Source organism: Caballeronia sp. LZ016, from assembly GCF_031450805.1.
Classification (GTDB): Bacteria; Pseudomonadota; Gammaproteobacteria; order Burkholderiales; family Burkholderiaceae; genus Caballeronia.
Genome location: NZ_JARTVY010000004.1, coordinates 173,015 through 285,514, shown reverse-complemented (window position 1 = coordinate 285,514; position 112,500 = coordinate 173,015). Strand labels below are relative to the sequence as shown.

The 112,500-nt window shown below is 62.4% G+C and carries 115 protein-coding genes and 1 pseudogene (2 of these 116 only partly in view); 65 read left to right on the top strand and 51 right to left on the bottom strand.

The window, feature by feature from the left end; all coding sequences use genetic code 11:
* Positions 1–372, top strand: partial view of a hypothetical protein gene (locus P9220_RS21835; RefSeq protein WP_309767629.1) — the 3' portion only. Its footprint begins 84 nt before the window's first position; the window shows 372 of its 456 coding nt (coding positions 85–456); its start codon lies beyond the left edge, outside the window; the stop codon is at positions 370–372.
* Positions 373–376: 4 nt separating this feature from the next.
* Complete coding sequence (locus tag P9220_RS21830; protein WP_309767628.1) at positions 377–913, top strand: hypothetical protein; 537 nt, start codon at positions 377–379, stop codon at positions 911–913.
* A gap of 132 nt (positions 914–1,045) precedes the next feature.
* Here the strand turns inward: P9220_RS21830 and P9220_RS21825 are convergent, their stop codons facing one another.
* From P9220_RS21825 to P9220_RS21815, 3 genes are read right to left on the bottom strand one after another with little or no spacing between them, the layout of a single operon-like run.
* The gene (locus tag P9220_RS21825) at positions 1,046–1,927 is read right to left on the bottom strand and encodes a tyrosine-protein phosphatase (RefSeq protein WP_309767626.1); all 882 of its coding nucleotides are present in this window, start codon (positions 1,925–1,927) and stop codon (positions 1,046–1,048) included.
* An 18-nt stretch (positions 1,928–1,945) separates the two neighbouring features.
* Complete coding sequence (locus P9220_RS21820; protein WP_309767625.1) at positions 1,946–3,280, bottom strand: ATP-binding protein; 1,335 nt, start codon at positions 3,278–3,280, stop codon at positions 1,946–1,948.
* Entirely contained in the window at positions 3,258–3,992 is a 735-nt protein-coding gene (locus P9220_RS21815; protein ID WP_309767623.1) for a response regulator, read from the bottom strand. The genes P9220_RS21820 and P9220_RS21815 overlap by 23 nt, the downstream gene beginning before the upstream one ends.
* Positions 3,993–4,147: 155 nt before the next feature.
* Between P9220_RS21815 and P9220_RS21810 the strand changes: the two genes are divergently transcribed.
* The gene (locus P9220_RS21810; protein ID WP_309767621.1) at positions 4,148–4,879 is read left to right on the top strand and encodes a response regulator; all 732 of its coding nucleotides are present in this window, start codon (positions 4,148–4,150) and stop codon (positions 4,877–4,879) included.
* Positions 4,880–4,891: 12 nt separating this feature from the next.
* Here P9220_RS21810 and P9220_RS21805 read toward each other — a convergent pair whose 3' ends face one another.
* Genes P9220_RS21805 through P9220_RS21790 form a run of 4 tightly spaced genes read right to left on the bottom strand, consistent with a single transcriptional unit; the run spans position 4,892 to position 6,568 of the window.
* Complete coding sequence (locus P9220_RS21805) at positions 4,892–5,560, bottom strand: flagellar basal body L-ring protein FlgH (protein WP_309767620.1); 669 nt, start codon at positions 5,558–5,560, stop codon at positions 4,892–4,894.
* A gap of 16 nt (positions 5,561–5,576) precedes the next feature.
* Entirely contained in the window at positions 5,577–6,203 is a 627-nt protein-coding gene (locus tag P9220_RS21800) for a hypothetical protein (protein ID WP_309767619.1), read from the bottom strand.
* Between the two features lies 1 nt (position 6,204).
* Positions 6,205–6,387 carry a DUF6726 family protein gene (locus P9220_RS21795; protein ID WP_309767617.1) on the bottom strand — a complete coding sequence of 61 codons (183 nt, stop codon included), beginning with the start codon at positions 6,385–6,387 and terminating at the stop codon, positions 6,205–6,207.
* 7 nt (positions 6,388–6,394) lie between these two features.
* A complete protein-coding gene (locus tag P9220_RS21790) occupies positions 6,395–6,568 on the bottom strand; it encodes a hypothetical protein (RefSeq protein WP_309767616.1) in 174 nt (57 codons plus the stop codon).
* Between the two features lie 261 nt (positions 6,569–6,829).
* On the opposite strand from P9220_RS21790, the gene P9220_RS21785 reads away from it, so the two are divergent.
* A complete protein-coding gene (locus P9220_RS21785; protein ID WP_309767614.1) occupies positions 6,830–7,180 on the top strand; it encodes a DUF6152 family protein in 351 nt (116 codons plus the stop codon).
* Between the two features lie 2 nt (positions 7,181–7,182).
* Complete coding sequence (locus P9220_RS21780) at positions 7,183–7,674, top strand: DUF6644 family protein (RefSeq protein ID WP_309767612.1); 492 nt, start codon at positions 7,183–7,185, stop codon at positions 7,672–7,674.
* Positions 7,675–7,687: 13 nt separating this feature from the next.
* Here the strand turns inward: P9220_RS21780 and argE are convergent, their stop codons facing one another.
* Genes argE through P9220_RS21760 form a run of 4 tightly spaced genes read right to left on the bottom strand, consistent with a single transcriptional unit; the run spans position 7,688 to position 11,296 of the window.
* Positions 7,688–8,845 (bottom strand): acetylornithine deacetylase, encoded by a 1,158-nt coding sequence (gene argE / locus P9220_RS21775; RefSeq protein WP_309767610.1) that lies wholly within the window; start codon positions 8,843–8,845, stop codon positions 7,688–7,690.
* Positions 8,838–9,515: a DUF1028 domain-containing protein gene (locus tag P9220_RS21770; protein ID WP_309767609.1), complete on the bottom strand. Its 678-nt coding sequence runs from the start codon at positions 9,513–9,515 to the stop codon at positions 8,838–8,840. Before P9220_RS21770 ends, argE begins: the two co-directional genes overlap by 8 nt.
* A gap of 10 nt (positions 9,516–9,525) precedes the next feature.
* The gene (locus tag P9220_RS21765) at positions 9,526–9,963 is read right to left on the bottom strand and encodes a RidA family protein (protein ID WP_309767608.1); all 438 of its coding nucleotides are present in this window, start codon (positions 9,961–9,963) and stop codon (positions 9,526–9,528) included.
* A gap of 25 nt (positions 9,964–9,988) precedes the next feature.
* Positions 9,989–11,296, bottom strand: coding sequence for an NAD(P)/FAD-dependent oxidoreductase (locus tag P9220_RS21760; RefSeq protein WP_309767606.1), 1,308 nt, complete (start codon positions 11,294–11,296; stop codon positions 9,989–9,991).
* A 161-nt stretch (positions 11,297–11,457) separates the two neighbouring features.
* On the opposite strand from P9220_RS21760, the gene P9220_RS21755 reads away from it, so the two are divergent.
* The 6 genes from P9220_RS21755 to P9220_RS21730 all read left to right on the top strand — a co-directional run bounded on the left by P9220_RS21755 (position 11,458) and on the right by P9220_RS21730 (position 18,102).
* Positions 11,458–12,384 (top strand): LysR family transcriptional regulator, encoded by a 927-nt coding sequence (locus P9220_RS21755; protein WP_309767604.1) that lies wholly within the window; start codon positions 11,458–11,460, stop codon positions 12,382–12,384.
* Positions 12,385–12,556: 172 nt separating this feature from the next.
* The gene (locus tag P9220_RS21750; RefSeq protein WP_309767603.1) at positions 12,557–13,705 is read left to right on the top strand and encodes an SRPBCC family protein; all 1,149 of its coding nucleotides are present in this window, start codon (positions 12,557–12,559) and stop codon (positions 13,703–13,705) included.
* 30 nt (positions 13,706–13,735) lie between these two features.
* Positions 13,736–14,917, top strand: a complete 1,182-nt coding sequence (locus P9220_RS21745) for an ABC transporter ATP-binding protein (RefSeq protein WP_309767601.1) — start codon at positions 13,736–13,738, stop codon at positions 14,915–14,917.
* A 1-nt stretch (position 14,918) separates the two neighbouring features.
* The gene (locus P9220_RS21740) at positions 14,919–15,965 is read left to right on the top strand and encodes an ABC transporter substrate-binding protein (RefSeq protein WP_309767600.1); all 1,047 of its coding nucleotides are present in this window, start codon (positions 14,919–14,921) and stop codon (positions 15,963–15,965) included.
* A gap of 42 nt (positions 15,966–16,007) precedes the next feature.
* Positions 16,008–17,249 (top strand): ABC transporter permease, encoded by a 1,242-nt coding sequence (locus P9220_RS21735; protein WP_309768231.1) that lies wholly within the window; start codon positions 16,008–16,010, stop codon positions 17,247–17,249.
* A 25-nt stretch (positions 17,250–17,274) separates the two neighbouring features.
* Positions 17,275–18,102, top strand: coding sequence for an ABC transporter permease (locus tag P9220_RS21730; protein ID WP_309767598.1), 828 nt, complete (start codon positions 17,275–17,277; stop codon positions 18,100–18,102).
* Here the strand turns inward: P9220_RS21730 and P9220_RS21725 are convergent.
* From P9220_RS21725 to P9220_RS21710, 4 genes are all read right to left on the bottom strand, one after another.
* Entirely contained in the window at positions 18,053–18,997 is a 945-nt protein-coding gene (locus tag P9220_RS21725; protein WP_309767595.1) for a LysR substrate-binding domain-containing protein, read from the bottom strand. The genes P9220_RS21730 and P9220_RS21725 overlap by 50 nt on opposite strands.
* 60 nt (positions 18,998–19,057) lie before the next feature.
* Positions 19,058–19,849, bottom strand: coding sequence for a phytanoyl-CoA dioxygenase family protein (locus P9220_RS21720; protein WP_309767593.1), 792 nt, complete (start codon positions 19,847–19,849; stop codon positions 19,058–19,060).
* Between the two features lie 156 nt (positions 19,850–20,005).
* Positions 20,006–21,667 (bottom strand): cation acetate symporter, encoded by a 1,662-nt coding sequence (locus P9220_RS21715; RefSeq protein WP_309767591.1) that lies wholly within the window; start codon positions 21,665–21,667, stop codon positions 20,006–20,008.
* Positions 21,664–21,969 (bottom strand): DUF485 domain-containing protein, encoded by a 306-nt coding sequence (locus tag P9220_RS21710; RefSeq protein WP_309767590.1) that lies wholly within the window; start codon positions 21,967–21,969, stop codon positions 21,664–21,666. Before P9220_RS21710 ends, P9220_RS21715 begins: the two co-directional genes overlap by 4 nt.
* A gap of 329 nt (positions 21,970–22,298) precedes the next feature.
* On the opposite strand from P9220_RS21710, the gene P9220_RS21705 reads away from it, so the two are divergent.
* The 14 genes from P9220_RS21705 (at position 22,299) to P9220_RS21640 (ending at position 42,415) form a co-directional block, all read left to right on the top strand.
* On the top strand, positions 22,299–23,375 hold the full coding sequence (locus P9220_RS21705) for a M4 family metallopeptidase (protein ID WP_309767589.1): 1,077 nt from the start codon (positions 22,299–22,301) through the stop codon (positions 23,373–23,375).
* 43 nt (positions 23,376–23,418) lie between these two features.
* A complete protein-coding gene (locus P9220_RS21700) occupies positions 23,419–23,724 on the top strand; it encodes a protealysin inhibitor emfourin (RefSeq protein ID WP_309767588.1) in 306 nt (101 codons plus the stop codon).
* 252 nt (positions 23,725–23,976) lie between these two features.
* Positions 23,977–26,892, top strand: a complete 2,916-nt coding sequence (locus P9220_RS21695) for a bifunctional glycoside hydrolase 114/ polysaccharide deacetylase family protein (protein WP_309767587.1) — start codon at positions 23,977–23,979, stop codon at positions 26,890–26,892.
* Positions 26,867–30,682 (top strand): tetratricopeptide repeat protein, encoded by a 3,816-nt coding sequence (locus P9220_RS21690; RefSeq protein WP_309767586.1) that lies wholly within the window; start codon positions 26,867–26,869, stop codon positions 30,680–30,682. The genes P9220_RS21695 and P9220_RS21690 overlap by 26 nt, the downstream gene beginning before the upstream one ends.
* 50 nt (positions 30,683–30,732) lie before the next feature.
* Positions 30,733–31,269 (top strand): penicillin-binding protein activator LpoB, encoded by a 537-nt coding sequence (locus tag P9220_RS21685; RefSeq protein ID WP_309767584.1) that lies wholly within the window; start codon positions 30,733–30,735, stop codon positions 31,267–31,269.
* 5 nt (positions 31,270–31,274) lie between these two features.
* Positions 31,275–32,681 carry a PelD GGDEF domain-containing protein gene (locus tag P9220_RS21680; RefSeq protein ID WP_309767583.1) on the top strand — a complete coding sequence of 469 codons (1,407 nt, stop codon included), beginning with the start codon at positions 31,275–31,277 and terminating at the stop codon, positions 32,679–32,681.
* Positions 32,668–33,711 carry a sugar ABC transporter permease gene (locus P9220_RS21675; RefSeq protein ID WP_309767581.1) on the top strand — a complete coding sequence of 348 codons (1,044 nt, stop codon included), beginning with the start codon at positions 32,668–32,670 and terminating at the stop codon, positions 33,709–33,711. The genes P9220_RS21680 and P9220_RS21675 overlap by 14 nt, the downstream gene beginning before the upstream one ends.
* Complete coding sequence (gene pelF, locus P9220_RS21670; protein ID WP_309767578.1) at positions 33,708–35,285, top strand: GT4 family glycosyltransferase PelF; 1,578 nt, start codon at positions 33,708–33,710, stop codon at positions 35,283–35,285. Before P9220_RS21675 ends, pelF begins: the two co-directional genes overlap by 4 nt.
* A gap of 13 nt (positions 35,286–35,298) precedes the next feature.
* Entirely contained in the window at positions 35,299–36,669 is a 1,371-nt protein-coding gene (gene pelG, locus P9220_RS21665; protein ID WP_309767577.1) for an exopolysaccharide Pel transporter PelG, read from the top strand.
* Between the two features lie 260 nt (positions 36,670–36,929).
* The gene (locus P9220_RS21660; protein ID WP_309767575.1) at positions 36,930–38,381 is read left to right on the top strand and encodes a tyrosinase family protein; all 1,452 of its coding nucleotides are present in this window, start codon (positions 36,930–36,932) and stop codon (positions 38,379–38,381) included.
* A 204-nt stretch (positions 38,382–38,585) separates the two neighbouring features.
* Positions 38,586–39,599, top strand: coding sequence for an NAD(P)-dependent alcohol dehydrogenase (locus tag P9220_RS21655; RefSeq protein WP_309767573.1), 1,014 nt, complete (start codon positions 38,586–38,588; stop codon positions 39,597–39,599).
* A gap of 69 nt (positions 39,600–39,668) precedes the next feature.
* Positions 39,669–39,956: a hypothetical protein gene (locus P9220_RS21650; protein WP_309767571.1), complete on the top strand. Its 288-nt coding sequence runs from the start codon at positions 39,669–39,671 to the stop codon at positions 39,954–39,956.
* 184 nt (positions 39,957–40,140) lie between these two features.
* Complete coding sequence (locus P9220_RS21645; RefSeq protein ID WP_309767570.1) at positions 40,141–41,823, top strand: FAD-dependent oxidoreductase; 1,683 nt, start codon at positions 40,141–40,143, stop codon at positions 41,821–41,823.
* A 112-nt stretch (positions 41,824–41,935) separates the two neighbouring features.
* Positions 41,936–42,415: a hypothetical protein gene (locus tag P9220_RS21640; RefSeq protein WP_309767569.1), complete on the top strand. Its 480-nt coding sequence runs from the start codon at positions 41,936–41,938 to the stop codon at positions 42,413–42,415.
* Here P9220_RS21640 and P9220_RS21635 read toward each other — a convergent pair.
* The 7 genes from P9220_RS21635 to P9220_RS21605 form a co-directional block, all read right to left on the bottom strand.
* Positions 42,412–42,717, bottom strand: coding sequence for a DUF4148 domain-containing protein (locus P9220_RS21635; RefSeq protein WP_309767568.1), 306 nt, complete (start codon positions 42,715–42,717; stop codon positions 42,412–42,414). The two genes, P9220_RS21640 and P9220_RS21635, sit on opposite strands and share 4 nt — an antisense overlap.
* Positions 42,718–42,794: 77 nt before the next feature.
* The gene (locus P9220_RS21630; protein WP_309767566.1) at positions 42,795–43,013 is read right to left on the bottom strand and encodes a hypothetical protein; all 219 of its coding nucleotides are present in this window, start codon (positions 43,011–43,013) and stop codon (positions 42,795–42,797) included.
* A gap of 129 nt (positions 43,014–43,142) precedes the next feature.
* The gene (locus P9220_RS21625; RefSeq protein ID WP_309768229.1) at positions 43,143–43,283 is read right to left on the bottom strand and encodes a LysR family transcriptional regulator; all 141 of its coding nucleotides are present in this window, start codon (positions 43,281–43,283) and stop codon (positions 43,143–43,145) included.
* 85 nt (positions 43,284–43,368) lie between these two features.
* Entirely contained in the window at positions 43,369–44,205 is an 837-nt protein-coding gene (locus P9220_RS21620; protein ID WP_309767565.1) for an alpha/beta hydrolase, read from the bottom strand.
* Between the two features lie 2 nt (positions 44,206–44,207).
* Positions 44,208–44,384: a hypothetical protein gene (locus P9220_RS21615; protein ID WP_309767563.1), complete on the bottom strand. Its 177-nt coding sequence runs from the start codon at positions 44,382–44,384 to the stop codon at positions 44,208–44,210.
* 267 nt (positions 44,385–44,651) lie between these two features.
* The gene (locus P9220_RS21610; RefSeq protein ID WP_309767561.1) at positions 44,652–45,206 is read right to left on the bottom strand and encodes a hypothetical protein; all 555 of its coding nucleotides are present in this window, start codon (positions 45,204–45,206) and stop codon (positions 44,652–44,654) included.
* Between the two features lie 113 nt (positions 45,207–45,319).
* Entirely contained in the window at positions 45,320–46,075 is a 756-nt protein-coding gene (locus P9220_RS21605; RefSeq protein ID WP_309767559.1) for a FadR/GntR family transcriptional regulator, read from the bottom strand.
* 492 nt (positions 46,076–46,567) lie between these two features.
* On the opposite strand from P9220_RS21605, the gene P9220_RS21600 reads away from it, so the two are divergent.
* Positions 46,568–46,981, top strand: coding sequence for a hypothetical protein (locus P9220_RS21600; protein ID WP_309767558.1), 414 nt, complete (start codon positions 46,568–46,570; stop codon positions 46,979–46,981).
* Positions 46,982–47,009: 28 nt separating this feature from the next.
* On the opposite strand, the gene P9220_RS21595 is transcribed toward P9220_RS21600, so the two are convergent.
* Positions 47,010–47,258: a hypothetical protein gene (locus P9220_RS21595; protein WP_309767556.1), complete on the bottom strand. Its 249-nt coding sequence runs from the start codon at positions 47,256–47,258 to the stop codon at positions 47,010–47,012.
* Positions 47,259–48,142: 884 nt separating this feature from the next.
* On the opposite strand from P9220_RS21595, the gene P9220_RS21590 reads away from it, so the two are divergent.
* From P9220_RS21590 to P9220_RS21570, 5 genes are read left to right on the top strand one after another with little or no spacing between them, the layout of a single operon-like run.
* Entirely contained in the window at positions 48,143–48,394 is a 252-nt protein-coding gene (locus P9220_RS21590) for an acyl carrier protein (protein ID WP_244796055.1), read from the top strand.
* Positions 48,391–49,656 carry an acyl-CoA dehydrogenase family protein gene (locus tag P9220_RS21585; protein WP_309767554.1) on the top strand — a complete coding sequence of 422 codons (1,266 nt, stop codon included), beginning with the start codon at positions 48,391–48,393 and terminating at the stop codon, positions 49,654–49,656. Before P9220_RS21590 ends, P9220_RS21585 begins: the two co-directional genes overlap by 4 nt.
* A gap of 4 nt (positions 49,657–49,660) precedes the next feature.
* Entirely contained in the window at positions 49,661–50,719 is a 1,059-nt protein-coding gene (locus tag P9220_RS21580) for an amino acid--[acyl-carrier-protein] ligase (RefSeq protein WP_309767552.1), read from the top strand.
* Complete coding sequence (locus P9220_RS21575) at positions 50,716–51,708, top strand: DUF1839 family protein (RefSeq protein WP_309767551.1); 993 nt, start codon at positions 50,716–50,718, stop codon at positions 51,706–51,708. Before P9220_RS21580 ends, P9220_RS21575 begins: the two co-directional genes overlap by 4 nt.
* A 60-nt stretch (positions 51,709–51,768) precedes the next feature.
* Positions 51,769–54,255, top strand: a complete 2,487-nt coding sequence (locus tag P9220_RS21570; protein WP_309767550.1) for a glycosyl hydrolase 2 galactose-binding domain-containing protein — start codon at positions 51,769–51,771, stop codon at positions 54,253–54,255.
* 18 nt (positions 54,256–54,273) lie between these two features.
* Here the strand turns inward: P9220_RS21570 and P9220_RS21565 are convergent, their stop codons facing one another.
* The 5 genes from P9220_RS21565 to P9220_RS21545 all read right to left on the bottom strand — a co-directional run bounded on the left by P9220_RS21565 (position 54,274) and on the right by P9220_RS21545 (position 58,959).
* A complete protein-coding gene (locus P9220_RS21565; RefSeq protein ID WP_309767549.1) occupies positions 54,274–54,666 on the bottom strand; it encodes a tautomerase family protein in 393 nt (130 codons plus the stop codon).
* A 107-nt stretch (positions 54,667–54,773) separates the two neighbouring features.
* A complete protein-coding gene (locus P9220_RS21560) occupies positions 54,774–55,940 on the bottom strand; it encodes an ABC transporter permease (RefSeq protein ID WP_309767547.1) in 1,167 nt (388 codons plus the stop codon).
* Positions 55,941–55,952: 12 nt separating this feature from the next.
* A complete protein-coding gene (locus P9220_RS21555; protein ID WP_309767545.1) occupies positions 55,953–57,107 on the bottom strand; it encodes an ABC transporter permease in 1,155 nt (384 codons plus the stop codon).
* 3 nt (positions 57,108–57,110) lie between these two features.
* Positions 57,111–57,803 carry an ABC transporter ATP-binding protein gene (locus P9220_RS21550; protein WP_309767542.1) on the bottom strand — a complete coding sequence of 231 codons (693 nt, stop codon included), beginning with the start codon at positions 57,801–57,803 and terminating at the stop codon, positions 57,111–57,113.
* 1 nt (position 57,804) lies between these two features.
* Positions 57,805–58,959 carry an efflux RND transporter periplasmic adaptor subunit gene (locus P9220_RS21545; protein ID WP_309767540.1) on the bottom strand — a complete coding sequence of 385 codons (1,155 nt, stop codon included), beginning with the start codon at positions 58,957–58,959 and terminating at the stop codon, positions 57,805–57,807.
* Positions 58,960–59,602: 643 nt separating this feature from the next.
* Here P9220_RS21545 and P9220_RS21540 point away from each other — a divergent pair.
* The gene (locus P9220_RS21540) at positions 59,603–60,400 is read left to right on the top strand and encodes a hypothetical protein (protein ID WP_309767538.1); all 798 of its coding nucleotides are present in this window, start codon (positions 59,603–59,605) and stop codon (positions 60,398–60,400) included.
* A gap of 114 nt (positions 60,401–60,514) precedes the next feature.
* Positions 60,515–62,104: a sensor domain-containing diguanylate cyclase gene (locus P9220_RS21535; RefSeq protein WP_309767536.1), complete on the top strand. Its 1,590-nt coding sequence runs from the start codon at positions 60,515–60,517 to the stop codon at positions 62,102–62,104.
* 457 nt (positions 62,105–62,561) lie between these two features.
* Here the strand turns inward: P9220_RS21535 and P9220_RS21530 are convergent, their stop codons facing one another.
* A complete protein-coding gene (locus P9220_RS21530) occupies positions 62,562–62,684 on the bottom strand; it encodes a hypothetical protein (RefSeq protein ID WP_309767534.1) in 123 nt (40 codons plus the stop codon).
* A 124-nt stretch (positions 62,685–62,808) separates the two neighbouring features.
* Here P9220_RS21530 and P9220_RS21525 point away from each other — a divergent pair, with 124 nt between their 5' ends.
* The 7 genes from P9220_RS21525 (at position 62,809) to P9220_RS21495 (ending at position 71,223) form a co-directional block, all read left to right on the top strand.
* On the top strand, positions 62,809–63,732 hold the full coding sequence (locus tag P9220_RS21525; RefSeq protein WP_309767532.1) for an AlkA N-terminal domain-containing protein: 924 nt from the start codon (positions 62,809–62,811) through the stop codon (positions 63,730–63,732).
* Positions 63,733–63,881: 149 nt separating this feature from the next.
* Complete coding sequence (locus tag P9220_RS21520) at positions 63,882–65,891, top strand: MFS transporter (protein ID WP_309767530.1); 2,010 nt, start codon at positions 63,882–63,884, stop codon at positions 65,889–65,891.
* A 120-nt stretch (positions 65,892–66,011) separates the two neighbouring features.
* Positions 66,012–66,458 (top strand): hypothetical protein, encoded by a 447-nt coding sequence (locus P9220_RS21515; RefSeq protein WP_309767528.1) that lies wholly within the window; start codon positions 66,012–66,014, stop codon positions 66,456–66,458.
* 41 nt (positions 66,459–66,499) lie between these two features.
* A complete protein-coding gene (locus P9220_RS21510) occupies positions 66,500–67,108 on the top strand; it encodes a TetR family transcriptional regulator (RefSeq protein ID WP_309767526.1) in 609 nt (202 codons plus the stop codon).
* Positions 67,109–67,352: 244 nt separating this feature from the next.
* Positions 67,353–68,126, top strand: coding sequence for a hypothetical protein (locus tag P9220_RS21505; protein ID WP_309767523.1), 774 nt, complete (start codon positions 67,353–67,355; stop codon positions 68,124–68,126).
* A gap of 154 nt (positions 68,127–68,280) precedes the next feature.
* Entirely contained in the window at positions 68,281–69,636 is a 1,356-nt protein-coding gene (locus P9220_RS21500; protein WP_309767521.1) for a TAXI family TRAP transporter solute-binding subunit, read from the top strand.
* Positions 69,637–69,648: 12 nt separating this feature from the next.
* Positions 69,649–71,223: a phospholipase D family protein gene (locus tag P9220_RS21495; protein ID WP_309767519.1), complete on the top strand. Its 1,575-nt coding sequence runs from the start codon at positions 69,649–69,651 to the stop codon at positions 71,221–71,223.
* A gap of 30 nt (positions 71,224–71,253) precedes the next feature.
* Here the strand turns inward: P9220_RS21495 and P9220_RS21490 are convergent, their stop codons facing one another.
* From P9220_RS21490 to P9220_RS21475, 4 genes are all read right to left on the bottom strand, one after another.
* Positions 71,254–72,231, bottom strand: a complete 978-nt coding sequence (locus P9220_RS21490; RefSeq protein WP_309767517.1) for an aldo/keto reductase — start codon at positions 72,229–72,231, stop codon at positions 71,254–71,256.
* Positions 72,232–72,412: 181 nt separating this feature from the next.
* Positions 72,413–73,756, bottom strand: coding sequence for an MFS transporter (locus P9220_RS21485; RefSeq protein ID WP_309767515.1), 1,344 nt, complete (start codon positions 73,754–73,756; stop codon positions 72,413–72,415).
* Between the two features lie 152 nt (positions 73,757–73,908).
* Positions 73,909–74,817, bottom strand: a complete 909-nt coding sequence (locus tag P9220_RS21480; RefSeq protein ID WP_309767513.1) for an SMP-30/gluconolactonase/LRE family protein — start codon at positions 74,815–74,817, stop codon at positions 73,909–73,911.
* The gene (locus tag P9220_RS21475) at positions 74,814–75,644 is read right to left on the bottom strand and encodes an NAD(P)-dependent oxidoreductase (protein ID WP_309767511.1); all 831 of its coding nucleotides are present in this window, start codon (positions 75,642–75,644) and stop codon (positions 74,814–74,816) included. The genes P9220_RS21480 and P9220_RS21475 overlap by 4 nt, the downstream gene beginning before the upstream one ends.
* A gap of 184 nt (positions 75,645–75,828) precedes the next feature.
* On the opposite strand from P9220_RS21475, the gene P9220_RS21470 reads away from it, so the two are divergent.
* Positions 75,829–76,839 (top strand): LacI family DNA-binding transcriptional regulator, encoded by a 1,011-nt coding sequence (locus P9220_RS21470; RefSeq protein WP_309767510.1) that lies wholly within the window; start codon positions 75,829–75,831, stop codon positions 76,837–76,839.
* A gap of 29 nt (positions 76,840–76,868) precedes the next feature.
* On the opposite strand, the gene P9220_RS21465 is transcribed toward P9220_RS21470, so the two are convergent.
* On the bottom strand, positions 76,869–78,158 hold the full coding sequence (locus tag P9220_RS21465) for an MFS transporter (RefSeq protein ID WP_309767509.1): 1,290 nt from the start codon (positions 78,156–78,158) through the stop codon (positions 76,869–76,871).
* 275 nt (positions 78,159–78,433) lie between these two features.
* On the opposite strand from P9220_RS21465, the pseudogene P9220_RS21460 reads away from it, so the two are divergent.
* From P9220_RS21460 to P9220_RS21450, 3 genes and pseudogenes are all read left to right on the top strand, one after another.
* A pseudogene (locus tag P9220_RS21460) lies at positions 78,434–78,864 on the top strand (methyl-accepting chemotaxis protein); the annotation flags it as partial.
* Positions 78,865–79,362: 498 nt separating this feature from the next.
* On the top strand, positions 79,363–80,433 hold the full coding sequence (locus tag P9220_RS21455; protein WP_309767507.1) for a glycosyltransferase family 2 protein: 1,071 nt from the start codon (positions 79,363–79,365) through the stop codon (positions 80,431–80,433).
* A 49-nt stretch (positions 80,434–80,482) separates the two neighbouring features.
* On the top strand, positions 80,483–80,740 hold the full coding sequence (locus tag P9220_RS21450) for a hypothetical protein (RefSeq protein WP_309767506.1): 258 nt from the start codon (positions 80,483–80,485) through the stop codon (positions 80,738–80,740).
* A 28-nt stretch (positions 80,741–80,768) separates the two neighbouring features.
* Here the strand turns inward: P9220_RS21450 and P9220_RS21445 are convergent, their stop codons facing one another.
* From P9220_RS21445 to P9220_RS21435, 3 genes are all read right to left on the bottom strand, one after another.
* Positions 80,769–81,113 (bottom strand): response regulator, encoded by a 345-nt coding sequence (locus P9220_RS21445; RefSeq protein WP_309767504.1) that lies wholly within the window; start codon positions 81,111–81,113, stop codon positions 80,769–80,771.
* Between the two features lie 84 nt (positions 81,114–81,197).
* Entirely contained in the window at positions 81,198–81,992 is a 795-nt protein-coding gene (locus P9220_RS21440) for an EAL domain-containing protein (protein ID WP_309767502.1), read from the bottom strand.
* An 81-nt stretch (positions 81,993–82,073) separates the two neighbouring features.
* Entirely contained in the window at positions 82,074–82,646 is a 573-nt protein-coding gene (locus P9220_RS21435) for a M48 family metalloprotease (RefSeq protein WP_309767501.1), read from the bottom strand.
* Between the two features lie 461 nt (positions 82,647–83,107).
* Between P9220_RS21435 and P9220_RS21430 the strand changes: the two genes are divergently transcribed.
* Both P9220_RS21430 and P9220_RS21425 read left to right on the top strand, forming a co-directional pair.
* The gene (locus P9220_RS21430) at positions 83,108–83,311 is read left to right on the top strand and encodes a cold-shock protein (RefSeq protein ID WP_008347993.1); all 204 of its coding nucleotides are present in this window, start codon (positions 83,108–83,110) and stop codon (positions 83,309–83,311) included.
* A 216-nt stretch (positions 83,312–83,527) separates the two neighbouring features.
* Entirely contained in the window at positions 83,528–83,962 is a 435-nt protein-coding gene (locus P9220_RS21425) for a hypothetical protein (RefSeq protein WP_309768227.1), read from the top strand.
* Between the two features lie 186 nt (positions 83,963–84,148).
* Here the strand turns inward: P9220_RS21425 and P9220_RS21420 are convergent, their stop codons facing one another.
* Complete coding sequence (locus P9220_RS21420; protein WP_309767500.1) at positions 84,149–84,916, bottom strand: sulfite exporter TauE/SafE family protein; 768 nt, start codon at positions 84,914–84,916, stop codon at positions 84,149–84,151.
* Between the two features lie 81 nt (positions 84,917–84,997).
* Between P9220_RS21420 and P9220_RS21415 the strand changes: the two genes are divergently transcribed.
* The gene (locus tag P9220_RS21415; RefSeq protein WP_309767498.1) at positions 84,998–85,882 is read left to right on the top strand and encodes a LysR substrate-binding domain-containing protein; all 885 of its coding nucleotides are present in this window, start codon (positions 84,998–85,000) and stop codon (positions 85,880–85,882) included.
* A 3-nt stretch (positions 85,883–85,885) separates the two neighbouring features.
* On the opposite strand, the gene ppk2 is transcribed toward P9220_RS21415, so the two are convergent.
* Positions 85,886–87,001 (bottom strand): polyphosphate kinase 2, encoded by a 1,116-nt coding sequence (gene ppk2 / locus P9220_RS21410; RefSeq protein WP_404980296.1) that lies wholly within the window; start codon positions 86,999–87,001, stop codon positions 85,886–85,888.
* Between the two features lie 24 nt (positions 87,002–87,025).
* Positions 87,026–87,247 carry a YdcH family protein gene (locus P9220_RS21405; protein ID WP_309768222.1) on the bottom strand — a complete coding sequence of 74 codons (222 nt, stop codon included), beginning with the start codon at positions 87,245–87,247 and terminating at the stop codon, positions 87,026–87,028.
* 855 nt (positions 87,248–88,102) lie between these two features.
* On the opposite strand from P9220_RS21405, the gene P9220_RS21400 reads away from it, so the two are divergent.
* Together P9220_RS21400 and P9220_RS21395 are read left to right on the top strand one after the other, a co-directional pair.
* Positions 88,103–89,476, top strand: coding sequence for a sigma 54-interacting transcriptional regulator (locus P9220_RS21400; RefSeq protein WP_309767497.1), 1,374 nt, complete (start codon positions 88,103–88,105; stop codon positions 89,474–89,476).
* A gap of 127 nt (positions 89,477–89,603) precedes the next feature.
* Complete coding sequence (locus P9220_RS21395; protein ID WP_309767495.1) at positions 89,604–90,485, top strand: oxaloacetate decarboxylase; 882 nt, start codon at positions 89,604–89,606, stop codon at positions 90,483–90,485.
* Positions 90,486–90,494: 9 nt separating this feature from the next.
* On the opposite strand, the gene P9220_RS21390 is transcribed toward P9220_RS21395, so the two are convergent.
* Positions 90,495–90,794, bottom strand: a complete 300-nt coding sequence (locus P9220_RS21390) for a DUF4148 domain-containing protein (RefSeq protein ID WP_309767493.1) — start codon at positions 90,792–90,794, stop codon at positions 90,495–90,497.
* Between the two features lie 225 nt (positions 90,795–91,019).
* Here P9220_RS21390 and P9220_RS21385 point away from each other — a divergent pair, with 225 nt between their 5' ends.
* Entirely contained in the window at positions 91,020–91,313 is a 294-nt protein-coding gene (locus P9220_RS21385; protein ID WP_309767491.1) for a DUF1330 domain-containing protein, read from the top strand.
* Positions 91,314–91,360: 47 nt separating this feature from the next.
* On the opposite strand, the gene treA is transcribed toward P9220_RS21385, so the two are convergent.
* A complete protein-coding gene (gene treA, locus P9220_RS21380) occupies positions 91,361–92,977 on the bottom strand; it encodes an alpha,alpha-trehalase TreA (protein ID WP_404989566.1) in 1,617 nt (538 codons plus the stop codon).
* Positions 92,978–93,019: 42 nt separating this feature from the next.
* Here treA and P9220_RS21375 point away from each other — a divergent pair, with 42 nt between their 5' ends.
* Entirely contained in the window at positions 93,020–93,247 is a 228-nt protein-coding gene (locus P9220_RS21375; protein ID WP_309767490.1) for a hypothetical protein, read from the top strand.
* A gap of 27 nt (positions 93,248–93,274) precedes the next feature.
* Here P9220_RS21375 and P9220_RS21370 read toward each other — a convergent pair whose 3' ends face one another.
* Positions 93,275–94,435: an aldose epimerase family protein gene (locus P9220_RS21370; protein WP_309768218.1), complete on the bottom strand. Its 1,161-nt coding sequence runs from the start codon at positions 94,433–94,435 to the stop codon at positions 93,275–93,277.
* 143 nt (positions 94,436–94,578) lie between these two features.
* Between P9220_RS21370 and P9220_RS21365 the strand changes: the two genes are divergently transcribed.
* The 5 genes from P9220_RS21365 (at position 94,579) to P9220_RS21345 (ending at position 98,585) form a co-directional block, all read left to right on the top strand.
* Positions 94,579–94,755: a hypothetical protein gene (locus P9220_RS21365; RefSeq protein WP_309767488.1), complete on the top strand. Its 177-nt coding sequence runs from the start codon at positions 94,579–94,581 to the stop codon at positions 94,753–94,755.
* 107 nt (positions 94,756–94,862) lie between these two features.
* Positions 94,863–97,499: a PAS domain-containing protein gene (locus P9220_RS21360; RefSeq protein ID WP_309767486.1), complete on the top strand. Its 2,637-nt coding sequence runs from the start codon at positions 94,863–94,865 to the stop codon at positions 97,497–97,499.
* Positions 97,500–97,540: 41 nt separating this feature from the next.
* Positions 97,541–97,750: a hypothetical protein gene (locus tag P9220_RS21355; protein WP_309767485.1), complete on the top strand. Its 210-nt coding sequence runs from the start codon at positions 97,541–97,543 to the stop codon at positions 97,748–97,750.
* Between the two features lie 52 nt (positions 97,751–97,802).
* On the top strand, positions 97,803–98,060 hold the full coding sequence (locus P9220_RS21350) for a hypothetical protein (RefSeq protein ID WP_309767484.1): 258 nt from the start codon (positions 97,803–97,805) through the stop codon (positions 98,058–98,060).
* A 72-nt stretch (positions 98,061–98,132) separates the two neighbouring features.
* The gene (locus P9220_RS21345; RefSeq protein WP_309767482.1) at positions 98,133–98,585 is read left to right on the top strand and encodes a YaiI/YqxD family protein; all 453 of its coding nucleotides are present in this window, start codon (positions 98,133–98,135) and stop codon (positions 98,583–98,585) included.
* On the opposite strand, the gene P9220_RS21340 is transcribed toward P9220_RS21345, so the two are convergent.
* A complete protein-coding gene (locus P9220_RS21340) occupies positions 98,582–98,893 on the bottom strand; it encodes a hypothetical protein (RefSeq protein ID WP_309767481.1) in 312 nt (103 codons plus the stop codon). The genes P9220_RS21345 and P9220_RS21340 overlap by 4 nt on opposite strands.
* Positions 98,894–98,999: 106 nt before the next feature.
* On the opposite strand from P9220_RS21340, the gene P9220_RS21335 reads away from it, so the two are divergent.
* From P9220_RS21335 to P9220_RS21320, 4 genes are all read left to right on the top strand, one after another.
* Positions 99,000–99,263, top strand: a complete 264-nt coding sequence (locus tag P9220_RS21335; RefSeq protein ID WP_309767479.1) for a DUF6566 family protein — start codon at positions 99,000–99,002, stop codon at positions 99,261–99,263.
* A 67-nt stretch (positions 99,264–99,330) separates the two neighbouring features.
* Entirely contained in the window at positions 99,331–99,474 is a 144-nt protein-coding gene (locus tag P9220_RS21330; RefSeq protein WP_309767478.1) for a hypothetical protein, read from the top strand.
* Between the two features lie 93 nt (positions 99,475–99,567).
* Positions 99,568–99,876 carry a hypothetical protein gene (locus P9220_RS21325; RefSeq protein WP_309767475.1) on the top strand — a complete coding sequence of 103 codons (309 nt, stop codon included), beginning with the start codon at positions 99,568–99,570 and terminating at the stop codon, positions 99,874–99,876.
* Between the two features lie 61 nt (positions 99,877–99,937).
* Entirely contained in the window at positions 99,938–100,522 is a 585-nt protein-coding gene (locus P9220_RS21320) for a peroxidase-related enzyme (RefSeq protein WP_309767474.1), read from the top strand.
* On the opposite strand, the gene P9220_RS21315 is transcribed toward P9220_RS21320, so the two are convergent.
* Entirely contained in the window at positions 100,519–101,334 is an 816-nt protein-coding gene (locus tag P9220_RS21315; RefSeq protein WP_309767472.1) for a DUF2071 domain-containing protein, read from the bottom strand. The genes P9220_RS21320 and P9220_RS21315 overlap by 4 nt on opposite strands.
* 55 nt (positions 101,335–101,389) lie before the next feature.
* A complete protein-coding gene (locus tag P9220_RS21310; protein ID WP_309767470.1) occupies positions 101,390–102,109 on the bottom strand; it encodes a YdcF family protein in 720 nt (239 codons plus the stop codon).
* Positions 102,110–102,224: 115 nt separating this feature from the next.
* On the opposite strand from P9220_RS21310, the gene P9220_RS21305 reads away from it, so the two are divergent.
* From P9220_RS21305 to P9220_RS21285, 5 genes are all read left to right on the top strand, one after another.
* Positions 102,225–103,124: a LysR substrate-binding domain-containing protein gene (locus tag P9220_RS21305; RefSeq protein ID WP_309767468.1), complete on the top strand. Its 900-nt coding sequence runs from the start codon at positions 102,225–102,227 to the stop codon at positions 103,122–103,124.
* A 93-nt stretch (positions 103,125–103,217) separates the two neighbouring features.
* The gene (locus tag P9220_RS21300) at positions 103,218–103,967 is read left to right on the top strand and encodes an SDR family NAD(P)-dependent oxidoreductase (protein WP_309767466.1); all 750 of its coding nucleotides are present in this window, start codon (positions 103,218–103,220) and stop codon (positions 103,965–103,967) included.
* An 85-nt stretch (positions 103,968–104,052) separates the two neighbouring features.
* Positions 104,053–105,381, top strand: coding sequence for an MFS transporter (locus tag P9220_RS21295; protein ID WP_309767465.1), 1,329 nt, complete (start codon positions 104,053–104,055; stop codon positions 105,379–105,381).
* Positions 105,382–105,410: 29 nt separating this feature from the next.
* Positions 105,411–106,247, top strand: a complete 837-nt coding sequence (locus tag P9220_RS21290) for a transketolase (RefSeq protein WP_309767463.1) — start codon at positions 105,411–105,413, stop codon at positions 106,245–106,247.
* A gap of 45 nt (positions 106,248–106,292) precedes the next feature.
* Entirely contained in the window at positions 106,293–107,291 is a 999-nt protein-coding gene (locus P9220_RS21285; protein ID WP_309767462.1) for a transketolase family protein, read from the top strand.
* Positions 107,292–107,303: 12 nt separating this feature from the next.
* On the opposite strand, the gene P9220_RS21280 is transcribed toward P9220_RS21285, so the two are convergent.
* From P9220_RS21280 to P9220_RS21260, 5 genes are all read right to left on the bottom strand, one after another.
* On the bottom strand, positions 107,304–107,864 hold the full coding sequence (locus P9220_RS21280; RefSeq protein WP_309767460.1) for a DUF2894 domain-containing protein: 561 nt from the start codon (positions 107,862–107,864) through the stop codon (positions 107,304–107,306).
* Positions 107,857–108,504, bottom strand: coding sequence for an OmpA family protein (locus P9220_RS21275; RefSeq protein ID WP_309767459.1), 648 nt, complete (start codon positions 108,502–108,504; stop codon positions 107,857–107,859). Before P9220_RS21275 ends, P9220_RS21280 begins: the two co-directional genes overlap by 8 nt.
* Positions 108,501–111,053 (bottom strand): DUF802 domain-containing protein, encoded by a 2,553-nt coding sequence (locus P9220_RS21270; RefSeq protein ID WP_309767458.1) that lies wholly within the window; start codon positions 111,051–111,053, stop codon positions 108,501–108,503. Before P9220_RS21270 ends, P9220_RS21275 begins: the two co-directional genes overlap by 4 nt.
* 5 nt (positions 111,054–111,058) lie before the next feature.
* On the bottom strand, positions 111,059–111,754 hold the full coding sequence (locus P9220_RS21265; protein WP_309767457.1) for a DUF3348 domain-containing protein: 696 nt from the start codon (positions 111,752–111,754) through the stop codon (positions 111,059–111,061).
* 585 nt (positions 111,755–112,339) lie between these two features.
* Positions 112,340–112,500, bottom strand: the 3' portion of a protein-coding gene (locus P9220_RS21260; protein WP_309767455.1) for a Gfo/Idh/MocA family oxidoreductase. 778 nt of this gene lie beyond the right edge of the window; 161 of the gene's 939 nt are visible here — the last part of the coding sequence; the start codon falls outside the window, past its right edge; its stop codon occupies positions 112,340–112,342.

Here is a 112,500-nt window from a genome sequence, read left to right as displayed (position 1 = left end):
CACGCATCGGCTGAAGACCTGCCGGATGTCTGCGCCGCACTCAAGAACATCGTCGCCGCCGAATCCTTCACGACGCTCGGCAAGCACGCCGCGCTGATGCCCGCGGGATCGCCTGAACAGGGAACCTGCCGTGGCAGCCGTCACGTCTACGATTGCCGCTGGAAGGCGCACTGGGCCGCAGACGGCGTGGTCGCGGACCCGCTTCAGGAACTCGGCGCCGATATTGCTGCATGCTTTCCCGACGTGCGCCACGACGTCAACACGGCGACGCGTCAGCACTTCGTCGTGCGCGACGATGCGGCACGGCTTACGGCCAGTCTGACAGCGAGCATCGACGGTCCTTCTTCGCTGCGCCTGCGCGTGGTGCGCTAAGTGCATGCGCGCGCGCCCGCACTTCATGCGATGCCTTGCCATCGCCGCATGCGCGAGCGCGATTCAGGGCTGCACATGGACGCTTCTCACCGCCGCCGATACTGCCGGCTCGCTGGTGCAGGCGGGCATGTCGGTGGCGTCGAAGTACTCGTCCCCCGATTACGTCACGGGTGCGCCGGCCTCGCTGCGATCGGTCTGCATCGAACTGAATCAGACGATGCCCGCTGGCGATATCGTGCCGGTGCTGCAATTAGCCTTGCAGCGTCGCGGCGTGGATTCGATGGTTTATAACCCCGGCACGTCCCCGCCCGGCTGCGAGGCGATGCTCGTCTATGCAACGACGACGAGCTGGGCAAACCCGAGCTTCAGCGACGACCCCAAAGCGTATCTGTCCGCGATCGATCTCACTTTGCTACGTCAGGGACGCGTGCTGGTCACGGCCCGCTATCAGTCGCACGCCTATACGCTCGACCGTTTTTCTGGCGCGCAACAGAAGGTGGATGCGCTCGTCGGCAAGATGGTGGCCGCTCGCGGACCCTAGTTCCTTTCCATGCCTTTCACGAAGCGAGGCTTGTCCGCACGCGATGCTATTCTGCACCGGCCTCAGGATGCGTCCTCGTTTCCGGCTCGTCTTGCGGGCGCAGGCGAGCCGGTCTTTTTCGAGCGGTCGAGCTTAGCGCACGAGCTTTGCGCGCAGCATCGCAATATCGTCGTCGCCGAGCGACAACCCGCGCACGAGGTACTCGTTCAATGTGCCGAACCGCTTCTGAAGTTCATCGAAGGCCGCTTCGATGGTCGTGCTTTGCGCCTGATGCAATGGCGCGACGACCGCCAGCGGAACGCCCAGTCGCGCCGCATGCGCCGACATGCGCACGGCAATCTGCGCCTCCGCCACGACGTTCGTCATCAGATAGTCCTGAATGATGACATCGAGCGGCACGTCGGCGATGGCGAGAATCAGCGCGGCTGCCCAGCCGGTTCTATCTTTGCCCGTCGCGCCATGCACGACTTGCGGCCCCGCCTTGTGTGCGAGCCGCTTTAGCAATGCGCCGAACTGCACGCGAGCGAGCGGATCGGCGATCATCTCGCGCTGACGGTCGATCATCCATGCGCGTGCGGCGGCGGCATCGTCAGGATTTGCAGCGGACACATCGATGGGTGCAATCTCATGCGTCTCGCGCGATGCACCCGCAGGCACGCGATCGGGCGCGAGCGTTGCCTCGCTCAGCGTGCGCAGATCGTGAATCGTGTACAGCGACAGACGCTGCATCGCGAACATGTCCGCATCGTTCGCATTGAGCGCTCCGGAGCGATAGAACACGCCCTGACGAAGACGGCGGCCATCGGCAGTCGGATAACCGTCACCCGTGCCGGCCATATCGCGGAAATTCTCGATGGACGTCATGTGCGGCGCTTCGGGCGCGGCGCCGCTGTCGCTTGCGCCGCCGCACGCGGAAAGAACGCTTGCACCGGCGCCGCCTAAGAGCAGGACGCCCGCACTGCCGCGCAGGAAGCCGCGACGCGCTCGCGATATGGATGATGATGTAATGGACATATCGTTTCGTTATTCTTACTACTTGGTCGATCGTGCAGGCGCGTCCCGATCCGCCACGACGATACGCACCGTCAGCCCGCCACCCGCCGCATTGCCGATCTCGCATCGCCCGTCGAGTTCACGTGCGAGCCGTGCGACGATCGCAAGGCCGAGGCCGCAATGTCCATCGCCGCTGCGCGCCGGATCCAGGCGGACGAACGGCCGCATCGCGTCTTCGATACGCTCGTCAGGAATGCCAGGACCGTGATCGCTTACTTCGATCAGCCACGCATCGTCGAGACGCGCGGTACGAATCTCGACTGGCGGCTCGCCATGTTCGAGCGCATTGTCCACGAGATTCGTCATCAAGCGGTCGATGACCGTGCGCGGCAGCCGGAAGGCATCGCCTGCTTCGAGCGATAGTGCGAAGAGCGCATCGCCGCCGTCATCGGGAGCGGGAAACTGCTCGGCGATGAACGCGTCGACATGGCTCACCGAAGTATCAGCCGGCGCGCGTGCGGCAAATTCGAGGAACTGCTGGACGATGCGCGTCAACGAATCGATATCGCGCAGCGTATCCTTGCGCCCGCCCGAGGCATCGTCCTGTTGCACGCTCGCGCGCAAGCGCAGACGCGTGAGCGGCGCCTTGAGATCGTGCGCGACGCCCGCGAGCATCACCGTCTTGTCGTCCTCGGCATCCGACACGCGACGCATCATCCGGTTGAATGCGCCGATCAGTTCGCGCAACTCGCGCGGGCCTTTCTCGTCGACGGGCGCGGGACGCTCGCCGTCGCCGAAGCGCCGTGCAGCCTGCGCGACGCGCGCGAGTGGCCGCTGCAATTGCCACGTCGCGATCAGCGACAGCAGCACGGCCCCCAGCAGCATGACGACCGACTCCGCAACGAACGGCGCGGGATGCGGCACGTCGATGGGCGTGACGATCCAGAAGCTGCTCGATGGATACCGCACCCACAGGCGAGACATGTCCTTCGCATCCGTGTCGACCGCGATGCGCGTGCCAGTCGGCAGGCCCTCCGCCAGCTGGCGCGCAAGATGCGCGTGACGCGTGCCGACCGGCGCATGCAATACGACGGGCTTCGGCATGTTCCACACCGGCACGGTATGCACATGCATTGCACGCGCGAGGCGGCCATCGAGCGCTGCATCGCTATGTGCCGCTTCGAGCACGAGCAGCAGTCCGCGCGCATAGCCATCGGCTTCGTTGCGCCTTCCCTGATTCATCAGTATGGCGAACCATCCACTCTGGACGATCAACAGCACGACAATCGAAATCAGCGCGGTACGCCCGAAGAGCGTGTTACAGACGCCCGCCGCGCGACGGCGCAGCCATTCAAACACCGCCTGGACGCGCATCGAACGCGGCGCCGTCGATATCGGGCACGAACACATAGCCCTGGCCGCGCACCGTCTGCACGTGACGCGGGTTAGAAGGGTCATCCTCGATGATGCGGCGCAGGCGCCAGATCGGCACATCGAGCCCGCGATCGCGATAGGAGAGATCGTCGCCGCGCAGCAGATCGTGAATGAGCACGCGCGAAAGCACCTTGTACGGATGCTTCATGAATATCTTGAGCAACGCGAATTCGCTGTCGCGCAGCGCGATGCGCTCGTCGCCACCGACCAGCGAACGCGTGACGAAATCCAGTTCGAAGCGGCCGACGCGTTCTCGCGCGCACGGCTCGGGACGGCTCGGCACAATCGCGCGACGGCGCAGCACCGTCTCGATGCGCGCAAGCAGCTCGCGCGGATCGAAGGGCTTGGCGAGGTAATCGTCCGCGCCCGACTGCAGGCCCGCGATCTTGTCGTTCACGCTCGCGCGCCCCGTGAGCAGGATCACCGGGATGTCGTCGCCGCCTGCCCGCAGCATGCGTAATGCACGCAGGCCATCGGTGTCCGGCATCATGATGTCGAGCACGACGATGGACGGCCGCTCCAGTTCGAGTCGATGCGCGAGCCCGCTTCCATCGTGCAGCACGGAGACCTGCACGCCGCGTTCGTGCAGAAAGCGGCGCAACAGATCGCGCACCACGGAATCGTCGTCGACAATGAGAACCGAAATAGCCATCCCGAAATTGTAATGGCGAGCCCATGAAACAGGCGTCTTTCGCAATAAGCGATGCCATTACCGATTCTTACGAACGCTCACGGCACGTCACCGCGAAAGAATCGGAAAGTATTTCGTATCGCGATTTCCGCGACGCCGCGCATAGAATGCGGCGCATGACTCAACATGTATTGATGGTCGATGACGACCCCGTGGTGCGCGACCACGTGCGCGAATATCTGCAAGGCCACGGCTTCGCCGTGTCGGTGCTGCACGACGGCGCAGCCTTGAAACGCAGCATCGAAGCCGAGCGGCCATCGCTCGTCGTGCTCGACGTAATGATGCCCGGCAAGGATGGGATCAATGCACTGCGCGAGCTTCGCAGCGCGGGCGAGGACGTGCCGGTTATCTTGCTGACCGCTCGTTCGGATGTGATCGACCGCGTGATCGGCCTCGAACTCGGCGCCGACGATTACCTATCGAAGCCCTTCGATCCGCGCGAATTGCTTGCACGCATACGCTCGGTGTTGCGACGCCGCCATGTCGATGCACCCGGCGCGCCGGAGATACGGCCCGCGTATCGCTTCGGTCCGTTCGAGATCGACTTCACCGCACGCGAATTGCGCCGTGACGGTGCGCGTCTGCCGCTGCGTTCGGCGGAATTCGCGCTGCTCAAGATTCTCATCCGGCATGAAATGGTCGTGCTCACGCGCGCGCAACTCAACGAACGCATGCGCGGCAACAGCGCGCATCGCGATCGCAGTCTCGATGTCGCCATCTGGCGGCTGCGGCGTCTCATCGAAACGGACCCGTCCGAGCCGCGCTATGTGCAAACGGTGTGGGGACGTGGCTATATTTTCGTGCCGCACGGCGATCCGGGCGCGGCCGAGCACGCCCCGCCACTTTGACGCGCTCGCGGTTCAGAACGTGAGCACGCTCATGAAGAGGCGCTGTAGCCAGCCCATCGTGGTCGAGTCCGCGAGCATGCCGACGCCGGCCTGTTCGATACGGGCGTTCGCCACCTTGTTCGAAGCCACATAGTTACCTGCTTCGACATCCTTAGGATTGACGATCCCCGAGAAGCGCAGACGGTCCTGATTGCCGCCCATCGCAATGATCTTGTCGCCCGCCACGACGAGATTGCCGCCGGGCAATGTGCCGATGACCGACACCGCGAGCGTGCCGTCCATCGCGCTGATGTTCGATGTGCTGCCCGATCCGTTGAAGCTCGTCGATGCGGAGCCGACGTTGAAAAGCCGCGCGAGGCGCGCGGCTGCACCCGTGGTCTTGTCGGCGGCTTCGGCGCTGATCGAGCTTTCGCGGCTGGCTTTTGCATCGGCGGTATTGCTGCCGCGATAGGACTCGGAGAGGCGAATCGCGAGCACGTCCCCCACTTTTTGCGCACGCGGCGTCTCATACAACGAGTAAGCGCTGCCTGACTGAAAGATCGCGCCTTGCGTGTTGACGTTGACGGGCTGCGAGACACTCGGCGCGAACGTCGGCATCTCGACGATCGATCGCGACGAGGACGAAGTGGATGAGCAAGCGCTAAGCGCAAGCGCCGCGGACGCGACAAGCGCAATTCTCATGATGTGATGTTCCTGTTCAGGGCGCATCCGCGGCAGCCGCGCGCCATTGTTCGGTGAGCCGCGCGAGCCACGCTTCGTGATCTTTCAGGCGATAGATGACGCGCGCCGTCGCCGCGCCCGCGTTTGCTTCGAGCGTGATGGTGCTTGCGGCGTTTTCCCAGACGTACCGCGTGTAACCGTGCTCGCGCCTGACGCGGCTCGCGCCGTACTTCAGCGCGAGCGCATCGGCGAAGTCGCTCGCAAGGCGGGCATCGAACACGAAGGACATGCGATAGAGACGCGGTTCGCTTTCGCCCGGCATCGCGGCGAAGCGCATGACGTGATCGAACGAAGGCGCGCAATCGACGACCGCCTGCGATGGCCGCCACCCCTGCTCTGTCCGATGCGCCCACTTGCACGCGATGGAAACGCTATGCGGATCGCTCAGCTCCATCCCTAGAGAGGCGGCTTCGGGGTCGGTCGTGCAGACCGCGAGACTGCCGGCCGGAAGCGCGCGTGCATGTTCGTGACGTCGGAAGTCATCGAGCGATACGCCCAACTGCAGGCCTCGAAATGCGTAAGGTCTCTCCGCGTGCGCGAGCAGCGGCAGCATGATGGCTGCAATGAGGACACGCGCCGCGATACGTCGCAAGTGAATGTGCATGTCAGTCGATCGCAGCGGCACAGGCATCGAAAGGCGTGGCCGCCGCATGACCGACGACGGGCACGATCTTCAGCGTCGCGGATGTCAGGCGGCATGGCAGCGCGGCAACCGCGCAGCCGTCGAACATGAAGGGGCACGCTGCAACGATCGCGCACAGCAGCGCGGATTGGATGCGCATTTGCATGAATCGCTCAGGCCGTGGTGTCGATGGTATTGCCGAGATGCGGTGGATTGGCGGGCGTCGTTGGCGCTGTCGTGGACTTCGCGGTGCCTGCGCTGGTGGCGGCATTCTGGCTGCGCTTGATGGGCAGCGTCGATGCGCTTGCCTGCGTCCTGTGCGTGGCGAGTGGGTTCGTAACGTTCATGCGGTGCGCTCCTTGGCGAGAAAGACCCATCGGAATGGGACCATCGCATTGTCACGGTGCGCACAGTCTTGCGATCGCGCGATGAACTCGCGCTTTTCGCCGCTGCTTACCAGCGGTTACAGGCCCGCTCGTTTCGACTTACCGGAGCATTTACGCACTTACCTTGCAAAACCCTATCGAATGTTCCTATATTGGTCGAGATGCGTCCCGTTTCCGAATCGACGGAAGAACGGCCTCGCAAACACGGACAAAGGTGATGACATGCGCATTCGACACTGCCTGATGGGCGCGGCTGCCGTACTCGCCGTCGCGACCGCATCGGCGCACCACGGCTGGAGTTCCTACGATGTTTCGAAGACACTGAAAATTCAGGCCCCGCTGCTCGATGTTCAGTATCGCAACCCGCATGTGGAAGCCGCTGTCGACTACCAGGGCGCGCGCTGGCATGTCGTACTTGCGCCGGTGAGCCGCATGGAGTCGCGGGGTCTGCCGATGGACGCTCTATCGGCGGGCAAGGTCGTCAGCATCGAAGGCTATCCGCGTTCGGACGGCACGCATGAGTTGCGCGCTGAACGCATTACGGTCGATGACAAGACGGTCGAATTGCGTTAGCGATGGAGTGGGCCACATCTGCGGCCACGCTGGCGGCGTCGATTGAAGGGTCGGCGTTTGCGCTATGGATTCGCAGCTCGCCGTGGGCCTATCCCTCGGTGAATCTGGTTCATTTGCTCGGGCTGACGCTGCTGATCGGCCCGATCGGGCTGCTCGACTTGCGCTTGCTGGGCCTTGGCCGCCGGTTCTCCATAGCCGATGTATCCGACGCACTCACGCCCTATGCGGCTGCCGGGCTAGTCCTTTTGATTGCAAGCGGTGCGATGCTCTTCTGTGCGGATGCCGTGCCGTTGCACCGCAATGCTCTGCTGCAAACGAAGCTGTGCTGCATCCTGCTGGGGCTGATCAATGCGTTGGCGTTTCGTCGCATCTGGTCGCAGCGGCTTCTCGATTGGGACCGGCAACCTCCGTTGGCCGGGCGCGTGCAGGCCGCGCTGTCATTGTTGTTGTGGCCGGCGGCGGGAGTGCTGGGGCGGTTGCTCGCTTATCAATGATCCTTTCGATCACTTATCCGGCGAGGTGATCCGTGAGCCGCTTCAACATTGCATCGCATGCATCGAGCTGTTCGACGGTGATGAACTCATCGGGCTTATGGCCTTGATCCATGCTGCCTGGCCCGCATACGACGGCCGGGATGCCCGCCTGATCGAAAAGCCCTCCTTCCGTGCCGAACGCCACCGTGCCGAACTCACTGGACCCGCAGAGTTGCGTCAGAAGCCGCGCCGCTTCGCTTTCCGGTGATGTCGCCAATGCCGGATACGCAGAAAGCGCCTGCAAGCGAATGCCGGTATCGGGCTTGACAGCGCGCATGCGCGGAACCAGTTCGCTTTCGGCGTAAGTCAGTAGATCATGCGCAACTTCGTTCGCATCGAATCCCGGCAGCGCACGTACTTCGAAATCGAACTCGCATTCTTCCGGCACGATGTTCAGCGCGCGGCCGCCCTTGATGAGACCGGTCTGCACGGTCGAGTATGGCGGATCGAATCGTTCGTCGTGATGCTGCGGATGGGCGAGCTGCTCGCCGATCACCTCCAGACGATGGATGAGCCGCGCGGCATATTGAATTGCGTTGACGCCATACGGCGCATAAGCGGAATGACACGCGGCGCCCTTCACGTGACAGCGCATCGCCAGCTTGCCCTTATGGCCGAGCACCGGCTTGAGTTCGGTCGGCTCGCCGATCAGGCAAAGCACCGGCTTGTGCGGGCGTTGTTCCAGTTCGGCGAGCATCGGGCGCACGCCCAGGCAGCCCACTTCTTCGTCGTAGGAGAACGCGAGATGCACCGGCAAGCGCAACTCACGAGCGACGAAACGCGGCACCGCGGCAAGCACCGACGCGATGAAGCCTTTCATATCGGCGGCGCCGCGTCCATATAAGCGGCCTTCGTGCTCGCTCATGCGAAACGGCTCGACGGTCCATGCCTGTCCATCGACGGGGACGACATCCGTATGCCCCGAGAGCACGATGCCGCCACGGTCACTCGGACCGATGGTCGCAAAGAGATTGGCCTTGGTGCCCGCATCGTTATAGAACAGCTCGCTTTCGACGCCATGCTGCGCCAGATAATCGCGAATAAATTCGATCATCTGCAGGTTGGAATCGCGGCTAACCGTGGCAAAGCCGATCAGCTTTTCGAGCAAGGCCCGGCTCGACATCTCACTCATCGCCCGGCACTCCGTAGCTCGGCGCGGCGGTCGGATTCAACGCGCGCGTGATGTAGTCCTGCATCTGCGGCGAATACGCTTGCCAAAGACTGGCCAGCTTGCCGATGGGATCGTCTTCAGCCCAGTCGATGCGCAAATCGACGATCGGCCACACCTGATCGCCCACGATCTTCAGCGCGGCCGAATGCACCGGTCCTGCTTCTCCGCCCTTCTCCATTGCGGCATGCATGGCGGCAAGGAGACGGTCCGCAAGCGCGCCTGAGGTGCGCTCGAATGCGGGCGTCATCGCTTCGATGACGTCGATGCTAGTCAGCATGTTGCCCGCTGCGACGCATTGATTTCCCGCGACCGCATGATTGATTCCAAGCGCTTCCTTGCCGCTAAAGAATGCCGTGCGGCCTCGGGCATCGATGACGGTGACCTGGCGATAATCGCTGAAGGCATCCGTGGCTAAAGCACGATCGAGCGCGACGGAAGGCTCCATCTCCGAGTCGCTCAGATGATCCAGAATCAAGAGCCCAAGCGCCGGCAGCGTCACGTTCTGCGTCGCCACTGCGCCGACCCTGGCGCGCAACCACGGACAACGCGCGCCGACCGCGATGCTCGATGAACTGATCGCTATGCCGAGCTGCCCCGTTTTATCGCAACGTCCGACGATTGAAAATGTCATCTGTGTTCCTTTAAGCGGCAGACGGCGTCCATCCATCGGGAATGACCGCGATCACATCGATTTCCATGAGCCATTCCGGCTGACCCAATGCGACGACCACGAGTCCGGTAGAAATCGGAAACACACCCTTCAGCCATTTCCCGACTTCACGATACACCGGCTCCCGATAGCGCACATCGGTAAGAAACGTCGTCGTCTTGACGATGTGAGAGAGATCGCTGCCGGCTTCTTCGAGCAATTGCTTCACATTCTTCATTGCCTGTTCGGCTTGCGCACGCGGATCGCCCAGGCCGACGAGATTGCCTTCGAAGTCCGTGCCGATCTGACCGCGAACATACACCGTATTGCCCGCGCGCACCGCCTGGCAAAGATCGTTATCGAGCGTCTGATTGGGATACGTATCCTTTGTATTGAACATGCGGATACGGGTGTGCGTGGGTTGGCTCATGAATGCCTCGTTTCTTGAAGAAAGACTAAATCGCTTCGCTGACTTTTAGCGATCGCGCATCGCCTGGCTCGGTCTTTGGCGCATCGTAATAAGCGAGGTACTTGCGCTGCGTGACGATGTGATCCGCAATGTGCTTTGCGTCGTGCCAGACGCCCCAGATGAACGCGGAGCCCCGGCGTGAAAGCCAGGGCAAGCCCAGGAAATAGACACCGGGCTCCTTCGATACACCGCGCTGATGCTTCGGCTTGCCGTTGTCGTCGAATGCGTCGACCTGGAGCCAGCCGAAATCGACTGCATAGCCCGTTGCCCAGATGATCGACGTGACATTGGCCTTCGCCAGATCCAGTTCGAGAATGGGCTGTGTCAGGCACGGCGGATCGGACGGAATATCGCGCGCTTGCGGCTCTTGCGGGAGATCGAGGCCGTTACGCTGGGCGTAAGCATCGGCCGCATCGAGCAAGGACAGATAGTTATCGTCGCCGCGCCGGATGTTATCCGCGAGGTCGGTCTGAAACGTCGCGATGCCGCCGTCGAATGACTTCGTGAGTCCGACGAGCGTGACACCCTGATGTGCGAGACGCCGGAAGTCCACCGTATGTCCGCCGCGCGCACCGCTTACTGCAATGGTCACGTGCTCCTTGCCCGGCCGCATCACCTCGGCATCCCATTCGCCGAGCACGCCGAGCCACCAGCAGAAATCGCGGCCGCGATACGCGCGGGGCGGACGATCGTGCGGTCCCACGGACAAGTAGACTTGCCTTCCTGCTCGCTGCAATTCATCCGCAATCTGAACGCCCGATGAGCCCGCGCCGACGACAAGCACCGCGCCTTCGGGCAATTGCTGCGGATTGCGATAGTCGGCCGAGTGAATTTGCTCGAGTCCGGCATCCTTCGGCGCGATGGCTGGAATGACGGGGCGCTGAAAGGGACCGGTCGCGACAACGACGCGATTTGCTTCGATCGTGCCGTCGGACGTCTCGACCGTGAAGCCTGGACGGCCCGCATTGCGCACGACGTTCTTCACTTCGACGCCCGTGCGGATCGGCGCATTGAATTTCCTTGCGTACGCAGCGAAGTATTCCGCAACCTGGTCCTTCGACGCAAAGCCGTTCGGGTCGAATTCGGCGAACTCCAGATTAGGGAAACGATCGTGCCACGCCGGCCCATTGGCGACGAGCGAATCCCAGCGTCCCGTGCGCCAGCGTTCGGCAATACGCGCACGTTCGAGCACGAGATGCGGAACACCGGCTTTGCTCAGATGCTCGCTCATCGCGATGCCGGCCTGACCGCCGCCCACCACGAGCGTATCGATCGACGTAGTTTCCACTGTCATGGCTGAGTCCCTTAGGAAAAGCAGATACGTATGCGTGGCAATCTACGCGTCGCGAGAGAATCCGAAAAATATATAAAAAAAATGCCTAGCATCGGATTTGGCTATGCAAGGATTTTTGAGCACCGCAGAATCCGGCTCATCACATATGGAGTCACTTGGCGATGGAAGGCCACCCCTTGCGCTATTCGCTGCGTCAGTTGCGCTATTTCGTCGTCACCGCCGAGACGCTGTCATTCACGGCTGCGGCCAAGCGGCTGCATATCTCTCAACCATCCATTTCCACGGCATTGGCGGATCTCGAAGTGTCCTTTGGCGTGCAGCTCTTCATCCGGCACCACGCAAGCGGCCTGTCGCTTACGCAAGCGGGGCGCGATCTCCTGGGGCAAGCGCGCAATCTTCTGAAAATTGCCGAAGAACTCCAGATGGCGGCTAAAGAAATGGACGGCGGAATGACGGGCGCAATCACGCTCGGCTGTCTGGTTTCGCTTGCGCCGCCGCTCATGCCGGGACTGATCAGCCGCTTCACCGACGAGCACGCGGGCATTTCCTTTCGTACAGTAGAGGCGCATCAGGATGCGCTGCTAAGCGGCCTGCAAGACGGCTCACTCGATATTGCGCTGACATACAGCCTCGACATGACGGAAGACATTGCCTTCACGCCGCTCCTCTCGCTTCCGCCTTACGTCATTCTGCCGAGGACGCATCGCCTCGCCCGCGCGCGCAAGGTGTCGCTTGCGGATCTGCTGCCGGAGCCTTACGTGATGCTCGACCTGCCGCACAGCCGCGAATATTTCGCGGCCCTTTTCGACGCCGTAGGCAGCCGCCCCGTGCCGGCGTTTCGTTCTTCGCAGCCGGAAGTCGTGCGCGGCATGGTGGCCAACGGACTCGGCTATAGCCTGTTGAATTTCCCCCTCAAGTCCAATCGCACGGTCGATGGAGAAGAGTTCGTGATTAAACGTTTCAAGGACACCGTCAACGCGACAACGCTCGGGATTGCGCAGTCGCGCACGATGAAACCGCGTCAGGTAGTGCACCGCTTCGCGTCCTTCTGCGAAAACTATATTCGGCGCTTACGTCTCGATGCCTGAGGCGTCGGAACGCCCAGGCGGCTTCACGCCTGCATAGTCAAAAACTTTGCTTTGTATCCGAAAACAATATTTTGGCTGGCAATTTGGCTTGATAGATTGATGACCATGTTGGAGCGCGATGCAGCAGCCTTGCGTCGGCGCGCTCTCTGGGAAATGGAAGAAGGAGGGCTTCATGGCCGACCCGGCACGCACGACCCCACTGCAAGCGCTCGTCGACGAACTGCGCAGCGGTTGCGAACAATCGTTCAGCGATGCTCATGCCATGCCGCCGGGCGTCTACACATCGCCGGAGTTTCTGGCTCTCGAAGAACGCGATATCTTCGCGCACGAATGGCAATGTCTGGGCCGGGCGAGCACGCTCAAGGCGCCCGGAGACTATCTGACGGCGCGTATCGGCGAGCAACCGGTCGTCGTATTGCGCGACGAGCAGATGCAGCTCAAGGCGATGTCGAACGTATGCCTGCATCGCATGTCGGTGCTGCTGGAAGGACGGGGCAATGTGCGCCGTATCGTCTGCCCGTATCACGCATGGAACTATTCGCTCGACGGCGCGTTGAAGGGCGCGCCGCTGATGGACCGGCAAGCGGGCTTCTGCAAGGAAAGCTACCGGTTGCCGCAGATTCGCTGTGAAGAATGGCAAGGCTGGATGTATGTGACGCTGGACCAAAGCGCCCCGCCTGTTCATACGCAGCTCGCCAAGCTCGATGAACTGATCGACGCCTACGGCATGTCCGATTACATCGAGACGTTTCATGAAGAACACGTGTGGAACACGAACTGGAAGATCCTCGCGGAAAACTTCATGGAGAGCTATCACTTGCCGATGCTTCATCGCGCAACCGTGGGCCCGCATTCGAAGCTCGAGGAAATGGAATGTCCGCCCGGCTATCCGGCATTCAATTATCACTGGATCACCAAAGAGGCCAGCCTGCCCATCGGAAATGCGCATCCGGACAACACGCGCCTGACCGGGCACTGGCGCAAGACAACCGCTTTGCTCGCCATCTATCCGACGCATCTCATTACGCTCACGCCCGGCTATTTCTGGTATCTCGTGTTGCAGCCCCGAGGCGTGGGGCAAGTGCATATTCGTTTTGGCGGCGGGCTCGCCCCTGAATTCATTGCCGATCCCGAAGCCAATGCACACATGGCGACGCTTAAACAATTGCTCGATGAAGTCAATGCCGAAGACAGACGCGGCGTCGAAGCCGTATTTCGCGGCGTCCACGCACCGCTCGCGAGACCGGGGCAACTGAGTCATCTGGAACGGCCCAATTACGACTTCGCGCGCTATCTCGCAAGCAGAATCGGCGCGCATTGAATACTGCATCAAAGACAGGACGCAATCACGATGTCAAATCCTTCCTTCATCTCGTTCACGGGCGTGAGCAAATCGTATGACGGCGCGAACTACGTCGTCGACGATCTGAACCTCGACGTGCGCAAGGGAGAGTTCGTGTCCTTGCTCGGGCCATCGGGATCGGGCAAGACGACCACGCTCATGATGCTGGCAGGATTCGAATCGCCCACGCATGGCGAGATTCGGCTGGATGGCAAGCGCCTCGACGACAAGCCGCCGCATCAGCGCGACATCGGCATGGTGTTTCAGAATTACGCGCTGTTTCCGCATCTGACGATTGCCGAGAACGTCGCGTTTCCGCTTTCCGTGCGACGCGTCAGCCGCGCGGAGCAGAAGACGCGCGTCAAGCGCGCGCTCGACATGATCGAATTGCCGCACCTCGCGAATCGTCGGCCCGCGCAACTGTCGGGCGGACAACAGCAGCGCGTCGCGCTTGCGCGTGCGCTCGTCTTCGAGCCGAGCGTCGTGCTGATGGACGAACCGCTCGGCGCGCTCGACAAGCGCCTGCGTGAAACGATGCAATACGAAATCATGCGGCTGCATCGTGAGCTTTCGCTGACCATCGTCTATGTGACGCACGATCAGGCCGAAGCGCTCACGATGTCCGACCGCGTCGCCGTATTCTCCGATGGCCGCATTCAACAGGCCGCGACGCCCAGCGAGCTGTATGAGAACGCGCAAAACGCATTCGTCGCGAACTTCGTCGGCGAGAACAATGGATTGACCGGACGCGTCGTGAACGTCGATGAACCGTGGGCCACGCTCGCGCTGTCGGATGGCAGCACGATCCGCGGCCGCTGCGAGCACGGCTTGCGCGCCGGCGACGATGCGATGCTCGCGCTGCGCCCCGAACGCGCCCACATTCCGAACGCCGAAGGCACGCATGTCGATGAGCATTGCAATGTCGTGCGCGGACGCGTCGACGAACTCGTGTATTGCGGCGATCATCATCGCGTGCATCTGACGCTGGGCTCGCGCGATTCCATCGTCGTCAAGGTGCCGAACACGCAACGGCATGCGTTGCCCGCTGCAGGCGATTTCACCGAAGTCGCCTGGCGACATGACGACTGCAAGATTCTCGCGGCAGCCGCACCACGCAGCACCCCCGCCATTACCTCTCCCAACGCGCCATCACCTTCCATCATCACGACCGCACCCGCAGGAGCCAACTGACATGCGCACTCATATCAAAGCACAATGCGCCGCACTTGCCGTACTCGCCTTTGCCACCGCCACGACGCAAGCAGCGGAAACGCTCTCGGTCGTGACCTTCGGCGGCGCTTTCGAAGCCGCCGCGAAGAAAGCGTGGTTCGATCCGTTCACGCAATCGACGGGCGTCACGTTCTCGACCGAATCGTATGACGGCGGCCTCGCCAAGCTATCGGCGATGGAGCAGGCGAAGAACACGACATGGGATTTGATGGACCTCGAAAGCAACGATGCCATCACTGCTTGCGATGAAGGTTTGCTTAAGAAAATCGACAAGAATTCCTTAGGCAAGACCAGTGATTTCATTCCCGGCTCGATCACGGATTGCGCGGTTGCGAGCATGGTGTGGTCCACCGTTTATGCCTACGACACGAGCAAGCTGAAGACGGCGCCGACCACCGTCAACGACTTCTTCGACTTGCAGAAATTCCCCGGCAAGCGCGGGCTGCGCAAGTCGCCGAAGGTGTCGATGGAATGGGCCCTCATTGCCGATGGCGTCGATCCCAAAGACGTGTACAAGGTGCTCGGCACGCCCGCCGGAGTCGATCGCGCGTTCAAGAAGCTGGATACGATCAAGAAGAATATCGTGTGGTGGGAGTCGGGCGCGCAAGCGCCGCAGCTTCTCGCGGACGGTGCAGTCGTGATGGTGCAGGCCTATAACGGCCGTATCGACGATGCCGTCAAGCGCGACAAGAAGCCTTTCAAGGCCGTCTGGGACGGGCAACTCTACGACTTCGAATGGTGGGGCATTCCGGCAGGCGCGAAGCACGCGGATACAGCCGCGAAATTCATCGTCGCGCAGGCACAGCCGAAGGCGTCGGCCGATCTCTCGAAGTACATCGCCTATGCGCCGCCGCGCAAGGACGCGATTCCGCTCGTCGACAAGCAGCGTCTGGCCGATCTGCCGACTGCGCCCGATAACTTCAAGCGCGCAGTGCAGGTCAACGCGAGCTTCTGGGCCGACAACGCGGATGCGATCAACAAGCGCTTCCAGGCGTGGCTGACGCAGTAACGCCCCTGTCGAACGAGAACCATCTTGACCGTGACCACCCACCTGCACGCATCGGCCCAAGGCACTCCGACGAGAGCCGAAGGCCGTGCGTCCTATCAGAAGGCGCAACGGCGCGCGTCCATGCAGGCGTTGCTGCTTGCGCTGCCGTTGATCGTGTTTCTGCTTTCGACCTTCATCGCGCCGATCGCGCTGCTGCTCGCACGCAGCGTGCAGAACCACGAAGTGCCCGACAGCATGCCCGCGCTCGCGCGCGCCCTCGATGCGTGGGACGGTCAGGGGATACCCGACGAGCGCACCTTCGCATTGCTCGCCTCGGGCCTCGTGCAGGCACGCGAAAGCGGACAACTGGGCAATGTCGCGCGACGGCTCAACTTCGCGCAGCCGGAGTTTCGCAGCCTCTTGATGCGCACGGCGCGCGGCATTCGCAACGATGCCCCGCCCGCGTGGAAGCCGGCGTTGACCGGCCTCGACGAACGGTGGAACTCGCCCGAGATATGGCGCTTGCTCAAGCGTGCGGCCGCATCGCCGACGCCGGATTATCTGCTCGCTGCCGTCGATGCCGAGGTCACGGCGAAGGGCGCCATTGCATCGGTGCCGTCCAATGCGGCGGTGTATCGCGATGCGTTCGCGCGCACCATCTCCATCAGTGCGACGGTGACGCTGCTATGCCTCGTGCTCGGCTATCCGGTTGCGTGGCTGCTCGCCAATCTTCCCGCGAAGAGCAGCAACCGTCTGATGTTGTTCGTGATCGTGCCGTTCTGGACGTCGCTGCTCGTGCGCACGACCGCATGGTATGTGCTGTTGCAGCCGGGTGGCGTCGTCAACAGTCTGCTGATGGGACTCGGCCTCGCGACGCATCCGGCGCCGCTCATCTTCAATCGCACGGGCGTGCTGATCGGCATGACGCATGTGCTCCTGCCGTACATGATCCTCGCGATCTATTCGGTGATGAAGAGCGTCTCACCCGTCTATGTGCGCGCGGCGAAATCGCTCGGCGCGCATCCGTTCACTGCCTTCATGCGCGTGTACGTGCCGCAGACACTGCCAGGCGTCGGCGCGGGCTGCTTCCTCGTCTTCGTGCTCGCGCTCGGCTACTACATCACGCCCGCGCTGCTCGGCGGCGCAGGCGACGAGATGATCAGCCAGCTCATCGCGATACAAACCAACACGCAACTCAACTGGGGCCTAGCGGGCGCGCTGTCGGCGTATCTCGTGATCTTCACGGCGATCTTCTATTTCCTGTTCAACCGCATCGTCGGCATCGACCGTCTGCGCTTCGGCTGAGCCACTCGCATTCGAAGGAACGTTCATGCAAGACAAACGCAACACGGTGCTGACGGAACGCATCGCCGCGCGCTGGGTGCGCTTGCATACCGCGCTCGTGCTGTTCTTCCTCATCGCGCCGATTCTCGCGATCATCCCGCTCTCGTTCAACTCGGGCTCGTATTTCTCGTACCCGATGCAAGGCTTTTCGCTGCGCTGGTATCAACAGGCGCTGACGAGCGCGGACTGGCAGCGTGCGCTCCTGAACAGCATCGGCATCGGCGCGGCATCGACGCTCATTGCAACGTGTCTCGGCACGCTTGCCGCGCTCGGTCTTTCGCGCGCGCAGTTTCCGCTACGCTCGGTCATCATGCCGATCATCATCTCGCCGATGATCGTGCCGATCGTCGTCGTCGCGGCGGGCTTCTATCTGATCTTCGCGCCGCTCGGTCTCGTCAATTCATATCCGGGCGTGGTGCTCGCTCATGCGGCGCTCGGCACGCCGTTCGTGGTCATCACGGTGACGGCGTCGCTGCTATCGTTCGATCAGAGCCTGTTGCGCGCTGCATCAGGGCTCGGCGCATCGCCGTGGACCGCGTTCAGGCGCGTGACCTTGCCGCTCATCACGCCGGCAGTGGCCACGGGCAGCGTATTCGCGTTCGCGACATCGTTCGATGAAGTCATCGTCATTCTGTTCATCGGCGGACCCGAACAGAAGACCGTGCCCCGGCAAATGTGGAGCGGCATTCGCGATTCCATCGATCCGTCGATTCTCGCCGTCGCGACCATGCTGATCGTATTCGCGGTGCTGCTGTTCGCGAGCATCAACTGGCTGCGGGCGCGCGCGGCGACGGCAAGTCAGGCGCTGGCGTGAGCATCTTCTCCGCATAATCGACGAAGCGGCGCGCAGGCGTGGTCAGCGGATTGCGCTTCAGCCACGCCGCGACGAGCCCGGAGCGCGCTACGTCCTCCACGATTCCCACCGCGATTACTTCGTTGCCGTCATAGGTCAGCGACGAAGGCGGCCGCGTGACGAGCAGCGAATAGCCGAAGCCCTGCCCCACCATGCCGCGCACGAGCTCCAGCGACGGCGAACTGAACGTGACACGCGGCGTGAGCCCGAACGGCTCGAACAGATCGACGAAATAGTCGCGGCTCGGCGCGACGTCGAGCAGAATCAGCGGCTCCTCGTATAGCTCGAAGAGACTGACCTTCGCCTGCCCCGCCAGACGATGCGACGCCGGCAGCAACACGTAAGGGCTTTGCGGACGCGTCAGCAGATGCGTATCGATAGCGGCATCGAGACCGAGGTCATAGACCATCACGAGATCGAAGCGGCCGCTAAAGAGCCCTTGCAACAGCTCGTCCTGATCGCCGTCACGGACGCGAATCTCGATGCCGGGATAAACCGCGTTGAAGCCGCGAATCAGCGATGGAAGATAGAGCGGCGCAAACGTCTCGAAGCAACCGATATCCACGCTTCCCGACGCCACGTCCGCTTCCGCCAGCGCGTTCTGTTCGAATTCCTTCGCGCTGCGCAAGAGTTCCTTCGCATGTTCATAGAACCGCGCGCCCGCTGGCGTCAGCGATACCCCTTGCGCGTGGCTGCGGATAAAGAGCTGCGTGCCGAACCCTTCTTCAAGCCCTTTGATCGCAGCGGATACGGACGGCTGCGCAATATAAAGCTGCCGCGATGCCTCCGCGACGCTGCCATGATCGACCGTTGCAACGAAATACCTGAGCTGACGCAGCGTGAAGGAAGTGGCCATGCGTGCGCGAATCGATAGGACCGGGAGAAGTGATGGTATCAGGCCGCCCCGGTCTTTCCATCACGCAACGAATGGAAACTCTTGCTCCGGCAGCGGATCGCCGTGCGCGAGCTTGCCCGCGAGATGCTTGTAGGGCGGTGAAGTCTCGCCGCCGCGATCGACATAAACGGCTTCGTCGCCGAGCCATCGGAACGACACCACGCGGCGCGAATTACCGGCCTGCCGGTTGCCCGGCGCGCCATGCACCGTCAGGAAGTCGAACGCGATTGCATCGCCGGGCTGCAAATCCCAGCCGAGAATGTCGTATTCCTCGCGGCGCCCTTCGATATCCGGCATGTCTTCGAGGCCATCGGCGCTGCGGTCGTAAGTCACGCCGGTGAACTTGCGCGGCCGAAAGAGCTTGCCCCAGCGATGCGAACCCGCCACGAATTCGACGCACGTATCGCGCGGAACCGTATCGAGCGGCACCCACATGCTCACGCTCTGCCGTGCGCTCACGCAGTAATACGGCTCGTCGTGATGCCACGGCGTCGGCTTGTCGGCACCGGGTTCCTTGACGAGCACATGCTCGTGAAAGATGCGCGCACGGTCGGATTGCATCAGTTCCCGTGCGATGCGCGCGGCCGGACTCTCTTCGACGAAGCGTCGAAACGGCTCGATGCGTTGCCAGTTGCAATAGTCGCCGAAGAAGCGGCCTGTGCTTTTCCCCGCCGTATAGTCGCGAAAATCCGGACCCGGCTGTGCAACGTTCATTGCGACGCCTTCACGCAGCGTCGGAATCCATTCCGCGAACACGCCGCGCAGCACGGCCACGCCATCGCGTGCGAACGCTTCTTTCTCTTCTTCGAACATGTGATTCTCCCTTTGAGGAAATCGCCGATGTTCGACAAGCGTGTCACGACATATTGCCTGGGGAAATAATGAAAAACCTATAACCGCTAAAGGAAAATGCTTAAGCGCGGCCAGCAATCTCTTGCCGGCCGCGCTGCTTGCCAACTAACTCATGCCTTAGTGACTCGCGCCTTCCGCCGCGCCGATGCCCGTTTCCGAACGCACGGTCTGTGCATCGAAGCCGGCCTGATCGATACGAGCGCGCGCGGACCGGTCCGTGACCGAGAAGAGCCAGATGCCCGCAAAGCCGATCGCCATCGAAAACAGCGCGGGCGATGCATACGGGAATGGTGCATCGGCGAAATGGAACACATCCACCCACACGGCTTTCGACAGCACCGTCAGCACCACCGCCGAAAGCAGGCCCAGAAAGCCGCCGAGCGCCGCGCCGCGTGTCGTGCAACCGCGCCACAACACGGACATGAACAGCACCGGGAAGTTTGCCGAGGCTGCGACCGCGAACGCGAGCGACACCATGAACGCAATGTTCTGCTTCTCGAACACGATGCCGAGCACGACCGCCACGAAGCCGAGCACGATGGTCGTCACGCGCGACACATGCAGTTCGCTCTTGCTCGACGCCTTGCCATGCTTGAACACGGTCGCATAGAGATCATGCGATACCGCCGATGCCCCCGCGAGCGTCAGGCCCGCGACCACCGCGAGAATCGTGGCAAACGCCACCGCTGAAATGAAGCCGAGGAACACGTTGCCGCCGACCGCGCTCGCAAGATGCACCGCCGCCATGTTGGTCCTGCCGAGCAGCTTGCCGCCCGCATCCTTGAACGCCGGATTGGTGGACACGAGCACGATCGCGCCGAAGCCGATGATGAAGGTGAGGATGTAGAAGTAACCGATCCATGTCGTCGCCCAGAACACCGACTTGCGCGCTTCCTTCGCATTCGGCACCGTGAAAAAGCGCATCAGGATGTGAGGCAGGCCAGCCGTGCCGAACATCAGCGCAATGCCGAACGAGATGGCCGAAATCGGGTCCTTGATGAAGTTGCCCGGACCCATGATCGACGCCTTCTTTTCGTGAACGTCGACCGCTTTGGCAAACAGCGCCTCCGGGCTGAAGTTGAATTGCCACAGCACCATGAACGCCATGAACGACGCCCCCGCGAGCAGCAGGCACGCCTTGATGATCTGCACCCACGTGGTCGCGGTCATGCCGCCGAAGAGCACGTACACCATCATCAGCGCGCCGACGATCACCACCGCGATCCAGTATTCGAGTCCGAACAGGAGCTTGATGAGCTGTCCCGCGCCGACCATCTGCGCGATCAGGTAGAACGCCACCACGACCAGCGTCCCCGATGCGGCGAACGCGCGAATAGGCGTCTGCCTGAAGCGGTACGCCGCCACATCGGCGAACGTGAAGCGGCCGAGATTGCGCAGCCGCTCGGCCATCAGGAACGTGATGATCGGCCAGCCGACGAGAAAGCCGATCGAATAGATGAGACCGTCGTAGCCGTTCGTGTAGACCGCAGCCGAGATGCCGAGGAACGACGCCGCCGACATGAAATCGCCTGCGATCGCCAGGCCGTTCTGGAATCCGGTGATGCCGCCGCCCGCCGTATAGAAGTCGGAAGCGGAGCGCGTTCTCTTAGCGGCCCATTTGGTGATGAAAAGCGTCGCCACGACGAACGCGATGAACATGCTGATCGCGGTCCAGTTGGTGGCCTGCTTGACTGCCTGGCCGAGATCGCCGCCCGCGGCGAACGAACTGGCGGAGGCGCCGGCGAGCGCGCTTGCGGCAAGGAGCTGTCGAGCTTTCATTGGACCTCCCGCTTGATCTTGTCGGTCAGGTCGTCGTACGTGCTGTTGGCGTGACGCACGTAGAGGCCCGTGATGGCCACGGTGAAGACGATCACGAACAGGCCGATCGGCATGCCCCACGTCATCACGCCCGCGCCGATCCTCGATGCAAGCAGGTCCTTGTCGAACGCGATCAGCAGCACATAGCCGTAATACACGATGAGCACGAGGGCCGTCAGCGTCCAGCCGAGCGTCGAACGTTTGCGGACGAGTTCGCGATAAGTCGCGCTCGCCTTGATGGTCTCGGCGACCTGAACATCCATGATGTGTCTCCTGCCAAGATGATGTTTGCGCGCGCGATGCGTGACCGCTGAATCTTTTCTTTGCGCTGACGCCTAAGGTACGTGCGCCGGCTTACCCGTTTCTTACGCAAAGGGTCCGCGGATGGCGGGGTTTACGCGGGGGGCAGCATCGGTCAACGCTATCCGGCGTGATGACTGCGCGCGAATCACGTATCGTTGCAGGCAGCACTGCAAAGCATCGTCATGAAGACGCGCGGCGTGCGGCGCGCGGGGACCCGATCGACCGTTCGGTCTCGCGTAGCCATCGTGCGCCGAATCCGTCTCGCTCACTCGAAACCAGGGAGAAGACCATGTGCAATCACGCCCGGCATGAACGAGTTCATCCGATCCACTGCATTCTGCCGCCGCATATGCTCAAGGAGATCGCGAAAAAGGGCACGCCGCAGCAGCGCTCGCTCGCCGTCGAAACGCTGAGCGCCGACCACACCTTCCGGCAGATCCGCTCCGTGCAGGCGGCGCTGATCGCGCCGAGGCGCGGCGTGCACGCGGCTCCGGCCGCCGCGGCATCGGCGCAGCGCAGCATCTACACCGCGAACAACACGGAGACCCTGCCGGGCACGCTGGTGCGATCGGAAGGCTCGCCCCCATCCGACGATGTCAGCGTGGACGAAGCCTACGACGGCCTCGGCGCGACCTTCGAGTTCTATCTGAAGGTGTTCGAGCGCAACTCCATCGACGGTGCGGGGATGCCGCTCATCGGCACCGTGCATTACGGCGTCGAGTACGACAACGCGTTCTGGAATTCGCAGCAGATGGTGTTCGGCGACGGCGACGGCACTTTGTTCAATCGCTTCACCATCGCACTCGATGTGATCGGCCATGAACTCACGCATGGCGTCACCGAACACGCAGCCGCGCTCGCGTATTCAGGTCAATCGGGCGCGTTGAACGAATCGGTGTCGGACGTGTTCGGCGCGCTCATCAAGCAATATGCGCTGAAGCAGACGGCGAGCGAAGCCGACTGGCTGATCGGTGCGGGGCTGCTCACGAGCGGCGTGAACGGCGTCGCGTTGCGTTCGATGAAAGAGCCCGGCACCGCGTACGACGATCCCGTTCTCGGCAAGGACCCGCAACCCGCCGACATGGCGCACTATGTTCAGACCGCGCAGGACAACCACGGCGTGCACATCAATTCGGGCATCCCGAACCGCGCGTTCTGCCTGGCCGCGCTCGACATCGGCGGCTATGCGTGGGAGAAAGCCGGCCGCATCTGGTACGAAACGCTCAACGATGAGCATCTCAAGCCGAACGTCAACTTCAAGGCCTTCGCGAAGCTCACGGTATCGAACGCGGGTCGTCTGTACGGCGCGGGCAGCGCCGAGGCGAAGGCCGTCACCAAAGCCTGGGACACGGTCGGTGTATTGTGAGCCGGTGCGCTTTACTTCGGATCGCATGCAGAAGGAGTTTCCTGTGCACGCTGAACTGATCATCGACGGGGGCGTCGGCTTCTTTCCCGGCCTCGCACGGCCCATCGTCATCGACGAAAACGATCTGTCGCCCGCCGAGCGCGAAGAACTTTCGCGTCTCGTCTCCGCCGCGCGGGAGCAGCCGGCTGCCGCGCCGCGGGCCGCAACCCGGCCGGTGCCGGACGGGCGGACGTATCGCATCATCATCGTTTCGGGCGATGGGGACATCGAACTGGGATGCGCCGATCCGTCCGTGCCACCGGCCTTCTCTGCGCTGATGGTGTTCATCAGGCAGCACGGGCGTCGGTGAATACTACCGGTCGCGTTGTAAGAGCGCGATGGTTCGTCCTCACCGGATACCGCACGCCTCGACGCACCGCTTATGACGCGTGCAGGCATCCAATTTGCTCAGACCAATCGCGAGTCGCGAGGACATCGCACGTCCAGTGCACATCACCGAGAGCGCCGCGAAGGCCCACGATATGAGACGACACCGCATTTCATTCGATCAAGCCGCATCTCACGCAGCCGACGCGCGCCGCGCCGGCGATCACGCCGCCTGATGCTCGCGCTGTCACGCGGTATCGGACGCACGCTCGCGACGATGCTCGCGGCCGCGCTCGCGATGACGCTGCTCCCCGCAAGCGCCGACGAAGGCGCGCGCGACCCGTCCATTGCGCTCTTTTACGGCTCGCCCGTGCCGGTCGGGCAGTTGTCGTCGTTCGATGCGGTGGTCGTCGAGCCGGACAGCGGCTTCTCGCCTTCCACGCATGCAGCCTCATCCGCTCAGTCCAGATGGCTCGCTTACGTGAGCGTCGGCGAAGTCACGCCCGCGCGTGCGTACTACAAGGACATGCCGCCCGCGTGGCTGAAGGGCAGCAACGCGGCGTGGGCCTCGCGCATCGTCGATCAGACCGCGCCCGGATGGCCGCAATTCTTCGTCGATCGCGTGATCGCGCCGTTATGGGCGCGCGGTTATCGCGGCTTCTTTCTCGATACGCTCGATTCGTATCAGGCCATTGCCCGCAACGATGAAGAACGCGCGCAACAAGAAGCCGGCGTGGTGGCGGTCATCCGCGCCATCAAGGCGCGCTATCCGGACGCGCGGCTCATCTTCAATCGCGGATTCGAACTGATGCCGCGCGTGCACGACCTGGCGTATGCGGTCGCGTTCGAATCGCTGTATCGCGGATGGGACCAGGCGAACAGGCGCTATGTCGCGGTGCCCGAAGCCGACCGTCAATGGCTGCTCGCTCAGGCGCGCACGCTGCGCGAGCGTTATGCGCTGCCAGTGCTGTCCATCGATTACTGCCCGCCTTCAGATCGCGAGTGCGCGCGTGACGCCATCGACAAGATCAGGCAGCAAGGGCTCATCCCCTACGTAACGGATGGCGCGTTGCAAACCGTTGGCAGCGGAATTCCGAGCCGGCCTGACGCGAGTGCATCGCGCACGATTCTCGTCGTTCAGGACGTGCAGCCCGGCGCGAATCTCAACGTGACGCCGGGCGTGCGTTTCGTGTCCATGCCGCTCAACTGGCTCGGCTACCGCGTCGAATTCGCCGATGTCGCGAAGCCTTTGCCCGAAGGCGACTTGTCGAAGCGATACGCGGGCGTCGTCGTCTGGCTCGATTATCCGGCGCCGGACCCGTCCGCGTTTCGCGACTGGCTGGAAGCGCAAGTCGATCACCGCACGCCTGTCGCGATGCTGACGACCTTCGGCATCGACATGAGCGGCGAGCTTGCGCGCAAGCTCGATCTCGAACCCGTCGCGGGGCGTCCGGGCAAACGATTGCGCGTTGAATCGATGGATGCGTCGATGATGGGCTTCGAAATGCAGCCGCAACCCGATCCGCACGATACGGCGAACGTTCGCGCCGGTGCGCGCAGTCGTTCGCTGTTGCGGCTTGCGTCGGCGGATGCGGGCAACGACTTCGCAATCGATGCCGCCGCGATCACGCCGTGGGGCGGCTATGCGATGCGCCCCTTCGCCGTCTTCGACATGCCGATGGCCAATCAGGCGCGCTGGGTACTGCAGCCGATACGCTTCTTTCGCGCGGCGCTGCGCCTTCCCGACGACATGCCCGCCCCCGACCCGACCACCGAGAACGGGCGGCGCCTGCTGATGACGCATATCGACGGCGACGGTCTCGCCTCGCGCGCGGAGTTCGACGTGAACGGCGGACCGATGAAGGTATCGACCAACGCCCCGCCGCAATACTCCGGCGACGCGCTCTACAACGTCATCCGAAAGTTCGGGCTGCCAACTACCGTTTCCGTCATCGAAGGCGAGATATCGGACGACGGACCCTACAGCAAGGATGCACCGCGCCTGCGCGCGATCGCGCGTGAGCTGTTCGCGCTGCCGAACGTCGAAATGGCGAGCCATACTTATACGCATCCGTTGCAGTGGATGCGCGTGACGGGCCTCGGCAAGTCGAGCGGCGACGACACCGCCGAGGGCGGGGGCCGTGCGAACTACAACGGGCTGTCGATCGACATTCCCGGTTATCGCTATGACACCGACCGTGAAATCGGCGGCTCCATCCGCTATATCGACACGCTCGCGCCCCCGGCCAAGCGCGTGAAAGTGCTGCTATGGAGCGGCGACTGCCAGGTGCCCGCGAGCGTCATCGAGGCTGCGGACAAGGCGGGCGTCTACAACATGAACGGCGGCGACACGCTCATCACGAAGCGTTACCCGAGCTGGACGGCGATTGCGCCGCTCGGTGTGAACAAGGACGGCTATTTTCAGGTGTTCGCGCCGAATCAGAACGAAGAGCCGTACACCGATCTGTGGCATGGACCGTACTACGGCTATCGGCGCGTGCTCGAAACGTTCGACATGACGGAGACGCCGATCCGCTTCAAGCCGGTCGATGTCTATTACCACATGTTCTCGGGCACCAAGTACGCATCGGTGAAGACGTTGTCGGAGGTGTATCGCACGTTGTCGGCGCAGCCGCTCATGCCCGTCTATGCATCCGAGTATGCCCAGAAAGTGCTGGATTTCCAGCGCATGGAAGTCACGCGCGATGGCGACTTCTGGCGCATTCGGGGCAACGGCTCCCTGCGCACCGTGCGGCTGCCCGACGACCGCGTGCCCGATCTCGCGAGCGCAGAAGGCGTGATCGGATTCAAGGCGGGACCGGGCGGCGTCTACGTCAGCCTGAGCGGCGGGGAGGCGCGCTTTCGCATTGTCGACGCGGCGCAAGCGGCGAAGATGCCGTATCTCGCGGAAGCCAATGGCGTCGTCGATCGCTTCACGCGAACTGCGCAAGGCTTCGTTTTCGAACTGACGTCGCATGTCGCGCCGCATTTCGCCATCGGCGGCGAGGCGCGCGCGGGTGCATGCGTCGTCCGGGCGAATGGGCGTGCGCTTCTTCCCGCCATCGCTCAGGGACGGCGCGTGTATTCGCCGCCCGCATCGAAGCGCAACGAATCGGATGCCGTCCATGTCGATGTCGTCTGCGCAAGCTGATCGCCAGCGGCTTTTCTCGCCGTTCGTCGTGGCGGCTTTCGGGCTGCTGGTCACGCTGATGCTCGTGCTCGCGTTCCCGCGCGAGCGCTTGCAGGAGCGTCTGCTGCAGGGCCGCGAGGCGGATACGCTGACCGTCGCCTATCTGGAAGCGTGGCTGCGTATCGAACCGGATAACACCGATGTGCTCAACGAATTGACGCGCGAGTATCTGAAGGCGCAGCGCATCGCGGACGCCCAGCGGATGCTCGCACGGCTCTCCGTCTCGAGCGATCCACATGCGCAGCTGCGGGCGCTGAAGGTGCGGATCGAACTCGCCGAGACAGAGGCGTATGCGCTCGCGCCCGGCGATCCCGCTCGTCGCGCGCGGCTGGCAGAACTGCGTGCATTGCTCGACGAAACGATCGGCAAGCCGTGGGACGCAGCCGAGCTCGAAGCGTTCGCAGCGAAAGCGCGTGCGCTCAACGACGGCGCGCTCGCGGGGCGATACTACGAGCGGCTCGCGCAAATGAAGCCGGACGAGGCATCGCGCTGGCTCACGCAGGGCGCACAACTGAAGCTCGCCGCGGGCGATCACGTGGGCGCGGCGAATGCGTTTTTTGCGGCGCAGACGCATGCCAGGACACGCGACGACGAACGCCGCTTGTTTCTCTCGGGCGTGCAGGCATTGCAAGCGGGCAACCGCCTCGCCGATGCGCTCGTCGCTGCGGATACGCACATCGGATCGCTCGGACGCGATCGGGAAACGCTGCGCTATCTGACGAAGCTCGCGCTCGCGGCGGGGCGGCCCGACATCGCGGATCGATACGCAAAACGCCTGCTGGACATGTCGGCGCGTAAGAACGCCATGCGACTGGCGGCGCTCGAATCGGCCCGCCCCGCGCATGACGCACGGTCGCCACGATTTACGATCTGCGCCCATGCCTGCATGAACGGCGGCGCCGAGCAGACGCGCATCGCCCGTATCGCCGACGAGAAAGCGCCTCCCGATCCCGCCGACTTCGAACTCGGCTTCAGGGTCTTTCTCGCCAACGGCGATCTCGCAGCCGCGCAACGCGTCGCGCAAACGGCGGTCGATCGCGATCCGGCATCCACCCAATGGCGCGAAAGGCTGGCTCAGGTTGCCGAGTGGAATCGCGCGCCGAATGTCGCGCTCGCCAACTATCTCGTGCTTGCCCGCATGCACGGCGACGACAAGTACTGGAAGCAGGTCGAACGCCTCGCCCCCGGCCTCGGCGACAACGACGCGATGCTTGCCGCCGCCATTCACGAGTCCGACCGCGCGCCGGGCGACATGAAGCAGCTCGATCGCGTCGTGAGCGCCTACGAAGCAGAGGCCGACCCGGACGCCGCACTCGACTTTCTGCAAGCGCGTGCAAAGGGTGCGTATCGCCGGCAAGTGCTCGAACGCTACGCGCGTCTCGCCGAACGCAAGGGCGACGACGATCTCGCCATGACCACTTACGGACAGCTAATCAATGAGTTCGGTCCCGATCCGTCGTACGCGCTGAAACTCAGTCTCATGTACTACACGCGCGCTCGTTTCGATCGCTCGCTTGCGGTGCTCGATGCTGCGAAGAACAACGCCAGCCCGCAGAACGGCGACTTCTGGCGCTTCTACGCCATGATGGCCACGCTGCGCCAGCAGGACCGGAAAGCGCGCGAAGGGTACGACAGACTCGTCGAAGGCGGCCAGGCTTCTCCCGACGATCTCACCGCGATGGTTTCGCTGTACGACGACGAGCCGCTCGAAGCGGGACGCATCGCCGAGTTTGCGTATCGCCGCACGGGCCGCGAGCGTTTGCTGGAACTCGCGATCTACGATTATCTGAGAGCCCGCGCGACCGCGCGCATCGGCGCATTGCTGGCATCGCTCGATCCAGCCGCGCGCGAGGAAGCCGAGCGCTCGCCGCGCTTCCTGCTCGCGCGTGCACAGTACCTTCGGCGCGCAGGCGACCCTGACGGCGCACTCGCCGATACCCGCGCGGCGCTGGCTATCGCCCCGGGGGATCAGGAAGCACGCGCCGCGCTGCTCTGGGCATTGAACGAGCGCGGCAGCGATGCCGAACTGCGAGCCGCCCTCGCCCGCTACGCGCGCGCCGCCGAACGCGACAGCGCGCTATGGGCGCCCTACGCGGCCGCCTGTCTGCGCCTCGGCGATGCGCGCGGCGCGCTGCACATGATGCACAAGCAGGCCGCAACGCGCCGCGACGATCCCTTGTGGGCGCTCGGCTACGCGGATGCACTGGAACTGAACGGCCGTATCGACGATGCATGGCGCGTACGCAATGCCGTATGGCGCACGCAGATGGCGTTGCGCGCATCGGGCAAGCAGCCGGCCATGCTCGACGACGAGCAGCGCGAAGACCTGCGCGGTCGCATGGTGGGCCTCACCGACCAGTTCGCAGGCGGCGATGCATCGCGGCGAGTGTTGATCGAATTGCTTCGGGAAGACGACGCATCCATCGGGATAACGAATCAACGCGCCACGGCGGACGATGCCATGCAAATCGCGGCACATCGGGAAGAGAAGAAGCAGCGGCTCTATTCCGCAGTGGCCCGCGAAGCCGCGCTCGGCTGGCTGCAATCGCACGACGCCTATGACGCCGAAAGCCTGTGGCTCTTGCGCCAGTACATCGACAGTGCGACGCGCCCCGTCTATGCGGAAGTGACGATCGCGCTCGCGGAACGCGACCGCACGACATTGAACCGCTTGCTCGATACCGAGGCCGACTGGATACCGCGTCAGAACCGCCTCGATGCGGAAGCCGCGACCGGCCGCTTCGGCGACGTCCAGACCCACGCGTACGAACAGCAGTTCGCGCTGCCCGACGACGAGATCGTCAATCAGATACTGCGCGAGCAACTGCTGCGCAACGCGCAGGCCATCGCGCCGCACTTCAGGGTTGTCGATCAGGGCGGGTTGTCGTACACCGAAACCGGTATCGGCGCGGGCCTTCGACTGTCGCCGACGCAATCGCTTGCGCTCGATTACGCCGAGCGCAATCAGCACGGCGATGACACGCTCGTCAACGTGCCGCGCCACGATCGCCAGTTGTTGCTGACGTGGCGGCATCTCGGCCTCGACGATAGCGAGCGCGTGAGCATGGGCCGCCGCAATGCACTCGATGACTTCACGACGTTTCGCGTCGACGGGACGCTGTTCGAGCAGCAAACGCTTGGCTTCAACTATGCCCTCGGCGTCAATCAGGCGGCGACCGAGACGAGCCAGTTGATCGTCGGCGGGATGAAGGACCTCGTGAGCGTGGGCTTCAACTATCGCCCGGACCCGCATGTTTTCGTGGGCGGCCGCGTGGAATACGACCGCTTTCATGGACAGGACCGGTCGTTTCTCGGCACCGGGACGGTAGTGGACTTCAACGCAGGCTACAAGCTGCGCGCCGATTACCCCGACTACACGATCCGTGCGGTCTTTACGCACGGGCAGTACAGCGCGTCGGGCAATCCCGGCGGACAACTGGCGCGCCTGTTGCCCGCCGGCACGCCGCTGACCGCGAGCCAGTTCATGCCGCAGTCGTTCACGCAGGAAGGCGTGCTGTTCTCTTTCGGCGACGATCTCCCCGAGGGCTACACGCGCGCCTGGCGGCCATTCTTCGCTGCCGGACCGATCCACGATTCCAACCAGGGCTGGACCGCGCAAGTGCGCGTGGGATTCGCGGGCAGCGTGTTCGGCAATGACCAGGCGCTCGTCTACTACGAGCATGCCGGCGCGACGGCCGGACGCACGCAGGCGTTCACCGAGTACGGCGTGCGATATCGCTGGCTCTATTAACGACGCTCGTTTGAACATACATCGGATACCGAATCAATCGGAGAGCACATATGAGAGTGTCACGACGTTTTGAAGCCGCATTGGTGAGCGCATGCGCGTTGCTCGCGCTCAACGCATGCGCGGTGATGGATCACAGCGACACTGCCGCCGCCGCGCTCGACAAGAACGCAAGCTGGACCGTATTGCCGATCGCCAATCGCACGGAAACGCCGCAAGCGGGCTTGCGCGCATCGGCGATTGCGCAGAGCCTGCTGGCATCGCACGGAATGCAGCTCACGCGATACCCCGATACCGGCGACGAAGAAACCCTCTTCGATACCGCGAAGCCCGACGCGAACGCCAGGGCGCTCGCCTGGGCGCGGTCGCAGAACGTGCGCTACGCGTTGACCGGCGCCGTGACGGAGTGGCGCTACAAGGTCGGCGTCGATGGCGAGCCGGCCGTGGGTCTGACCTTCGATGTCGTCGATGTGGCGAGCGGCAAGGTCGTCTGGAGCGCGGCGGGCAGCCGCACCGGATGGAGCCGCGATGCGCTGTCGGGCGTCGCGCAGAAGCTCGAGAAGTCGCTTCTCGGCGCGTTGACGAAGTAGCCGCCATGGGCGTCATGAACGATAGCGGCTCGCGACGCCAGCGCGCCGCGCAAAGCGGACAGTCCGTCGCGGGCGACATGCCGTGGGCGCGTGTCTTCGCGCCATCGGGCATCTCGCGCAGACGGGCCGCGTTCATCGCAATGGAAGTCGTCGTCGCGACCATCGCGCTGCTCGCGCTTTGCTGGTTCGTCGATCCGGCAGACCCGCTCCTCTCCCGCACCGGCTTTGGCTGGGTGTGGCTCGTGCCGGTCGTCTTCGCATTGCGCTACGGCACGCTCGCAGGCACGGCGAGTGCGCTGTTGCTGCTGCTCGCGTGGCATGCGCCTCAGTGGTACACCGGCACGCACGGTCATGCCGCGTTTCCGGGCGGCTTCTTCTTCGGCGGCTTCGTGCTCACGTTGCTGTGCGGACAATTCGGCGATATCTGGATCGGACGTCAGCGGCAAGCGCGCATTGCGAACGACTATCTCGCCGAACGGCTGTCGATTCTCACGAAGAACCAGTTCCTCTTGCGCCTGTCGCATGAACGGCTCGAACAGGACGTGCTCGCGCGGCCCGCGACCTTACGCGACTCTCTTGCGCGCCTTCGTTCGCTCGCGCTCAACGACGAAGACGATGGTCCACTGCAAGGCGCCGCGCGCTTTCTCAGGACCGCGGCACAAGCGTGCCAGTTGGAAGCGGCAAGCCTCTTCGCATGGACTGGAGACACCGTTGCGACGACACCCGTTGCAAGCGTCGGCGAGCCCTTCGAACTCGATGCGAACGATCCGCTCGTCAGCGAGGCGCTCGACAAGCTCGTGCTCACGCATCCCGAATCGAATGCGACCGGCGCCGGCACGCGTTATCGCGCGGTTGCGCCTTTGCTCGATGCAGCCGGGCGGCACGTCGCACTGCTCGTCGTGGAACGCATGCCCTTTCTCGCGATGACCCGCGACAACCTGCAGTTCCTGCTGGTGCTGTGCGGCTATTACGCCGACAGCGTGCGCCATGCCGAGGTGAGCAGGTCCATCCTTCAGGCGTTTCCCCGTTGTCCTTATGATTTCGCGCTTGACTATGCGCGGCTCGTCCATCTGCTGCGTGACACGGGCGTGGAATCATCACTGGTTGCGCTCGTCTTCGATACCACCGAGTTCGGCGCATCGCTGCATGAACATGTGCTGCGCCTGCGACGCTCGCTCGATGCGCAGTGGCCGATCATCACGCCAGCGCGACGCGTCGTCCTCACGCTGATGCCGCTGTCCGGCGAAAGCGCGGTGGCGGGTTATCTTTTGCGAATCGAAGAGAATCTGCGCGCGCAGTTCGGTGCGGACTTCGAATCGGCGCATGTTGCGACGCATGCGATGCGTCTCACCGCCGATTCGCCCGTGGACGCGCTGCATCATTTTCTGAGGCTCTGTCATGTGGAAGACTGAGCGCGTCATCGTTGCACTTGCATGGATGGCGGCGGTGTGTGGCGTCGTCGTTCAGGCATGCGTGTTCGTGCTCGCCGCGCACGGCGGCCCGCCGACGCGCGTGCTGCTCACGTGCCTTTCGATGCAGGCGATCGCGGCCGCACTGATCGCGTTCGCATGCTGGCGTGCGTTGCCGCAGCGGTATCGCTCGAAAGGCGCGTGGTGTTATCTGTGGCTGCTCAACTTCGCGGTGCCGGCGGGCGGCGCGCTGGCCTCCGTCGGCGCAATGGCCGTTGCGCTTGCATTGCCGCGTCGAGCGCAGGCGCGCGACATTGCCTACGTCGAAGAGCCCGAGTTCGCGACGCATCTGATCCCCCACGTGTCTTACGGGCGCGGTGCGCGGCTGAAGGCCGAACTGCAGAACGCCGAAGCGGTCACGTCGCTGCGCATGACCGCCCTGCTCGCAATGCAGTCGATGCCCGCGCATACCATCAGTCCGCTCCTGCGCGGCATGCTGGCCGATCCGCTCGACGATATTCGCCTGCTCGCCTACGGCATGCTCGACAGTCAGGAAAAGCAGCTCACCCAGCGCATCCTCGCGCAACGTCCCAAGCTCGCAATGCAACTTTCGCCCCGGGAGCGTTATGAGGCCAACAAGACACTCGCCGAACTTTATGGCGAACTCATCTACGCGCATCTCGTTCAGGGCGATGTCTATCGCAATGCAGCCGATCAGGCCGACGCCTACGCCGCCGCTGCACTCGATATCGATCCCTCGGACGCCGCGCTGTGGCGCATGCGCGGACGGCTCGCGCTCGACCGCGGCGACCTCGATGCGGCGGACAATCTGCTCGAGCGTGCCATCGAGCAGGGCTTCGCGCGCGATCGCATGTTGCCCTATCTCGCGGAGGCGGCGTATCGGCGCGGCGATTTCGCACGCGTGAAGACGTTGCTTGCGCAGATGAGCCCGTCCGCAATCCTGCCCGTGATGAAGCCCGTGCTCGACTATTGGCGCGGTTCGCTCGCCACGCTCCGCAAAGGCCCGACATGAACACCGTTGCCCCTCCCGATGCAGCATCCATCAAAAGATGGCCTGCGCTCAGTACGGACTTGCCCAAAGCCTCGCGCGCCGATGTGGTGCTGTTGCTCGAAGGAACATTTCCGTACGTGAGCGGCGGCGTATCGAGCTGGGTCAACCAGATGATCCGCGCCTTTCCCGATCTCACGTTCGCGCTGTGCTTCCTCGGCAGCCGCCCGCAGGATTATCCGAAGGCGTCGTATGCGCTGCCGGACAACGTCGTGCACCAGGAGAATCATTTTCTCTACGACTTCGAAGCCGCCCCTGAGGCCGAGAAACGCCGTGGCGATCGCGAAGCCTTCGCGCGATCGGCGGAACTGCACGAAGCGATGCGCAATCCGGCCATGCGCGCCGCCGCCGGCTCGATGCTGCGTGACATGCTCAAGGAGCTCGCGCCCGACGGCCGTCTGTCGGAACGCGAATTCCTCTATTCGCACGAGGCGTGGAAGACGATCACCGAGCAGTATCGCGAGCGATGCACCGACCCTTCCTTCGTCGACTATTTCTGGACCGTACGCGTGATGCACAAGCCCTTGTGGCTGCTCGCACGCATCGCCAATGACCTGCCGGATGCAGGCGTTTATCACACGGTATCGACGGGATATGCGGGCTTTCTCGGCGCACTCGCCCACTTTCGCACCGGACGGCCGCTGCTTGTTTCGGAGCACGGCATCTATACGAAGGAACGCAAGATCGACCTGTTTCAAAGCCAGTGGATACGCGACAACCGCAGCATCTTCGAGCGCGACGTATCGCAGGTCGGCTATTTTCGCGACCTGTGGGTGCGCTTCTTCGAGACGCTCGGACGCGTGTGCTACGACGCGGCGGACGACATCATCGCGCTTTACGAAGGCAACCGTCAGCGGCAGGTCGCCGATGGTGCGCCGGCTCAAAGGACCGCGAGCATACCGAACGGCGTCGACTTGCCGAGGCTCTCCGCGCTGCGCGCGAAGCGTGCACCCGGCGTGCCGAAGACACTGTGCCTGATCGGCCGCGTCGTCCCGATCAAGGACATCAAGACCTTCATTCGCGCGATGCTGACGGTCGTGCGCAAGGAGCCGGACGCCGAGGCATGGATCGCGGGACCCGAAGACGAAGATGCCGAATACGCACGCGAATGCCGCAGCCTTGTCGAAAGTCTCGGACTCGAAGGCAAGGTCAAGTTTCTGGGCTTCCAGAAGATCGACGAGCTGTTGCCGAAATGCGGGGTTCTCGTGCTCAGTTCGATATCCGAAGCATTGCCGCTCGTCGTGCTGGAAGGATTCGCGGCGGGCGTGCCTTCCGTGACGACCGATGTCGGCTCGTGCCGCCAGTTGATCTACGGCTTGCCGGGCGACGATGCCGCGCTCGGAGCGGCAGGCCGCGTCGTGCAGATCGCCGATCCGCGCGCACTCGCCGATGCCGCACTCGATCTGCTCGACGAAGAGAACTGGCGCGCCGCGCAGGCAGCGGGCATCGCGCGCGTCGAACGTTTCTATACGCAGGAGCGAATGGTCGGCGCATATCGCACGCTATACGAGCGGCTGATCGGCCGCGCAAACGACTGACACGGGGATCGTCATGGCGGGAATCGGCTTCGAACTGCGCAAGATGCTCCGGCGCGATACGCTCGTCGGACTCATGCAGGCCTATGCGTATGCGGGCCTCATCAGCGCCGGACCGTGGATACTGTCGATCATCGGCATGCTGCTGATCGGCATTCTGAGCCTGCCGTTCGTGCTGCCTACCGGACTCATCACACAGTTTCAGGTGTCGGTCACGTATTTGATTTCCTTGTCGCTCGTCCTGACGGGGCCGCTGCAACTCGGCTTCACGCGCTTCACGTCCGACCGCCTCTTCGAGAAACGCGGCGACATGGTGCTGCCGAACTACCACGGCGCGGCGCTCGTTGCGACAATCGCCGCGATTCTGTTCGGCGGACTTGCCGTCGTTCTTCTGTTTCCGCAGCAGCCGGCGGCGTACCGAATGCTGATGCTCGCCGGCTTCGTCGTGATGAGCAACATCTGGCTGGCCACGATCTTCCTGTCCGGCATGAAACAGTACACGTCCATCTTGTGGGTATTCTTCATCGGATATTCCTTGACGGCGGGCGCGGCCATCACGCTCAACCTATTCGGATTGACGGGATTGCTCGGCGGATTCGTGTTCGGCCAAACGGTGCTTCTCGCGGGACTGTTGACGCTGATCTATCGCGACTACACGAGCGATCGCTTCATCTCCTTCGAGTTCTTTTCAAAGCGATACCGCTACCCGACGCTGATGGCGACGGGTTTTCTCTACAACCTCGCCATCTGGGCCGACAAGTTCATGTTCTGGTATGCACCGGGCACGGGACAGGATGTGATCGGACCGTTGCGGGCATCGATCATCTACGACATTCCCGTTTTTCTCGCTTATCTCGCGATCATTCCCGGCATGGCGGTGTTCCTGATGCGTATCGAAACCGACTTCGTCGAGTATTACGACGCGTTCTATGGCGCGGTGCGGGAAGGCGCATCGCTGCAGCATATCGAACGCATGCGCAACGCGATGGTCGAGGCATTGCGCAACGGACTCTATGAAATCGTGAAAGTGCAGGCGACCGCCGCGCTTCTCCTCTTCGCGATCAGTACCGCGCTGCTCGGATGGCTGCGCATTTCGGCGCTTTACTCGCCGCTGCTTTATATCGATGTGATCGCCGCCAGCCTGCAGGTGTTGTTCATGGGCGTGATCAACGTGTTCTTCTATCTCGACAAGCGGCGTGTGGTGCTGGCGCTCGTCGGCCTGTTCGTCGTATCGAACGTGGCGCTGACGGGCGTGACGCTCGCGGCCAACCCCGGATGGTATGGCTACGGGTTCGCGGGGTCGCTGCTGCTGGTGCTGCTCGTCAGTCTCGTGTGGCTCGATCGCAAGCTGGACATGCTGGAGTATGAGACGTTCATGATTCAGTAGCCGACGGCGCTGAAGCGCTTCTTCTGAAGATTGCTGCACCGTCTTGCATGACGCGAAAGCCGTAATCACATTGCTCTGTCTGTTCGTTAGCCCACATTCCATTCGTTCGCTATTCTAAAGACCGGATTGCTTGTTCGCGAACGTCGTCCATACTTCTTCTGCCCACTGTGGAGGGCGAGTCCGTTGCGTGGGCCTTGCGGCAGTGCGGCGGAAGCCAGTCGCTAACTCTACCTGGCCTTTCCACGTTCATGAGGTTTCGTATGGACTCCACTTCGATCAAGCGGCGCGCGTTCGTAAAGGGAACGGCGTCGGCGCTCGCGCTCGCATCGCTTCCCAAACTGGCCGGGGCCGTGACGACGCCGGTCGTCAGGCTCGAATGGCAGGCGTTCAAATCGACGACGCACTACGCATCGTTTCTCAACGCCGTTCGAACGATGAAAGGCATGACCGATGCGAGCAAGCCGGCATCGTGGCAATACTGGGTCAACGTCCACCGCAATTATTGCCCGCATAGCGAGCCGTACTTTCTCGCGTGGCATCGCGGCTATATGTATTACATCGAACAGCAGCTCAAGACCACGTCGGGCGATACGGGCCTGACGCTGCCCTACTGGGATTACTACACGTACCCGGTCATTCCATCCGAATTCACCGATACGGCGAGCGGCAATCCGCTGTATGTGTCGCGCGTGAACTCGAACGTTTATCAGGCGCTCGATCTCAGTCCGTTCGCCTCGACCGTGGTCAACATGCAGCGTGGCACCAGGAACGCTTTCGAAACGAAGTTCGAGAATGCACCGCACAATCCGGTGCACGACATCATCGGCGGCTATATGGGGAACATCCTGACCGCGCCGATCGATCCGATCTTCTATCTGCATCATTGCAATATCGACCGCCTGTGGAGCGCGTGGGAACTGCGCTCCACGAGCAAGGTGCCCGCTGCTACGAATAGCTACTGGAGCGGCAGCTTCACGTATGCAAATAGTCTTACCATGGCGAAGTCGAAGACGCGCATGGTGTCGAACCTCGGCTACACGTATGCCAACAACAGCATGCCGGTTGTATTGCCGCCGCAAGCGCAACGTGGAGGGATCGTGCGAGTACAGGCGCAGGTATCGTCGATTCATGGACGGCCGCAAGCCGGCACGTTCACCGCAACGCCGGGCCGCAGCATTTCCGCGACCCGACGCTCCCTGGGCGGCGTCAGGGGCGTGGGGCTCGGCAATGCGTCCTTGAGCGCCGTCATTCCGCTCGCGGCCACGAACGCGACCGCGCTGAAGGACGTGCTCGCATCGTCGCCGGCCACGACGCTCGACGAGTCATCCGAAGCGCCGCAAGCGGCGGGTCCCGGAAAGGCGTCACTGCGCCACGTGAAGCTCGTGCTGGACGGCCTTGCCATAACCGCTGCCGGGCAGAACGGCGGCTTCTTTTACAACGTCTATCTCAACCTTCCCGCAACCGGCGATGTCGATGCCGTGAAAGGCGATCACTTCGTCGGGACGCTGGGCGCATTCGAGATTTCGACGGCCACGCATCACGGCACAAACATGATCGCGTTCGATGTGACCGAGCAACTCGCGCGGCTCGGCGTGGGCAACCCGAACCAGCTCGTGGTGTCGTTCGTGCGCGTGAGCGGTCTCAACGCGCCGAAGGGCAACGTCGTGTCGGTCGATGAATTGCGCGTCGAGCTGAGCGCGGACGGGTCGTGATGACGCGGCGCTCCGAGAGGCCGCGTCGCCGTCAGTGGCGGGCATTCTTCATGCAAACCGACAGCGCGGCTCGCGCGATCGAGCGACCTCCCGCTCAAACATAGTCATCAGGTCCGCCAGTTGCACGAAACGCAGCGTTTGCATCATGCATGCAAAATGCAACTTCATCTATTTTTAGCCAACGTTTCGGCAAAGGAGAACCTGATGAAGGCATTCGCTATCCGCGCGCCCGGCGGGCTGGACAAGCTCGAAATCCGCGACATCCCCGATCCCGGCCAGCCCGGGCCGGGTCAGATCCGCGTCGCTTTGCATGCGACATCGCTCAATTTTCACGATCTGCTCGTCGCGAACGGGACGATTCCGACCGCCGATGGCCGCGTGCCGATGTCCGACGGTGCGGGAGTGGTCGAAGCGGTCGGCGATGGCGTGACCGAGTTCGACGTTGGCGACCGCGTCGTGTCGTGCTTCTTCCCACAATGGACGGACGGCCTGCCGCAAACCGAAGTCGGCAATTTCGCGGGCACGCCAGGCGACGGCATCGACGGCATGGCGGCGATGCACGTCGTTCGCGCAGCCACCGCGTTCACGCACGCGCCACGCGGCTGGACTCACACCGAAGCGGCGACCATCACCACGGCGGGCCTCACCGCGTGGCGCGCGCTCGTGGTCGATGGCGCGCTCAAGGCCGGTGATACGGTGCTCGTGCTCGGCACTGGCGGCGTATCGATAGCGGCGTTGCAGATCGCGAAGACGATGGGCGCGCAAGTCATCGTCACATCATCGTCGGATGAAAAGCTCGCGCGTGCGAAAACGCTCGGGGCCGATCACGCCGTCAACTACCGCACGCATGAGCAATGGGGCGGGCTCGTTCGTGAATTGACCGGCGGACGCGGCGTCGATCATGTGATCGAAGTCGGCGGGCCAGGCACGCTCGCACAGTCGATCGAAGCGGTGCGCGTGGGCGGCCATATCGCCCTGATCGGCGTTCTGACGGGGCGCGAAGGCACCGTGCCGACGTCGTTGTTGATGGCGCGCCAGGCGAAGCTGCAGGGGCTGATCGTCGGAAGCCGGCGCGATCAGCAAAACTACGTGCGCGCGCTCGAATCGAACGACATCCGTCCCGTCATCGATCGAACCTTTTCTTTCGACGCTCTCCCCGACGCGTTCCGGCATCAGGAAAGCGGCGCGCACTTCGGGAAAGTCTGCGTCGAGTGGTAAGGGCTGCCGCTCGGGCCGGGCGGCACGCGCATTGCAGGCATCGTGCATCGACATGAAAAGGAGTCAGGCATGATGAGCAAGCGCACTCGTACCCTGGTAATGATGCTGTCGGTCGCCGGCGCCACGGCCACCATTGCAACGACGTCGTCCTACGCCGCCGAAGCCACCGCACCCGGTCACCAGCAACGCAACGAAGGCGCGGGTGTGCGCGGCGGGCAAAGCGCTCAGAGCGGTCAGGGTGCGAGTCCCCAAGGCGGTCAGGGCGCGGCGACGCAGATGGGCACGCCTCCGGCTCAGTTGAAGCGTGAGGAAGAAGCGCGGCAGCGCGGACATGCCTCGGGCGCAGCGGCGAAATAAAGGAGCATTTGCGTAGAGCCGGCCTTGCGCGAGCTTTCATGAGTCGCAAGGCCGCTTTTCATGCGCATTACATTTCGCTCGCGGCTCTCCTATGATGAGGAAGCGCGCGTCGCAACGGCAATGAACGAACGGCTTCACAGCCGGACCGCGCGCTGTTCAATCCATCGCCGGAGAGCAGCCTTCCATGAGCACGCGTTCGACCGACAGCGACGACGCCAGCGCACGCGATCATCCGCGCTATGCGCAGATGTTTCCGGTGCTATCCGCAGCCGATGTCGAACGCCTGCGCCGCTTCGGCGCCGCCGTGCATTACACGAAAGACTCGTTTCTTTATCGCGCGGGCGGCACTTGCCCCGGCGTGTTCGTGCTGCTGTCGGGCAGGGTCAGAATCGTTGCCCGCGAAGGGTTGCTGCGCGAACGCGTGATTCACACCTACACGATGCCCGGCGAGTTCACCTCCGATGTCGCGCAGCTATCGGGCAAGCCCGCCGTCGTCGACGCTCACGTCCTTGAGGATGTCAAAGCAATTCTTCTGCGTCCGGACGTGCTCAGAGCGGTCATGGTCTCGGAAGCGGATCTCGGCGAGCGCATCATGCGCGCACTGATCCTGCGGCGCGTGCTCGTGTTCGAGCGCGGACACGGCGTCGTGCTCGTCGGCGCATCGGGCAATGCGAGGCTGCGCGCCTTGCAGAACTTCCTGAGCCGCAACGTCTTTCCGAGCGTCACACTGGACGCCGGACACAACGCCGAAGCACTCGCGCTGCTCGAACGTCTGACGCCGCAGCCCGACGACTTCCCGCTCGTCGTGTGCCCGAGCGGCACCGTGCTGCGCAATCCGGATGAAGGACAACTGGCGTCATGTCTCGGCCTCGTGCCCGACTTCGATCCCGCGCACGTCTATGACGCGCTGATCGTCGGCGCGGGACCGGCGGGACTCGCTGCAGCCGTATATGCGGCGTCCGAGGGATTGTCGGTCGCGGGCATCGATTGCCGCGCGCCCGGCGGACAGGCAGGCAGCAGCTCGCGCATCGAAAACTATCTCGGCTTTCCGACCGGCATCACGGGACTCGCACTCGCGGGGCGCGCCTTCGTGCAGGCGCAAAAGTTCGGCGCGCATATCGGCATACCATGCGAAGCCGAAGCGCTGCACTGCGATGCTGGCGCGCTCGCCGTCGAACTCAGCGATGGCCGGCGTATCGCCGCGCGGACCGTGGTGGTCGCGAGCGGTGCGGATTATCGCCGGCCGGAAGTCGATGACCTCGCGCGCTTCGAAGGCAGCGGCGTCTATTACTGGGCGACGCCGATCGAAGCGAGGTTGTGTCGCAAGGAGCCGGTCGCCTTGGTCGGCGGCGGCAATTCGGCAGGACAGGCCGTGGTCTATCTCGCGTCGCATGCCGAGCACGTTCATCTGTTTTTTCGCGGTGCGAGTCTCAAGCACAGCATGTCGCATTATCTGGTCGAGCGGATCGCGGCTTTGCCCAACGTGACGCTGCACGCGCGCACGGCGCTGACTTCGCTGCAAGGCAATGCGCGTCTCGAATGCGTGCGTTATCGCAATCCCGACGGCATCGAATGCGCGCTCGATACGCATCATCTCTTCGTGTTTATCGGCGCTCAGCCGCGAGCGTCCTGGCTCAAGGCATGCGGCGTCGCACTGGACGCCAAGGGCTTCGTGCTGACAGGCGCAGACGTTCCTGGCAACGACGCTCGCGTCATGTCCCTGCAAACGAGCATCCCCGGCGTGTATGCCATCGGCGATGTGCGCGCGGGGTCGATCAAGCGCGTTGCATCGGCGGTCGGCGAAGGCGCGGCGGTCGTCGCGCAAATTCACGCTTATCTCTCGATTCGTTCGGCGGTTAATTCATAGGCATGGCCCGTGCTGTGTCCGGGTCATGAAAATCGTATGCGTTGCCTGGGGTTCCATGCTGTGGAATCTCAAAGGCTTTCCAATTCGTGGCGAATGGCGAGAAGGCGGTCCTTTGATCCCACTGGAATTTGCTCGCCATTCCGACGGCGAAATCGCGAGTCTGGTCGTGCTCCCGTCGGGTCCGGTCTCGCCAACCTACTGGGCGCCGCTCGCTCTCGAATCGCTCGATGCCGCGCGCGAAGCCTTGCGTAAGCGCGAAGACGTGCGCATCAACGAGGCCCAGTGGATCGGCAGCATTCCGCAGCCGGCGGGCATCGACTATCCGCAATCGCACGCGTTTGCTGCATGGCTTGCGCGTAATGGCGCGGATGCCGTGGTCTGGACCGCGCTGCCTCCGAAATCCCACGATTGCAACGGCCGCATGCCAAGCGTCGATGAGGCGATCACGTACTTCAATTCATTGAATGAGGATGACCGCAGCCGCGCGGAAACGTATATTCGTCAGACGCCGCCGGTTGTTCGTACGCCCTTTCGCGAGCGCTTCGAGAGTGTGTTCGGATGGACGCCGAGTAATCCGCGCGATTCGCTTTAGCGTGAATTTCCGCTCGCCTCCGGTGCGGCGCACGTATCGACTCCTTCCAGCCCGCGCGCGCGTTTGACCGCTTCCAGACGCGCCTGCGCCGCCTGCAGGTTGCGCGGATAGTAGAAGTCCTCTTGCCACGGCTGATAACCCACGCTCTCCAGTTCGCGCAGTTCGCATAACTGGTGCGCGCGCGTCGCCGACGCTTGCGACGACGATCCAGCGGTCGACTGGCAAGCGCCTAAATGCAGCGCCACCAAGAGTACGAGCGCGACCTTGCCGCGCGGCATGTTGCGATGAACCCGATCAGGCATTGCGAATGCTCCTTCTTTGTCGGCTTGATGTCCGGCAAACCGTCCTTAACGTACACCGCTTCGGTTAGCAACTCAGGCTATAAATTAAAGTTGTAGGTGAGGTAACGATCATGGTCATTAACTGCGCCCATTGCGGCAAACTTTATTTCGTGGATAGCGAGGACAGGGAGCTTAAGGCGTGCCCGGTATGCGGCGCGGAAGACGCCGAGCAATTGGCGACGACCATCGTCTTTGCGCAGGCAAAGAGCGATACGCCGCCACTTGTCGCTCAAAGACAGGACGTTCATCGAACGCATTCGAGGTCCTAGAGCGCCGCTGTCGCTGAAGCGATGCATCCTACGAAATTCCAGCCCGTTTCGAACATTGAATCTGTCACTACGCATGTTCTGGCGAACAATGCGCGCGCTCGTGCCATGCGACGGTCTTTAGGAAGGAGCCACGCTCTCGTGCTGGCGCGTCGGCTTGTCGCTCACGGCGGGCTGATTGCGAGAAAGACGCTGGGCGGCTGACGTGACATGGCGCTCGTCGAGCAGCGCATCCAGCGTGCGTAAGGAATTGAGGCCGATGTTCTGGCTTTATTTCAGCAATGCGTTGCCGTTGGCAATGCTTTCTCGCGAGAACGTCATGCCGACGTTCCCGCGAGCTAATGCGTCAGGACTGCACGAACGCAAGTAAATCCGCATTAAGGACATCGGCATTAATCGTCAACATGCCGTGCGAGAACCCCGGATAGGTTTTAAGCGTTCCATTCTTAAGCAGCTTGATGGACTTCAGCGCCGCATCGGCGATCGGCACGATCTGATCGTCTTCGCCGTGCAGGACGAGCGTCGGCACGCTTATCGATTGAAGATCTTCGGTCTGGTCCGTTTCCGAGAAGGCCTTGATGCCGTCGTAATGCGCCTTCGCGCTGCCCATCATGCCCTGTCGCCACCAGTTCTGGATAACGCCCTGATGCACGGTTGCGCCGGAACGATTGAAGCCATAGAACGGCCCGGCCGGAACATCGACGAAGAATTGAGCGCGATTGTCGGCAAGCGCCTTGCGGAAACCGTCGAACACTTCGATGGGCAGCCCTTCCGGGTTCGCCTCGGTCTTGAGCATTAGCGGAGGCACGGCGCTGACGAGCACTGCCTTGGCGACGCGGCCGGCCGGCTCGCCGTGTCTTGCCACATAGCGCGCTACCTCGCCGCCGCCCGTCGAATGGCCGATGTGCACCGCGTTGCGCAGATCGAGCGCTTCAGCGACAGCAAAGGCATCGGCTGCGTAGTGATCCATGTCGTGACCGTCGGAGACTTGCGACGAACGTCCGTGGCCGCGCCGGTCATGCGCGATCACGCGATACCCTTTTTGCACGAAGAAGAGCATCTGTGCGTCCCAATCGTCGGCGGATAGCGGCCAGCCATGATGGAACACGATCGGTTGCGCGTCCTTGGGACCCCAGTCCTTATAGAAGATTTCGACGTTGTCTTGCGTTGTAACGTACGGCATGGTCATTTCTCCTTTTTCGACGTTATGAAGCAATAGCGGACATCATCATCCGGCGTGATTGTTACAAACGCCACCGTGGCGGCGAACGACATCAACGGGAAACTGCGGGAAGCGACGAGAAGGATACGGGCGTCATAAATCCGGCGGAAGAGCGCCAGATGGAACGTATTGTTGCGCACGGAATGCTAACTGAGTTTCCGGCTGTTGTGCGAGAGCGTGGCCGCTATTCGTTTGTGATCGCCTGATGCGCCCTCTAAGCCTAAGCGCACGGGTGTGGGTTGGATGCGTGGCTCTAGCCGGGCGCGCTACTCGTTCAATCTTTGGGATTTATTTTCAGGCTTGAGTCGAACGGCGCGAGCCAGTGCGTCCATGCCGTTCGACAAAACTCGCTTATGAGAACGCCGGCTTATCGATTCACGGAGCTTTGCAGATGAAACCTGTCGGGTTTAGTCACCGCTGCCGCTCTCGTCGACGAGATGCGCAATCTCATCGACTTCGATGCTCCGTCCGAACCGACTCTTCATGCCATGTCCCCATGCATGCACGTGCGCGCCTGGCTCGAGATAGTCGGACAATGCATCCGCTGCATGCGGCGGCATCCGCAACGACGTGCCGTCGTCGAGCAAGGCGCCACGCAGTTCACCTTTGGGGCCGTACAACCGAAGCAGCACTTCGCCGGTAGCTTCCATCGGCCGCAATTCGACTGCGGCCTTGCGATGCCTGGCGTCGTGGTCCGGGCCTTCGTCGATGATTGCGCGCCCATCCTTCGTGGTGACCGCGACGGCCGCGATCATATCGACGCCGCGGGGCTTCAACCCGCGCACTCGGACGGTATCGCCCGTCGCGACATACCGCGCAATCTGCTTCGACAGATGAGGGGGAAAGTGGACTTGCCTCGACTGACCAAGGACGAACCCATCGAGTTCGCCATGAGGGTTCAGCAGAAATCGCGTAACCGTTCCACGCGTTTCCGGAAGGCTGTCGGGATCGATCCAGTGCATTCGAGATTTCTCCATCGCTAAAGTAAAAGGCGGGCCGGGCGCACCCGGCGTTTTGAATGCGGCACGCGATCCCGATAGCAAACACCTCGCCTTACGGATGGACAACCGTTGCGCTAACTTCCGTCCGAAACATTCGGCGATGCCTCCTGGGCACGCCGCAGCCGCTCCCGGCTGTTCGACAAATGCATCCGCATTGCCGCGCGCGCCGCTTCGGCGTCCCGGCGTTCGATGGCATCGTAAATGTCCTCGTGCTCGCGATTGACGCGATCGAGGTAACTGCCCGGATCGTGATGCGCGAGCGCGGCCGAATTGACTCGCGTGCGCGGAATGATCGTGTTTCCCAGTTGACTCAGGATGCTATGGAAGTAGCGATTGCCCGTCGCTTTCGCCAGTTCCAGATGGAATGCGACGTCCGCCGCCACCGCGTTGCCCGTGCCTTCCGCGATGTGCCGCTCGAACTCGTCGAGCGCGCGGCGCATATGCACGAGGTTGTCGTCGGTGCGGCGCATCGCGGCCAGACCCGCCGCCTCGGCTTCGAGACTGATGCGCAATTCGAGGATCGCCATGACGTCGCGCACGGTCAGGTCGCCGGCCGCTTCGATCTGGAACCGGTCATGATCCCCCGCTTCGAGCACGAAAGTGCCGATGCCATGACGCGTCTGCACGAGCCGCGCCGCCTGCAACCGCGAGATGGACTCGCGTACCACCGTGCGGCTCACGCCGAGCTGCGCCATGATTTCGGACTCGGTGGGCAGCTTGTCGCCGGGCTGCAGCGCGCCACTACGGATGCGCTCCGACAGTTCGGCGACGACTTCCTCCGTGAGGTTGCGGGAACGGCGCAGCGCGCCGGTTGCGGGTGGCTGTGACATGGAAGAACCGAATTTTGAATGCTGATGGCCCATTATAGGGCGCGAGAGAGCTTGTACGACGACTATCGGCGGTGCGCGCGCCGGAATCGACCTCTCATTTTTTCGGTCGCCTTCGGGTTAGACCGGATAAGTGCATTCAAGGAACAATTCGTTGAAACGCAGCGCGGTGCAGCGTACAGTTCATGTACCGCGTGAAGTGACGGCGTTGCCTGCCTCGGATAGCAGGTCGGCGTTCGCCTGCTCCTGGCGCGCAACCGCACGTACGCATCTGTTCGATCGACAACCATCGCGCACGGGCGAGTTTAGAAAGCTCGGCAGCCAACTCGTCCTGTTCGATGCAATGCCGGCCACGCGCCGCGTCAGACGGAACGAGTCGAAGCACGGCAATACGGAACACAGCAACGATTTGCAAGCAAGCGGCCACTTCGACTCAGTTAGCGCGAACGCGCTGACAGTGCGATCGTTTCAACGCCGGCCGCCAGGAGACGAGCAATGATGCGAGAAGTATCCGGGGCGTTCTGCGGCTCCCGCAAACTGGATGAAGCACTCGAGGATCTGCAGGCAGAAGGCATTGCGAGCGACCGGATCCGCGTGGCGCGCATGAGCGGATTCGCCGACGTCCAGATGTCGATCGCGCTGAGCGCGAGTTCGCCGACGCAGTGGATCATCGCCGAGCACATCGGGCAAGCTGACCCCTACGACGCGCCGTACGACATCGCACCGTCGGACGACGACATTCTTCCCGCCTTCGGACATAACGACACACGCGATCTCGATGCCGAAGGCTTCGGTAGCATCACGCGAGTCGTCGTCACGATCCGCGATGAAGCCGAGATGCGTGCAGTATGCGATATCTTTTCGCGCCTCGGCACCGACGACCTCGACGCGGAAAGCGCGGCGGCCTAGCTCGTCGCATTCGACCGAAGAACGGCACTCACTGCGGACTCGGTTCGACCGGCTTGGCCTTCTTCTTATGCTTGAAGTGAGAGCCGCCTTTGCGGGTGCTTCCGGCCGTGGATGCGTTGTCGCCCCCGACGGTGGGTCCGGCAGTCGCGGCGCCGTGGGCGTTGCCGCCGCCGGAGCCACCGTTTCCGTTGCCACCGCCTTGAGCTAGTGCGACGCCCGACGCGAGCGTTGCGCCCGCCGCCAGAACAGCCATCAACGTCAGTCTGGTTTGTCTCATGTCCTTCCTCGGTGGTGACGATAGTCGGTGCCGCAGAAAAATGGCATTTTGCACGCCACATGCGGCATGCAGCGCGCGATCCGCTCCCTTTCACTCAGCAGATTTCATGCGCGTCGCTTGCGCACGTCGCAGCGCATCGGGTCTACCGCGCGCTTCGCCCGGTCGAAGTAGTTTCGCTTTCTTCGCGCGTCTCATCCAGCGGGCCGCACCGCAACGATGTCGCGCGAATTGCAAACCTTGTCGGCCAGCTTGACGAGCTTTGCCTAGTCGGTGATGTGCGCCGCATCACCCGCTTCGTTCGCGAGCACGTTTATTCGATCGTGCGTTGTACGCCGTACAGAACTCCAGGAGCAGGCGAGGCAACGGTCGATGCGCGGAGCGGCTGGTTTAGCGGAATCCATCAGCGACGTCTGGCCCGCTAGCCAATCGCTCGTCACCGCAGTAAAGAACGGCCAATAACGGCGCCAGCACCAGCCTGTTGTCATTAATTCTTATCGGTTAGATATTTCATTAAGCTTGCAAGCGAGAATAAAACTTACTGCTCTGAATAAATTCACCAGGTAAAACCAACGCCTGAAAATGGAGCTGAACGGCTAACGTAATCTCGCACTCATCGCCGCGACATCCATCAAGCCCGAAGCCGCGCGCATGGAGGCCGACCGTGCGCCATCGCACGGACGCACACCCTCTTGAATTCGTTAAATACGATAAAACTACCTCGACGGTGCGTGCGAGGGCTCTTAGAACCGAACAACGCTTCGAGCAATCACCACCATCTGTACGTCCCGGCCTAAATAACCTTAATGGGCCTTTGAAACGTAGACCCGTTTCAGACCCGATTGGCCAAATGCGCTTTGGCCAAGTACAAGGGAAACCAGACACAAATGAAAACTGAATTGCGCCGCATCCTTTCCGAGTCCGCACGCCTCGACGTGCCCATCGATACGCTTTCCGATAGCGACGATCTCTACGCCGCCGGTCTCTCATCGCTTGCCACGGTCCACGTGATGCTCGCAATCGAAGATGAATTCGGCGTCGAGATTCCCGATCACATGCTGACGCGCAGGCTCTTCTCCAGCGTCGATTCGCTCGCTGCGGCCGTCGAAGAACTGCGTCGTTCACAGGCGGACGCATGAACGCCGCCACGCAGCAACTGGAAGCGTCGCAACTTGCAAGTGTCGATATAAGCGCTGCGCCGCGCAGCGAAGCCGAACTGCTCGAAGCCGGGCATCGCGTCGCGGCCATTGCAGCGAAGCACGCCGATGCGGTCGACAAGGAAGCGCGCTTTCCAGCGGAGGCAATCGCGGCCATGCGCGCCGAGCGGCTCTTCTCCGCGATGGTGCCCGTGGTTTATGGCGGCGATGGTCTTTCGCTTGCAGGCGTCGCCCGCTTATGCGAGACGCTTGCCAAAGGCTGCGCTTCCGCCGCGATGATCTACGCGATGCATCAAAGCCAGGTCGTGTGCATTGTCGATCATGGCGTCGATGTACCGTGGCAACGCGACTTCCTGGCTCGCATGGTCAGCGAGCAGTTGCTGCTCGCATCCGCGACCTCGGAGGAGACTATTGGCGGCAACATGCGGACGAGCGCATGCGCGGTCGATCTCGTCGATGACGCCTTCACCATCGAAAAGCTCGCGACGACCATCTCTTACGGCAACTTCGCGGACGGCATTCTCGTCACCGCGCGCCGTCATCCGGAAGCACCGGCGTCGGACCAAGTGTTGATCGTCGCTCCGCGCGAGACGTTGCTGCTCGAGCAACGCGGCACGTGGGATACGCTCGGCATGCGTGGCACGTGCAGCGAAGGACATCGGCTCGTCGCCAAGGGCGCTGCAGAACAGATCCTGCCGGTGCCGTTCTCGAAGATCGCCGATGAAAGCATGCTGCCCATCTCGCATACGCTGTGGTCATCGGTATGGATCGGCATTGCATCCGATGCGTTGCATCGCGCGCATCAGTTCTTTCGCAATCAGTCACGCGGCAAGCCGGGCGCATTGCCGCCATCCGCATCGCGGCTTTCTCAAGCGGTCACGACTGTGCGCATGATGCAGGCGCGCTTGCGTGAATCGCTTCTCGCGGTCGAAGCGTCGCAAAGCGAACGCGCGACGCGTCACGCCAATCACACGGAGGACTTCGATGCGCCGCTGACGGCATCGATCGGCCTTGCGGCCGATCTGAACATGCTGAAGCTCGCGATCTCGCAATCCGCTGTGAGCGTGGTTCAGGAAGCACTGATGATTTGCGGCATGGCGGGCTATAAAAACGATACGCCGTTTAGCGTGGGACGGCATCTGCGCGACCTGCATTCCGCGCCGCTCATGATCAGCAACGATCGCATCGAATTGAATACGGCGAACCTGCTGCTTGCGCAGCGCGCCGCAACCGGGGACCTATAACGATATGAACATGCCGAACGAACAAGCCGCAATCATGGCTGACGCAGAATCACAAGCGACGCAGGCAACTTACGACCAATCGGATCTTACTTTGCGCGATCGCCTCATCGAAGCGGGCATTCTCATCGATACGGGCGAAGACGGACTCTATGGCCGCAGTGCGATTTTCGAAGACATCGTCGAGCGCCTCAATCAGGCCATTACCCTGCTTGGCGCGGACCAGCACGCCGAAGTGCTGCGCTTTCCGCCGGCCATGCGCCGGCGCGACTTCGAAGACAGTGAGTACCTCAAGAGCTTCCCCAACCTGGCCGGCACGATTCATTCGTTTGCGGGCAATGACCGCGGACATCATCGGCTGCTGGAGGCACTCGACAAGATCGTGCATATCGGCGAGGAAGAAGAACGTTCGGATGAATGGATGGACCAGCAAAAGCCGACGCGCCTCGTACTGACGCCCGCCGCGTGCTATCCGATCTATCCGCTCGTCGCCAAGCGCGGAAATCTGGCTAAGGACGGCGCCACTTTCGACGCGTTCTCTTATTGTTTCCGTCACGAGCCTTCCATCGATCCGGGTCGCATGCAGATGTTCCGCATGCGCGAATATATTCGCGTCGGCAGCCCTGAACAAGTCATGGCATTCAGACAGAAGTGGATCGAGCGCGGATCGCTGCTCGTGCGCCTGCTGCAATTGCCATTCGAAATTGACCTCGCGAACGACCCGTTTTTTGGCCGGGGCGGCAAGATCGTGGCGGATAGCCAGCGCGCGCAACAACTCAAGTTCGAGTTGCTCGTGCCGGTCGCTACACCCGACCGTCCGACGGCTTGCCTCTCGTTCAACTATCACATGGAGCACTTTGGCGAGCTGTGGAATATCCGCCAGGCCGACGATAACGTCGCGCATACCGCATGCGTCGGCTTCGGCATGGAGCGTACGACGCTCGCGCTGTTCCGTCATCATGGCCTCGACGTGAAGGCATGGCCTGCACCTGTGCGTGAATTGCTGTGGGGCAATGGCGAACCGATCATCGCCGATAGCCTCGCCAACCTGGGCAAAGACGCATGAACGCGCGCTCGCCCGCGGAAGCGCTGAATGGCACAGACGACGAAGCAAGCCGCCATGCACTGCATCGCGGCGAGCGTGTCTGGCTCGAAACGAATTGCTATGTCGACTTGTGGATCGAGCTTCTGCATCACCTTGATTGCGATCCCCATGCGGCGCTAGGCTTTACCGTAACGCAGGCTTTCGAGGGCGATCAGTTCACGTTTCCGAAGTTCTCACTGGACGACATCGGCAGGCTCTATGGGCTGCAGGCCCAGGAGCTTGCCATTTATGACACGCTTCAGGCACACGTCTGCGAGCAGACAAGGCGCGGTCATGTAGTCGTCGCAGAGGTCGATGCCTTCTATTTGCCCGATACGCGCGCAACCGCATACCGTCAGACGCACTCCAAGACGACGATTGCGATCGACACGATCGACGCTTCAGCGAAGCGCATCACCTACTTCCATAATGCCGGCTACTTCGCGCTTTGCGGTGAAGACTACGACGGCGTGTTTCGCCTGAGGCCGGATCTCGTCGGCGACGCGCATGCGCTGTTTCCATACGTGGAGTTCGTCAAGCGAGCACGCGCGCCACTCGAAGGCGATGCGCTCGTGCAACGCTCTGTCGAGTTGCTGAAGCTGCGTCTGGCGGATCGCCCCTCGGCGAATCCGATCTCGCAATGGCGCGCAGAGTTTCCAGAACATTTGCGCGCATTGCTGGAACGCGACGTCGCTTATTACCACCTGTACACGTTCAACGTAATGCGTCAGCTCGGGTCGAACTTCGAACTGTTGTCGAAGTATCTGATCTGGTTGAACGCAAACGGCGTCGATGTGCCAACGGACATCCAGACGAGCGCGCAAGCCATTGCCAGCGAAGCGATGGTCATGCAATTCCGCCTCGCGCGGGCACGCATGCGCTCGCGCTCCGATGCTTGCACCGATTGCTTCGACTCGCTCGAATCGTCTTATGACAAGGTAATCGAGCCGCTTGCTCTGCGCTTTCTCTAAAGCCTTAGCCGCGCTAGCGTGGCTAACGCACGCTAAAGAAATCAAATATAAGGAAAGCTCATGTATGCCTCGCCGCTTGTGCCGCGCCGCCTGGACGCCGGCTGGCAATGCGCAAGCACGCCTGCCGGCGCCTGCCCGACGCCCGACGCGCTCGATGCTCATACACAGTGGCTCGACGCACCTGTGCCTGGCACCGTGGCCTGTGCGCATCGCGCTGCAGGAGTCAATGGCGACGCACTCGCGCAGCCTTATGCACTGTCGGACCATTGGTATCGCATCACGCTCAACGTGACGGGCAAGCGACGCTTGCGCTTCAACGGGCTGGTGACGATAGCGGAAATATGGATCGACGGCCGCAAGCTGCTCGAATCAGACTCGATGTTCTTGGCACATGACCTTGACGTCGACTTCGCGGGCGAGACGACGCTTTATCTCTGCTTCCGATCCATCGCGCCCGCGCTTGCAGCCAAACGCGGACGCGCACGCTGGCGTCCGAAGCTCGCGCAGCCGGCGACCTTGCGCAATGTACGCACGACGCTCCTCGGGCATATGCCCGGATGGTGCCCCGCGATTCAGCCTGCGGGACCGTGGCGCGCGGTCGAGGTTATCGGCGAGTCGGATGCATCGATCGATCGCGTGCAGATGACTTCGAGCGTCGATGGCCGCGATGGTCTGCTCGATGTGACGGTGCGCTTCTATCACGCACAAGCGCCTCAAGATATGCAACTGGAGTGCGGCGATGCCTCAGCGCAGCTTCACTGGCTCGACGCACACACCGTGACTGGAAGAGTCCGCGTAGTGCAGGCACGCTTGTGGTGGCCGCATACGCATGGCGAGCCGGCGCGCTATTCAGTAAAGATCGCAGGAGGGCTGCAAAGAGTCATTTCGCTTGGCGATATCGCCTTCCGTACGATCGATGTCGATCGCGGACCGGATGGCGCGGGCTTCCAGCTCGTCTTGAACGGCACGCCCGTTTTCGCTCGCGGAGCATGCTGGACTTCCGCCGATATCGTCGCGCTGGACGCGCCGCGCGAAAAACTGAAAGCGCTTTTCAAAGCGTGCCGTCAAGCGGGTTTGAACATTATCCGTGTGAGTGGCACAACGCTCTATGAATCCGATACGTTCTACGAGCTCGCCGACGAATACGGCATCCTGGTGTGGCAAGACTTTGCGTTCGCCAACTTCGACTATCCGACCGACGAAGCATTCGAACAAAGCGTGCAACGGGAAGCGGAGCAATTTCTTGCGCGCACGCGGCGCTTCGCATCGCTTGCGGTATTGTGTGGCGGAAGCGAAGTGCATCAGCAGGCCGCCATGCTCGGCCTGCCCTTCGACGCATATCAACAGCGGCTATTCACCGAGCTCTTGCCCTCGATCATCGCAAGCATGCGGCCCGATGTGCCTTATGTCGTCAATTCACCGAGCGCAGCGCCCGGCGACAAGCTATCCATGCCCTTCGGAACACGCGGCGGCGTCACTCACTACTACGGCGTAGGCGCCTATCAACGCCCTTTGGACGATGCACGCCGCGCACGAGTCCGCTTCGCATCCGAATGCCTCGCATTCGCCAATGTTCCCGACGACGTCGCTTTGGGCGCAACACCCAATGCATCGCGGCCCCATGAGCCGCGCTGGAAAATCGGCGTGCCGCGCGACCCCGGCGCGGCTTGGGATTTCGATGACGTGCGCGAACACTACCTGCGCTCGCTCTACGGCGTCGACGTCGCGCGATTGCGATACGAAGATCCGGAGCGTTATCTGACGCTTTCGCGGGCCGTCGTGGCCGATGTCATGGGCGCTGTGTTTTCAGAATGGCGGCGCAAGGAGTCGACATGCGCGGGTGGCATCGTGTGGAATCTGCTCGATCTTCGGCCCGGTGCCGGCTGGGGTGTGATCGACGTATCCGGCGTTCCGAAGAGTGCGTTGCATGGCCTGGCTCGCGTGCTCCAGCCCGTGCAAGTGCTGATTACCGATGAAGGTCTCGACGGTATCGACGTACATCTCGTGAATGAAACCGCGCATGACATTCGCGCGCGGGTCGACTTGACCTGCTTGCGCGATGGCTCGATCAAGGTCGCAGGCGGCTCCTGCGACATCGTTATGAAGGCGCGTAGTGTCGAAAAAATCAATTCGGGCTCGCTGATCGGCGCGTTCTTCGACACGGCTTACGCCTACCGTTTCGGTCCCCGGGGCCACGATACGACTTATGTGCGTCTGATCGATGCAGACACGGGCGCGGTACTGTCAGAGGCTTTTCATCTTCCCGATATGTCCGTGAGCGAACGCCGCGACGTCGGCCTGAGCGTCACCCTCGACAAAGGCGATGACGGATGGGCGCTTCACGTCACCGCAACGAGCTTCGCGCGATGGGTGCATGTGGTTGACCCTGACTATCGTGCAGAGGTTGACTGGTTTCATCTGGCGCCTGACAGCACGCGAAGAATCCCGCTCATTCCTCGCAACGGCACTGTCACCAGGGCGCCGGAAGGCGATGTGTTCGCGATCAACGGCACGCGCGGCGCGTCTTATCGCGCGCGCGACGCTTAGCGAACTCAGCGAAGCCCGTCAAGCTTCCGAATCCACATACGATGCGAGCCCGCGTCCGAATGACCAGTCCTCGCGCCGATTAGGCGCAAGCACGATCAGCACGTCTTCGGGCCGCAAGCCGGGCGATACGGACAGGCGCGTGGCAAGCGTCTTGTAGAAAGCTTTCTTGGTGGGAAGGTTGCGCCAATCGCTTGCGGTAATGTGGATGAAGACGAGGTCATCGCTTCGCTCGACGCCCAAATAATTCGCGTCGTAAATGAAGTCGTCACGGTCGCGCTGTTCTATGAGTTGGAAGCGGTCGTCCACCGGAACCTGGAACGCTTCGACCAGCGCCTCATGAACCTGATTCGAGATCGCGCGGATGTGCTCCCGCGACTTTCCTTTGATCAGCGAGATTCTAACGAGCGGCATGAATATTCCCCAAGCGGTCTGAGAGCGCGATGAAAGCTACTCTACTGCTCGCCATCAAGTTCGAATATTCAATAATTCAGTACCGATACTTGCGCCGAATCGAACGATCAACGTGCCCGCAGCGCATCGACGATACTCATGCGCGAGGCCCTCAGCGCAGGCAGGAATCCGCCGACGAAACCCATCAGGAGCGAGAACACGACCGTGCGAATCACAACCGACGGCGTGAGAATGAAGCGGAAGGACAAGTCAGCGAAGGTCTGGAAATTCGTCGTGGAAAACGAGGCGAACTGCATCAATGCGGCACAGCACAGGCCCGCCATGCCGCCTACGAGTCCGAGCAAAAGTGCTTCCAGCAGGAAAGCAAGCAGCACGTCGATTCGTTTGAAGCCCAACGCGCGCAAGGTGCCGATTTCCCCGACGCGGTTAGCAACCGACGCGTACATCGTGATCATCGCGCCGATCATGGCAGCTATCGAGAAGATGATGGATAACGTGAAGCCAAGAATATTGATGAAGGTCGAGAGCGCCCTGGACTGATCGCCGTAAAAGACTTGCTCGCGTTTCGCTTCGTCTGCGAGGCGCGGGTCCACGTCGATATCGCTCCTGAAGCGTTCGAAGGCATCGCTGCGCGCGAGGCGCACGATCATCGACGAGTACGTGGTTCGGCGAAACGACTGCATCAATTGATCGGCATCGCCCCAGATTTCCGAGTCGAAACCGCTGCCGGCCGCATCGAAATGGCCGACGACAGTCCAGTCACGCTGCGCGAAGCGCAAATGCTCGCCGATGCGCGTGCCGCCAAAGCCCCTGGCAATGCTGCTGCCCACGATGATTTCCGACGAACCGTGCGTGAACATGCGCCCCGCCGTGAGCTTCACTTGCGGGCGCAACTCGACGCCCATCGCAGACACGCCGCGAATGACGACATTGGCCGGCGTATTCGTGCCGAGCTTGGTCAGCGAGATAAGAACTACGGTCTCTTTCGATGCGAGCGGCTCTCCATTTCGATTCAAAGCGACCGACGGATGCATTTCCATCACATTGGCTTGCGCGCGATCGATCGCGCTTTGAATCTCCGTCTCCGCGCCCTTGCGAATGACGACGACGTTGTCGCGCTCGCCCGTCGAAACGAGTGTCTTTTTGAGGCCCGCGTCGAGCATCAGCACCGTTGCAAAGACGAATACCACGAGCGCAAGGCCGCTTGCGGTCAGCAGTGTCGTGAGGCGGCGCGCCCATAGATTGCGGGCGACATAGGAAACCGGAATGGCCATGGCCGTCTGCTCCTAACCGATGGCGCGCAAGCCTTCGACGATGCGCACACGGCTTGCCTGAAAAGCCGGTACGACCGCCGCCGCCAGCGCAACGGCCAGCGCGCAGACCGCCTGCAAGAACATCGTCTCGTGCGATACCCTGAATACCGGAAACACGCCGCCCGTTGCATGCTGAAAAACGACGGCAGCGGGCGGAGTCAGCAACATGCCTATACCGCCGCCAATGGCGCAAATCGCAAGCGACTCACCGAAGACGAGCACCGAAAGAAACGTCGGTCCGAAGCCGAGCGCCTTGAGCGTTGCATATTCGACGGTGCGCTCGCGCGCGCTCATTGCCATGGCATTGGCCATCACGGCCATGATGATCAGGATCACCACGTATGACACGACACGTATCGCCGCAATGATCTGATTCGACATCGCGACGAAGCCGAGTTGAAACGCCTGCTCCGTTTCGGTCAAGGTCTCAGCGAGTGAGTTCTTGAACACGCTGTCGATGTTGCGTGAGACGGCCGCAGCATGGTCCGAATTATCGATGCCGACAACGTACACGCCGACCTGATCCACGTTGCGCTTCGTCGTCTTGCGAATGGTTTCGTTCAGGTACTCCCAGTGGAACACGAGCTGCCGCGTGATGGTGGATTCCTCGCGCCCTTCCATGATGCCGCGCACGACGAAGTCCCACGTGCCCGGATAGATGGTGCCCTTTAGCGGGATCACGTCACCGACCTTGAAGCCGTATTGCGTGGCGAGTTGGCGCCCGATAAGACAGCCTTTTCTGTCGCGCTGATAATCGGCACGCGCTTGCGGCGAAATAATGAACTCGGGGTAAAGATCCAGATAATTGTCCGACACTGCAAACTGCGCGAAGAAATTCTTGGGGTCGCGATAGACGCCGCCGAACCAGTTGGAGCGCGCAACCATCGTGACGCCATCGACGCCGCGTATGCGGTTCTCATACGCAAGCGGCAAAGGAAAAACGAGCGAAATGGCATTGCGCGTGACGAGCCGCGCATTCGATGCCGCCGCCGCGCCTGCATACCACGCATCGACGACCGTGTGCAGCAGGCCATAAGCCAGCACGGCGATGGTGAGTCCCAGCACGGTCAATGCGGTGCGCAGCTTGTGGCGTGTCGCGTTGCGCAGAATCAGCTTGAGGACGTACATGGCTTAGCGCGCCTTGTCATCGATCAATTCGCCTTTCTCCAGATGCACGAGCGCTTTGGCGGCGTTGGCAGCATGCGCATCGTGCGTGACCATGATGATGGTCTTGCCAAGGCGCTCGTTCAAACGCTGCATCATCGCGAGCACTTCGCTGGCGGAAGTGCGATCGAGGTCGCCGGTCGGCTCGTCCGCGACGATCAGCTTCGGATCGGTGATCAACGCGCGTGCAATCGCGACGCGCTGCTGTTGCCCGCCCGATAGCTCCGATGGATAGTGACTCGTGCGCTCGCTCATATTGACCATGTCGAGCACCATCGCGACACGCTCGCGACGTTCGGCTCGCGAGAGCCTTGTCAGCATCAGCGGAAGCTCGACGTTCTCAAACGCGGTCAACACCGGCATGAGGTTATAGAACTGAAAAATAAAGCCCACGTGCGATGCGCGCCAGTCCGCAAGCGCGGCTTCCGGCAAGCGTGTAATGTCGAGCCCGCCGACCCGCAACTCGCCGCTATCGGGTCTGTCGATGCCTGCAATGAGATTGAGCAGCGTACTCTTGCCGGAACCCGACGGCCCCATCAAGGCAACGAAATCGCCTTCGGCAATGGACAGTGTGATGTCGGTCAATACCGGCACCGTCTGCACGCCACGCCGATACGACTTCGCGACGTGGCTGATCTGAACGAGGGGCGCCGTGCTCACGCTATTTCTTCGCCACGGTGATGCTGGCGCCGTCCTTGAGCTTGTCACCGGGCGCAAGCACGAGCGTGTCACCTGGCTTGACACCGGATACGGCAAGCAGGTCGCCAATGCGCTCACCCGTTGTCACAGGCACTTCGCGCGCCTTGTCGTTATCGACGCGATACACCACGTTCTTGCCGCCGCGCATGACGACAGCCGCAGGCTGCACCGCGACCACTGCCTTCTTTTCTTCGGGCGGCACGGGTTTCGACAGAAACGCGATCTTCGCGCTCATATCAGGCAGCACGCGTTCATCCCGATCGACGAAACGCACTTTCACGAGCACCGTGGCCTTGGAGCGATCGACTGTCGGCACGATGCGCGACACGCGGCCTGCAAAGCGGGTATCGGGCAATGCATCGAGTTGCACCTCGCATGGCTGATCGACCTTGATGCGTGCAATATTCGATTCGGCCACGTCCGCCTCGACTTCGAGCGTCTTCATGTCGGCGATGGTGACGACTGCGCCCTTGCTATCCGATGCCGACGAAAACGGCGTGATGTTATCGCCGACATTGGCGTGCTTCTCGAGCACGACGCCATCGAACGGAGCGCGAATCACGGTCTGATCGACGGCGACTTGTGCGGCGCGCGCGTTGGCTTGCGCGGAAAGAATCGCAGCCTGGTCGCTATTGATGGATGCTTTGGCCTTGTCATAGCGGGCGCGGTCGGCATCGTATTGCGACGCCGATATCGCGCCGTGCGGTGCAAGCACCAGCGAGCGCTTGAGATTGGCTGCCGCATTCTCGAGTTCAGCGCGCTGCAACTGCAGGTTGGCTTGCGCGACCTTGACCTGCGCCTGTGCCTGTGCGAGCGACGCCGCCACATCGGCGCTTTCCAGCCGCGCGATGATCTGCCCTTCCTTCACCACCGTCCCTTCGAGCACGCCGAGCCATTCGACACGGCCCTGCGCCTTCGACGCCACCGCCGCCTTGCGCTGCGGCACGACATAGCCGGTCGCATTCAAGAGCGTATAAGTCTGCGATGGATACACCGACGTGACGGTGGCGGTCTCCACCGCTTGCGGCCCGGCAAGCCGGACGCCGACGCCGATCAGCACAGCAATGATGGCCGCGATGGCCGCATAGCGAATCCAGTTGCGCCTGCGACGCGGCATGACAGATGCGGCCGCGGGTCCGCGGTCGATCCTGAGTTTCTCTAAGTCGTGTTCAGCCAATTTTTGGGATATACCGAGCCGTTTTCGTTGCTTTGCGCAGCGGTTCGGCAGTGTTGCGTTCAGGGACGCTCAGTATAGCGCCGCGCCTTGTGTTGCTTTCGGCTTCCTTGCTGCGACCGTCGAACGCTGCGCGCCTGTTTCAGGTCGATTGCCCCGAACGCGGCGAACGCCCGGATGCGCGCTGTCATCCGATGGCGTCTTGAATACAACATGCTTGGATGTCCGCATTGGGCGCCTCGTGCGCGGGACGCACAGCGATGCTGGGTGATTTTCGTGCGCTGCTGACGATGTTTGCCGATGAGGTTTCGCAGGCGTGAACAAAAAGCGGACGAACGTCACTTGGGGAGCTGGCGTACCGCTGCCTTCGGTTCCATCGAAAATGAATGCACATACCGGCTTGTGAACAAAAATCTTACGGCGAGCCGAACCGCCCCGCGCTCACGCATCGCACCAGCATTTCGCGGCGGAACAATCAGCTTTATTTTAAGATAGCCGCTTTCAGGACTCGGCGATGCGTGCCAGGGGTAGTTTCGTGTTATTTCGGAAACCAGGTCGAAACGCTGCGATAAGAGCCGTTGGCGCCGTGCTGTGCTTGTCGGCGACGGTCTACGCGCAGCAGGCGCACTGCACGGCATCCGCGCCCGCGGCGACTGCGGCGACGGCTGCGAGCGCGTCAACGAACAGCATTCTTGCCGTGACGTCGCTGCCGCCGCACTTTAGCGGCGACGATCCCGAGCACGTGCGAGACGCATTGGCTGCCGCGACGTCATCGAGCAAGAAGCCGGGAGCAAACCCGACGATCACGGGCCGCGTGCGCAGCTTTCTGGCGCGCCCGTTTCATCGCACGTCGAGCGCTTCCGTCCCAAGCAAGGATGAGCGATCGCAAGCCGAGCGGACTTTTGCATTCGTGATACCAGCGTCGTACGGCGTGCGTTTTGAATCCAGAAAAAAGCTTCTGTCGGTCAACGTATCGCTTGCGGCGCCCGAGCAACCCGATCTAATTCTGCTCAAGCGCAAAGTCGAAGGCCAGAGCGGACGGAAGCTCGTCATTGCACCGGAAGCGAAGGCGAAGGGCTTCATTCAGACCATCGACACGATTCAGCTGGACACCGACGACCGCGCCAAAACGAGCGTGCGTGGAAGCGCGCTGCTTCCTGGCTTCGATCCGTCGCATGGCAGCGGCGATTTCGCGATCGTGCTCGTCTGTTCGCTGGAACCGCCTTACCTGTCCGACCGCTCCGAGCACAGCGATCCCACCGATGAGGAGCCCACCGACATCACGCGGAGGACATCGACGTTGCACGGACGTATCGACGCCGTGTGGCTCATCGACAGAAACACCGGCACGATCGTCACGAGGCGGTTACGTCTCGTCAAGTAGACGCGAGCGACGCGCTGGTGCGACGCGAAAACCCCTTGATTCAGGCTGTTTTCAATCATTCACGAGGTGGCGCCATAGGTCGAGGAACGACAAGCTCGCGTCATGGAGAGACGAATGCCCCGTAGTTTCAGAGCCGTGCGCAAGACCGGTCGCATCGTCGGTTTGCGCTTGTTTCGGCGCAACAACAGTGCGTGGCTGCGCGTCGCTGACGTGTTCTCGCGCTTCCCGCTGCTGGCGGGCATCATCGGCACGGCAATGGCCCTGTCGATGGGCGTGCTTTCATTCGCCGCGCTATGGCAAGGGCGCGCGCAGGCCCTGCAGAACGCGCACGAGGCATCGGCGAATGTCGTCGCCACGCTCAGCGCGGACATTGCACGCAACGTGGAATCGAGCGACCTGTCGTTACGCACGATCGTAAGCAGCATCGAGAATCCGGAGGTCGCGAAGATGGCGCCCGCGCTGCGCCCGCTCGTGCTGTTCGACGGCGCGACGGCCGCGAGTTATATCGGCGGCGCATTCGTCATGAACGCCCAGGGGCGAATCACGGATGCGCGGGACGCATCCGACCGCGCTAACCTTTGGTTCAGCGATCGCGGCTATTTCAAGGCGCACGAGCAAAACGCTAATGTGGGACTGTATATTTCGGGGCCCTACGAATCGCGCTTGCGCGACGGCAAGCCATCGCTCGCGTTGAGCCGGCGCATCAACGCGCCCGACGGCTCCTTCGCGGGTGTCGCTGTCATCGCGCTGAACACGAGCTACTTCGATCTCTTGCTATCGCGCGTGAACGTCGGCCGTGCAGGATCGGTATTCATCGTGCAACGCGACGGTGTGATGCTCGCACGCAAACCTCCCTTGCAAGGCGATGGCGCGGGCAATGCGCGAAACGTCTCCGTTTCCCCGACATTCGTCGCCATGAAGGATCAGCCCTCGGGCTCGTACATCGCCACGTCCGCGCTCGATGGCGTTCGCCGCCTCTACACCTTCGTGCGCGTGCCGGGCACGAACCTGATCGCCGCAGTCGCGCCCGCGGAGGACGACGTGCTCGAAGGCTGGCGGCATCGGAGCACCATCATCGGCGGACTCACGTTGATGTTCGGCGGCGGGTTCATCGCCATCTCCTGGCTGCTGGCGATTTCGCTGCGATCGCGCGCCACAGCGCTCGAGAAGCTCCAGCGGCTGGCGGGCACCGACGCACTGACTGGCCTGAGCAACCGGCGGGCACTCGATCGCCGTCTCGGCGAAGAGTGGCGCCGTGCGCGTCGTGCCGACCAACCGCTGTCCGCCCTCTTCGTCGACGTAGATTACTTCAAGCTCTATAACGATACCTACGGCCACGCAATGGGCGACGATGCCCTCGTTGCGGTGGCGGATTGCATTCAGCATGCAGTGAAACGCCCCGGCGATATCGTCGCCCGCTATGGCGGTGAGGAATTCGTGATCGTGCTGCCCGGCGCAACGGCGGCCAGTGCGGTGATGTTCGCCGATCGCCTGCGCAAGAAGGTCGAGTCGCTCGCCATCTCCAACAGCGGTTCGCCGAAGGGCTTCCTCACGGTCAGCATCGGCGCCGCGACGGCGATGCCGCGTCAGGGCAGTGACGCGCTCAAGTTGCTCAACAGTGCCGACGCCGCGCTTTATCGGGCGAAACGGGCGGGCCGGAACCAGGCGATCCACGAAGACAGTCTTGCGGACGGCGGCGTGTAGCGTAGCGCGATGGCATGCCGTATGGCATGTGCTTTCGCATTCTGCATTCGACGGAGGTATGAGACGGCAGTGTCTGCCGTGCCTGATGCAATGGTCGTGAGTCACGCTCGATGCATCGACGATACATTGACGAGACTCGTGCGCTTGATCGGCGTGCCGCGGTCTGGACGGACGAGGCACGCGCCGCGCTGATGATCGAAAGCACGTAGAGGCTATGATGTCAGCGCATTTCGCCGCTCCACGCGGGGAACCGTCGTCGCCATCCACAAAAACGCAGCGCTGTTGGTGCCGAACTCGACGGTACCCGCGCGGCCAGTGAAGTGCATAGCGCCATACGCGAACATGTGGAGTTGATCGCGGCGCTCGAGACGCGCGGTGGCCCGCGCATGGCTGCGCTTCTGCGTCGGCATCTGCCGGGGCACGCGTGGTGCAAAGCAGGCCTGGCGTGCGGTTGTGGTCACGTAGTCGCATGAGCAACCGATGCCATGCTTTCGTGCTGGGTATGGCTCGTGACCGGGGCAATGACCGCAAGCGCAGCCGTAATGACCATTGCGACGATGCTGATAGTGATGGCGTTCATGTTGACCTCCGTTTCGATGAAGCCATTCTCGTCGCACAAAGTTAGCGGCGAATGAGCGCATCCGTCGGAAAGCAGCGTGCGCCGCTGCAGAAGCAATATCGGCATTCATCATTCGGCATACAAGATGCAATCGACGCACGTGAGCAGCACCGCAATCATCGAACTACCGTTCAAGCGCCCGTTCGACTGGGCGCGCCTTCTCGCGTTCATCGGCGGCAGGGCGTCGGCCGGTGTCGAATCGGTGGAAGACGGCGTTTATCGTCGGGCGATCGAATGGCGCGGCGCCGACGGCGTCATCGAAGTGACACCGCACGGACGCAAGCATCGCCTGATCGCGTCCGTGCACGGCGATGCGCGCCGCCACGCCGATGAACTCGCTGCCCCGCTCTCCCGCATGTTCGACGTGGACGTCGATCCTCACGAGATCGCGCATTGCCTCTCGCGCGATCCGTTGCTTGCACCGCTCGTCGAAGCGGCGCCGGGACTGCGTGTGCCGGGGGCGTGGTCCGGCTTCGAGCTCGTGGTGCGGACGATCGTCGGGCAGCAGGTGAGCGTGAAGGGCGCATCGACGATCATGGGCCGCATCGTCCAGCGCGCGGGCCGGCGCATCGACGGTCATCCGCACGAAGGCACAGCGTGGCGCTTTCCGACGCCGCGCGAGCTCGCCGATGCGGACCTCGACAAGATCGGCATGCCTGGCAAGCGCGTCGAAACCGTGCAACGCTTCGCGCGCGCGGTCGCGACAGGCGCACTGCCGATCGATACGCCCGGCGCCAACCGGGAAGACCTGAAGCGCGAGTTGCTCGCGATGCCCGGCATCGGTCCGTGGACGGTCGGCTATGTCGCGATGCGCGCCCTGCGCGATCCCGACGCGTGGCCCGATGCCGATCTCGTACTGATGCAGGCGATTGCGCGGCGCGAGCCCGCGCTTGCCAGGCCGGCGCAGCAACGTGCGTACACCGAACGCTGGCGTCCGTGGCGCGCTTATGCGGCGATGCACCTGTGGAACGGTGCCGCCCTGAATACGGGACGCTTGCGAGGCGGTTGAATCCTGCATGCGGTCTGTTGCATTCAGGATGCCGGGCAATCGAAAATAGCCTAATCTCGATATGACCGAGCGACGCGGATGCCACGGCGCAGCCGAGCATCACGCCTGGCAGCAAGAAACATGGCAGTACGAGGAGCAGGGAGTCGCACATGGACGCTGCATCCCGAGGTACGGAGGGCGGACGCGGTGAACGCGCCGCGTCAGCAGTGGATGCCGCGATTGCATGCAATGTGCCAATTGCGCCGCGCGTGCAGAAGATCGTCGTCGCGATTCATGGCATCGGCAATCAGTTGCATAGCGATACCGTACGCTCGGTCGCCAGCCAGTTCGGTTCGCGTTACGACCCGCCGCTGCCCGTCATGCCGCTCGGCTATTTCGACATCGCGGGCGTCGGCGAAGTCGATGTGCGTCAGCTCGACCTGCCCGAGGGTGGCCCCTATACCGCCGAGCAACGCGCCTTCTATTCGACGCTCGGTTTCGCCGAAGTCTATTGGGCGGATATCCCGCGCGAAGTGGTCAAGCAGGACGACACGCTCGAGGAAAGCAAGGCGTGGGGACTGTCCATCGTGAGCCGCGCGCAGGCCGCCTATATGCTGAATGTGAGCGAGCGCAAGCTGGAACCGGCCGACTTCTCGCTTGCGGCTGGCGTCGTCGAGGAAATCGTCGAAACGGTCGCCGTGATGCAAAGCCTGCTCGCCGTGACGGAGAAGGCCGGCATCTTCAAGTTCGATCTGGCGCCGGTCCTGCGCGATTATGTCGGCGACGTCCAGCTCGTCGCGGATTTCAAGCAGCATCGCGACACGATCGTCTTTCGCTTCCATCGGGTGATGAAACGGCTAGTCGATCTGGTCACGACGCGTTGCAACTGTGCGCCGGAGGTTTATCTGATCGCACATAGCGAAGGCACAGTCATCAGTTTCCTCGGCATTCTGCATGCACTTTCACAGTCTTGCGTGCAGGACCCGAGGGACAAGAAGCAGGTCATCAGCACTGATTGGGTGAAATGCCTGCGAGGCTTCATGACCATCGGTTCGCCCATCGACAAGCATGTTCTGTTGTGGCCGGACCTATGGCGGAACATGGCGCTCACAACGCGGGAAACAGATGGTGCGATCGAGTTACCGGATCGAACTGGCGGCGTCTTGCGGCTCGGTTCGCGTATCAAGTGGCGCAACTATTACGACTTCGGAGACCCCGTCGGCTTCGCGCTCGACACGACGCGCGCTTACCTGGATGCTGCAGGCTGCAAGGCGTTCGAATTCGAAGACAGGCACGACTACGGATTCGCCCGTTACTGGCTGCCCGGCAAGGCGCATACCGAGTACTGGACCGATGCGGGCGTCTTCAACCACTTCATCGAAGACGTCATGCTCGGCGAGTCCGACGCGGTCCCTCCACGCAACCGCCGCGCGCGCGGCTTCGTCAGCACGGCGATTCCCTATCTGCTGAGCTTCGCGCTGCATCTCGCGGCCGTGTTCTTCGTATACAAAGCCGTGACCGCATCATCGGACGCCGACAGTTCGGGCAGCGAAGCCGCATTCATCCATCTCACGCGCTCGGTCTTTGCGCTCGCATGTCTGTTGATGGGAACGACCGTCGCGGCGCGCATTCCTCGACTCGTGAAGGCACGCGGCGCGACCCGCACCGATGCGTGGCTGCGCTGGCGCGTCGCTGCGCTCGTGGCCTTCGGAGTCGGCGCACTCCTCTTCTGGCTCGTGTTGCGGCCGGACGTCGCCGAGTTTCTCGCGGGACCCTTCGGGGATATCGTGCACGATCGCATGCAGGATTCAATCGTCGGTAAGCTCGTGTTCGTCGCGGCCGGGATTTGCGTCGCACTGTCTGGCTGGTTCGCGCCGCGAAGGCCACGCTGGGGACGACGTGTGATCGTCGGCATGGGTGCGCTGATGACGGTGCTGATCGTCGGCGTTCGGCTCTGGGGCGATCTCGAAGACACGGCGTTATGGCCTGTCGTGCTGGGCGGCCTCCTTTTTCTCTATGCGTGGTGGCTGGCAATTCTGATCTTCGATCTCGCATTTGTCTGGCATCGCTACGTGCGCAATTCCGTTGCGCTCGATACCCTGCGCGCCTGGCGGCTGCAAGGGCGCGACGCGCAGCCCCGCCCGATCGTACGAATGAATCGGCAACGGAAAGCGCGCTGAATCGAACGCTGCATGTTGAATGATGAATGCTGAATGCTGAAGCGATCCGCTAGTTCTATCGCCGGCTGATGGACCGCATGCATGGGTCTCCACTGCACCCTTCAAGAAAGGAAGACGTCTATGAACGACGGCCCAAACGACCAATGGCAGTATCAGGTGCGAATCCGGCTCAGTCCGCGATACGCGGAACTGGCACGCAAAGACAGGAACAACGCGGCGCTGTCGTCGCTCAACACGTTGCTCCAGCGACACGGCGCTTCGTTGAAGTGCCAGTTCGATGCTTTCGCCGATTACGTCGCCGAAGCCGAGCGCGAAGGCACTGAGAATTACCCGCTGTATCGATGGACACGCGAAACCATCGAGAATCCCGCCAAGCAAGCAAAGTATCTGCATGCCTTCACGCTGTACGTAAACGGCGACGAAGTCTACGACAAGGCCATCGCGGATGCGCTCGAACTGGACCTCGAAGAACTCGCGATACGCACGAGCGACCTCATCACCGAGGTCCGCAAGCTAGACACGAATCCAGCCCATAATCCGCAGCCACCCTCCTACGGCAAGTCCTGACGGGCGCATGGTTGACGTTGCGAGCATCGCACGATAAGGTCTTGGTCAACCAACCAAGCCCATCGCGCGAGGCAGCCAGCGTGCAGGATCGCAGACAAACCATACTCGAGGCCGCCCTCGCCACGTTGCGCGAAGAAGGCTACGCCGGCTTCACGCAGCCGCGTGTCGCCAGGCGCGCCGGCGTGCGCCAGAGCCATCTCACCTACTACTTTCCCACGCGGCTCGCGCTGGTCGAAGCTGTCGCACGCACGGCCGTCGATGGCCAGCTCAGTGCACTTGATGCTTTCGCGAGCGAAGCATCGCCGAAGATCACGGCGGCATCGATCGCTAGCGTCGCCATGCGGCACGAGAACACGCGCGTGCTGATGGCGCTCGCGCAGGCCGCCGACGAAGAACCTTCCATACGCAGCCTGTTTCGCGAGTTCGCGGATTCCATTGCGGCGCGCGTCACGCGCATGCTCGAAGCGATGGGGCTCGCTGCCAGCAAGGAACATGTGGCGATGGTCCACGCGCTCGTTGTGGGCCTCGCTGTCGTCGAGCTGGCGGTCGGGCGCAGCGATGGCAAGCGCCGGGCAAGCGCCGCGATCGAAGCCCTCTTTTCCATGCTGCCCCTCAGCGATGAAAGCGCCTCGCACCCTTCGCGGGAATGAAGCCATGCCGCAGCGCGACGTTCCCGCAGTGATCCGGTACCGCAACGTCGATTGCATACCGCATTCCATCGCGCCGCTCCGATGACATCGCATGAAACAAGTCTGCACAAGACGGCGGGAAATCCGCGTCCTATAGTGAGCCTCATTGCCACACCGAAACGCCGGGTGGCCCACGCACCGAACAGGACATCCCGTGAACGACAGATCAAATGCTGCATGCAAGCGCGTTTCGTCCGCATCCAAAATGCCAATTCACCGGATGATGATCGTCGCTGCGGCGGCCGCCCTCGCATTATCGAGCGGCTCCGCTTTCGCGGGCTGGGCGCGCGGCGGCACGGCGTACACCGCGCGCGGTGAATATAACGGTGCGCATTTCGGCTCCTGCGGCGGCGAAAGCTGCTCGCACGCGGGCGGCGTGGTGAATCCGTGGGGCGGCGTTGCGACGAATTCGGGCACAGTCACGCGGACCGCGCCGGGGCAGTTCTCCAATTCAGGTACGGCCTATGGCCCCTATGGACGCTCGGTGCAGCATGCAGGCGACACGAGCTGCGCCGGCGGCGCGTGCTCGCATACCGGCAGCATGACAGGCCCCGGCGGCAATACCGCGACCACAGCGAACACCGTGACACGCAGCGCACCAGGGCAGTATTCATCGTCTGGCTCCGTGACCGGTCCCAACGGCAACACGTCCACCCATACGGCTTTCACGAATTGCGCCGGCTATACCTGCAATCGCTACGGCGCCGTCGATACAGCGGGCGGCGGCACCGTCGCCCATTCCGGCAGTGCGACGAGCGTCGCGCCGGGCGTCGTCGTGACGTCGGGATCGGCGACGGCGACGAACGTCTCGCATAGCACGACCGTGGTAACGGGCGCGACCGTGTCGACTGCCGCGGTGATCGTAGCGCCGCCGCCTCCGCCGCCCGCTACCGTCTATGTCGCGCCTGCACAGCAACCCGCGGTTTGGGTTCCCGGTCACTGGGTCGGCACGGTCTGGGTCCCGGCGCATTGGGCCTGAATGCAGAATACCAATGCGTCGGCCTCGCCGATGCGGTGACCACTGCCGTTCTTGCGGCGGCTGGCGGTACACTGCGAGTCAACGCTGCGTCAGAAAGCAGGCTCGACATGCTCAGTGTCATTTCAGATGCGCAGGAATCGAGGGCGATCCGCTCATGCCACGGCACCGCATGAAGCGCCCTCACCTGCCACCAGACCATGCGAAAGGGATCTTGCACGACCTCACGTGGACGGTCGGGCCTCTCCTGCTTGCCTTTGCGCTCGCGACTGCGCTCGTCGTCTGGCTAGTCAACCCTGCGCCGCCCCGGACGATCACCATCAGCGCGGGCCAGCCCGACAGCTCGCTTTATCAGACCGCGCAGCAATACGCGAAGGTACTTGCGCGCAACGGCATCACGCTCGAGGTGCTGCCTTCCGATGGCTCCGTGCAAAACCTCGAGCGTCTGCTCGATCCCAACGTTCAGGTGGACCTTGCGCTCGTGCAGGGCGGCATCGCGACCAAGGAGCAGGCGTTGTCGCTGATGTCGCTCGGCAGCGTGTCGTATGTCCCTATCGTCGTGTTTTATCGGGGAAAGGGACTTACGCTGCTATCGCAACTGGAGGGCAAGCGCGTTGCAGTCGGACGCGCAGGCAGCGGCACCCGCATGCTGTCGCTGAAACTGCTCGAAGCGAACGGCATCACGCCCGGCGGCAGCACACAGCTTCTTCCGACCGATGGCCTGCAGGCGGCCACTCAACTCGTCAGCGACGAAGCAGACGCCGTATTTCTTAGCGGTGATTCGGCCACGCGCGGACTCATGCTCCGCTTGCTTAAGGTGCCCGGCATATCGGTAATGGACTTCAACGAAGCGCGCGCTTATACACGAATCTTTCCGTATCTCGACGAGATCGAATTGCCGCCCGGCGTGCTCGATCTTGGACGACGCATTCCGCCGCAGACCGTGCATCTGATCAGCCCGACAGTGGAGCTCGTGGCGCGCACGAGCCTGCACCCGGCCCTCTCGGACTTGCTGATCGAAGCTGCGCAGGAGGTGCATGGCATGGCCGGGCTATTGCAGCGCGCAGGTCAGTTCCCGAGTCCCGTTGCGCATGAGTTCCCCATTAGCGAGGATGCAAGCCGCTACTTCCGCTCGGGAAAGAGTTTTCTTTATCGGGCACTGCCATTCTGGCTTGCGAACATCGCCGATCGTGCGCTCGTTTTGCTCCTGCCCGTCGCGGTACTGATTTTTCCGGCGCTGCGTCTCGTGCCCGCGCTGTACCGATGGCGAGTGCGCTCGCGCATTTATCGCTATTACGGCGCGCTCCTCGCCGTGGAGCGAGGCGCCATGCATATGTCGAGCGATGACGAGCGGCATGCGTTGCTCGTGGAACTGGATTACATCGAAGAATCGCTGGATACGCTCAAGCTCCCGCTAGCGTATGCCGATGCACTTTACGTGCTCCGCGAGCATATCGGCTTCGTGCGCTCGCGACTGGCCACTGCGTCGCGAAAGGAAAAACACACGGCTTAGGAGGCGATGCAAATGCTCGAGCAAGCGTGGGTTCGATTGCTTTACGCCATTGCGATGTGCGCCTTGATGACCGCATGCGCAAGCCTGCCGCCTCAAAGCGGCCGGGTATCGAGTCATGCAATCGAGCCGACATCGGATACGCGCCTGGGCCAGACCGTCCTCGCAAGCGAAGCCGCGCATCCGGGCGACAATGCATTTCATCTCTTGCCCGACGGAATGGACGCGCTCGTCGCTCGCGTTCTGCTGTCGGAAACTGCTGACCGTTCGCTGGATCTCCAGTACTACATCTGGCACGACGATCTCACCGGTCGCGCAATGGCTGCATCCATGCTTCGCGCGGCGGATCGCGGCGTGCGCGTGCGACTGCTGCTCGACGATCTCGGCACGAATGCCGACGACGATCTCCTGCTTGCGCTTGCGTCGCATCCGAATGTTCAAGTCCGGCTATTCAATCCGGTGGCTAACCGCAGCTTCAAGCGCCTGGGCTCTGCAGTCGAATTCTTTAGAGTGAATCGGCGCATGCACAACAAGTCGTTTATCGCCGACAACCAGGTCGCCATTCTCGGCGGAAGAAACATAGGCGATGAATACTTCGGCGCGTCAAGCACCATTTCATTCGGCGATCTCGATGTATTCGTACATGGCCCTGTCGTGCGGCAAGTATCCGATGCGTTCGATCTTTATTGGAACTCCGATGCCGCCTATCCGATCCAGAGCCTCGTCGGCCGTCATGCGGACGCGCACGCGCTTGCAAGTTATCGCGAAGCACTCGATGCATATCTTCTCTCGGAGGCGCACTCACCCTATGTCGCACAGACAAGACAACGCATCGCGCAAGTGATCGAATCGCGCGATGCATCGTTCGTGTGGGGCAAGGCCATTCTGCTTTATGACGATCCCGCGAAAATCACGCGCGCCACCGACGACAGCGAAGGCCGGTTGATATCGAAGTTCAGGGCGCTAAAGCTGCAGCCCGAGCATGAACTGCTGATCGTCTCGCCCTATTTCGTTCCGCGCGAAGTCGGCGTGCAATGGCTACGCTCCATGACGGCGCGTGGCGTGCGCGTCACCGTGCTGACCAATTCCTTAGCGGCGACCGACGTTTCAGCGGTCCATGCGGGATATCAACGCTATCGCAAGGACATGCTCGAGGCGGGCGTGCGACTTTACGAGCTAAAGCCCGTCGCATCCGGCGATGGAAAGGATGAGAACAAAGAGAAGAAATCGATGTTCGGATCGTCGAAGGCCTCACTGCATGCAAAGACCTATGTGTTCGACCGTGAGCGAATCTTCATCGGCTCGATGAATCTCGACCCGCGTTCGGTCGAACTGAATACGGAGATCGGCGTGTATTGCGAAAGCGCGGCGGCAGCGCGAGAAGTGGCGGATGGCATCGGAATGAAGATCGACCGCATTGCATGGCGTGTCGAACTGCAGGCAAACGGCGATGGCAGTCAGCACATGGTGTGGATCGATACGGACGCAGACGGCACGACTAAAACCCTGGAGCACGAGCCCGACGTATCCTCATTCAAGCGTGCAACGATATGGATGCTTGGCATCCTGCCGATAGAGTCACAATTGTGACCGCTAATCGCAGCCCTATCGGCACACGGATTACTTGAAGCCCGCTACCGCATGTGGCACATAGGGCGCTTCGAGTTGCGCGATCTCATCAGCCGTCAGACGAAGCGACAACGCGGCAACCGCATCGCTCACGTGATTCGGCTTCGAGGCTCCGATGATCGGCGCGCTAACAGGCGATTTCTGGGCCACCCAGGCAAGCGCCACCTGAGCGCGCGGCACACCGCGCGCCTGCGCTACGGCCGCAACCGCTTCGACTACGGCCCGGTCTGCATCATGCGTTTGATAAAGCGTGCTGCCGAAGGCATCCGTTTGCTGACGCTCACTGGTCGCGTCCCATTCACGCGTGAGACGGCCGCGCGCAAGCGGACTCCAGGGCAATACGCCGATGCCCTGGTCCTCGCATAGGGGCAGCATCTCGCGCTCCTCTTCGCGATAAAGCAGGTTCAAGTGGTTTTGCATCGTCTTGAACTCAGTCCAGCCGTTCGCCCGCGACGTGTAGAGCGCCTTGCTGAATTGCCACGCATACATCGACGATGCGCCGATATAACGCGCCTTGCCCGCTTTGACGACATCGTGCAGCGCCTCGAGCGTCTCTTCGATCGGCGTCGTGTAGTCCCATCGGTGAATCTGATAGAGATCGACGTAGTCAGTGCCTAGCCGCTTCAGGCTGTTGTCGATTTCGTTGAAGATCGCCTTGCGCGAAAGGCCCACGCCGTTCGGGCCGGGCCGCATGCGATTGAAAACCTTCGTCGCAATGACGATGTCATCGCGCTTGGTCATCTCGCGCAACGCTCGGCCCACGATCTCTTCCGATGTGCCATCGGAGTAAGTATTGGCGGTATCGAAGAAATTGATGCCGGCGTCGAGTGCCTGCCGAATGATGGGACGGCTTTGCTCCTCATTGAGCGTCCACGGATGCGTGCCACGCTCGGGCACACCGAAAGTCATGCATCCAAGGCAGAGCCGCGACACTTCCAGCCCGGTCGTGCCGAGTTTCACGTAGTCCATCGGGGAAATCTCCTTGCCGTCGATTGCTTTTCGAAAGAGGTGTGCGAAGGCTCGAGCACCTTCGCACGCGAGAGGCGAAAAGCATAGACATTAGCGCAGCTTGACGGAGCTTGCTTGCCTTACCGCGCTAAAGCCGGCTTGCGATTTGCAAGGAAATCGGCGTGCGTTCCTTTATCGCTCGCTAAGACCGGACAGGTTCGCCGTCCTGGATGTCTTGTGCGCCGGATATTGTCTCCAGTGCCGAGTCATGATGCAGCAACAACACAGCCGCGACGCCGACCATACCGGCTCCTGCGAGGCAAAGCAGACCCGCGCCGAAGCCGCCGGTGCTGTCCTTGATCCAGCCCATTGCATACGGCCCGAAGAAGCCCGCGAGGTTGCCGAGAGAGTTGATTGCGGCAATGCCGCCCGCTGCCGCCGCGCCGGACAGGAACGATGCAGGCAACGTCCAGATCACCGGCAAGCAGCCAAAAATTCCAAAGCCCGCAATCGACAACGCGATCATCTTGAGGACCGGATTGTCGAGTCCGGCAGAAGCCGCAATGCCGCCCGCTGCGACCATCAACGCGATTGCGACGTGCCAGCGTCGTTCGAGTTTGCGATCCGAATGGCGTCCCCACAGGACCATGCTAATGACGCCGACCGCATATGGCAGGGACGTCACGAAGCCGGTCTGCAGATTGGACAACCCGAACGCCTTGACGATCTGCGGCAAGAAAAAGCTCAGGCCATAGTTGGTTGCGTTCGCACCGAAATAGATGAGTGCGATCGCCAGCACGCGCGGATTGAGGATTGCTTCCTTCACGCTGAAGGAATGCACTGCTTCGCGATGCGCGCGCTCTTGCGCCTGCCGGTCGACGAGCCAGTTGCGTTCATCGTCGGCAAGCCAGTGTGCGTTCTGGGGCTTGTCGGTGAGATAGAAGAACACGACGAATGCGAGCACGAGCGCGGGCAGCGCTTCGATCAGATAGAGCCATTGCCAGCCCTGCATGCCGCCGATGCCGTCCATCTGCAGCAACGCGCCGGAGATGGGGCCGCCGATCACGGTCGACAGCGGAATGGCCGCCATGAAGTAGCCCACCACGCGTCCGCGATACTTCGCCGGGAACCAAAGCGTCAGCAGATAGATGATGCCGGGAAAGAAGCCCGCTTCCGCGACGCCCAACAACACGCGCAAGCCATAGAACACGTAAGCATTCGACAGACCCGTTGCTTGCGCAATATGGGGAATGTAGGCCATCAACGCCGCGAGCACACCCCACGTGAACATGATCCGCGCGATCCACTTTCTCGCGCCGAAGCGTTCGAGCAGTAAGTTCGACGGGACTTCGAAGAAGAAATAGGCGATGAAGAAAATGCCGGCTCCAAAGCCGAAGGCGCTCGCGGAAAAGCCGAGCGCCTTATTCATTTGCAGTGCAGCAAAGCCGACGTTGACGCGATCGAGATAGGCGATGAAGTAGCACAGAATCAGGAACGGCACGAGACGAAGCATCACGCGCTTCATGGTGCGAGTTTCAAGGTCCATCAATATCTCCTGGAATAGGGAATCGGCAGATCGTTCGGTTTGAAGCGACCTGCGCAGCCTACTCTTTCAGAAGACACTGCAGAACTGGTGTTTAGCCTGTATCGCGTTAAAAACTCAGTCGCTCAGGCAGTGCCGCCGCCCCAGCGTGGCGTTTATGCGACCGGTAACATTCCGGCGTACCACGGTTCCGGTAATCCTTGCACGCCGGGGTTGAGCGCAAAGACGCAGCCGTCGGCGTCGGTTGCGTTGGCGGCTGGGCGAATCGATGTGACATAGAGCGTCGCCAGATCGTCCCCGCCGAATGCGCACATCGAGGGCTTCGTCGCGGGCAGCGCGATGGTGCGATCCAGCTTGCCTTCCGGCGTGAAGCGCAGGAGGCAACCGGCATCGTTGGCGCAGGTCCAGTAGCATCCGTCCGCGTCGACCGCCGCGCCGTCCGGACGCCCCACGTGATGGTGCAAGTCCGCGAACACGCGACGGTTATGCGGCGTGCCGGTGTCGGTGGCGAAGTCGAAGGCCCAGATCAGCCGCTTTTGCGGATGTGAATCGGACAGGTACATCGTCGCGCCATCCGGTGAGAAAGCGAGGCCGTTTTGCGTGATCAGTCCATCGACGACCGGAGGCGAAAGCGTACCGTCAGCATCGAAGCAAAACAGCGCGCCCGCCGTGCTGGCCAGCGACATGTCCTGCACCATCGTGCCGGCCCAGAAGCGACCTTGCCGGTCACAGCGGCCGTCGTTGAAGCGCATGCCCGACGCATCGAAGTGCGGGGCAGCGAGCTTGCCCACTCGAACTTCGCCGGCGTCTCGCAGCGTCACCGCGAAGAGACCGCTTTCCATTCCAGCGACGAGCGTACCTGCAGCGTCGAATGCAAAGCACGCGACCTGCTCCGGCAACTCCCAATCGCTGCGCTGCCCGGTGGCGACTGCCAGCCGCACGATACGCCGCGCGGGAATGTCCACCCAATACAACGCCTGGTCTCCTGCATGCCAGACAGGGCATTCGCCGACGGCGGCGCGACCCGCCGCCTCGACTCGCTCCACGCGAGGCGCGCTGTTCATCGGCTGCGCTCCATCGGCTCGCTGAGCACGAACGCGCCGCCCTGGAAACGCTGAGCGGGGTCATCGTGTTCAGCCGTGGGTGCGCGCACCGGAAAGCGATCGCTGAATTCGGCCGAACTATCTTGCGGGTTGAAACCGAGGAAGCCCGCCTTGCTGTTGTCCCACCACTTGACCGGATTATTCGACGCCCCGTACACCACCGCATGTCCGACGCGATTCGTGAACAGCGAGCAGCGCACGAGCTCGATGAAATCGCGGTAGCTCAGATAGGTCACGAGCATGCGCGGATTCTTCGGCTCCTCGAACGACGACCCGATGCGCAGGCACACCGTCTCGATGCCGAAGCGGTCGAAGTAATAGCGCGACAGCGACTCGCCGAAACACTTCGTCACGCCGTAGAGACTGTCGGGGCGCTGCGCCGCATCCGCGTCGAGCACTTCCGTCACGGGATGAAAGCCGATCGCGTGATTGGAGCTGGCGAACACGACGCGCCTCACACCGTGACGCCTGGCCGCTTCATAGATGTTGTAAGTGCCGCGAATGTTCGCCTCGATGAGATCGTCGAACGGCGCTTCGACGGAGATGCCGCCTAGATGCACGATCGCATCGACGCCCTCGACAAGACGCATGACCGCGTCGCGGTCTGCGAGGTCGACGGCGCTCACCTCTTCGTGTGCGGCGGCATCGTCGATCGGTGCGATGTCCGACGCCCGCACCACGTCGGCCCACTGAGCAAGGGCGCCGCGCAACTGACGGCCGAGATTGCCGGCGGCGCCGGTCAGAAGCAGGCGCTTGAACGGCTTGCCTGCAGCGCTTGACTGGGTCATTGAATCCTCTCTAGTGCGTCTAAAGCCGAATGAAGTAAAACGTTTTCCGCACTATAGCGATCTGCACGCGCCGTCGTCAATCGGCATTCGGCCGGCTGCATGCCGCTTGCAAAAAACAATTTTCCCGCGTCGTTTTCTGCGACAATCCGAAAATCTTGGAAAAGCCTGAGAAAACGTTACCTCAATGAAGAAAATGTCTCCGACCATTCGCGACGTCGCCGCAGCAGCGGGCGTTTCCGTCGCGACGGTGTCCAAGTACATCAACGGCGCGCAGCGGTTTTCGGCGCCGGTCGAAGCGCGACTGAAGGAGGCCATCGCAACGCTCGGTTACCGCTCGAATCCGCTGGCGCGTTCGATGATCACGGGCCGCACGCGCACCATCGGACTCACGATCCTCGACATCAGCAATCCGCATTTCACCAATGTCGTGAAGGGCGCCAACCGCATTGCGCTGCGGCACGACTACACGCTGCTGCTGGTCGATATCGACGAACAGCAGGCGCGCGAGCGGCCGTTGATCGAAGCGCTCTCGCAGCGCGTGGACGGCCTGATCGTCAGCTCCCGCCTGCCCGATGACGAAGCGCGCTGGATGCTCGATCTCGACAAGCCCGTCGTGCTGCTGCGCAATGCCGAGGCGCTGCCGATTCCGAGCGTCGGCATCGACAATCGCCTTGCGTCGCACATGCTCGCGCGTCATCTGCTCAACCTCGGGCATCGGCATATTGCCTACCTCGGCTTCGGCCAGGCGCGTATCAACGACGAACGCATTCGCGGGGTGCGCGAATGTCTCGAAGAAGCCGGCCTCGAACTGGACGTTCACGACGCGCACGCGCCGACCGCCCTTGCCGGCGAACACGCCTGCTCGCGCGTCATGCTCGGACCGAAACGTCCCCAGGCGGTGATCTGCTACAACGATCTGATCGCGCTCGGCTTCATGAAAGAAGCGGCGACGCTCGGCATCCGCGTGCCGCAGGACGTGTCGGTGACGGGCATCGACAACGTGCCTTACGGCGCGTACGCCGCCCCCGGCCTTACCACCATCGACATTCAGAGCGAGAAGATGGGCGAGCTCGCCATGCAGAAGCTCATCGACGCACTCGCCGGTCATCCGGACCCCGGCAATTCCATGTTCGAGCCGCGCCTGATCGTGCGCGAGTCGACCGCTTCTGCTGCGGGCCGGACGGCGAGTGCGTAGATCGCGGCGCATGATGTCGATGAGCGCAATCAGGCGTCGAGCTTCGCGGGCGCCATCTTCGGCGTGAGCAGGTGCATCACGCCGAACGCCACCAGATACGCGAGTGCGCCGATTGCGAAGAGCGCCCAGTACTGACCCGTGCGTTGCAGGACCTGCCCGATTACTTCGGAGAACAGAACGCCGCCGATCGAGCCGGCCATGCCGCCGATACCGACGACCGCACCGACCGCGCGCTTCGGGAAGAGGTCGGATGCCGTCGTGAAGAGATTCGCAGACCAGCCCTGATGCGCCGCCGCTGCGAGTCCGACGATGGCCACCGCCGCCCAGAGATCGTGAACTTGCGAAACGAATGCAATCGGCAAAACACAGCATGCACAGATGAGCATCGCCGTCTTGCGTGCACGGTTCACGCTCCAGCCCGAGCGCAACAGAGCTGATGAGATCCATCCCCCGCCGATGCTTCCGACCGTGGTGATCGCGTAGATCACGACGAGCGGCAGGCCGATGTGCTGCATGTCCATGCCGCGCGATTCGTTCAGCCACTTCGGCAGCCAGAACAGGTAGAACCACCACACCGGGTCCGTCAGGAACTTGCCGACGATGAAGGCCCACGTCTCGCGCTTGCGGATGAGCACGCCGAAGCCTGGCGCGCCCGCCCTGGCATTGGCGGCATCCGCGGCGGCGGCTTCGTCGCTTTCGAGCGCGAGGTCGTCGTCATGCGCGCTGCCGTCCGGCTCGCGATACATGAGGAACCATACCGCGAGCCAGACGATGCCGATTGCACCGATGATCACGAACGCCGCGCGCCAGCCGAAAGCGACCGCGAGCGCCGGGATGATTGCCGGTGCGAACACTGCGCCGATGTTCGCGCCTGAATTAAAGATGCCAGTTGCGAGCGCGCGTTCGCGGCGCGGGAACCACTCCGCCGTCGTCTTGATCGCCGCCGGGAAGTTGCCGCCCTCGCCGATGCCGAGCAGCGCGCGGACCATCGCGAAGCCCATCACCGAGCCTACTGCCGCGTGCAGCATCGCGGCGACGCTCCACACGAACATCGCCAGTGCGTAGGAGATGCGGGTGCCGAGCCAGTCGACGATGCGGCCGAAGCACAGCAGGCCGATCGCATAGAACGCCGAAAAAGCGATCACGATGCGGCCGTACTGAACCTGCGTCCACCCGATGTCGTGCTGAAGGACCGGCGCGAGCAGACCGAGGATCTGCCGGTCCATGTAGTTGATGACGGTCGCAAAGAAGAGCAACGCACACACGGTCCAGCGGTAACGGCTCGCGGCGCGTGCAACGCCGACGACGGCTGTTTGCATGAAAGTCTCCGGTACGCGGCGGCGCTCGTCGGACCGCGTGTCTTGTTTCACGGACCGCGACGAGCGCCGTGGGCGTGGCGTCGGGCAGAACAATGCGCGCGCCACCAGAGTTTTTGGAAAACGTTTTTCCAAAGGATATAGCCGTTACCTGCTGCGCGGCAGCCTAGGATTTTCCCTACATTCCGCTAACGCCTGTGCTGGATCGAGTTGCGGAGATCCCGCCCCGTGAGGCCAGCTGCGTTAATCGTTTTCTGCGCTCGGCAAGCGTCGCCGATATCGCGCTCAATGCAGCGGTGGAAGCGGCGCGTGCCGGCGAGCACGGCAAGGGCTTCGCAGTGGTCGCATCCGAAGTGCGCGCGCTTGCGCAACGAAGCGCGGGCGCGGTGAAGGAGATCGAAGCACTGATCGCGGAATCGGCCGCAAAGGTCTCGCACGGCTACAAGATCGCCGAACAGGCCAGCAGCACGATGAGCGGCATCGTCGAGGGCGTAACGCGTGTGAATGCGATCGTGTGCGAAATCGGCGTAGCGTCGCGCGAGCAGACGAGCGGTATCGACCAGGTCAACAGGTCAACACCGCGGTCGTGCAGATCGGTGAAGCGACGCAGCAGAATGCGGCGCTAGTGGGCGAAGCGGAGCAATCGACTGCCGAATTGCGCGGTCATGCCGAGCGGCTCGCACATGCGGTCAGCATGTTTCGCGTTTGATTCCGGACGTCGATAAAGAAGTGTTAAGAATCTGCGGCGCTGCTCGCAACTGTTTTCCGGCTACGCATCGACATACTGCGGCAATACAGCCTTGCGAAAGTGGCCGACGCTCGAGCGTGGCATTGGTCTTGCTGAAACACTGACGACAACGCATCGAATGTAATTCGTATGTTCAAGGATGCGGCGAGCGACACTCTTCTTGCCGATCCATACGTCACCGGCAAGCATCGAACGGACTAAGTCAGGCTTGAGGGAACCTGCCTCGAGCATGCTGATCTACTGCGTTCCTCTAATCAAATTCTGTGCATCACATCGGGGCATGAATGCCTCATAAGCGGCTCAACGTAGCCCTTCCGTCGTGCCTGACACGGCGAACGGGCCCGCCGAAAAAATCATAAGAACATCGACCAGCACTCGTACCGGGGCGCGCATGCCTTTGCGCGCCACTGCGTCAAACGAATGGCGCACCCTTCAAACCTACGTCGACGGAGCGTCCATATGTCTTTGCATGAGTCTGTGCGCGAAGCGAAACCGCTGCTGACCATCGTGGTGGCTGCCTATAACATCGAGGGATATATCGAGGAAGCACTCACGTCCCTTCTCTCTCAACCTCATATCGATGCGATGAAAATCATCGTTGTCGACGACGGCTCTACCGACGAGACTCACGCGGCGGCGCAGGCCGTGGCCGCACGCGACGGCGGCGTGCATATCGAAGTCATCAGGCAAAAGAACGGCGGCCTGAGTGCGGCCCGCAATACGGGACTCGCGGCAGTGCGTACGCCCTATGTCGGCTTCCTCGACGGCGACGACATCTATCTCGATGGCTTCACGCAAGCGGTCATCCCGCGCCTCGCCGAAGGTCAATACGACATCCTGGAATACAACGTCAAGATCATCGACGACGATGGACGCCATCTCGACGACCTCGAACTCGTGAGCGCGGGCAAGAGCGGTGCTCACCGGATGGATCATCACGCGCTAAGGGACTTTGCCAATACATTCCATACGTTTGCGTGGGCACGGGTCTATCGCACTGAGTTTTTCCGCGAGACGCAATTTCCTGTGGGCAGACATTACGAGGATATGGCGGTCATTCCGTCGATGTATCTGCGCGCGAGCCGCTATTACCGCGTGAGCGAGCCACTGATTGGCTATCGGCGCCGTTTCGGCAGCATCACCCAGAAAGCGACGCTACGCGATATGCGTGACCTGTGCATCAACGGTCAGGAAGCGCTCGCACGCTGCAATGGCGGCGACAGGGACGATTTCTGGCTGACTGTCTTCGACAAGGTATTCGAGCGCGCCTGTCATGTGTGTGCGCGAGTCGACCGGGCGTCGTTCAAGCAAGCGTCGCAAACGCTGTCGCAGATGGCGGAGATGCATCGCAATACGCGGGCGAAACTCACTGGGCGCAGCGGGCGTGAAATCGTCGGGCTAAAGCCATTCGATCTCAACGTGCGCGCAGACCGCTCGGTTCACTTCCTCAAAGGGCTCGTCAAGAAAGTCTTGCGACGCAGTCTCGATCATCGACAGCGGGCGCGCCGGCCGAGCCCCTCGATCGGTTGATCGGCAGAGCGCGCGGGCGCACGCCCCGCGTTCGCAGTAAACTGGATGAATGGAAAAGTGCCCCTACTGCGAAAGAATCCGCGACGAATGGGACTGTCACGGACAAACATGCCGTACCGCCATCGCCCGTGCGCTACGAAGACAGCGCATGGGCTTGCCGATGGTGGCGAAAGTCATACGCAATGAGATTCCGGCCGGCGCAAGCACCGGCGAGGTGATCACGCAACTCTCGCGTCAGCGCTTGCGTGCGCGCCGTGCAAACGAAGAACGTCGCGCGCGCAAGGCTGCGGAAGACCAGGACCTTTAGCTTGTTCTCGGCGAAGGTCGCTTAGCGCCTAGCAGGCGTTAAGCACCGCTCTGAACCCGTCGGCGGTGAAGGGCTTGAGGAAAAACCCGTCGAAGTGCTCTTGTACTTCGTTCTGGTGCCGGTCATCGCCGGTGACTGCAACGACGCACGCGAGCTTGCTCGGCCCCGCGGCGCGCAAACGCCGGCACAGATCGCGGCCATCCACATCGGGCAGGTTGAGGTCGAGAAAGATCGTGTCGTAGCTATTGGCCGCAGCCAGAAGCATCGCCTGATGGCCGTCGTAGGCGACGTGCGCGACATGTCCCAGCGATACCGCAAGGTCTCTGAATGCATCGCAAAGTCGGACGTCATCTTCTACAAACAGGACGAGCATGATCGGTCATCCGGAAGCGTTGATTCCCTCTGCAAGCGAGGGCCTTGCTTTCGCCTCCCTCGCCACGCAAAAACCGAGCCACGCTCAGGCGGCGAACGAAGACGCATTCAACGACGGCACCGCCGCAAACGCGGGCTTCGCAAAGAAATAGCCCTGCAGAAGCCGGACGTCGTTAGCGATGAAGAAGTCGCGTTCACCCTTGGTCTCGATGCCCTCGGCGATCACACGTATGCCGAGATCACGGCAGATTGCAAGCACCCCGCACACGATGCGCTGCCGCACCGTATCGGTATCGATGCCCCGCACAAGGTCCATGTCGAGCTTGATGATGTCCGGCTGAAAGTCCGCAAGCAGCGTGAGGCCGGAATAGCCTGCGCCGAAATCGTCGATCGCCGTTTGAAAACCGAAGCGCTTATAGGCACGGAATATATCGACGAGATGCGGGCGGCTGATGATGTCCTCGCCTTCCACCGTCTCGAAGATGATTCGCTCGATCGGAAAGCCATGTTTCTCTGCCGCCTCGAACGTACTGCGAATGCACGCTTCCGGCCGATACACCGCATTGGGCATGAAGTTGATCGAGAGAAAGCCCTGAAGTCCGAGCTGCGCGGCCTGCTGAATGGCCGTCGTACGGCAACGCTGATCGAAGTGATAGCGGTTTGCATCGCTCACCCTGCTCAGCACCGTACCGGCCGGCTCGCCTTGCGGTCCGCGCACCAGTGCTTCGTGGGCGTAGGCCGCGCCCGCTGCGAAATCGACAATCGGCTGGAAAGCGAATGCCAGCGCCAGTTGTGAATCCGGGTCCGTCTTGCACCCCGCACAGCCCGAAGGAACCGAATGAATTGCGACTGTGGCAGCAGCGCTTCGTGCATCGTTCATGGAGTTGATCCTGTATCTTTGTTCGATGCGGCGCTTTGCGCGAAGTCAACATGACCGACCGCGCAAGCGCCCATCAAGCCTTTATCGGCAGGGACTTTCGGCTTCTTTAATCTGCGCGCAATGTTCATGCATTGCGCGAAGGCGCAGTGCGTCGATATGCCCGCTTCGTGCCATTGCTTCGAGCGCCTGCAATGCGGATCGCGCGCCGCAAACCCGGGCGGCTTTCGCATCGGCATCGAGTTCCAGAGCGATTGCGCGACTGAGGGTGCGCGCGTGCCATATGGGCCGCATCAGGGCCACTGCAAGCGCGCAAAGCGCGCCGGGAATCGATATGCGCCACAGATCTGCTTGCGACCAGGCGGCAAACATGATGCATGGCACGGCGACAAGCGCAGTGACGACAAGCACCGTTCTGGCGAAGTCGAGCAAGAGCGCCGGTCGTTGTGTCGCATGTCCGACTTCATGCGCGACCACGAAACACAACTGCGGCTCGGGCAACGCAAGCGTACGCCTGTCCAGCTCAATGCGATGAAACAGCGCTTCATAGCATGGCCCGCTTCCGCTCGCGACGAATCGCACGGCGGGCGGCTCGATGCCTAGCATCGCCGCATAGCGCGCCACGAGACGCGACACCCGTTGCTCCGCCAGTTCCATGTCGACCTGATGAAAAGGCTCCGTCGCTCCGTGAGGCTGCCGCTGCAAGCGTCGGTGGCTGCCATGCGTCGAGTTGCGCGTTCGGTCGGGCGAGTGTGCTCGTCATGCCAGGTCACTAAGGGTGACAGCACCCCTTACCCGAACTCCGCCCACATCGCGCAAGACGGCACCCGTCAGTCATTGTGAGCGCAACCGCGCAGTCCTGCCTGAACGATGCCTGCCCGGCGCCGCGTTAAACCGCTTTGTCGGCCACCGAACAGACACGCTAAAGCGCCATGCCGGAAAATTAAACCGGCACACTGACAGGCGACAGGTAATTTTGCGGTTTTATGACGGCCGTGCGGCAATAAGCTAAGCAAAAACGCTTATTGGACCAAAATACCAAGACATGGTAAAAATCAGTGTCGCTCGAAACAAAGGGCGCATCTTCAACGTTTATTCGTCTCATAGGGTTTGGAAAAATGGCAACAGGTACGGTCAAGTGGTTCAATGATGCAAAGGGTTTCGGTTTCATCACGCCGGACGACGGCGGTGAAGACCTGTTTGCACATTTCTCCGAGATCCAGTCCAAGGGTTTCAAGTCGCTCCAGGAGAACCAGAAGGTGAGCTTCGAAGTCAAGCAAGGCCCGAAGGGCAAGCAGGCTTCGACGATCCAGCCGCTGTAATACGCGCGGTTCAGCTTGCTGAACAACGGCCCTTCGGGGCCGTTTGTTTTTTTGCGCGCGTCATCGAGCATCGCTATAACTCAGTAGAATCGCGAATCGGCCTCGAGCGCCGTCGCTATGCTGGATCAACCTTTTCTTAGTACCTGTGTGAAGCCGCGAAGCAATCGACAAGAATTCCGCGTCTGGACGCGGCCCACCGCGAGCGCATTGCTCGCCATGCTCTGGTGCGTCATGTTCAGCGCGCATGGGCAATCGTTTGCACTCAACGCACACGCGGCTCGCTTCGTCACTGCGGTCGTGATGAACGACTTCCACACGGCCCAGGCCGGCGGCGGCTACGTGTTCTCGTACGAGAAGCACGAAACCGAAGCTACGCTGACGGCCAAGCTCGAACGGTGGTTCTCGGGCGACGCCCCTGACGCACTTCGCATGGAGCCCGCCGAAAAGCAGACGCTTTTCGGTTTCTACTGGGCGGCCAGCATGATGCCCGCGAACTCACCCTGCTTTCAGTCCATCGCGGAGCCCGCGTGCAGCGATGACCTCGCGAAGTGGATGGCGCGCGAGTTCGCAGACGATCCGCGCTTCATTCGCGCGTATGAATCGGCGGCCAAGCCGCTCGGCTTACCGCCGCTGATTCGAACCGCGCGCTGACGAACGGTGTCTGCGTTGGCGGCGTCGCGACTCGCGCCCGATGCAGCGATGCGGCCGCTGTCCCGGCGATGCGTCGTGCCCGATCACCTCGTCGCTCGCATCGCGCATCCACACGAATTTCGCGGCCACGCTTGCCAGCACGGATAGCGCACCGATGGTTTCGAGCAAGGCAGCGATCATGATCATTCATCGATGCGCGAGCATCGGCCCGTAAGTCCGCACGAAGAAGGCGACCGTAATGCCCACGCTCACGAGCAGCGTCCCCGTTCTGATCAGCGCCGGCGATGCGCGTCGGCCCAGTTGCGCGCCGCCGTATCCGCCCGCGATCGCCGCAACGAGCACCGCGATGGTCTCGGGCCAGCGCACCGCATGGGCAACGGCGAAGGTCACGACAGCCACAGAATTGGCCGCGCTGACGAGCAGCGTGCGCGGCGCGTTGAGGCTCTTGAGATCGCGCGGATCGAGCAGGCCCCACACGGCCATCATCATGATGCCGACCGCGCCTCCGAAGTAGCCGCCGTACACGCCGAGCGCCAGCTGAATCGCAAGGACTGCGGGCGCAGAGATACGCCAGCGCTTGCGCAACAGCTCGCCAAGACGCCGGCCGAAGGCCAGCGCGAGACTCGCGCAAAGCAGCAGCCACGGCAGTAAGAACGAGAACGTCGATGACGATGTCGACAGCAACAGCACCGCGCCGATCATTCCGCCGATCAGCGTCGTGACGAGCATCATGCGAATCGGCACTGAACCGACAGGGCCGAGCCCGTCGCGATACGCCCATGCGCTGACCACGCCGCCCGGAAACAGCGCGACCGTCGACGATGCGTTCGCCTGAACCGGCGGCACGCCCGCTGCGATGAGCGCGGGCAGACTGACGAACGATCCGCCGCCTGCGAGCGCATTCATCGCCCCGGCGATGAATCCCGCAAGGATCACTACGATAAGAGGTTCCATGCGGCAAATCGTAGCGAGCGCATTGCGCGCTTACAATCTGGCATTTCCTATGCAAGGCTTCGGCCCGGCCGAAGGCACGCCATGCGTTTCGATCTCACCGACATGCGACTCTTTCTGACCGTGATCGAACGCGGCAGCATCACGGCGGGCGCGCAAGCGATGCATCTCGCGCTGGCGTCCGCAAGCGAGCGGATCGGGGGCATGGAAGCCGCATTGGGGGCGCCGCTTCTAGAACGCAATCGCCGTGGCGTGCACGCGACCGCCGCCGGCGAGAGCTTCGCGCGCCACGCCCGGATGATTCTCGGTCAGGTCGAGCAGATGCGCGGCGAATTGCGCACGTACGCAACGGGCCTCAAAGGGCGCGTCAAGCTCATGTCGAATACGGCGGCATTGGCCGCCTACTTGCCGCCGCGCCTCACGCGCTTCCTTGCGGCTCATCCCGATCTGTCGATCGATCTCGATGAACGGCCCAGCGCCGACATCGTGCAGGCAGTGATGGAAGGCCGGGCGGATCTCGGCATCGTCGCGGATATCACGGACCTCGGGAGCCTCGAGACGCGGCTCGTCACGCAGGATCAGCTGGTCGTGGTCGCGAGCCGCACGCATCGCGTGGCGAATGAAACTGCCGTGGCGTTCGCGGATATCGTCGGCGAAGCGTTTGTCGGCCTCGCGGATGCGGCGCTCGAAATGCATCTTGCCGAGAAGGCGTCGAGGCTCGGCAAGCAACTCAATTACCGCATCCATATGCGCAGCATCGATAACGTCGCGATGCTCGTGGAAGCGGGTATCGGCATCGCGATACTTTCGCGTGCATCGGCGCAATTGCTCGACCGTACGGGGCTCGCTATTGCGCCGTTGTCCGAGCCGTGGGCCGCGCGCCGGCTGCATCTATGCGCGCGCGCCTTCGCCAGCCTCACGCCGCAAGCGAGGCTGCTTGCGCACGAACTCATGGCCGACGACGCCTGAGCCTCAGAACGCCCTTCCGACGATGAGCGGATCGACGGGACCGATCGTCCGGATATCGCGATTCGCATACGGCAAGCGATGCAGCACATAACGCATGGCATTGAGCCGCGCGCGCTTCTTGCAGTCGGAGCGCACGACGGTCCAGGGCGTGTCGGCGGTATCGGTATGGGCGAACATGGCTTCTTTCGCAGCCGTGTAGTCGTCCCACTTGTCGAGCGACGCAAGGTCCACCGGACTCAGCTTCCACTGCTTGAGCGGATGCACTTCGCGTTCCTTGAAACGGCGGCGCTGTTCCGCGCGGCTCACGGAAAACCAGAACTTGACGATGTGCACGCCGCTTTGCGTGAGATGACGCTCGAATGCCGGCACCTGCTGCATGAACGCGTCGTACTCCTGGTTCGTGCAGAAGCCCATCACGCGCTCGACGCCCGCGCGGTTGTACCAGGAACGATCGAAAAGCACGATCTCGCCTGCCGTGGGCAGATGCTCCACATAGCGTTGAAAATACCACTGACCGCGTTCACGCTCGGACGGCTTCTCGAGCGCGACAACGCGCGCGCCACGCGGATTCAGATGCTCCATGAATCGCTTGATGGCGCCGCCCTTGCCCGCCGCATCGCGGCCTTCGAAGAGAATGACGACGCGCTGCCCCGTTTCCTTCACCCACGCCTGCAGCTTGAGCAGTTCCACCTGAAGCCGATACTTCTGCTTCTCGTACGCTTGCCGCGACATGAGATGCTTGTACGGATACCCGCCGTGACGCCATCCGGGCGATAGTTCGTCGTCCTGATGCTGACGGCGCGACCCGCGCGCACCGCTCGGCGATACGCCTTCCAGCAGATGCGCGCGCAACGTGGCTATTTCGTCCGGCGAGAGACCGCCCATCAGCGCCTTCATCGTGTCGAGCCGCGTCTCGGCGCCGGTCGATGCCGCATTCGCGAGCATCTCTTCCATGCTGCTGGAAATGAACTCGTTGGCGGCGCTCACCGCTTCTTCCGTTTCCCGACTTGCAAGTTGCGCGGACGTCTCGACGACGCTCACGCCGCCGTCCGGTTCTTCGCTCGCACCGTGCTGCAACGCCCTGCCCCGGCTTCCCTCGGATGCGCGTGTGGTTCTCACGTTCTCTTTCTCCTTATCGCGGCTTCAGGCGGCTTGCGCGGCTTTTCGCAGCACGACGTACATCTTGTCCTTGAGCAGCAGCTTCTCCTTTTTGAGCGATTCGATCGTGAAGGAATCGGCAGGCGTCACGCCCGCTTCCATGTTCTGGATGTCGTGATCGAGCTGGTTGTGGCGCTCGAACAGTCTGGAGAAGTGCGCGTCTTCGGTCTTCAGACGGGAAATGAGGTCGCGGTATTCGGGAAACATGTTGAATCTCCAATGCGGGATCGCTTTCGGTACTACGTAGTACATCTTACCGACGGAGCGCCGCGCTTTCGTCTGCTTTTTGCGCAATGGCGTGCGTGAAAACGCCGCAGCCGTGTCTCCTGTCGAACGACTACGGCGTTTCGGCAACCTACGCACAAACCCTCCTGCACGCAGGCAAGCTGCTTGCGCACAATGGTTGGCTGGCTCGGGCGTACCGAGCTTTAGTTGGAGGACACCATGAAAATGAATCGCAATGCCGTCGCCGCGCTGACGTTCGGCGTGGCCGCTGTATTCATCGTCGATGCCGCCCATGCCGATAGCCGCGCAGCACAGAAGCTCGGACAGATCGGGGTCATCAATCAGACGCTGCAACCCAAACCGCCGAAGTCATCGCCGGGTGCGGCTTCGAATTCGCCCAGCCCTAACGCGGCGACGTCGGGATACACGGGCAACGCGGCCATCAACGCAAACGGCGCTAACGCCAACGCTGCGAATTCGGCGAATGCCGCAGCGAATGCACGCGCCGGGGCAACACTGCCCAATGGCAGATAAGTTGCGCAAGGGTTAACCCTCGATGAAAGGACATGCCGCAGCAAGGACCGAAAGCGGCCCGGTAAAACGTTCCTGCGGTGCTTCGCCGCGGAGCGCCTTGTCACGGGGCTCCGACGATTACGGCATGGCTGCGCTCTCGTTTTACGAACGTCCGTTTCGCAAAAAGTGCTCTTGCGTTTTCAATCGCAATGCGCAGACCAATGTAAACATTCAAAAGACGCATATCGTTTAAGCGGCTTTTTGCTTCGGCGATTCCAATGGATACTGTGCTTACAAACACACAAATATCTGAGAGAACACGCCATGTACGGGGAACCCAGAACGTTGTACTTCGCCGGGCGTACCGTGTCGGAGGACCTGGCCGAGCGCCTCCACGCACGCGGCTGGAACATCGAGTACGTCAATCCCGCGAAGCCGTGCAGACTGTCGAGGCACGGCAAGGGCGCCGCTGCGGGCATCGTGGATTTGACGAGTGGCGGATGCGCGAAGGACATTGCGGCCCTCACCGCTTTGCTTGCGGGCTATCGCATCGGCTGGGTCGCGACCGTGCATGCCGATCAGGCGGACAATCCCGAGTTGTGCCGGCTGATACGCGATTACTGCTTCGACTATGTCACCGTGCCTTCGTCGCCGGACCGCATCGTCGATGCCGTGGGCCATGCTTACGGCATGGTCTCGTTACACGACGCCGCCAGTAACGATCCGCTCAAGGCCGACGCCACCGAAGGCGGCATGATCGGCGACTGCGAGGCGATGAAGGCGTTGTATCGCTCGATCCGGAAAGTGGCGATGACCGACGCGCCGGTCTTCATCTCCGGCGAGTCGGGCACCGGCAAGGAGCTGACCGCGCAGGCGATTCATGAGCGCTCGGCCCGCCGCTCGCAACCCTTCGTCGCGATCAATTGCGGCGCCATTCCGCCGCATCTGCTGCAGTCCGAACTATTCGGTTACGAGCGCGGCGCATTCACCGGGGCGAACCAGCGCAAGATCGGCCGCGTGGAAGCGGCGGACGGCGGCACGCTGTTTCTCGATGAAATCGGCGACTTGCCGCTGGAAAGCCAGGCAAGCCTGCTGCGCTTCTTGCAGGAACGCAAGATCGAGCGGCTAGGCGGCCAGGGCTCGACGCCCGTCGATGTGCGCATCATTTCCGCGACGCACGTCGACATGCAGACCGCGATGCTCGAAGGACGCTTCCGCGCCGACCTGTACCACCGCCTGTGCGTGCTGCAAATCGACGAACCGCCGTTGCGCGTGCGCGGCAGGGATATCGAATTGCTCGCCCAGCACATGCTCGAACGCTTCCGCAAGGATGCGAGCCGGCGCTTGCGCGGCTTCTCGCCTTGCGCCATTGCAGCGCTTCACAACTACAACTGGCCGGGCAACGTGCGCGAGCTGATCAATCGCGTGCGGCGGGCCATCGTCATGTGCGAGGGACGGCAGATTCTTGCAAGCGACCTCGAGCTGGGCGATTACGTCGAAGCCGCGCCGATGACGCTTGCCCAGGCGCGCGAGGCCGCCGAGCGGCAGGCTATCGAAGTGGCGCTGCTGCGTCATCGCGGACGGCTCGGCGAAGCGGCCGATGAACTGGGCATCTCGCGCGTCACGCTTTATCGCATGCTGACGGCTTATGGTCTGCGCGCGAAAGCGGATCGGCCGCTTCAGGTGTCCGGCGGCTGACGCATCGCACCGGCTTCGCGTTAGCGCCAAGGCTGCACACGCTTTAACATGGCAGGCTATGGCACGCGTGCGTGGCTTACCGGCATCGCGTGCCTCGATCCGCTTCTCTATTTCCGGACATCCAGCCATGACAACATCTTCTTCCCGCCGCCGCGCCGCGTTCCGAGAACTGGTCAATGCACGCCGTGGCCTTCTTTTGCCGGGCGCATTCAACGCGATGAGCGCGCGTGTCGCCGCGGACCTGGGGTTCGAGGCGCTGTACATCACCGGCGCGGGCGTCACGAACATGTCGCTCGGCATGCCGGATCTCGGCTTTATCGGCCTTGCCGAAGTTGCGGAGCACACGACGCGCATCCGCGATGCAGTGGATCTCCCGCTCGTCGTCGATGCGGATACCGGCTTCGGCAACGCACTCAACGTGCGCCATACGATACGCACGCTCGAACGCGCGGGCGCGGACGCGGTCCAGCTCGAAGATCAGGTCATGCCGAAGAAATGCGGCCACTTCGCGGGCAAAGCCGTGATCTCGACGAGCGAGATGGTCGGCAAGATTCGCGCCGCAGTGGACGCGCGCGAAGACGAGAACTTCCAGATCATTGCACGCACCGATGCCTGCGCCGTCGAAGGCTTCGACGCCGCAATCGAACGCGCGAACAGGTTCGTCGAAGCCGGCGCGGATATTCTTTTCATCGAGGCGATCGAAACGCAGGAGCAGATCGCGTCGTTGAACAAGCTGGTGAATGCGCCGCAACTGATCAATATCGTCATTGGCGGAAAGACCCCTGTAACGGGCCGCGATGAACTGGAACGGCTGGGCTTCAGCCTCGTGCTGTATGCGAACGCCGCCTTGCAGAGCGCGGTGCGCGGCATGCAGACGGCGCTCGGTGCGCTCAGGGAACATGGCAGGCTCGACGAAGACCCTGCCATCGTGGCGCCCTTCGCAGAGCGCCAGAGACTCGTCGACAAGCCTTTGTTCGACGAGCTCGATCGCAAATACGCTGCGGACTGAACGATGCGCTTAGCGCGTGTACATCGCGTTCCAGTCGGCTTGCGAGACGCCATGCCCCGATTGCGTCGCGCCAGTCGACACACCGCCATACGCAGTCGCGCCCTGGCGAGCGGCGAGCTTTGCTTCGGCTTGCTGGATGGCTTGCGGGTAATGCGCCTGATCACCGTCGCCGACGTGATAACCCACGCTCTGCAGTTCCGCGAGTTCTGCACGGACCTGGGCGCGTGTGATCTGGCTGCCTTGCGCGAACGACAGCGCGGGAAGAACGAGAGCGGTTGCGATAACTGCGGCGCGAATCGAAGACTTCATTTTTTAAACTCCAGTGACTTGGGTGCTTGCCTCTTGCGCTGACGCGTCGAAGCAATGAACAAAGTCTAGGCTGATCTTTTTAGCGGGTTAACCCCTAGACACGGAAAGCACTCTTCACTGAAATGCGCGGAATGGCGCACACGGAGCGGAAGGCGATTATTTGTTATGCTCGCCCTCGCATCGGCGCATCGCGCCAGGGCGCTCAACGAACAACAGGAGATTCAGATGGCTAAAGCATATTGGGTCAGCGCATACCGCAAGATTCACAAGCCCGAGCAAGTCGCGGAATATTCGAAGCTCGCGACCGAAGCGATCAAGGAAGCGGGCGGCCGTCCGCTGGCGCGCGGCGTCGCATCGACGGTGCACGGTGCGGGCATCGCTGAGCGCACGGTGCTGATCGAATTCGATTCGCTGGAACAGGCACTCGCTACGTTCAACGGCGAGAAGTATCAGGAAGCGCTGCGCGTACTCGGCGATGCCTGCGAGCGCGACTTCCGCGTGGTCGAAGGGCTGGAATAAGCATCACGCGCGAGGCGGCGCAACGCGTGCCGCCTCGTCGTGCCCGGCTATTGTCCGGGCGCGTACAGGTCCAGCAAACGCAAGGTCACGCCGTTCGTCCATCCGAAGCCATCCTGCAGCGGATATTCCCCGCCCCCGCCGCCGCCCGTCCCCGTTCCTTCCACGATGTACTTCTCCACGAGCTTCTGCTCCGTGGCATAGACGTGATTCACGTCCGTCAGAAAGCGCGTGCCGATCTGCTGCGCAAGATCGCCGCGGCCATAACGGCGAAGCCCCTGCACGGCGATCCAGTGCAGCGGCGCCCAGCCGTTCGGCGCGTCCCACTGTTGCGTGGTGTTATGCGTGGTCGTCGTGAGACCGCCGGGCTTGAGCAGCAAGGCTTCCGCCGTGCGCGCGGTCGCATGCGCGCGATCCGGCCACGCCGCCCCTGCGAACAAGGGATAAAGCATCGCCGCCGAAGGGTTGTTGCGCGGCTGCCCGAGCTTCCAGTCATAGTCGCCGTAATAGCCGTTGCTGTTCCAGAGATACTTGTTGATGCCGATGGCGCGCTTCGCTGCCTTGCCGATGAATTCCGCCACGCAACCGAAGTCGCGCACTTCGCCGCAGCCCCGCGCGATCGTCGTTTCCAGATGGAACATCAGGCTGTTGAGGTCGACGGGCACGATGGATGTGGTGCGAATCGTGGCGAGCGTCTGGTTGTCGCCGAACCATCGCGAACTGAAATCCCAGCCGCTTTCCGCTGCTGCGCGCAGATCGCGATACAGCTCGTTAGCAGGCCGGTCATGGACGGTGGCGGCCGTCGTCACGTCCTGCAGATAAGACTCGTCGCGCGGCGTATCGCGCTCGTCCCAATAGCGGTTGAGCACGGTCCGATCCGGCAGCATCACCACGTTGCGCACCGCGCCTCCCGGCTCGAGCGAATGCGAGCCTTTCATCCAGTAGTGATATTCGCGGCGCATCTGCGGCAAGTATCGTTGATACACGCGGCCGCCTTCCTTGTGCGCGGCAAGCTCCACCATGTACGAAAAGAACGGCGGCTGGGAGCGGCTCACGTAGTAAGAGCGATTGCCGTTCGGTATGTGGCCGATGGTATCGATGAGATAGGCGAAGTTGTCGAGCATGTTGTCGACGAGGTCTTCACGCCCTGCTTCCTGAAGCCCGAGCATCGTGAAGTAGGTGTCCCAGTAGTAGCCCTCGCGGAAGCGCCCGCCCGGCACGACGTAAGGCTTGGGCATCGGAATGAGCGTGCTGTAGGGCGGCACCGTCGACGTATTGCGAGTCAGCGCGGGCCATAGCCAGTTGATGTGATCGCGCAGCGTTTGATTCGGCGGCGGCGTGATGACCTGATCGGTCGGCGGCGTGAAATACTGCGCGACGAACGCCGACAAACTGAAGCCCGGCACCGCGCGCTGCTGAAGATAGAGCCTGTTGATCTGCGCCGGGTCGATCTTCGGCGTCGCATCGACGAAGGTCTTCTGATCGGGATAAATCTGCTGCGTCTGCACCGCGACGAAAAGCTCGCCGTAAAGCTCGCTCGGCGGCGGCGGCACGACATAGCCGTTCTGCGCATCCGCATGGGCGACGCTTGCCGCGCCCAGAAGAACCCACGCACCAAGCAATCGGCGCATGTCCTGCGCCTGACGATACCGCGACAGTACGATCATGTTCACTCCTTCAAAGGGTGACGGCCCGGACTGGTCCCCCTCGTGCCTTCTGTTTTTCATGATGCAAAGCACAGCGAAGCATCGCACGTTCTGCTGGTCGATGGCAATCGTTCCCGTCTTCGTCCGTCCGGCATAAAAGTGCTGTTACGACGCGGTCTTGCGGTGGCGATCTCGGTCTCACGCTATGTCGGCGAGCGGACGAGCGCGGCATGGTCGGAGTTGCAGACGATCGTATCGGCCGTGAGGCTGGCGCTCACGTTCCTGCCATGAACGGCGCTCGCATGAGCGCAGCGCGTCTTAACGCACGCCGAACTTCCACACGGTGATCTCGTGATATTCGTCGCCGGGCCGCAGCTCCGTCGAAGGAAACGACGGACGGTTGGGCGAATCGGGAAAATGCTCGGCTTCGAGCGCGAAGCCGTCGGTCTGTCGATAGGCGTTCCCCGATACACCGATAACGCTGCCATCGAGTCCGTTCGCCGTATAGAACTGCAGGCCCGGCTGCGTCGTATAGACATCGAGTACGCGGCCGCTCGCGGGATCATAGGCGCGCGCGGCGAATGCTGGCTCGCCCTCGCGCTGGCCGGGCTTATCGAGCTTGAAGTTCTGGTCGTAGCCGCGCGCATGGCACAACTGCGGAAACGACGAGCGCAGCCGCGCGCCGATCGGTGTGAGCGCCCGCAAGTCCAGCGGCGTGCCTTCCACGGATGCGATCTCGCCGGTCGGTATCGAATCGGCATGCGTGGGCGTATAGGTCGACGCCGCAATCATGATGAGCTGATTCTCCACGCTTCCACTGCCCTCGCCCGCCAGGTTGAAATAGCTGTGGTTCGTGAGATTGACGACCGTCGGCTTGTCCGTCTTCGCGCGATAGTCGATGCGCAACTCGTTATCGTCGGTGAGCGCGTAGGTGACATCGACGGTCAGCGTGCCCGGGAAGCCGTTCTCATTGTCCGGGCTGACATAACGCAGTTGCACGCCCGCGACCGTGTTGTTCTGAAACGTCCGCACGACGGTCCAGACTTTCTCATCGAAGCCGTGCGGCCCGCCGTGCAGCGTGTTGGGCGGATCGTTGACCGGCAATTGATAAGTGCGGCCGTCGATCGTGAATCGTCCTTGTGCGATGCGGTTCGCATAACGGCCGATGACGCTGCCGAAATGGATGTTGCCGTTATACCGCTCGTAGTCGGCGACAGAGCTGAAGCCGAGCACGACATCCGCGCGACGCCCGCGCCTGTCGGGCACATCGATACGCGTGACGATACCGCCATAAGTCATGCAGTTCATCGACATGCCGCGCGAATTCGCGAGCGTGTATTGCACGACTGGCTGACCTTGCTGCGTCGCGCCAAACGGAGCCGCAGAGATGGTCGCCGCACGAGTGGACAAAGGAACGACAAAAGCGATTGCGATGGATACGGCCCGTGTTGCAGCCGTGCTTCGAAGAAACGGAGTCATGGTGGAGTAGCAGGACAGGCGAGTTCGACGGCTCATCGAAGCATCGGCTATGCCCAGCGCGTTTTTGCTCCGCAAGCGATCAGGCATGAGGGATGCGCGCACCGCCCTGAGCGACATCGTTTCCAATGACAGAAGGAGTGCAAATGACCCAGCAGACCGATCGTCCGACGCCGCCCGTTCAAACCACGACCGATCCGAATACGGCGGATCGACGCCTTAGCGAAGAGCAAAAACAGAACCTCACCAACGAACCCGATCCGCCGTCCGACGACAAGGCGCATCCGTTGCCCGACCCGAACGCCGTTGGCGAAGACGGCTGAGTCGGACTCATCGGCGCACGGCCGTGCGTGCGCCTTTTCATGCGATGTGGTATCCGTACGCAGAAAGCAACGACGCGCCTCGTCGTTCAACCGTAGCAAGGACGACCATGTACGATCCTGCTCACTTCCTTCCCTCGTTCGTATGGCGCGCGGCGCGCGACGGGATGATCCAGTACGCGAATCCCTGGGCATGCCGTTATCTCGGCCTTGCGTCTGACGAATTGATCGGCAGGCACTGGCGCGAATTCATTCATCACCAGGACGAAGAACTCGTGCGCGACGCCGTTCGTCAGATGCGCAACGACATGCTCCTCAATAACGTCGATGTCCGCCTCTTGCGCGCCGACGGAGAATTCCGCTGGCATACGCTGCACCTCCAGGCGCGGCGCGATGAAGAAGAGCGTATCGCCGATACCGTGGGCGTCGCCATCGACATTCACGAATGCCGCCATGCGTGGGAGCTATACGAAGCGAGCGAGCGGCGTCTTCAGGCCGCGTTCGCGGGCGCGCGCATGGGCGCATGGGAATGGGACATGACGACGCGCGTCGTTCGCATGACCGAACAACTCGCGGCAATGTACTCGTTCCCGCCGGGCACCGAGACCGCGATGCTCTCGGAAATATGGGACCGCGTCGCGCCGGAGTCTCGCGAACTGTTCCAACGCAACCTTGCCGAAGCGCTGCGCGATGGCGGCCCCTTCGAGTTCGACTTCATGCTCGACGGCGGCGCCGTCACTCGCCGATGGCTGCGTATGCGCGGCAACCCCGAGTACGATGCGCGCGGAACGCTCGCGCGCGTCTATGGCGTGAGCTTCGATATCAGCGAGCAGCGCGCCGACGAAGAGCGCCTGAGTCTCAGCGAGCGGCGTTATCGCGCGCTCGTGGAATCGACGGGCGCGCTCGTCTGGTCCGCCGACGCGAACGGCGAGATACATCCTTCGAGCGGCGACTGGCAGAACTTCACGGGCGCACGCTGCGAGCGGCTCGCGCGCTGGGGGTGGCTCGACTTCGTTCATCCTGACGACCGCGAGCAGGCGCGTGAGACATGGCTCCAGGCCGTGCGTCAGGGCGAACCGACCACGCTCACGTTCCGCATGTATCGCAGGGATGGCGCGTATCGCATGGTGCAGGCGCAGGCCGCGCCGCTTCACGACGAGCAGGGCCGTCTGCAGGAATGGTTCGGCACCACCACCGATGTCACGCCGCGATACGAGGCGCAAGCGGCGATAGAAGCACGCAGCCTGCGCCTCACGGTTGCGATGCAGGCCGCGAAAATCCATATCGTTTCGCTGGAACTCGCTACGTGGTCGCTGATGTTCGAGACCGTCGGCAAGCTGCGCACGGAGCCGATCGAAACGGTCACGTATGAAGCGGCGCTCGCCCGCGTCCATCCCGACGATGCACCGACGCTCGACCGTTTCGTACGCCGCCTCGCCGCCGGCGAAGACCCTCACGAACAGTTCGAATTTCGCGTGAAGGACGCACAGGCCGAGCGATGGATGCAAGGCAGCGCGCTGCTTCAGCGTGGCAAGGACGACAAGCCGTTGCGCATCATCGGCAGTCTGATCGACATTACCGAGCGCAAGCACATGGAGCTCATGCTGCGCGAATCGGGACGCCGCAAGGACGAGTTCCTGGCGATGCTCGCGCATGAACTACGCAACCCGCTTGCGCCGCTGCGCACGGCCATCGCGCTGTTGCAAAAGGACGAAAGCGTGTCCGAACGCACGGGCGATCTCGTCGAGCTGATGCGCCGGCAAGTCGAGCACATGACGCGCATCGTCGATGACCTGCTCGAAGTGTCGCGCATCACGCAGGGACGCATCGCGCTCAAGACGGAGCCGGTGCTCGTCGGCACGGCTGTCTATCACGCCGTCGAAGCGGTCGCCGCGATGGTGGAAGCGCGCAGGCAGCACATACAGGTCGATGTCCCCGATGCGACCACCTGGGTCTGCGGCGACGTCACGCGCCTCTCGCAGATACTCGTCAACGTGCTGAACAACGCGACGAAATACACGCCGGAACAAGGACAGATTTCGGTCAGCGTGCAGGCGGAACAGGACTGGGTATCCATCGTGATAGCGGATACCGGCACCGGCATTTCCGCCGATCTGCTGCCCAAGGTGTTCGAGCTTTTCTCGCAAGGCGAACGGACACTGGACCGGTCGAATGGCGGACTCGGCATCGGGTTGTCGCTCGTGAAGAAGCTGGTCGAGATGCACAAAGGGACCATCACCGTGCAGAGTCCGGGGCCGGGACTCGGCACGACGGTGATCGTGCGGCTGCCGCGGCTGCATCACCATGAACGGCACTCGGCGCTTGCGCTATCCGAAGCCGGCGCCCTCGGCACGCAGGCCGCGCTGCGTGTACTCGTTGTCGACGACAATCGCGACGCCGCCGATTCGCTCGCGATGCTCTGCGAATCGGAAGGACATGTCACGCGCGTCGCGTATTCGTCGGAGGAGGCGCTGGCAGCTTCGCAGTTCGAAGCCGATGTCGCCCTGCTCGATATCGGCCTGCCGGACATCGACGGATACGAGCTTGCGCGTCGCTTGCGGCGCAAGGGCGATAGTGCGCCGCTGCTCGTCGCCATCACCGGGTACGGACAAGCGGAGGACCGCTTGCGCGCGCAATCGGCCGGCTTCGATTATCACTTCGTCAAACCCGTCAACGTGGAGAGCCTGCTCAAGCTATTGTCGTCTCTGACTGCCGACCGCCCCGCCGGACGCGCTGCGGAACGATGATTGCTCACGACGTGTCACCGAAACTCATCTTGGAGGCACGCATGGCCGAGCAACACAAACCGGGGCAAAAGGTCGAGACTTCGGGCATCTATCGGGTCGTCAGGGAAGGCGATAGCGGCACGGCGTTCGAAGTGACGTGCGTGGAAGGCGAGCACTTCCCGCCGACGCGTAGCGGCAAGGGCGCGCATTATGAGCTCGTGCATGCCGCGACGCATTCGCACAAGCACCACGAACTCGGCAGCGCGGACTGACGTCACGAGAGGGCGACGCGCGGCGTTGCCCGTCAATCGCAAGGAACAGCACATGAATCCCGAACCATCCGATCCGGTCGAGCGCGCGGACAAGCGGCGCGAAGCGATCGGCGAAGGCGACGTCAAGGAAAAAGCGGACGGCACCATCGAGCAGCGCGAACACGGCAGCATGGACGCGTCGCTCGTACCCAAGGGCAAGGATCATCCGGAGCAAGGCGCTTACACGCCGGAGAACGATCATATCGATCCCGACGTCGACCCTTCCGCGAGCAGCGACCATCCGCGCAGCAAGCCGGATTCGGAAGCGTAGTCATCGAATGTAGAAAGTCGAGCGCGGTGCGCGTGCGCTAAGATGCGCGCTCCGCGTTTTTCGAGCCGCTTCATGCAAATTCTGGTCGATGCCGACGCCTGTCCCGCCGTTGTCAAGGACATTCTCTTTCGCGCAGGCCCGCGCGTTCAGGTCTGCGTGACACTGGTTGCGAATCAGTTTCTTCGCACGCCCCCTTCGCCCTTTATCAAGGCCATACAGGTGCCCGCCGGCTTCGACGTCGCCGATGCGCGCATCGTCGAATTGACGTCGCCGGGCGATCTCATCATCACCGCCGACATACCGTTAGCCGCCGCCGTGCTGGCCAGGTCCGCGCACGCGCTCGATCCGCGCGGAGAGTGGTTCAGCGCGGAGAATATCGAAGAGCGCCTGACGATACGCGCAATGATGGATCAGTTACGCGGTAGCGGCGTCGATACCGGCGGCCCCTCGCCTTATAGTCCCCGCGATGGCAAGAACTTCGCCGCGCAACTGGACCGCTTTCTCGCAAGGCGACGTGCGCCTTAAGGACGCGGCGCCTCGCTTTCCGGTCCCGGCATACGGCGATCAGCGTCCGGGTTGCTCTTGTAGTGATCCGGAAACGCCTTGCCGACGAGTGAGTCGTAATCGCCTGGCGGCGTCTTCACGATCGCATGGAGCATCTTGATGAACGCATTTCCATCGGCAAGATTGTCGACGATGACGCGCGCCGTTCTCAACGAAATCGACTCCGTCAGAGGCGGCGCATTGCCGTCGTCCAGCTTGAATCTGAAGCGATGAATCTCCGCCGTGGACGACTGCGGCGGCGCTTCGTGCGACACGATAGTGGCTTTCATGTTCGTCGTTATAGTGCGTGGCAACTGGCGTTTAGCAAGTACCGAACCACGGCACACCGTCTGCTTCAATGTCCTTCGATCCACGACATCATCGAGCGGAGGCCCCATGCACAACGAAAGATTTTCATTCGACGGATACGATGTGACCGTCACGGCGGAGCAGGTCAGCACCGGCGACTGGACATCGCGTATCGAAGCGTTTCGCGATAACCAGCCCGTTGCGCTGCCCGATGTGGAAACGCTCGGCCCGAACTGGTCCACGTCTGACGAGGCGGTGCGAGCCGGCGTCGAACAGGCGCGGCGATTGATCGACCGCTATTGTCGCGGCCATGACGACCAGCATACGGATCGCGGAATCGGGTCCGCCTGAAGCGTGAAGGCAGGAACGACGTATGCACCGGTGACAGTCCCTACCCCTCTTTGCAAGGAGCAAGCAGATGCCTCAATCCAAGCTCGGCAACAAGAATCCGACGAACCCGAAGAACCCGCATAACGATCAGCAGAAGGGAAAGGCCGAAGGTCAATTGCAGCAGAACCAGCAGAAGCAACCGATGCATCAAGGTGGCCAGCGGCAGCCGTGAGTACGCTGTCACGCGGTGATCGACTCGCGCCGCGCCGTCATCGACACGACGGTGCGGCCGGATCATCGCATCGGCACTTTCAGGAGACGGAACATGAACGCGCGAACGATCAATCGACTGTTGGGCGTGCTTGCGCTCGGGGTATCCGGCGCCGTGTTCGCGGCGGATGCAGGCACGGCCTCGCAGCATAACGGCAACGCGGGGCAGGGATCGGCAGGCGGCATGCAACCGCGCACGCCGGGCGGCGGCACGGGCGGTTCGGGCGATGGCTTGCGTACGCCGGGACAGGGTTCTTCCGGCGGCATGCAACCTACTACACCCGGTGCGCACGGAGGCACGTCGAATCAGCCAGGCGCGCCTATCAGTTCTTCATCCGTTAGCGGCGGGAATAAAGGGCAATAAGCGCTCCGCGGTGCGGCATACTGCATGATCGAGCGATACTCGACTTCATGACGGAGCCACCATGCCCAACGCCCCCATCAGCCGTTTTCCCGTTCCCGATCCGAAAGCCTGGCCTGACGATATCCGCGCTCGCATTCTCGAAGTGCAGGAGAAAGCCGGCTTCGTGCCGAACGTTTTCCTGACGCTCGCGCATCGGCCGGATGAGTTTCGCGCGTTCTTCGCGTATCACGTTGCGTTGATGCTCAAGGAGGGCGGGCTTACCAAAGGCGAGCGCGAGATGATCGTCGTGGCGACGAGCGCGGTGAATCAATGCCTCTATTGTGTCGTCGCGCATGGTGCGATTTTGCGCATCTATGAAAAGAATGCCTTGCTGGCGGATCAAGTGGCAGTGAATTATCGCAAAGCGGATATTACCGGGCGTCAGAAGGCTATGCTCCAGTTCGCTTTGAAGGTTTGCAGTTCGTCGGGTGATATCGGCGATGCTGACTTTGCCATGCTGCGCGAGCACGGGTTCAGCGATGAGGACGCCTGGGATATTGCTGCTATTACCGCGTTCTTTGGGTTGTCCAACCGCATGGCGAATGTCATTTCCATGCGGCCTAATGATGAGTTCTATTCGATGGGGCGTGTGCCGAAGCAAGGCTAGAGCAGGCGCTCAGAAAGAACGCGAAACTTCACACCCGGCACGAGAAAGCAGAACGGCCTTCCCTTCGCGCCGATGCCCTGCAAGAAATCGCCGCCGATGACATCGCCCGACGGTTCCATCGGCCGGACGGAATCAATGTCGATCGGCAAGTCGATGCGCGCATGCGCAATGCGTGAACAGTCGTCCACATGAGCGAGCGCGCCGTCTTGCAAGCCTAGAAATTCGACTGCTCGTCGCCATGAATCGAAGAACGTCTCGAACTGCTCCGGCAACGCGCGACTGACAGTTAGTTGCGCACCGCATGCGAAGTCCGGCGCACTGCCTCGGCCGCTGTCTATACGTGTCATCGATCGACGACCGACCACGCGATGCTCGAAACGCGCAGCAAGATGGGACGGCAAGGCATCGCTCAACATGCGCGTCGCAGCAAGATAGAGCCGGTTGTCGAAGATGTTCTTGACGAACAGCACGGTGGGCGCGGCATCGTTCGCGCCTTCGAACGTGCTCACGTAGAAGCGCCAGTTGCTTTGAAGCGGCGAAGGAAATAGCCGCCGCAAAGGACCGGCCAGGCTCGGGCCAAAATGGGAATGTGCATAGGTGAGGATGGTGAACAGCGTCTTGCCGTCGCGTTCCATGAGCGCGACACCGGGCGGAATGTAGCCGGCAACGTCGGCCGTATCGACGATCCAGGTGCAATACACGACATCGACGACATCGCTCGCCATCGTCATGAAGGGCAAACGCGACAGGACTGCGCGGCGTGCGCGAGCAAACGTGCTGCAGTTGAGGAGGCGATTGAATCCCGCGGCCATTCCGCGATTCGATGGGTGAACATAAGTGTTGCGCTGCAAATGAAACTCCATGAAGTCAGGACCGCGACCATCCGAATGTCTTCAACAAGAACAGCATCGGCCGAAACGAGACCGCCTCCGCATCAGGATTCAACGCAAGCCGCACGCGATACACCGCATACGCGGGCACTTCCCGCCACGCCGAATAGAAATCGATAAGTTGCAACGTGCGCGGATAAGTGCCCGAGATATCCAATGCGCCCGCCCGCGCGAAAGCCAGCTGCGCACGCGCAAGATGGTGGCACTGACTCACGAGCATCACGCTCGACATGCCATGCGCGCGCATGTAGCCAACGGCGTTGCGCGCGGTGGCCAGCGTGTTGTCTCCCTTGTCATCCACGACGATCTGGCTCGCGGGCACACCACGCTCCATCAAATAGCGCTGCATCGCCGCTGCCTCGTCGAGGCCAGGTCCGTCGATGCTTCCGCTTACGAACAGGACCGGACACTTTCCCTCACGATGACACCGCAACGCTGCATCCAGACGCGCCGCAAGGATCGGTTTTGGCGTGGCATCGTCGGTGAGCGCGTTGCCGAATACGACAGCAAGGCCGCGTGGCGATAAGGCATACTGGCGCCCGCCCAGCAAACGAGAAGCGCAGAAAGTATCCACGTCAGGGCGAGCGCACAACAAACTGCGCGCCATCGGGAGCGAAGGCAGTTCAACATCGATGAAATCAAGCAAGGTTTGATAAGGAACGCCATCCTCGTACGGTGTCGCATCGCCGTCAAGCATTTAGCTTAGGGTTCCATACTATTTGGCAGAAAATGACCTTCATGATGAACTCCTTTCAAGCCCTGCACCGCCATCCGCGATAAACTCCCCCCAGCCGATATCGCGAACAATCAACATGCGCCTGCCACCGCTGAAATCCATCATCGCGTTCGAAAGCGTCGCACGGACCAAGAGCGTCAATCGGGCAGCCGATGAACTCGGCCTCACGCCTTCAGCGGTCAGCCATCAGCTCGCCAACCTCGAAGGCATCGTCGGGCGTCCACTTTTTACGCGGCTCGGGCGCGGTCTCGTCCTGACGCCAACGGGTGCGCAATACCTCGCGGATGTCACCGGTGCGCTCGCCGAACTCAATCGCGCGACAGAGCGCGCATCGAGCGAAACGTCAGTCGAGATTCTGCGCATTCATTCGAGTCCGAGCTTCGGCCTCATGTGGCTGCTGCCGCGCCTCGCCGCGTTCCAGGAAGCCAATGGCGACATCCAGATGAACCTCGCGTGTTCGTACGAGGACGTGTCGTTCACGTCGGGCTTCTACGATGTCGATGTCCGCCACGGCTACGCGCACTGGACCGATGTCGAAGTGAAGACGCTGCGGCATGAGACCATCGCGCCGCTTGCATCGCGTGCGTATCTCGAGCGCTTCCCCGTCGCATCGCCGGAAGATCTGCTCGAGCGCCGGCTGATCTTCTCCGAGTCGCCGCTCGTGCAATGGCAGCAATGGTTCGGCAAATTCGGCGTGGCAGCCAAACGCAAGGCGTTCGACTTTTCATTCGACCGCTCGTACATGTCGCTCGAAGCCGCTGCGCTCGGGCACGGCATCGCACTCGAAAGCAAGATGCTCGCTTCGGTGCATCTCGAACGCGGCTCTCTTGTGCCCGTCTTCGGACGCGAATACGCAGTGGAAGTCGGCGCGCATCATCTGGTTTACCCGAGCCAGAATGCGCAATTACCGCGCGTCGCGAAGTTCCTTGCGTGGATGGACGCGCAAATCGAAGGCCGCGCATCCCGCAACACCTGAAAAAATCTCAGCAATAGTTGAAGCGAACTGCGTTGATCGTCAGGTCGAAGGCGCACACACTGCGTCTACACCAGACAATCAACGGAGACAGTCATGTTGCTAGACAATCGTGTTGTGATCGTGACCGGCGCGGCTTCGGCGCGCGGCATCGGCAAGGCCACGGCAAAGGCGCTCGCCGCGCAGGGCGCACGCGTGGTCATCCTCGATCTGCGCGAGGCCGACGCCCAGGCCGCCGCACGCGATATCGGCGAAGGCCACCTCGGCCTCGCTTGCGACGTCACCGACAAGGCCGCCTGCGTCGCCGCCGCCAGCGCGACCATCGAGAAATACGGCCGCATCGATGCGCTCATCAACAACGCCGGCATCACACAGCCGATCAAGACGCTCGAAATCAGCAGCGATAACTTCGACGCCGTCATCGACGTCAATCTTCGCGGCACGCTGTACATGTCGCAAGCCGTTATCGGTCAGATGAAAAAGCAGCAGAGCGGGAGCATCGTATGCATGTCTTCCGTATCGGCGCAGCGCGGCGGCGGCATCTTCGGCGGACCGCATTACAGTGCGGCGAAAGCGGGCGTGCTCGGTCTCGCCCGTGCGATGGCGCGTGAGTTCGGCGGCGACCATATCCGCGTCAATTCAATCACGCCGGGCCTCATTCAGACCGACATCACCGGCGACAAGCTCACGCCCGACATGCGCACGGACATCATCAAGGGCATTCCGCTCGGCCGTCTCGGCGATGCCGCCGATATTGCCAACGCGTGCCTGTTCCTCACGAGCGACCTGTCGAGCTACCTGACCGGCGTCACGCTCGATGTGAACGGCGGCATGTTGATTCATTGATGTTCCCCGCGCCCGTCACGCGGGCGCTCTACACGCACCCGGATAAACCGGGGCGTAACCCGCCGACATTCGGTAGGAGACAAGCATGAAGAGCAGACTCAACGCGCCGCCCATCGCGGCCGACCTCGCATCGTCGACCGACACCGCGAGCTTCGAAGCGAAGACCTATGCCAAGGTCGGACGCCGCCTCATCCCCTTTCTGATGTTGTGCTATCTCGGCGCCTATCTGGACCGAGTGAACGTCGGCTTCGCAAAACTGCAGATGCTGAACGACCTGCGCTTCTCGGAGACGGTGTACGGCATCGGCGCGGGCATCTTCTTCCTCGGCTACTTTTTGTTCGAAGTACCAAGCAATGTCATTCTTCACCGGGTCGGCGCGCGCAACTGGCTTGCGCGAATCATGCTGACATGGGCGATCATTTCCGCGTGCTTCGTCTTCGTGAAGACGCCAACGATGTTCTACGTCCTGCGCTTTCTGCTCGGTGTCGCGGAAGCAGGCTTCGCGCCGGGCGTGATTCTCTACCTCACCTACTGGTTCCCCGCGGCGCGGCGCGCGAAGGCACTGTCGCTGTTCTTCATGGCGATTCCGCTTGCAGGCATCGTCGGCGGGCCGCTGTCCGGTTACATCATGCATGCGTTCGCCGGCGTGCACGGTCTTGCCGGATGGAAGTGGCTGTTCATTCTCGAAGCGTTGCCTTCGCTCGTGCTCGGTGTCGTCATCCTGTTCTATCTGGACAACGGCATTGCCGGCGCGAAGTGGCTCACCGATGCCGAGAAGGCGCTGCTGACCCGTAACGTCGAGAAGGACAAGTCGCAGACGGTCGAGCACGTGTCGATCCGTGCGTTCATCGCGGACCGCCGCCTGTGGCTGATGGCATCGATCTACTTCTGCGTCGTGCTCGGTCAATACGGCCTCACGTTCTGGCTGCCGACGATCATCCGCCGCGCCGGTGTCGCGGACCCGTTGTGGGTCGGCATCTTCACCGCGATCCCGTATCTCTGCGCCATCATCGCGCTGCCGCTGATCGGTGCGAGCGCCGACAAGCGCCGCGAACGCCGCCTGCATCTGGCCATTCCGATGCTCGTCGCCGCAGCCGGCTTCGCCACCCTGCCGATGCTCGGCGGCGTAGGGGCATCGATCGTCTGTGTAAGCGTGGCCGCCGCCGGCATCCTGGCTTCATCGTCGCAATTCTGGTCCTTGCCGACCGCTGTGCTGGGGGGCATGTCGGCCGCTGCAGGCATCGCCGCCGTGAACTGCTTCGCCAATCTCGCGGGCTTCTTCTCGCCGGCCATCGTCGGCTGGCTCAACGATCTCACCGGCAAGTCCACTGCGGGCCTGATCTTCATCTCGACGGCGGTCGTCGTCGGCGCGGGACTCGTGTTCCTCGTCCCGGCCAAGACCGTGAACCGCTGAACGTCATCATCCAACTCAAGGAGACAAACATGAGCACACCCGTCATCGAGGAGGTCACGCTCGCCGAGCGCGCCTATCGTATCCGCCGCAACGCCCTGCTGATGGGCGAAGTGCAAGGCCAGGGCTACATCGGACAGGCACTCGATATCGCCGACGTACTCGCCGTCGCCTACTTCGGCGCAATGAACTACCAGCCCGAAGACCCCGATTGGGAAGGCCGCGACCGCTTCCTGCTGTCGAACGGTCACTATGCGATCGCGCTGTACGCGGCGCTCTTCGAAGCGGGCATCCTGCCGCAAGAGGAACTCGAAACGTATGGCAGCGACGACAGCCGCCTGCCGATGTCCGGCATGGCGAGCTACACGCCCGGCATGGAGATGTCCGGCGGATCGCTCGGACAGGGGCTCACGATCGCCGTCGGCCGTTGCCTCGGACTCAAGCGCAAGAACTCCAAGTCCTTCGTCTATACGCTTTTCTCCGATGGCGAGCTCGACGAAGGCGCGATCTGGGAAGGGCTGATGTCCGCCGCGCACTGGAAGCTCGACAACCTCATCGCGATGATCGACGTGAACAATCAGCAAGCCGATGGCCCGTCGACGCAGATCATGGCGTTCGAGCCGCTCGTGCCGAAGCTCGAAGCATTCGGCTGGCACGTGCAACGCGTGAACGGCAACGACATCGACGCCGTGAAGCAAGCCTTCGACAACGCGCGCAATCTGAAGGAAGCGAAGCCGCGCATCATCGTGTGCGACACGAAGATGGGCTGCGGCGTGCCGTTCCTCGAAGAGCGCGAGAAGAATCACTTCATCCGCGTCGACGCCCACGAATGGAAGCTCGCGCTCGCAGCACTCGAAGCGGGCAAGTAAATCGCATGTGACCGGAGAAGCCTCCGGTCGACACAGGAGACAAGCATGAGCACTATCGAAAAGAAGCCGCGTTTGAAGACCTCGGCGATGATCGCGTCGATCGCGGGCGAAGGCCAGCTTACGCGTTCCGCGCCGTTCGGCCACGCGCTCGCCGAACTCGCGCGCACGAAGACGAACGTCATCGGCATGACGGCCGATCTCGGCAAGTACACCGACCTGCATATCTTCGCGAAGGAATTTCCGGAGCGTTACTATCAGATGGGCATGGCCGAGCAATTGCTGATGGGCGCGGCTGCCGGCTTCGCGCATGAAGGCGCGCAGCCGTTCGTCACCACGTACGCGGTATTCGCCACGCGCCGTGCGTACGACTTCATCCACCAGACGATCGCGGAAGACGATCTGGACGTGAAGATCGTCGCCGCACTGCCGGGGCTGACGACGGGCTATGGCCCGAGCCACCAGGCGGCGGAAGACCTCGCGTTGATGCGCGCGATGCCCAACATGACGGTGATCGATCCGTGCGATGCGCTCGATATCGAACAGATGGTGCCCGCCATCGCCGCGCACAAGGGCCCGGTCTACGCGCGGCTCTTGCGTGGCAACGTGCCCGCGGTGCTCGACGAATACGACTACACGTTCGAACTCGGCAAGGCCAAGCTCGTGCGCGATGGCGCCGATGTTCTCGTGATCTCGTCGGGCATCATGACAATGCGCGCACTCGAAACCGCGAAGGCGCTCGAAGCCGACAAGGTCGACGTGGCCGTGCTGCACGTGCCGACCATCAAGCCGCTCGACACGGAAACCGTCATCCGCGAAGCGCGCCGTTCCGGACGGCTCGTCGTGGTCGCGGAAAATCATACGGTCATCGGCGGTCTGGGCGAAGCCGTCGCGACGACGTTGTTGAGCGCGGGCGTGACGCCGGCATACAGGCAGATCGCGCTGCCCGATGCGTTCCTCGACGCGGGCGCCCTGCCGACCCTGCACGACCGCTATGGCATCTCAACGAATGTGATGGCGACCACCATCAAGGGCTGGCTTGCATGATGCGCTGAAGCGCTAACGCGCACCGCCGCGCGCGGACTTCTTCGCGCGCGGCGCATCCTTTCCGGCAGGCGCGTTCGCGCCTGTCATCGCTTCCATCCATGAAAGCGTATCGACATACGCGAGAAAGTGCTGGAGATACGCCGGCGATACTTCACGCATCAACGCGAGCGACCGATGCACGAGACTGCTGGAATTGAGCGGCCCCGCGTTTTTCGGGACCTGTTCCAGCGACTCGCGCAATTGCCGCTCCGCGCTGACCTTCGACCATACCGTCCGCAGGTAATCGAGTAGTTCGGCATGCGAAGGATATGACGCCGCATGCAGCGTGAGCGCCTCGATCAGCGAAGCAAGCGGTGTTTGCTCCGCGCGTGGCGCTTCTGCAGCGGAACCAGCGGCCTTGACTTCACGCGCATAGTCCTCGATCAACGCCGACAGCCTCTCGTCGATGATGCGCCGCGCTTCGCCCTCGTGCGCCATCGCGCGCCGCGACATCGCATCGATCAGACCGAAGCGCACGGGATTCACGCGATCGTCGCCGCGTGCGCGCCATAGATCGATGATCGCGCTATCCATGCGACTTCACCACCGCATTGGTCGGACGCGGCACCGGCGATATCTCCACGCGGCGATTCTTCGCGCGGCCTTCGTCGTCCGCATTGGAACTCACCGGCTGCTCGGAGCCGAATGCCGCCGCGAAGACGGACGACGGCGGCACGCCCGCATCGATCAAAGCCCGCGTAACGGTCAACGCGCGCTTGGCCGACAGTTCCCAGTTGTCCGCGAAACGGCGATTGCCTTCGCGCACTTGCTGGTCGTCGGCAAAACCGCTGACCATGAGAATCTCGCCGCGCGAGCCCAGATAGGCGGACAGCGGCCCCGCGAGACTCATTAACAGATCGCGTCCCTGCGGCTGCAGCTGATCCGAATTCAACGCGAACAACACGCTGCCGCTGATGCCGATGCGTCCGTTCACGAGCGTCACGCGTCCCGATGCAAGCGGTCCCGCAAGCGCCTCTTCGAGCGTCTTGCGCCGCTGCGTTTCCTGCTGCTTCTCCTTGACGGCCTGCTCGAGTTTCGTCGATAGCTGCAACTGCACGCCGATGACCGCGACGAGAATCAGCACGAACGCGCCGAGCAACACCGACATCAGATCGGCGAATGCAGCCCAGATGGGCGCAGCGGCTTCGGCGCCGGCGTCGAGTTCGTCGTTCATTCACGCGCTCCGGCCAGTTCGCGTTGCGCCGCGATCTGCTGCAGGTTCTCGATGATCTGCTTCTGCGACAGCATGCTCAGGTCGATGACTTCCCGCGCCTGCGCGACGTAATACGCGAGTTGTTCGTCGCTGCGCGCGAGGCTCTTGTCGAGCGCGGTCTCGATGCGCTGCAGATGCGCGACGAGCGTTTGGTTCGATGCGCCGAACGCATCCACCGCCGCACCGAACGCTTCGCCGAGGCTCGCCACTTCGACCGCGCTGCCGCTGACTCGCGCGGCGATCGCGCCGATCTTCTCGCTCTCCGCTTCGACCTTGTCGCTGAACTGCTTGCCGGTGCGCGTGAGCATGTCCGCCGATGTCGCGACGAGCGCATCGACCGCGACACGCTGCTCGTTCGACGCGTGATTGACGGCATCGAGCAGGGTCTCGACGGTCCCGAGCAGGCGGCTGCGCTCATTGAGCATCGCGGTGTCGCGGACCATCGAATCGGAGAGCTTCTCACGCATTTCGGCGATGACTTCGGCCGCGGCCTTCGGCGCCTCGGAGGCGGCCTGCACCACCCTCTCGATCTCACCGATCATGCCGTTCGTATGCGAACGCGTCTCTTCGGCGATCTCGCGGGCGGTGCGCGCGAGCGTTTCCACGACCTGTTGCTCGCGGCGCTCGGCGAGCGCACCGGACTGCCGCCATTCGTCGCGCAGCGCGGCGGCGATTGCGGCGAGGGCATCCGTCCATGCGGAGAGACGCGCGTCGTTCGTCGATGCGATCTCCGTGCGCAAGCTGGCGTGGGCGTCGTCGACCGAACGCAGCAACGACGCGGCGTGCTGCTCGAAGCGGTCGGCTGCCGCGTCGAGTGCATCGCGATGCTGCTCCGAGAGTCGCTCGCCGGTGCGTTGCTGTTCGGTGAGCGCGCTGCGCCAGGCTTCTGACATGGCCGCCGATGTGCTTTCGAGCCGCGACGAGAAGCCTTCGAGCAGATGCGTCGAGCGCGCTTCGACACTCGCGGCGAAGCGATCGAGTGACGCGCCCGCTTGTGTGATGAGCGTCGCGCTCGCCTGCCCGTGTCTCTCGATCGCTTCGCTCAGCGTGCTCGATACGTCCGTCAATCGCGCGGACACGTCGTCGACGAGCGTCGCGGAACGTTGCCCGAACGCCTGTACGAAGCCGTCCAGCGATGCGCCCGTTCGCGTCACGAGCGCCGCGCTCGCTTCTTCGTGCTTCGCCACCGACGCTCGCAGTTCATCCGACACATGGTCGATGCGCGAAGAAACGCTATCGACGAGACGCGACGAACGTTGCCCGAACGCCTGTACGAAGCCATCGAGCGATGCGCCCGCTTGCGTGACGAGCGCCGTGCTCGCCTCTTCGTGCTTCGCAACGGACGCGCGCAGTTCATGCGAGACATCCTCGAATCGGGCGGACATGCCATCGACCAGCGACGATGAGCGCGCTTCGAATGCCTGCGCAAAGCGCTCCATCGATGCATCCATCTTGCCGACGAGCGATTCATTGGCCGCCTGATGCGCCTCGAGCGAACGATTCCAGATATCCGCCACATTGGCCGCCGACGTTTCGAAGCCGCTCGACAAGCCTTCGAGCTGGCGCTTCACCGCACCCTCGATGTTCGCGTGGAGCGCAGCGGTCTCGCGCGCGATGCCATCCATCGTCGCCTGCATGACGGGTTGCAGCGCGGCGCTCGCGGCACGCGCGCTATCGGCCACGCTCTGCTTCAGCGACAGTTCCACCGACGTCGCAAGCCGCCGGTACGCCGTTTCCGTGTTCGTGTGGAACGCCGTCTGATTCGCGAGTTGCCGCTCGTTCGCGGCCAGGCTTTGCTGTTCGATCGCGGCCATCATCGCGTGCAGGCGATCGACCAGCTTCGGCATGACCTCGGTCTGCCGCTGCAACAGGCGGAACGTCTCTTCGCGCTGATGCGTCTGCGTGAAAGCGCGCAGCGTCGTTGCGATTTTCGCGTCCAGTTGCCGTGCAGCGTGCAGCCGTTCCCGGCGACATAGCGTGGAGAGCAGGCCGAGCATCGCGGAAGTCGCGACGCCCGCGATCGACGTGCCGAACGCAAAGCCCAGCCCCGTGACCGGTGCGGCAAGCGATGCGCGGATCGCCGCGAGATCGGTCGAGCTTTCGAGCGCCGCGCCCGTGCCGCGCAGCGTCGCGACCATGCCGAGCAGCGTGCCGAGCATGCCGAGCAACACGAGCAGACCCGCGAGATACGGCGCGAGCGCCGGCCCCGGCAACGCAACGCGTTCGCCTTCGATGCGCAGGCGCACGGCATGGCGCAATACGGCGGGCACCTGATCGAGCCACACGCCGAGGCTTTTCGGCGCGGTCGCCGATCGATCGATGGCATCGGCGAGCGCGCGGGTCGTCTGCTGATATCGCTGCAATTCCCACGCACCGGCGAGATAGCACGCGCCGATGACGATCGTCACGGCGAACGCCAGCGCGTTCGAGCCGATATAACCGACGGCGATACCGCAGACGGCCAGCAGGCCGGCGAGGAAGACTGCTACATGTAAAAGATATCGGGGCATAGCGTTCAGTGCGCGGCTCGACACGCCGCAAGCAAACCATCGACCGGTTGAAGACGTACATCCAGTTCAGCGAGCAACACGCTCTGCAGGTCCTTCTCGAATGCCGCGAGCCAGGCGGACGAACCGTCCGGCGTCTGCGCGCCGGCGCGGCGCATGCGCTCGAAATGCTTGCCGAGCAGTGCCGGAACCTGGGCGAACAAGGTGCGCTCGCGTGCGCAAAGCGCCTGTTCCATCACGGCATCGACGACGGCAAGACGCGCCGCGCGTTCGGACTGCGTCGCGAGCACCGCGCGCAAACGGCCGCGCAGAGCGCCGATGTCCGACTCCATCGCCTGTTGCAGCGAAAGACAGCGCTGGCGATACACCGCGTAATCGACCGGCACGTCGATCTGCGGCACCGGCGCCCTCGCGCGATGCCGTTGCGGCGCGGCGGTTTTCGCCGGCGCGATGGCGCTCGCAAGCGACGCCCGCACACGTGCGCAGGCGTCTTGCTGAACCGTCATTGCGGACCGCGCGCCGCCGATTGCGGGCGGATCGCCGCTGAGCGCGGTCGACAGCGCGATGGCGTCGGTCCAGCCGAGCCACTGGCTCAGTTTGTCGGAGAGGGACGCGCCGGGTTCGTGTACGTCGAGATCGGCAAAGCGCGCCAGAAGGCGCACGAGCGCCGGGCCGCTGACCGCCGTGCGCTTCGTGGATTGCACGTTTTCACCGGAGGCAAAAACCCGCTAGTTTACACGGCCATGACGCGCCGCCTCATTTTTAGTCGAAAACGTCAAACGTCGTGGAACGTGCGCCGTATGGATCGCTCTTGGGAACACTTGCCCACGATCCGCCGCCTCGCATTGTCCGATGCCGCGCTATCCGCGTGTCCGATTCGCAGGCCGGACCTGCAACCCGGCGCGTTCGGTGCGGCTGACGGCGGCACGAACGCGCAACCGCTTGCGCTGTTCGCCGCGCGCATCGCAGGTCGTGTGTTCCTTGGAGCCGATAGGCCGATGAGATGCGCCGCGGGCGCTTGCGCGGGCATCCACACGGCATCCTGGAAGAAGTGGGAAGCGCCAAGTATCGCCGCATGACAGGGCTTCACCGTGCCTGGTCGACGTCATTGCGCCTGCCGCTTTGGACGACGCCGATCGAACAAAGCTCGCGCCCTTCTTTAGGAGTTTACTGGTTAAATTGGTGCGTCCCGGTGCGTAGACTTCACGTGGGTTTCAAGCACCCAACTCAGTGTCCTAGTCACACACTGGTTTTTCGCCCCGCGCCAGCGGGGTTTTTTTTGCGCGCGCTCACCGGCCGAACGCTTCCGTTGCCACATGCTTGCCGAGCAGGAAAGCATCCGCGACGAGCCGTAACGGACGGGTATCGACATCGCTTTCCCGCTGCGCGATCAATTCGTGGAAACGCTCGTACAACGCGGGATATTCGCGCTCCTCGCCGAGCGCGATGT

What these genes read in the sequence shown, in the direction of transcription:
- P9220_RS21535 (WP_309767536.1), top strand. Translation starts at nt 60,515, where the DNA reads ATGCCCCGTAGTTTCAGAGCCGTGCGCAAGACCGGTCGCATCGTCGGT.
- P9220_RS21345 (WP_309767482.1), top strand. Translation starts at nt 98,133, where the DNA reads ATGCAAATTCTGGTCGATGCCGACGCCTGTCCCGCCGTTGTCAAGGAC.
- P9220_RS21400 (WP_309767497.1), top strand. Translation starts at nt 88,103, where the DNA reads ATGTACGGGGAACCCAGAACGTTGTACTTCGCCGGGCGTACCGTGTCG.
- P9220_RS21570 (WP_309767550.1), top strand. Translation starts at nt 51,769, where the DNA reads ATGTATGCCTCGCCGCTTGTGCCGCGCCGCCTGGACGCCGGCTGGCAA.
- P9220_RS21365 (WP_309767488.1), top strand. Translation starts at nt 94,579, where the DNA reads ATGACCCAGCAGACCGATCGTCCGACGCCGCCCGTTCAAACCACGACC.
- pelF (WP_309767578.1), top strand. Translation starts at nt 33,708, where the DNA reads ATGAACACCGTTGCCCCTCCCGATGCAGCATCCATCAAAAGATGGCCT.
- P9220_RS21675 (WP_309767581.1), top strand. Translation starts at nt 32,668, where the DNA reads ATGTGGAAGACTGAGCGCGTCATCGTTGCACTTGCATGGATGGCGGCG.
- P9220_RS21325 (WP_309767475.1), top strand. Translation starts at nt 99,568, where the DNA reads ATGAACGCGCGAACGATCAATCGACTGTTGGGCGTGCTTGCGCTCGGG.
- P9220_RS21795 (WP_309767617.1), bottom strand. Translation starts at nt 6,387, where the DNA reads ATGCAAATGCGCATCCAATCCGCGCTGCTGTGCGCGATCGTTGCAGCG.
- P9220_RS21750 (WP_309767603.1), top strand. Translation starts at nt 12,557, where the DNA reads ATGGCCGACCCGGCACGCACGACCCCACTGCAAGCGCTCGTCGACGAA.
- pelG (WP_309767577.1), top strand. Translation starts at nt 35,299, where the DNA reads ATGGCGGGAATCGGCTTCGAACTGCGCAAGATGCTCCGGCGCGATACG.
- P9220_RS21755 (WP_309767604.1), top strand. Translation starts at nt 11,458, where the DNA reads ATGGAAGGCCACCCCTTGCGCTATTCGCTGCGTCAGTTGCGCTATTTC.
- P9220_RS21385 (WP_309767491.1), top strand. Translation starts at nt 91,020, where the DNA reads ATGGCTAAAGCATATTGGGTCAGCGCATACCGCAAGATTCACAAGCCC.
- P9220_RS21605 (WP_309767559.1), bottom strand. Translation starts at nt 46,075, where the DNA reads ATGTCACAGCCACCCGCAACCGGCGCGCTGCGCCGTTCCCGCAACCTC.
- P9220_RS21300 (WP_309767466.1), top strand. Translation starts at nt 103,218, where the DNA reads ATGTTGCTAGACAATCGTGTTGTGATCGTGACCGGCGCGGCTTCGGCG.
- P9220_RS21695 (WP_309767587.1), top strand. Translation starts at nt 23,977, where the DNA reads ATGCTCGCGCTGTCACGCGGTATCGGACGCACGCTCGCGACGATGCTC.
- P9220_RS21565 (WP_309767549.1), bottom strand. Translation starts at nt 54,666, where the DNA reads ATGCCGCTCGTTAGAATCTCGCTGATCAAAGGAAAGTCGCGGGAGCAC.
- P9220_RS21360 (WP_309767486.1), top strand. Translation starts at nt 94,863, where the DNA reads ATGTACGATCCTGCTCACTTCCTTCCCTCGTTCGTATGGCGCGCGGCG.
- P9220_RS21450 (WP_309767506.1), top strand. Translation starts at nt 80,483, where the DNA reads ATGGAAAAGTGCCCCTACTGCGAAAGAATCCGCGACGAATGGGACTGT.
- P9220_RS21425 (WP_309768227.1), top strand. Translation starts at nt 83,528, where the DNA reads ATGCTCTGGTGCGTCATGTTCAGCGCGCATGGGCAATCGTTTGCACTC.
- P9220_RS21585 (WP_309767554.1), top strand. Translation starts at nt 48,391, where the DNA reads ATGAACGCCGCCACGCAGCAACTGGAAGCGTCGCAACTTGCAAGTGTC.
- P9220_RS21580 (WP_309767552.1), top strand. Translation starts at nt 49,661, where the DNA reads ATGAACATGCCGAACGAACAAGCCGCAATCATGGCTGACGCAGAATCA.
- P9220_RS21435 (WP_309767501.1), bottom strand. Translation starts at nt 82,646, where the DNA reads ATGGAACTGGCGGAGCAACGGGTGTCGCGTCTCGTGGCGCGCTATGCG.
- P9220_RS21270 (WP_309767458.1), bottom strand. Translation starts at nt 111,053, where the DNA reads ATGCCCCGATATCTTTTACATGTAGCAGTCTTCCTCGCCGGCCTGCTG.
- treA (WP_404989566.1), bottom strand. Translation starts at nt 92,977, where the DNA reads ATGATCGTACTGTCGCGGTATCGTCAGGCGCAGGACATGCGCCGATTG.
- P9220_RS21455 (WP_309767507.1), top strand. Translation starts at nt 79,363, where the DNA reads ATGTCTTTGCATGAGTCTGTGCGCGAAGCGAAACCGCTGCTGACCATC.
- P9220_RS21445 (WP_309767504.1), bottom strand. Translation starts at nt 81,113, where the DNA reads ATGCTCGTCCTGTTTGTAGAAGATGACGTCCGACTTTGCGATGCATTC.
- P9220_RS21690 (WP_309767586.1), top strand. Translation starts at nt 26,867, where the DNA reads ATGTCGATGTCGTCTGCGCAAGCTGATCGCCAGCGGCTTTTCTCGCCG.
- P9220_RS21630 (WP_309767566.1), bottom strand. Translation starts at nt 43,013, where the DNA reads ATGCGTTCGATGAACGTCCTGTCTTTGAGCGACAAGTGGCGGCGTATC.
- P9220_RS21720 (WP_309767593.1), bottom strand. Translation starts at nt 19,849, where the DNA reads ATGTTCGAAGAAGAGAAAGAAGCGTTCGCACGCGATGGCGTGGCCGTG.
- P9220_RS21470 (WP_309767510.1), top strand. Translation starts at nt 75,829, where the DNA reads ATGAAGAAAATGTCTCCGACCATTCGCGACGTCGCCGCAGCAGCGGGC.
- P9220_RS21280 (WP_309767460.1), bottom strand. Translation starts at nt 107,864, where the DNA reads ATGGATAGCGCGATCATCGATCTATGGCGCGCACGCGGCGACGATCGC.
- P9220_RS21770 (WP_309767609.1), bottom strand. Translation starts at nt 9,515, where the DNA reads ATGACATTTTCAATCGTCGGACGTTGCGATAAAACGGGGCAGCTCGGC.
- P9220_RS21340 (WP_309767481.1), bottom strand. Translation starts at nt 98,893, where the DNA reads ATGAAAGCCACTATCGTGTCGCACGAAGCGCCGCCGCAGTCGTCCACG.
- P9220_RS21830 (WP_309767628.1), top strand. Translation starts at nt 377, where the DNA reads ATGCGCGCGCGCCCGCACTTCATGCGATGCCTTGCCATCGCCGCATGC.
- P9220_RS21395 (WP_309767495.1), top strand. Translation starts at nt 89,604, where the DNA reads ATGACAACATCTTCTTCCCGCCGCCGCGCCGCGTTCCGAGAACTGGTC.
- P9220_RS21780 (WP_309767612.1), top strand. Translation starts at nt 7,183, where the DNA reads ATGGAGTGGGCCACATCTGCGGCCACGCTGGCGGCGTCGATTGAAGGG.
- argE (WP_309767610.1), bottom strand. Translation starts at nt 8,845, where the DNA reads ATGAGTGAGATGTCGAGCCGGGCCTTGCTCGAAAAGCTGATCGGCTTT.
- P9220_RS21555 (WP_309767545.1), bottom strand. Translation starts at nt 57,107, where the DNA reads ATGTACGTCCTCAAGCTGATTCTGCGCAACGCGACACGCCACAAGCTG.
- P9220_RS21790 (WP_309767616.1), bottom strand. Translation starts at nt 6,568, where the DNA reads ATGAACGTTACGAACCCACTCGCCACGCACAGGACGCAGGCAAGCGCA.
- P9220_RS21800 (WP_309767619.1), bottom strand. Translation starts at nt 6,203, where the DNA reads ATGCACATTCACTTGCGACGTATCGCGGCGCGTGTCCTCATTGCAGCC.
- P9220_RS21530 (WP_309767534.1), bottom strand. Translation starts at nt 62,684, where the DNA reads ATGAACGCCATCACTATCAGCATCGTCGCAATGGTCATTACGGCTGCG.
- P9220_RS21635 (WP_309767568.1), bottom strand. Translation starts at nt 42,717, where the DNA reads ATGCCTGATCGGGTTCATCGCAACATGCCGCGCGGCAAGGTCGCGCTC.
- P9220_RS21805 (WP_309767620.1), bottom strand. Translation starts at nt 5,560, where the DNA reads ATGAGAATTGCGCTTGTCGCGTCCGCGGCGCTTGCGCTTAGCGCTTGC.
- P9220_RS21820 (WP_309767625.1), bottom strand. Translation starts at nt 3,280, where the DNA reads ATGCGCGTCCAGGCGGTGTTTGAATGGCTGCGCCGTCGCGCGGCGGGC.
- P9220_RS21560 (WP_309767547.1), bottom strand. Translation starts at nt 55,940, where the DNA reads ATGGCCATTCCGGTTTCCTATGTCGCCCGCAATCTATGGGCGCGCCGC.
- P9220_RS21480 (WP_309767513.1), bottom strand. Translation starts at nt 74,817, where the DNA reads ATGAACAGCGCGCCTCGCGTGGAGCGAGTCGAGGCGGCGGGTCGCGCC.
- P9220_RS21475 (WP_309767511.1), bottom strand. Translation starts at nt 75,644, where the DNA reads ATGACCCAGTCAAGCGCTGCAGGCAAGCCGTTCAAGCGCCTGCTTCTG.
- P9220_RS21725 (WP_309767595.1), bottom strand. Translation starts at nt 18,997, where the DNA reads ATGGCCACTTCCTTCACGCTGCGTCAGCTCAGGTATTTCGTTGCAACG.
- P9220_RS21355 (WP_309767485.1), top strand. Translation starts at nt 97,541, where the DNA reads ATGGCCGAGCAACACAAACCGGGGCAAAAGGTCGAGACTTCGGGCATC.
- P9220_RS21645 (WP_309767570.1), top strand. Translation starts at nt 40,141, where the DNA reads ATGAGCACGCGTTCGACCGACAGCGACGACGCCAGCGCACGCGATCAT.
- P9220_RS21350 (WP_309767484.1), top strand. Translation starts at nt 97,803, where the DNA reads ATGAATCCCGAACCATCCGATCCGGTCGAGCGCGCGGACAAGCGGCGC.
- P9220_RS21405 (WP_309768222.1), bottom strand. Translation starts at nt 87,247, where the DNA reads ATGTTTCCCGAATACCGCGACCTCATTTCCCGTCTGAAGACCGAAGAC.
- P9220_RS21705 (WP_309767589.1), top strand. Translation starts at nt 22,299, where the DNA reads ATGTGCAATCACGCCCGGCATGAACGAGTTCATCCGATCCACTGCATT.
- P9220_RS21715 (WP_309767591.1), bottom strand. Translation starts at nt 21,667, where the DNA reads ATGAAAGCTCGACAGCTCCTTGCCGCAAGCGCGCTCGCCGGCGCCTCC.
- P9220_RS21335 (WP_309767479.1), top strand. Translation starts at nt 99,000, where the DNA reads ATGCACAACGAAAGATTTTCATTCGACGGATACGATGTGACCGTCACG.
- P9220_RS21330 (WP_309767478.1), top strand. Translation starts at nt 99,331, where the DNA reads ATGCCTCAATCCAAGCTCGGCAACAAGAATCCGACGAACCCGAAGAAC.
- P9220_RS21485 (WP_309767515.1), bottom strand. Translation starts at nt 73,756, where the DNA reads ATGGACCTTGAAACTCGCACCATGAAGCGCGTGATGCTTCGTCTCGTG.
- P9220_RS21810 (WP_309767621.1), top strand. Translation starts at nt 4,148, where the DNA reads ATGACTCAACATGTATTGATGGTCGATGACGACCCCGTGGTGCGCGAC.
- P9220_RS21495 (WP_309767519.1), top strand. Translation starts at nt 69,649, where the DNA reads ATGCTCGAGCAAGCGTGGGTTCGATTGCTTTACGCCATTGCGATGTGC.
- P9220_RS21575 (WP_309767551.1), top strand. Translation starts at nt 50,716, where the DNA reads ATGAACGCGCGCTCGCCCGCGGAAGCGCTGAATGGCACAGACGACGAA.
- P9220_RS21745 (WP_309767601.1), top strand. Translation starts at nt 13,736, where the DNA reads ATGTCAAATCCTTCCTTCATCTCGTTCACGGGCGTGAGCAAATCGTAT.
- P9220_RS21315 (WP_309767472.1), bottom strand. Translation starts at nt 101,334, where the DNA reads ATGGCCGCGGGATTCAATCGCCTCCTCAACTGCAGCACGTTTGCTCGC.
- P9220_RS21740 (WP_309767600.1), top strand. Translation starts at nt 14,919, where the DNA reads ATGCGCACTCATATCAAAGCACAATGCGCCGCACTTGCCGTACTCGCC.
- P9220_RS21490 (WP_309767517.1), bottom strand. Translation starts at nt 72,231, where the DNA reads ATGGACTACGTGAAACTCGGCACGACCGGGCTGGAAGTGTCGCGGCTC.
- P9220_RS21785 (WP_309767614.1), top strand. Translation starts at nt 6,830, where the DNA reads ATGCGCATTCGACACTGCCTGATGGGCGCGGCTGCCGTACTCGCCGTC.
- P9220_RS21610 (WP_309767561.1), bottom strand. Translation starts at nt 45,206, where the DNA reads ATGCACTGGATCGATCCCGACAGCCTTCCGGAAACGCGTGGAACGGTT.
- P9220_RS21430 (WP_008347993.1), top strand. Translation starts at nt 83,108, where the DNA reads ATGGCAACAGGTACGGTCAAGTGGTTCAATGATGCAAAGGGTTTCGGT.
- P9220_RS21545 (WP_309767540.1), bottom strand. Translation starts at nt 58,959, where the DNA reads ATGCCGCGTCGCAGGCGCAACTGGATTCGCTATGCGGCCATCGCGGCC.
- P9220_RS21305 (WP_309767468.1), top strand. Translation starts at nt 102,225, where the DNA reads ATGCGCCTGCCACCGCTGAAATCCATCATCGCGTTCGAAAGCGTCGCA.
- P9220_RS21415 (WP_309767498.1), top strand. Translation starts at nt 84,998, where the DNA reads ATGCGTTTCGATCTCACCGACATGCGACTCTTTCTGACCGTGATCGAA.
- P9220_RS21440 (WP_309767502.1), bottom strand. Translation starts at nt 81,992, where the DNA reads ATGAACGATGCACGAAGCGCTGCTGCCACAGTCGCAATTCATTCGGTT.
- P9220_RS21825 (WP_309767626.1), bottom strand. Translation starts at nt 1,927, where the DNA reads ATGTCCATTACATCATCATCCATATCGCGAGCGCGTCGCGGCTTCCTG.
- P9220_RS21320 (WP_309767474.1), top strand. Translation starts at nt 99,938, where the DNA reads ATGCCCAACGCCCCCATCAGCCGTTTTCCCGTTCCCGATCCGAAAGCC.
- P9220_RS21650 (WP_309767571.1), top strand. Translation starts at nt 39,669, where the DNA reads ATGATGAGCAAGCGCACTCGTACCCTGGTAATGATGCTGTCGGTCGCC.
- P9220_RS21760 (WP_309767606.1), bottom strand. Translation starts at nt 11,296, where the DNA reads ATGACAGTGGAAACTACGTCGATCGATACGCTCGTGGTGGGCGGCGGT.
- P9220_RS21710 (WP_309767590.1), bottom strand. Translation starts at nt 21,969, where the DNA reads ATGGATGTTCAGGTCGCCGAGACCATCAAGGCGAGCGCGACTTATCGC.
- P9220_RS21290 (WP_309767463.1), top strand. Translation starts at nt 105,411, where the DNA reads ATGAGCACACCCGTCATCGAGGAGGTCACGCTCGCCGAGCGCGCCTAT.
- P9220_RS21390 (WP_309767493.1), bottom strand. Translation starts at nt 90,794, where the DNA reads ATGAAGTCTTCGATTCGCGCCGCAGTTATCGCAACCGCTCTCGTTCTT.
- P9220_RS21730 (WP_309767598.1), top strand. Translation starts at nt 17,275, where the DNA reads ATGCAAGACAAACGCAACACGGTGCTGACGGAACGCATCGCCGCGCGC.
- P9220_RS21660 (WP_309767575.1), top strand. Translation starts at nt 36,930, where the DNA reads ATGGACTCCACTTCGATCAAGCGGCGCGCGTTCGTAAAGGGAACGGCG.
- P9220_RS21520 (WP_309767530.1), top strand. Translation starts at nt 63,882, where the DNA reads ATGGACGCTGCATCCCGAGGTACGGAGGGCGGACGCGGTGAACGCGCC.
- P9220_RS21275 (WP_309767459.1), bottom strand. Translation starts at nt 108,504, where the DNA reads ATGAACGACGAACTCGACGCCGGCGCCGAAGCCGCTGCGCCCATCTGG.
- P9220_RS21680 (WP_309767583.1), top strand. Translation starts at nt 31,275, where the DNA reads ATGGGCGTCATGAACGATAGCGGCTCGCGACGCCAGCGCGCCGCGCAA.
- P9220_RS21295 (WP_309767465.1), top strand. Translation starts at nt 104,053, where the DNA reads ATGAAGAGCAGACTCAACGCGCCGCCCATCGCGGCCGACCTCGCATCG.
- P9220_RS21370 (WP_309768218.1), bottom strand. Translation starts at nt 94,435, where the DNA reads ATGACTCCGTTTCTTCGAAGCACGGCTGCAACACGGGCCGTATCCATC.
- P9220_RS21600 (WP_309767558.1), top strand. Translation starts at nt 46,568, where the DNA reads ATGATGCGAGAAGTATCCGGGGCGTTCTGCGGCTCCCGCAAACTGGAT.
- P9220_RS21285 (WP_309767462.1), top strand. Translation starts at nt 106,293, where the DNA reads ATGAGCACTATCGAAAAGAAGCCGCGTTTGAAGACCTCGGCGATGATC.
- P9220_RS21590 (WP_244796055.1), top strand. Translation starts at nt 48,143, where the DNA reads ATGAAAACTGAATTGCGCCGCATCCTTTCCGAGTCCGCACGCCTCGAC.
- P9220_RS21595 (WP_309767556.1), bottom strand. Translation starts at nt 47,258, where the DNA reads ATGAGACAAACCAGACTGACGTTGATGGCTGTTCTGGCGGCGGGCGCA.
- P9220_RS21515 (WP_309767528.1), top strand. Translation starts at nt 66,012, where the DNA reads ATGAACGACGGCCCAAACGACCAATGGCAGTATCAGGTGCGAATCCGG.
- P9220_RS21685 (WP_309767584.1), top strand. Translation starts at nt 30,733, where the DNA reads ATGAGAGTGTCACGACGTTTTGAAGCCGCATTGGTGAGCGCATGCGCG.
- P9220_RS21620 (WP_309767565.1), bottom strand. Translation starts at nt 44,205, where the DNA reads ATGCCGTACGTTACAACGCAAGACAACGTCGAAATCTTCTATAAGGAC.
- P9220_RS21655 (WP_309767573.1), top strand. Translation starts at nt 38,586, where the DNA reads ATGAAGGCATTCGCTATCCGCGCGCCCGGCGGGCTGGACAAGCTCGAA.
- P9220_RS21420 (WP_309767500.1), bottom strand. Translation starts at nt 84,916, where the DNA reads ATGGAACCTCTTATCGTAGTGATCCTTGCGGGATTCATCGCCGGGGCG.
- P9220_RS21765 (WP_309767608.1), bottom strand. Translation starts at nt 9,963, where the DNA reads ATGAGCCAACCCACGCACACCCGTATCCGCATGTTCAATACAAAGGAT.
- P9220_RS21505 (WP_309767523.1), top strand. Translation starts at nt 67,353, where the DNA reads ATGCCAATTCACCGGATGATGATCGTCGCTGCGGCGGCCGCCCTCGCA.
- P9220_RS21525 (WP_309767532.1), top strand. Translation starts at nt 62,809, where the DNA reads ATGCAATCGACGCACGTGAGCAGCACCGCAATCATCGAACTACCGTTC.
- P9220_RS21465 (WP_309767509.1), bottom strand. Translation starts at nt 78,158, where the DNA reads ATGCAAACAGCCGTCGTCGGCGTTGCACGCGCCGCGAGCCGTTACCGC.
- P9220_RS21815 (WP_309767623.1), bottom strand. Translation starts at nt 3,992, where the DNA reads ATGGCTATTTCGGTTCTCATTGTCGACGACGATTCCGTGGTGCGCGAT.
- P9220_RS21500 (WP_309767521.1), top strand. Translation starts at nt 68,281, where the DNA reads ATGCCACGGCACCGCATGAAGCGCCCTCACCTGCCACCAGACCATGCG.
- P9220_RS21310 (WP_309767470.1), bottom strand. Translation starts at nt 102,109, where the DNA reads ATGCTTGACGGCGATGCGACACCGTACGAGGATGGCGTTCCTTATCAA.